Here is a 108291-nt window from a genome sequence, read left to right on the forward strand (position 1 = left end):
CTACGTCGGAAGCGATCCGGTGAACTTTACCGACCCAACCGGGACGCAAGCAACCGGATGCACGCTCGTGGTCGGCAGCTATACAATTTATGTCTGGGACGAGAACAGGGACGGCATCGGCTAGCCGACCGAGCCGCTTGCGTTTGCACGCCCGAACTTTGTGCCTGAATGCCCGGCTGCCGGTACCGCCGGCCTACAAAAGGGGGCTCTTTCGGGCGAGATATTGGTCGTTGCTACTAAGTTGCAAAGTGGACTGCTTGATGATCTGAAAGATGCGTATTGTTCGCTCCCCTCATTTGGCGGTGGTGTAACCGGCTCAGGCTATGCGGGTCTTGGGGGCGGAGTTACTGGCGAAATTGCGTTCGATCCAAACACCGGGCGAATTTCTATTTCCGGTGGTCTCAATGTAGGTGTTGGAATTGGGTTCTCGACAGCCGTGACCTGCAATGCAGGACGAGGCGTATCAAGTGATCGAGTTCCTGATATTCAGGTCATTCTTCCTGTTCATTCCGGCTGCTCTGCTGATTTTACTTCTTCTGACGCTAAGGTGCAGCAACTGCGGCACGGCAATCTACGACCACAGGATCGCGCCTTACGTAAGGGGGTTCGATCTCGAAGTGCTGGACAAATGCCCCGTCTGCGAAGAGCGGATGCTAGCTCATCAGCAGAAAACTACTGATGGCTAGGCCGCGCGGACGAATTTGAGCCAGTATCTGACGGTGGCGATATGGACCATGCTCATGAAGCTGGCGGGAAGCTGATCGTAGCGGGTGGCAATGGCACGGTTGATTTTCAAACGGCCGAACATGCGCTCGATGCCGTTGCGTTGCTTGTAGAGCGTCCGGTCATGGTCGATCTTCACCCGGCGGTTTGAACGTCCGGGAATGACAGCCTGAATGTTGCGGCTCGCAAGGTCTACGCGGATGGCGTCGGCATCGTAGCCCTTGTACGCCAGGAGCGCCTTTGGCGCCTGCTCCGGCAACGCGATCAACGTGTCATAGGCCTTGCAATCCGCTGCTTCGCCGACGGTCAGGTGGAAGGCGAGTGGTCGTCCTCGGGCGTCAGCCAGACAGTGAAGCTTACTGGTGATGACGTGACCCTCAGCTTTCCTCCAGCTGGGATTAGAGCCGGGCGGTTGTTTTGCGCATGAGCGCGGTTGAAGCAATGGGCGGCGTAGCGGAGCCCGTAGGACGTAGCGGAGCAGACCATTGCTTTTGCAGTTCGGCGGCGAACGCCGCCGGCGAAGCTCCGCAGCGATAACGGTGAGCAGGCAATGCTGTTGTGGCGGCGGCGAGGCAAGCGCGCGTTCGATGGCCGAACAGTAGGCCAACTCTGACCGCAGGGCGGCATTCCCATTGCGATGAGAGCTGATAGAGTGATCGCTGATGACGGGGCGGACTTCGGAATGATGACATCTCACCGTAGATCGAGCGGCCCGAATGCTTCGCCAGCTGCCCTTCTTCTGATCACGTTGGCCGGATGCGCCAAACCTCCGGTTACTATCGATCAGATCGCCGAAATCTCGGCGTGCTCAACCTCCGAGAAACTGCTATCTGGTCGACGAACGCGGTCGATTGCAAATGATCTCGCGCTCGACGGGTGATCATTCGCGGTCAGCAGCACTATGCTTAGAGGATGCAGAGCTCGCAGTCGTCTCCAACGAAAATACGGATCATTCCGGCATGTTCACCGGGCGCTGCCTCAAGGGTGGGAAAGCGACCGGGCAGGTTACCTTCTGGTACTTTCCAAATGGCCATTATGATCTCACGATCGAAGATTGCGGCGCGACCGGATGCGCGGACGGTCGGTTCTGGCCAATCTGATCGTGGTGCGCTGACCGGCAGTACGCAAATGTCTTGTTTCATCTAGCCACGCACACCAGGTCCGCGCACGTGCATATCCGAGGCTAGATGTCGAACAGGCCATAATTTGAACCTCTTCAGCTCATTTATTTACTTTTGACATTGCAAAATACGAGCGCTTGGAGTGAAGGCGCTATGATAGAACAAAAATTCTTCGTGCGGTGGATAACGCTTGTGCGTGCGACGACTAGACCGTACATCTGATCGATAAATCGGGTGCGGTTCAGATGCCGCAACGAGATACAAAAAGAGTGAGTCGTCCTTTGGGGGAGGCGATTGTCCATGCGTGTTGCCGTTGGATTGGCTGGGGCCGCGGGTGCGCTGCTTATTTTGGGTGCGGCATCTACCACCGCCTTCCCTAAAAAGGCGCTTGCCGAGGAAGAGCCATCGGCAGAGTTTCCGCGGTCTGATTTGCCGCACGCGGACATTCCTCAGCGGTCCGATGTGCTCCCAACATTGGATCGCGAAGGTGCTCCGTCGGGGCCCAAAGATTTGTCGACCGGCTCCAACCCAGCTTTTGCGGATCTCTTCAGCGCATCCCTTGCCAGTTTGGGTGACCGAATCGACCGAGAAGGGCAGCTTGTGGCAGAGCAGGGAGGTCATGCCGCGGTTGAAGCCTTCGCACCCGATACGACCCAGTTAGTGGTCGGCCAAATGACGCAATTGGACAGGAAGTGCCTCACCGCCGTAGGTCAGATAGGTGCAGCGGAAACAGCCCGTCTCGCAAGGCCGGAAAATCTGGCGATCCTGTCTGCAGGCGAACGCGCGAAGGCGCACGAGATCGCCACCAGCTGCTTCTCCTATCCATTTGCAGATTCCTCACACCCCCTCTCCGACTTCGTCAAAGAGAGAGCGGCAATTCTCGTTCGCAAGCACACCAGCGGGACGACCGACTTCTGTTCTGCACTGATGTTGAGCGATAGGACAGTCGCAACCGCACGCCATTGTCTTTTTCACAAGGGTGTCGGGCTGCAGCTTGGTAACCTCTCCGTCCAGCGGATTGGGCCGGGATCGGGGCCGTCGATCCCCATTGCGTATGACGCGGCTTATTCTGCGATCCGGAGCGTCCACGATGTTCAGTTTACTATGGCGGCAAATCCGCCGGCTGACGTCGGCGATGATTTCGCTGTGCTTCGACTCGAAGCGCCGGTCCCGGGCCTAGCGCACCTCGCAACCCCCTATGCGAACGATAGCGATTTGACTCAGGGGAAGCGTGTTTACCAGGCTGGCTTCCAGTGGCTCGCGAGCTTCGGGACGACGGCATCGCCCGGATCGACGCAGTTCTTTCGCGACAGCTATGTCGTCGATAGCAGCCCCTACTGCCGTGCCATCAAGGTCAGCAACGGCTGCATAGTGCAGGGCTGCCAGTCCCTGGCGCAAACCAGCGGCGCCGCACTGATCGTCGACAGCCCGGAGGGTTGGAAGCTCGCAGGAACGCTATTCGGCGAATCAAAGTGGATCGGTGACGAGACCAAGACCTGCTTCGACGGCTCACCCTCGTCACAACAGGAGAACGCCGCAAAGTTCGTAAATCTGTCGTCACGCGCACGTTGAGGGGGGGTAACTATATGAACTATCCGAGTCTCATTGCGACTGTCGCAGCAGTGGCCTTGGCCAGCGGATCGACTTCCGCCGCTGCGGAGGGCACGCTCGAGGGCGCAAGCCTCACCACGACCGACACAATCGAAAACGGACGTCCCTGCCCACGCAGCAGCTACAGGCTCAGCCAGGGCGGGTCCAGCGAGGCGCTCGGATTGGTGCTCGGCGGATTGCTCACCACCTTCGCCAGCAAAGCAGTCGACGGATTTATTGGCTGGCTGGAGAAACGAAAGGATCGCCTTGATGGCACGCGCTCAGCCACGTTCACTGGGGAATTCTACGATCCGAACGATGGCAGCCTCAACGCCAAATGCTTTATATTCACTGCTGGAACCTTCGATAATTCGGGCATCGTGAACCCCAAGGTCTACGCGGAATTCGTTCCGGTCATATACGATGATACCACGTACACCTTGAAGCCCGTGTTCCTATCCTACCGCGATACCGTTGCGGAGGCGCGTAAGAAAGCAAAGTTTACATCGTTCGCCATTACGGTGAAATACAACACCCCTAAGTCAAAGAACGATAAGGGGGAGATCAACAGCTTCGAGATTTCGGATGGTGCGGCATTCACCTATACTTTTGGTAAGTTAGTCCGCGGAACAGAGCTAGACTACAAGGCGTTGGAGGGCGCGGCAGCCGGACTCGGTGCACTAGCGCCCCGGGTTACGGGCTCGGCAGGTGGCGCGTCAGTGCGCCCCATTGCCTATCAGATGTCAGCGGTTTGGAGCGAGACGGCGGAACCGTCTCCGCTTTACACAGCCGCAGTGGGCTCCCTGTCCGATAACAAGGCTACGATCGGCGAAGAGATTGGCAATGCAATCAAGGAAGTGTTGGGGAATGTAGCTGGCGATGATGACGCCAGAAGAGAGGGTGACTAACGCTGGTGACGAGGGCGGCATGCTGCTGTTCAGCGCCTCACGCGGGTCAAGTTCAGCATCCCCGAACTGATTACAGTAGGCGCAGAAAAGCCCGTGCGGCGGAAGGCCGAACGTTGACTTTCCACCAAGTCCAATCCTCGCTGCGCGCACCGCCAAACGCTTCCTGGCCCGGTCGTATGCCATCTATCGGAATCTGCGGCACGGTTCCAACGTCAAGCGCTTTTCATATTTCTTTGGCCCTTATAGGAGGAAGGTCCTTCCAACGCTCGCGATCCCTCTTGGATTGAACGTCGCGCTGCTGCCGAAGTTGGGCTGTGCAGAACGTCCTTAGGGGATGTTCGGTGTCTCGACGCTCCCAGTTCCGGAACTCGTCCCAACCTATTCCTTCGACGATGCACGTGCGACGAGGAAACGGTTCGATTACCTCATCATCGAAATAGAATAGACGTTCACCGCCTTCCAGTTCGACGACTCCGGATCTCCAACGAAAAACGGGCATCGCGAAGGTCGCGATCACATCATTCTCAGTAGCGCGAAAATGATCGATGGCCGCTTCGACATCGAAGGTGCCTGCTCCTGGATCGGAATGTTCTATGACCACCGCTCGTGCGCCATCGATGCGGCCTGATTCCGCGAACACGGCGTAGCCTTCCTCCGCAAAGCTTGCCTTTAGATCTGCAATGGCAGACAAGTCCGGGGCCGGATTTTCACAATTAGCACCAGGCAAGGTCGTCCAAAGCATCGCTTTCGTTCCCCTGCGAGCAGGGTAGTTCAGACCGTCAGCACGCATCTCAAACCGGCATGCCAGTATCTTTTCCGTTTGGGCGCTTCTAAAGAACGGATGAAATATCCGACCACACCGCGAGGACTTGCTGCGTAGACCAGCAGCTTATCACCCAGTCTGCCCGCTTGCTCAGTGTGCAGGTAAGGTTCTTCCCCGAAGCCTCTAACCCCTTCAGCGGCCAAGACCTTGATTTCGCCGATCAGCTCTCGCAGCCGGGCGTCGTCCGGACGTGCCGCGGAAGAGCGAAGACGCTCCTGATCGACGATAGGAAGTTCGAACTCGACGAGTTCGCTCGAAATTGCCTGAGATTCAGCGGCTGCACAGGATGATGCAAGCAAAGCGAAAGACGCGCCCAACAACTTGAGAAGTTTTGTAGTCGGGTTGCCCATGGGCAACGTATGCCAGCGATCGGAGAAATTTAAAGTACCCGCGAACGCCTCGGGCTGCGCTTCCGGCACGGTGGGCACCCGATCTTCGCTATCGGATGTCGCGGACGGTGTTCGACTGGCGTCAGTTCAGCGATCGGGCGCCGCGAGATCGGGGCTAGTTGCTCAAGAAGCCAATTCGCCTTCGACGTTGTGGCCACCGCACGGCCCTCAGCGACCATCTTGTCGATGTACTCCTTGGCGATCTCGCCAAACGTATTCGCTGCGCTGAACTGAGCAGTGAGCTTCTCCCTCTGGCGCTCTGCCGACGGATCGACGTCTCTGATCTGTTGCCGCGGTTCGTCCCGCTTCCGACGAGCCTCGGCGAGACCGACTTCAGGATAAACTCCCAGCGCAAGGCGCTTCTCCTTACCCGCGTGACGATACTTTAAGCACCAGAGCTTCGAGCCGCCGGGCCGGACCTCGATATACAAGCCGCGCTCATCGGCGCGTTTGTACGCACGGCTGCCTGGCTTGAGATTGCGAAGCTCAACATTGGTAAGTGGCATGATCTCTCATCCCGAATCGTTCTCCTTGGACCGGGAAGGCACCTTGCCAAATCACCCACGGCACGCGGGGGCACCGATTGCCTGAGATCAGCTCAGACACCTTCAGACCGGAACAAGCGAAAAATGGCAGAATTCTGCCATTCTGTCGATCGTTCCAGGATGTCGGGAGAAGAACAGATGGTGCCCAGAAGAGGACTCGAACCTCCACGGGGTTGCCCCCGCCGCCACCTGAAGACGGTGCGTCTACCAATTCCGCCATCTGGGCACACTGGCGATCCGGATCGTCGCGGTCCGGCTCGCGGGTAGGGGCGCGCCACTAGCGAAGAGGCGGGGGCCTTGTCAACGACTTCGAGGCGTTGCGGACAGGGCTGTTGCGGGACCGGGTGCATTGGGGCAAGGCGGTGGGAGATTCGCGAGAACCGGTAGAACGAACGGCAAGGCAATGGCGGCACACGATCCTCTGAACGGCAAACTGGTGGCGATGACCGGCGGCAGCGGGTTCTTCGGCCGGCACGTGGCGCAGTCGCTGCTCGAGCGGGGCGCCCGCCTCAGGATTGCGAGCCGGCATCCCCAGAAGGCGTTCTCGCTCCGCCCGCTCGCCCAACTCGGCCAGATCGAGTTCATGCCCTGCGACGTACGCGATCCGGCGAGCGCCGCCGCGGCGGTGCGCGGGGCGGACGCAGTGGTCAATCTCGTCGCCGCATTCGAAGGCGACCTGATGAAGCTGATCTGCGGCGGGGCGCGCAATGTCGCCGAGGCTGCGCGCGAGGCGGGCGCGGGCGCGATGGTGCATATCAGCGCGATCGGCGCCGATGCCGAATCGACCGCCGAGTACGCCCGGGCCAAGGCGCTGAGCGAAGAGGAAGTCCTCGCCGCCTTCCCCGGCGCGACGATCCTGCGCCCCTCTATCCTGTTCGCGGAAGACGACGGCTTCGTGCAGATGCTGGCCGGGCTGATCTCGACCCTGCCGGTGCTGCCGGTGTTCGCGCCGCGCGCCAGGCTGCAGCTCCTGTTCGTGGACGATGCCGCGGATGCCGTCACGGCGGCGCTGGCCGACCCCCGGAAGCACGGCAGCAAGACCTACGAGATCGCCGGTCCCGAGGCGATCGAGATGATGGATCTGCACGAGCGGATCGCGGCCGCGCAGGGCAGACAGCGGCACTTCATCGCCATGCCCGATGCGCTCTCCGCGGTATTCGCGGCGCTGCCCGGCACGCCCATGAACGGCGATCAGTGGAACCTGCTCAGGCAGGGCAACGTGCCCTCGGGCACCTGTCCGGGCATCGACAAGTTCGGTGTTCACCCGCGCCCGCTCGCACTGTTCCTCGACCGCTGGATGGTCCGCTATCGCAAGCACGGCCGCTTCTCGGACCGCACGCGAGGCGCTGTCTAGGCCCTGGGCCCTAGACTTCCTTTGGCGGAGCGGTTCCCTCGCCCGCCAGCAAGGTCAGAGGTTCGACCAGCAGGATGGAGCCGTCGCTGCCGATGATGCGCACGCGGGCGCCGGCGGCGATATCGGGGCCGCGCGCAAGCCATTCGCTGTCGCCGTGGCGGACGCGTCCGCTGCCCCCGTCGAAGGCCTGGGTGACCACGGCCGTCTCCCCCACCATCCGGCCGCCGCGCTTGTTGAGCAGCGGATCGGCACCGACGATCGGCTTGTCGCGCAGGAAGCGGCGCGCCGAGAAAGCGAAGATCAACGCGAGGAAGACGAAGTCGATCACCTGCGCGGCGACCCCGAGGCCGAGGAAGTAGGTCAGCGCTCCGGTGACGAGTGCCGCCGCGGCGAGCCAGATGAGATAGACGCCGGGCACGAGCAGTTCGAGCGCGGCGAGGGCCAGCCCGATGGCGATCCAGATCCAGTGCGGATCGAAACTGTCGAGCCCGTTCACCGGCTATCCCCGGCGTTCGCCGCTGGGCGGCACGCTCGCGCGCGGAGCGCGTTCGCGCTGCTGCGGCAGCGGGGTTCCGGTGTCCGCGCTGCCGGCGGTCACGTTGCCTTCGACCGGGCCGATCGCCTCGCGCACGAGTTCGCCGATTCCGCCGAGCGAGCCGATGAGCTGCGTCGCCTCGACCGGGAAGAGGATCGTCTTCGCGTTGGGGCTGGTGGCGAACTTGCCGACGGCCTTGGTGTACTCCTGCGCCACGAAATAGTTGATCGCCGCGTTGCCGCTCTGCGCGATCGCATCGGAGACCATCTGGGTTGCCTTGGCTTCCGCTTCCGCCGCGCGCTCGCGCGCCTCGGCGTCGCGGAAGGCGGCCTCGCGCTTGCCTTCGGCCGAGAGGATCGCGCTCTGCTTCTCGCCCTCGGCGCGCAGGATACGGCTCGCCCGGTCGCCCTCGGCCTCGAGGATCTCGGCGCGCTTCAGGCGTTCGGCCTTCATCTGGCGGGCCATCGCCTCGGAGATGTCGACCGGGGGGCGGATGTCCTTGATCTCGACCCGGGTGATCTTGACGCCCCAGGGCGAGGTCGCGTGGTCGACCACCGCAAGCAGGCGGGCGTTGATCTCGTCGCGCTTCGACAGGGTTTCGTCGAGGTCCATCGAGCCCATGACGGTCCGCAGATTGGTGGTCGTGAGCGCCATGATCGCGGCATAGAGGTTGTGCACCTCGTAGGCGGCCTTGCCCGCGTCGAGCACCTGGAAGAAGACCACCGCGTCGACCCCGACCATGGCGTTGTCCTTGGTGATGATCTCCTGCCCGGGGATGTCGAGCACCTGCTCCATCATGTTGACCTTCTGTCCGACGCGGTCGACGAACGGGATGATCAGATGCAGCCCGGGCTCGGCGGCGAGAGTGAACTTGCCCAGCCGCTCGATCGTGTAGACGTAGCCCTGCTTGACGACGCGCACCGCCATCAGCAGGAAAATCACTGCCAGCACCAGCAGCATGATCAGGGCGATGCCCATCGCGCTCTCCTTCCCCCTCAGGTGCGCCCATCGTATCAGCGGACCGAACCGGGGCAAGCGAAACCGAGGGGCTCGGCGCGTTACCTTTCGGCAAGGTTTGCGCTCTAGCCTCGCGGCAAAAGCATGAACCGGGGGCGCGCGTGATCGAAATCGAGGTTCAGAACGAGACGCACCAGACGCAGGAGCGCTTGCGGTTCGCCTCGGTCCCCCGCATCGGCGAGGGCATCCGCCTGCGCGAACCCGACGGATGCTGGGCTTCCTACGACGTGCTCGACGTGTGGTACCAGAAGGCCGAGTTCGGCGACGTCTGGATGCCCTACCTCCACGTCTGCATGACGCCCAGCGAACAGCCTGCGGCGGCCGATCCGATCGCACCGCCCGCGTATTCGCCGTTCGGCGAACCGGCCCCCGCCCGCCTGCGCTCGCCCGTCTGGGGCGAGGAGGAGGTGCCGCCATTCACGGGTTGATCAAACGCAACGTGCCGCCCGGGGGCAAGACGGCGACGGAGGATGCGGCCCCGCTTCGGCCGCCCGCCGAAGCCGCCGCACCCGCCGCACCGGCCGACCCCACGCAACGGATCGTCGACGAGGCGAAGACCGCCTATGCCGCGCGTCATGCTCAGGCGCGCGTCCGCCGCTGTCTGGTGGTCGACGATTCGCGCATGATCCGCAAGGTCGCGCGCCGGATCGTGGAGGATCTCGGCTTCGAAGCGGCCGAGGCCGAAAACGGCGAGGAAGCGCTTGCGCGCTGCAAGGCGACCATGCCCGATCTCGTCCTGCTCGACTGGAACATGCCGGTGATGAGCGGGATCGAATTCGTCACCCGCCTGCGCGCTCTCCCCGCCGACCGCGCGCCGCGGGTGGTGTTCTGCACTTCGAATTCGGGCGCCGTCGACATCCACAAGGGGATCGAGGCCGGCGCCGACGAATACGTGATCAAGCCGTTCGACGAAGCGACGCTGCGGGCGAAGCTGCGCAATATCGGGCTGAGCTGACGGAGTAGGGGAGTCCCCGCGCAGGCGGGGACCTCAGGCCACTGGCGCTCCGTCTGCTTGGAAGAGGGAATACCCCGAGCGGGACGCCAACTGCCTGAGGTCCCCGCCTTCGGGGGGACTCGGGCAGAGCGAATGCAGGCCTGTGGCAAATAGCTCTTGACAGAATAACCCATTTGGTTATACACTCGCCCCGCCAGCCCATGCTGGTCAGCGACGGGGGCGAGGCGTGTACGCGTCACGCAGTGCGCTTCGTCCAAACGGCCGGTGCCTCGGAGGAGCTAGTGACCTTCGAGAAAGCACCTCTGTGCCGGGATGCGAGGAATACCGGCATGTTCTCTCGCGGTGGGCCTCAACGCCGCGGACCTGAGGATATGTCCGGCGGAGGCGGCAAGCGCGAGCCCTGGCCGCATCTGCCTCGCGTCCCCGAAGGGCCGAGCGGAAGGTTGCCGTAACCCCTTCTGCCGTTCGCAACGATGTTACCAAGGCAACCCTGTGACGCCCAGGTGGCAATCCTGTGATGCCCAGGCGGCACCGGCCGATCCCGTCCGCTTGCCTACCCTCCCGGCGCAACGTCCGCACTCGCCAGCGGATGATGGCGGGTGCCCGGGCCTCTCCTCCTTCCCGAGTCCCCGCGCAGGCGGGGGTCTCAGGCCACTGGCGCTCCGCCCGATAGCACGAGGCCCCAGCCTGCGCTGGGGATCGGGAGGTCATAGCCACGCGTCTGTCCCCGCGCAGGCAGGCGTCTCAAGCCACTGGCGCTCCGCTATCTGCCTGAGGTCCCCGCCTGCGCGGGGACTCATGCGGGGGATCAGCCCAGCGCTTCCTTGTAAAGCTCCAGCAGGTTCGCCCAGGCCCGTTCGGCCTCGGCTTCGACATAGGCCGGAGAGTCGGGGACGGTCCAGCCATGGTCGCCCGCATAGACTTCCACTTCGGCCGGGCGGCCCGCCGCCTTCGCCGCTTCGCGCAGGATCTTCTTGTGGTCGGGCGCCTCGGCGGCGTCGTCCTGGGCGATGGCGACAAGATAGCTGGCCCGGGTCTCGTCCAGCAGGTTGTGCGGGCTCATCGGGTCGTCGCCGCGCACCAATCCGCCGCCGTGGAAGCTCGCCGCCGCCCGTACGCGGCCGGGCACCCCTGCCGCGCTCCACATCGTAAACGGCCCGCCCATGCAGTATCCCTGCGTGCCCACGCCGCGCTCCGCATCCACCGCGTCCTGCGCGTCGAGCCAGGCGACCGCGGCCGCGGCGTCGCGCATGATCGCCTCGGGCGTCAGCTTCTCGCGCCAGGGGCCGACTTTCTGGAAACCGCCGTTCGCGGCGAAGTCGGCGAAATCCTCGAACTGCTGTCCGGCGACGTCGCGGTAGTAGGGGTTGGCCACGAAGACCGCGTAGCCCTGTCCGGCGAGCCGGCGCGCCATATTTCGCTTCACCTCGCGAATCCCGGCGATATCGGGCCAGAACAGCACCGCTGGCGCCGGGCCGGAGACCGGATGGACGAAGAACCCGTCCATCGTCCCGTCGGGGGTTTCGAAAGCGACCGCTTCTTCGGCCATCGCCGGCAGGGTCGCCTCCCGGTCGTCCCCCGAACCGGATTCCACCGGCGTGCACGCCGCCAGTGCGGCCATCCCGCCGAGCGCGCCGAACTGCCGCCGGTTGAGTCCCTCGCGCGCCCAGCGGGCGAGCTTCTCTTCATCGCACATAACCGTTTCTCCCAGTCGCGTCGCCGCATGGTGCGCGGCGGGCGCCCGACATGCAAGACCACGGCCATCCGAACCCGATTGGGCGTGTGCGATCCACGTGGTAGGTTGCCGAGAAAGACCGATTCTTACCGGGAGAGAGCACAGTGAACGAACAGACGACGATCAGCCGCGAGCAGCTCGAATATTCGCAGACCGCCAAGGAGTTCCTCGCGCGCAAGCCGCAGCTCTTCATCGGCGGCGAATGGGTCGACAGCTCCCACGGCAAGACGCTGGCGGTCGAAGACCCCTCGTGCGGGCGCGAGGTGGCGCAGATCGTCGATGCCTCGGACACCGACGTGGACCGGGCCGTTTCCGCCGCGCGCACCGCGTTCGACGACGGGCGCTGGTCCGACCTGCCGCCGATGAAGCGCGAGGCCCTGATCCACCGGCTCGCCGACCTGATCCAGCGCGACGCCGAGCTGCTTGCCGAGCTGGAGGCGATCGACAACGGCAAGCCCAAGACGATGGCACAGGCGGTCGACGTCAACGGCGCGATCTCGATGCTGCACTATCATGCGGGCTGGGCGAGCAAGCTCGGCGGCGAGATGATCGAGCCGGCGAACGCGCCGCGCGGCGTGTTCCACAGCTATACCCGGCGCGAGCCGGTCGGCGTCGCCGCCCAGATCGTGCCGTGGAACTTCCCGCTGCTGATGGCGGTGCAGAAGATCGCGCCCGCGCTCGCGGCGGGCTGCACGCTGGTGCTCAAGCCGGCGGAGCAGACCAGCCTGACCGCGCTCAAGCTGGCCGATCTGGTGGCCGAGGCGGGCTTCCCGGCCGGGACGGTCAACATCGTCACCGGCCTCGGCGAGACCGCCGGCGACCGCCTGGTGCGCCACCCGGACGTCGACAAGGTCGCCTTCACCGGCTCGACCGAAGTCGGCAAGATCATCAACCGCACCGCGACCGACAGCCTCAAGCGCGTCACGCTCGAGCTGGGCGGGAAGAGCCCGGTGATCGTGCTGCCCGACATGGACCCGGCGGTCGCCGCGGGCGGGGCGGCCAACGCGATCTTCTTCAACTCGGGCCAGGTCTGCGTCGCCGGCAGCCGGCTCTACGCCCACCGCGACGTGTTCGACCGCCTGATCGAGGGCATTGCCGAGACCGCGCCGGCCTGGGCCCCGCGCCCCAGCCTCGACCCGCAGGCGCGGATGGGCCCGCTGGTGAGCCACGAGCAGTTCGAGCGCGTGATGGGCTATATCGAGGCGGGCAAGAAAGACGGCGCGAGCGTTGCGATGGGCGGCGACGCGGCCCCTTCCAACGGCGGCTACTACGTCAACCCGACCGTGCTGGTCGACGTCAACCCGTCGATGAGCGTCGTGCAGGAGGAGATCTTCGGCCCGGTCGTCGTAGCGCAGCGGTTCGACGACCTCGACGATGTCGCCCGGCAGGCGAACGACACGCTCTACGGCCTCGGCGCGGGCATCTGGACGCGCGATGTCGGCGCGTTCCACAAGCTCGCGGCCAAGATCAAGTCGGGCACCGTCTGGGGCAACTGCCACTCGATGCTCGACAGCGCGCTGCCCTTCGGCGGCTACAAGCAGTCGGGCATCGGCCGCGAACTCGGCAGCGAGGGCGTGAAGGCCTATACCGAACTCAAGACCGTGATGCTGCAGCTCTAGGGTGTATCGACATTCAGCCCTGACGGCCTGCAAACGGCGGCTTGCCGCGCTTCCGGTGCTCACGGGCAGCAAGCCCGCTGCGCTCCGGGTCACGGAAAACCACCGTTTTCGGCTCGCCATCTTCTGAATGTCGATACACCCTAGTGCCGGCACCACCCGGAAGGGCGCGTGTGGGACGCGCACGAAAAAAGGGCGGCCGAGCCTTGCCCGACCGCCCTTCCGTCACGCAGGGGACGGAGGAAGGCTAACGGGGGGACCCGTCGCCCTGCGCTTCGGAGCCGCTATCGGCGGCAAGGCTTCCGCCGCCCGCGACCAGTGCATTGCCGCTGGCGGTGAGGTCGGCAGCGGGGATCGTCGCGGTGCCCTCGCGGGTGGCGACGAGCGCCTGCCGCACGCGGCCCTGCTGGTCGGCGACGACTTCGCTGACGGTGCCGACCTGCGTGCCATCCGGGCTCACGACCGGCATCCCCGGCGCGACGGAGAAGGCCCCGTCGGCCGCAGCGGCAGCGCTTCCGGCTGCCGCCAGCATCGCCGAGCCGAGACCGGCTGCGCCGGACGCGGCGGCCGAACCTGAGGCCGATCCGCTGCTCGCGGCCGAGGCGGCGAGATCGCTCGCCAAGCTGGCCGTGCTCGCGGCGCTGCCGCGAACGGTGGCAACGCCTTCGCCCGCTGTCGAGACGCCCCGGGCGGCCAGGTCGCTCGCCGCATCGGTGCCGACGAGCTGCGCGTTGGCGCTACCCGAGCCCGAGGCGCTGCCCGAGGCGGAGGCACCGCCTGTCGTCGAGCCCGCGGGGCCGTCGAGCAACTGCGAAGCCGTCGCGTCGAAATCGGCATCGAGCGACCGGTCGACCGAGACCTCGCCCGAACGGGTATCGACGCGCTGGTCGCCCCGCGTGCGGACATCGCCGCGAGTCGTGGTGCGGGTGGTCGTGCGGATCGAGTCGGTCGAGGTGCGCAGGGTCGAATCGACCGCGCCGCTCACCGTGCCGCCGAGACCGCCCAAGGCACCGCCGCTGCCGCCAAGGAGCTGCGCGTGCGCCGGGGGCGCGGCGAAGAGCGTGAGAGCCGAAGCTGCGAGAAGAAGGTTCTTCATGGCATGTCCCTTTCTGTCTGGCGAACGCGGAAAGGGGGGATGCGTTCGCTCAAAGGGAAAACGGATGCGGTGCGCCGCTTAATCCATCAGCCGCCGGATTTTTTCGGTACGCCCTTGCACGCACCGCAGACGAGGCCCCGGCCGTAGGTGTCGTCGTGGCCCTCACGGCCGAGGTCTTCGGCCTCCGCGTCGAGCGCGGAGCGCCACGCGTGCCCCTGTCCGATCGCGCGCGATACGCGGGCGGCAACGAGAGGCGTGGCGAAGGACGTGCCGCGCAGGCCGACTCGCTTGCCCCTGGCATCGATGCCGTGGATGTTCGCACCGGGCGCGGCGTAATCGAGATGGAGCGCGCGGCCTGCCTCTATCAGCGCGCGGCGCCGGCCGTCGACCGCCGTCACGGCGACCACGCCATCGTAGGAGGCAGGATAGGCCGGCGGCGCCGCAGGCCCGCCGTTGCCCACGGCCGCGACCACGACCACGCCTCTGCGCCGGGCGGCCTCGATCGCGCGTTCGAGCAGCGGATTGCGCGGCCCGACGAGGCTGATCGTCACCACTTTCGAGCCCGTGCCGACCAGCCAGCCGAGCCCCTTCGCCATGGCCAGCGCATTGCCGCCCGCCTGGTCGGTGCCATAGACGTCGGCGACGCGAACCGGGCCGGCGCCCGCGTGGACGAGCAGCGAGGCGATCGCGCTGCCATGGTTGCTGGGATAGGGCGCGCCTTTCGCGAACCCGCGGATTGCGGCAACCGGCACGGCCTTGCCCGGGGCGCCGTCGATCATGCCGACCGGTGCTCCGCTTCCGCTGCCGGCGGCCGTGGCGGCGAGGACGAGCGGCGCGCCCGCAGTGTCGCCCGACTGGAAGTGGAGATTGTCCGGCGCCACCGTCGCCTCCGGCATCAGCCTTGCCAGAGCACCCTCGGCATCGGCGAGATCCATTCCCTCGGGCACGCGTAGCCGCACGACCGTGAAACCGAGGCCTTCGACCTCCTCGCGCGAGAGAAGCGCGAACCCTGCCGCTTCGCCCGCCGCGAGCGCCGCAGGCGAGGCGTCCATCACCAGAATCTCCCCCCGCCGCGCCGGCGCGCCGCGGGCATCGCGCTCGATCACATCGCGATGCCGCCGCACCAGCCGGTCGATCGTTCGCACGCGGTCCCGCGCGAGCTTCTCGACCGTGCGCTGTGCTTCGTTGGTCGTGCGATCGAGCACGTCCGTGGTGGCATCGAGCACGCCGCCGACATCCGGAACCTGCACGCCCGGCAGCGCAATCTGCGCCGACAGCGGAGCCGCGATCATCGCCAGAACCGCGGAAATGAGGAAAATTCTGCGCATTCCTGTCGTTTGTCTCCTAAACGCGATTAAGCATGGATGAAACGTGCGAGATCATCCGTTTAATCCGTGGAAGGCAGAGACGCTGAGCACGACGTTCGAACAGGACTTGCTGGATCTGCTGCCCCGGCTGCGCCGTTTCGCGGCCGGGCTGGCCGGCAATCCTGCGGACGGCGACGATCTCTGCCAGATGGCGCTCGAGCGCGCGCTCGCCAACCGGTCCCGGTGGCAGGAGGGCACGCGGCTCGACAGTTGGACGTACAGGATCATGCGCAACATCTGGATCGACGAGGGCCGCGCGGAGAGTCGCCGCAGGCAGACCTTCGTGGCGGAGGAGGCCGGTGCGACCCAGGGCGGAGAGGGCGCGCAGGAAGCCGCGGCCGAGCTGTCCTATGTCGACCGCGCGATGCAGAAGCTCCCGCCCGATCAGCGCGAGGCGGTGCTGCTGGTGATGGTCGAGGGCTATGCCTACAAGGAAGCGGCGGAGATCGTCGGCTGCCCGGTCGGCACGCTCAACTCGCGCCTGGTGCGCGGGCGCGACGCGTTGATGGCGATGCTGGGGGAAGCGCAATGACCGTGACCAGAGAGGAACTCGCGGCTTTCGCGGATGGCGAGCTGACCGGCGAGCGTGCGGCGCAGGTCGCCGCCGCCGTCGCCGCCGATCCCGCGCTGGCGGGCGAGGTCGAGGCGCACCGCGCGCTCCGGGCGCGGCTGGCGGATCATTACGCGCCGGTCGCCGCGGCGCCGGTGCCGGATCGCCTTGCAGCCCTGCTGGCCCGGCCGCAGGAGGCCGAGGTGGTCGATTTCGCCGAGGCGAAGGAACGGCGCGAGGCGCGGCGCGGAATCCCGCGCTGGGGCTGGATCGTGGGTCCGGCGCTCGCCGCCTCGCTCGCGCTGGTGCTGCTCCTGCCGGGAAGCGGCGGGAACGATGCGGCCTACGCCGACCCGCAGCTCGCCGGGGTCCTCGACAGCCGCCTGGTGGCCGAACAGGCGCCCGGAGCGGATACGCGCGTGCTGCTGAGTTTCCGTGCGCAGGGCGGCGAGTTCTGCCGGGTCTTCAGCGGCGAAGGCGGCGGCGGGATCGCCTGCCGCGACCGGCAGGGGTGGCGTCTCGAAGCTCTCGGCGAGGGCAGCGCCGGCGCCTCGACCGACTATCGCATGGCGGGAGCGAGCGACGCGGCTCTCCTCGCCCGCGCGCAGGAGATGGCGCAAGGCCCCGCCCTTGACGCCGAGGCGGAAGCGGCAGCGCAAGCGAACGACTGGCGTGGAGCCTCGGCACGGTGAAGGCGCTGGTGCTGTTGGTGCGCTGACAATCCGCTTCGGTGCCGCTAGGGTCCGACGTTCAGGGATTGGACGAGGGACTTCTACGATGCGGAAACTGGCGGTTCTGGGCGCGAGCCTTCTGATGCTTCAGGCGCAAGCCGGGCTGGCGCAGGATCAGGATCAGGATCAGCAGGCGCCACAAGAAGCCTCCGCTCCGGGGAGCTCGGCGGAGCAGCGCCCCGACACGGCCATGCCCGGTTCCGCCGTCGGCACGGACCGCAGCGGGCCCGAGCGGCGCTTCACCGGCGCGGACCTGTTCGACCTCGCCATCGCCGCCGATCCGCAGATCAGCCCCGACGGGCGCCACATCGCCTATGTCCGCCGCTCGAACGACATCATGTCCGACCGGGCGGTGAGCACGATCTGGCTGATCGACACCCGCACCGGGGAGCAGGTGCCGATCGCCGGGCGCGGTGGGGACGCCTTCTCGCCCCGCTGGTCGCCCGAGGGCGACCGCCTCGCCTATGCCTCGACCGAAGGCGGCAGCCCGCAGCTCTGGGTGCGCTGGATGGAGGGCGGGGAGGCCGTGCGCCTTACCGGCCTACCGACGAGCCCCTCGAACCTGACCTGGTCGCCCGACGGCCGCTCGATCGCCTACACAATGCTGGTCAAGCAGGAGGGGCCGAAGCTCGGCGCTGCGCCTGCGGACAAGCCCGAAGGCGCCGAATGGGCGGAACCGCTCGAGGTCCACGATCTGCTCACTTACCGCGCCGACGGGCAGGGCTATATCGAGCCGGGCTTCGAGAAGATCTTCGTCATCCCTGCCGCCGGCGGTGCGCCACGCCAGCTCACGTTCGGCCGCTATCATGACGGCGGGCCGCTGAGCTGGTCGCCGGACGGCAGCACGCTCTACTTCGGCGCCAATCGCAACGCCGACTGGCAGACCGACCCGCTGGAGGGCGAGGTCTACGCGCTCGACGTGGCGACCGGCGGCCTTACCCGCCTGACCGAGCGCGACGGGCCCGACGGCAATCCGCTCGCCTCGCCCGACGGGAAGCTGATTGCCTACCTCGGCTTCGACGATGCTTTGCGCGCCTACGAGAACAGCAACCTCTACGTCATGAACCGCGACGGATCGGGTCGCCGCAACCTGACTGCCGATCGGGACTTCAGCGCCGACCGCATCGCCTGGGATGCCGACGGCCGCGGCATCTACGTCCAGTACGACGAGAGGGGCGAGACCAGGGTTGCGCGCGTCGGTCTCGACGGTTCGGTCCGTGACGTGGCCGAGGGACTGTCGGGCGGCGGGCTCGACCGTCCGTACACCGGCGGCAGCTTCTCGGTCGCGGCGGACGACAGCATCGCCTTCACCGGCGGAACCCCGACGCGCCCGGCGGAAGTGCAGATCGCCCGCGGGGGCGAGGCGCGCATGCTGACCGACCTCAACCGGTCGCTGCGCGAAGTGAAGGCGCTCGGCCAAGTGCGCAGGATCACCGCCGCGTCGAGCCACGATGGACTTGAGATCGACGGCTGGCTGACCCTGCCGCCCGGCTATGTCGAAGGGCAGCGCGTGCCGCTGATCCTGGAAATCCATGGCGGGCCTTTCGCCGCCTACGGCCCGCATTTCTCGACCGACAACCAGCTCTATGCCGCCGCCGGCTACGCCGTGCTCTCGGCCAATCCGCGCGGTTCGACGAGCTACGGCGAGGCCTTCGCCAACGAGATCGACAAGGCCTATCCCGGTAACGACTACTTCGACCTGATGAGCATCGTCGACCGGGCCATCGCGCTCGGCATTGCCGATCCCGAGGCATTGTTCGTCACCGGCGGCTCGGGCGGCGGCGTGCTGACGAGCTGGATCGTCGGCAAGACCCACCGCTTCAAGGCGGCGGCGACGCAGAAGCCGGTGATCAACTGGACCACACAGGCGCTCACCGCCGACGGTCCGGCGTTCTTCGGCCGCTACTGGCTCGGCGCGCAGCCGTGGGAGGATCCCGAGACCTACTGGCGCCTCTCGCCGCTGTCGCTGGTCGGCAATGTCGAGACGCCGACGCTGGTCGTGGTCGGCAGCGAGGACTACCGCACGCCGGTCAGCGAATCCGAGCAGTACTACACCGCGCTGCGCCTGCGCGGCGTGCCGACGGCGCTGGTCAAGGTGCCCGGCGCCAGCCACGGAGGCATCGCCGCGCGCCCCTCGCAATCGGCCGCCAAGGCTTCGGCCATCCTCGCCTGGTTCGCGCGCTACCGCGAGGGCTGGGAGCGGCCCGCCACGGCGGCGGACTGAGGCACGGGCGGAAATTTTTCGCCCGCCCGTACGGAACTCCGTTCGCCGCGCATCGTGCCTGGAATGGGGGGCGTAGAAGCGTGCCGTGAGCAGACAGAGCCGCGAAAGGATCATGGCCTGGGTGGGGAGCGAGATCCTTCCCCACGAGGCCGATGTGCGCGCGTGGCTCCGCCGCACGCTCGATCCTGCCGACGTCGAGGATGTCGTGCAGGAAGCCTATTGCCAGATCGCGCGGCTGGACGACATCGGCCACATCCGCAGCGGCCGCGCCTATTTCTTCACCACCGTGCGCAACGTCGTCCTCATGCAGCTCAGGCGGGCGCGCGTGGTGCGGATCGATTCGGTTACGGAAATCGACAACCTGAACATCGTTCTGGATGAACCGTCGCCCGAACGGGTGGCGGGCGGTCGCCGCGAGCTCGAGCGCGTGCGGCGGCTGATCGAAGGACTGCCCGAGCGATGCCGGAGAATATTCGAGCTGCGCAAGATCGAAGGCCTGCCGCAGCGCGAGGTGGCCCGCCGGCTGGGGGTGACCGAGCACGTGGTGGAGAACGACGTCGGCAAGGGCCTCAAACTGATTCTGCAAGCGATCGCGGAGGGGGAGCGAAGCGCCGAGCAGGCACTGACGGAAATGGGACGAGATGAGCGAGCGCGAGACAGCACAGGCGATCTCTGATTGCGCGGCCGAGTGGGTCGCCCGTATCGACCGCGAGGGCGGCGATGCGGCCGTGCGTGCCGAGCTGGAGGCCTGGCTCGCCGGCGACGAACGCCGCCGCGGCGCTTATTTTCGCGCGCAGGCCGCCTGGCGCATGCTCGACCGCGCGAGCGTGCTGGGTGCGGGCCAGGCTCCGTCGGAAGAGACCGTGCCCGATGCGCCGCAGGGCTCGGGCGAGGACGAGATCACTCCGCCCGCCGCCGATCATGGCCGGGGGCTGCCGCGCCGCCGGGTCCTCTGGGGCGCCGGTGCCGCCATTGCGGCGAGCCTCGCAGCCGGTCTGGTTCTCCCCGGAATCCTCCAGCCGCCTTCGCAGCGGATCGAGACCGCACTGGGCGAGATCCGGCGCGTCCCGCTGGAGGACGGCTCACTCGCGGCGGTTAACACGCAGTCGGCGCTGGAGGTCACGCTGACGCCCGAACTGCGCGAGATCGAGCTGGCGCGCGGCGAGGCCTGGTTCCAGGTCGCCAAGGATCGCACGCGGCCGTTCGTGGTCGAGGCGGGCGATGTCCGGGTCAAGGCCGTGGGCACCGCCTTTGCCGTGCATCGCACGGACGGCGGGGTCGACGTTCAGGTCACCGAAGGTGTGGTGGAGGTCTGGCGCGAAGGGCAGGAAGCGGCGGTCCGCCGCGTCTCGGCCGGGATGCGGACCTCCCTTGGCGAGACCACCGGCACGCCGCGTATCGTGGCCGCCGGTGACGAGATCGACCGTGCGCTCTCGTGGCGTACGGGAGAGCTCGTCTTCGAAGGCGACACGGTGGCGGAGGCCGCGGCCGCGTTCAACCGCTATAACGCGGTCCAGCTCGAGATCGCCGATCCGGTGCTGGGGCAGGAGAAGATGATCGGCCGCTTCCGCACCAACGAACCCGATGCCTTCGCCCGCGCGGCGGCGGCGCTGCTCAATGCGCGGGTCGAGGCCGGACCCGACCGGATCGTGCTATCGCGAAAGTGAAGGAAAGGGCCACGGCGGAAACGGAAAAGCCTACGTGATGCATCGTAGTCATGGGACCCGAACAACGGGCGATGACATGGGAGGGATTACATGCGGTATCGCGATCTTCGCGGCGCTCTTGCGGCTTCGGCGGCTGTCTGCGCGGTGGCCATGGCCACCCCGGCTGCTGCGCAGACGAGAACCTTCGACGTACCGGCACAGGCGGCGGCAACCGGCATACCGGCCGTGGCGACCCAGGCCGAAGTGCAGATCCTCGTCAGCGCGGCTGCGGTCCGGGGCAAGTCGATCCGCGCGCTGAAAGGTTCGATGACGGTCGATCAGGCGATCCGCCGCATCGCCGCCGACGCCGGCCTGCGGATCGTCTCGAGCGACGAGCGGACCTATGCGCTGGCGCCCGCTCCGGCACAAACGCCGAGCCCATCGGCGAGCGTCGGCCCCGCAGCGGAGCCCTACCACCCGGACGTGATCATCGTCACCGCGCAAAAGCGCGAGGAATCGATCCAGGACGTGCCGATCGCGGTCACGGCGCTGTCGAGCGAGGATCTGGATGCGCAGAAGATCGAGGGCGGGTCGGAACTGCTGCGCGCGGTGCCGAACGTGAATTTCTCCAAGAGCAATTTCAGCATGTACAACTTCTCGATCCGCGGGGTCGGGACCAAGGCGATTTCGGCCGCATCGGATCCGGCGGTGGCGGTCAGCTTCAATAACATTCCGCTCATTCGCAACCGGCTGTTCGAATCCGAATTCTTCGGCATGGAGCGGATCGAGGTGCTGCGCGGACCGCAGGGCACGCTCTACGGCCGCAACGCGACCGCAGGTGTCGTCAACATGATCCCCGCGATGCCGGAATATTCGGAGTTCAGCGGACAGGTGAAAGCCGAGTCCGGCAGTTACGACACCCGCCGCCTCAGCGGTCATATCAATGTGCCGCTCGGCAACACTTTGGCGGTGCGTGGCGCGGCCATGATGACCAAGCGCGACGGCTACGACTTCAACACCTATACCAACAAGCGGGTGAATGGGCGCGACCTGTGGTCGACGCGCCTGTCTGTGGGCTGGGAGCCGAGCGACAACTTCAGCGCGAGCTTCCTCTGGCAGCAATTCGAGGAGGACGACAACCGATCGCGGACGGGTAAGCAGCTTTGTACGCGCGACCCTGGGCCCACTGAGATCGGTGACACCACCGTGCCATATGCTTACATGCAAGCAAAACTGAGCCAAGGTTGCTTGCCCGGCAGTCTGTACGATGATGCAGCGTTCGGCGCGCCAAATCTGCTGGGCTCATCGCAAATCTTCGCCGCTGCCATCCAGCAGGCTGGGATCGACCCCGTGACCGGTCAGCCGGTGCAGGGCCTTCCCTTTGACCGATTCCCTTACGGGGGTGTCGTGCAGTCACGCAATCTGCGTGAGATCGAAACAAGCTATGATCCCGTCTTTCGCGCTAAGAATGACATTTTTCAGCTGAATTTCGAGTTGGATTTGGGCGCCGTCGCGTTTCATTCCCAAACGACCTTTGCAAAGGACAGCTACTATTCGTCCCAAGACTACAACCGCTTTGTGTCCGTGCCGCTATTTCCGGACAGCGCGGCTTTAGTCGATGGTAGCGGCAACCCACTTCCGAATGGTGGTCTGACGCCCGGTGGTATCTATACCGACCCTCAGCTTGGCCCCTCAGACCGATGGCTGTCGGTTGACATAAGTCAGTCCGAGAATGAGCAGTGGTTCCAGGAAGTACGGCTGACGTCCGATATGGACGGACCGATCAACTTCAACGTTGGCGCAAACTATCTTAACTTCGATACGCAGGATGATTATTATGTGCTTAGCAATATATTTACCTACATTTCGGAGGTGTTTCTAAATCGCAGGGGCAACGTCACTATAGATTGCTCCCGGCCAGAAATTGTGGCGACTGAGTGCGTCTATGTTGATCCCAACCCGATCAATCAGATCAATGGAGAGGGGCATAACTATTTTCGCAGCAAGAATGTCGTCGAAATCGAATCCTGGGGTGCGTTCGGCGAATTCTACTGGGACGTAACCGAGGATCTCAAGGTCACAATCGGCGGCCGCTATACGAAAGACACCAAGACTACCACGCCGATCCCGACTCAGCTGCTGCTCGGTGCGCAGGACTTCGGTCAAGAAACAGGGAATACCACCGGCGGCTACATCAGCCGAGGATTCCGCGAATTTGCGCCCACCGTGCTGAAATCCGACGCCTTCACCGGGCGCTTCGTGGTGGACTGGCAACCTGTGACGTCATTCAGCGACGATACGCTCGTCTACGCCTCGGTGTCGCGTGGATACAAGGCTGGCGGGAGCAATCCGCCCCGCATCGATGTTGACCCAGCGGTCATCCAGTATGAGCCGCTCCCCGCGGACTTCGATCCCGAGTATGTCACAGCCTTCGAGGTCGGCACGAAGAACAGCTTCGCTGGCGGACGCCTCTCGCTCAACGCGACGGCGTTCCTGAACCTCTACAAGGACTATCAGGTATCGCAGATCGTCGACCGGATATCGCTCAACGAGAACTTCGACGCCACCACCTGGGGCGCGGAACTGGAGGCAGCGTGGAGCCCCACGGAGCGGTTCCGGGTCGATGCCACACTCGGTTTCCTTCAGACCCGGATCGGAGATGGCGAGCAGTCGATCGACGTGATGAACCGCACCCAGGGCAACGAGGACTGGGTCCTCATCCGGCCTTCGCCGGCCGTCCCGTCGAACTGCATCGCGCCGCGGGACAAGGTGGAGATTATAATGAACAGCTTCCTGGCGACGCCTCCGGACGGCGGACTTGCCAATTTTGCCTTGGGGTCCCTGTGCGCCGGATCAATCCGATACGGCAGTTTTGACCCGGAGCGAGAGGGCCTTCCGTTTCATGCGCTCTTCGGCTTCACCTACGATCCCTTGACCGACGCTCCTAACGGAGGTCGCGGGTTCTATGCTGATCTGTCGGGCAATGAGCTTCCCAATGCCCCGCATCTGACCTTCAATATCGGCGCGCAATACACCGTTCCGATCGATGCCGGCGATTGGCAGCTGACTCTGCGCGGAGACTATTACCGCCAGTCGGAAAGCTTCGCGCGCGTCTATAATACCGAGATCGACCGACTCAAGGCATGGGACAACGTCAATGCCGCCATCACTCTGGTGCAACCAGAGGATGACTTTGCGCTGCAGCTCTACGTGAAGAACGTGTTCAACGATGCGCCGATCACCGACTTCTTCCTGAACAGCGATGATACGGGACTGACCACCAACGTCTTCACCCTCGATCCGCGCATCATCGGCTTCAGCGTGACCAAGGGGTTCTAGTACATCTCCCTCTCCCCGAGGGATCACTGGGCCGGCGTCTCGCCTTTCCGGAGGCAGGCGTCGGCCTCTTTTCTGCATGCCGGCCAAGTGCGGAATGTTCTGGCCTTCCATCGCCGCCGTTCGTAACCAGCGGCGAGTTACGACGGAGAAGGCATGACGTTCCAGATCGAAGGCTTCGACTTGGCCCGCTTCGTGCGCGACACGCTGGCGGAGGATCTGGGCGAGGGGCTGCCGGGCGGGGGGCGGGACGTTACCAGCGAGAGCGTGATCCCGGCCGGGGCGCGCTTTTCCGGGGTGATGGACACGCGCGATGCGATCGTGGTCGCGGGCTTGCCGATCGCTGCGGCTTTCTTCCACGCGCTCGATCCGGAGATGGAGGTCGAGGTGCTGGCGGAGGAGGGCGCGCGGGTGCCGGGCGGGACCGACCTCATGCGCCTCTCCGGCAAGGCGCGGGCGATGCTCACGGCGGAGCGCAGCGCGCTCAACACCGTGCAGCACCTCTCGGGCATCGCGACGATGACGCGCGCCTATGTCGATGCGATGGGCGATGCGGATTGCGTCCTGCTCGACACGCGCAAGACGATCCCCGGCCTGCGCCATCTGGAGAAGTACGCCACCCGCATGGGCGGGGCGCAGAACCACCGCCTGGGGCTGTGGGATGCGGCGATGATCAAGGACAACCACGTCCTCGTCGCCGGCGGCGTGGCCGAGGCCGTGCGCCGCGCGCGCGAGGCCGAGGTCGCGACGATCATCTGCGAGGTCGACCGGCTCGACCAGATCGAACCCGCGCTGGAGGCCGGCGCGCACCATCTGCTGCTCGACAACATGGACCCTGCGACTCTGCGCGAGGCGGTCGCAATCGTCGCCGGCCGCGTCCCGACCGAGGCGAGCGGCGGCATCGACCTGACCACCATCGCCGCCAAGGCCGCAACCGGGGTGGACTACGTCTCCGTCGGGCGCCTCACCCAGAGCGCGCCCGCGGCGGATATCGGGCTCGACTTCACGCCGCTGTGAGGCTTGCAGCACTCCTTGCGCTCAGTGCGCTCGGCGCAGGCAGCGCTGCGCACGGTCAGGCCTACCAGTGTCAGGTGCCGCGCAGCGTCTCGGTGCCCGAGGTCGCGCGGGAGGGGCCGGCGCGGCAGGTGCCGGTGCGGGGGTACACGCTGGCGCTGTCGTGGTCGCCGGAGTTCTGCAAGGGGCGCGAGGGGCGGGCGGCGCAGCGGATGCAGTGTTCGGGTCGCAATGGCCGCTTCGGGTTCGTGGTCCACGGGTTGTGGCCCGAGGGGCGCGGCACCTGGCCGCAGTGGTGCCCGACGGCGCGGAGCGTCTCTCCGGCGGAGGTGCGGCGGAACCTGTGCATGATGCCCTCCGCATCGCTCGCGGCGCGGCAGTGGGCCAAGCACGGCAGTTGCATGGTCGCGAGGCCCGAGACCTACTTCAAGGTCACGCGCATCCTGTGGGAGAGCCTGCGCTTTCCCGACATGGACCGGCTTTCGCGGCAGGAGGGGCTGACCGCGGGCACGATCCGCGAGCGGTTCCTGCTCGCCAACCGCGGCTGGCCGGCGGATGCGGTGGGGGTGCATCTCGATGGGCGGGGCTGGCTGGAGGAGCTGCGGCTCTGTTACGGCAAGGACTTCCGGCCCGCGAAGTGCGATGCCCGGCGGTACGGCGCCAAGGATGGGGCGTCGGTGAAGGTCTGGCGGGGACTGTAGAGCGGGGCGGCTACCGCCGTTCGCGGAAGAAGGCGCGCAGCAGCTCCGCCGCTTCGGCCTCGCCCATGCCCGAGTAGACTTCCGGCCGATGCAGGCTCTGCGGGTGGTCGAACACGCGCGCGCCGTGTTCGACCGCGCCTCCCTTGGGATCGGGTGCGGCGTAGTAGAGGCGTGCGATGCGGGCGTGGACGATCGCGCCGGCGCACATGGCGCAGGGCTCCAGCGTGACCCACAGTTCGCAGCCTGTCAGGCGCTCGTCGCCGACCGCGGCGGCAGCGGAGCGGATCGCGGCAATCTCGGCATGGGCGGTCGGGTCGTGCGCCGCGCGCGGGGCGTTGCGACCCTCGCCGACGATCGTGCCGCCGCGCACGACGACCGCGCCGATCGGCACTTCGCCGGCATTGGCGGCCTCCTGCGCCAGCGCCAGCGCGCGTTGCATAGGGGCAGGGATCGGCCAGCGGCTCATGGCGCCCGGGGCTAGCCGCACCCCGCGCAGGGTGCAACGCGCTTGACGATTCGCATGAGCCCCGCTAAGCGCGCCGCTTTCCGGGACAGGCATGGCCTACAGTCCCATCAGATCACGAACGAGAGATTTTCCATGTCGCGCATCTGCGAACTGACCGGCAAGGGCCGCCAGGTCGGCCACAACGTGAGCCACGCCAACAACAAGACCAAGCGTGTCTTCCTGCCGAACCTGCAGCACGTCACGCTGATGAGCGAGAAGCTGGATCGCAGCTTCAAGTTCCGCGTCTCGACCCACGGCCTGCGCTCGGTGGAGCACAACGGCGGCCTCGACAACTGGCTGCTCAAGACCGGCGACGAGAAGCTCAGCGCGCGCGCGCTCAAGGTGAAGCGCGAGCTCAAGAAGGCGCAGACCGCCGCCTGATCCACGCGGCGCCTGCGGGCGCCATCGCGAGCGGGATTTCAAAAAGGGCGTGCGAAGCGATTCGCGCGCCCTTTCGCTGTGTCCGGCGTCAAGGCCTCCAGCGCAGCCGGTAGAGGAGCGTGCGCTGGAGCACTGCGGTGTTGTCGTCGCTGATGAGCCACACGGTCATCGATCCATCGGGGCGAGGGACGGCGGCGATCCCTTCGAAGTTGTCGGCCGGCAGCGGCGCAGCGATTGCCCCGATCTCGCGCCCGCGCCAGACCTCGCCGGCGCGGATCGTAGCGGGATCGGCCACCGCAATGCGCGTCGCGAAGGCGTAGGGCAGCCCGAGCGTGACGGCGCGGTGGAGGATCAGTACCCGGCCGTCTGGCAGGGACGCGGCATCGACTGGGCGGTAACCCGCCGGCGGCGCATAGCGGAACTCGAGCGGCGCGGCACCTTCCACGGGATCGCCGGGGAACAGCAGCGCCTCGTGGCGCTGCTCCGACAGGTCGGGCCGCCCTTCCTGCAGCACGAGGAAGCGGCCATCGGGTAGCCGCGCCAGCGCTTCGGGGCCGCTGTTGCTCGACCAGCCTTCCATCGCGGGCGGGGAGACCGATTCGCCCTCGACCAGTTCCGGGTCGAAGCGGACGATCGAATTGCGCCCTTCGTAGGCGACCCAGATGCGGTTGCTCTCGGCGTCGCCAGCCAGCGCCTCTGCATCGACTGCGTGCTTGTTCTCGGTCGCATCTCCTCCGATCGCGCCGAATTCGGGCGCGTGCGGGGTAGCGCCGGGCGGAGCGAAGCGCAGGAAGCGTCCGCGGTCGCTGGCGGCGAGCAGGCGCCCGTCCGGGAGCGCGAGCAGGGCGGAATAGCCGCCGAAGTGGCTGTTCGGACTGCGCAGTTCCCACACCCCCTCGATCGCGAATTCACCAATGCGCAATTGATCGACCTCGATGGGCGCGATGTCGAGGATGGGCCGCAAGTCCTGCACCGGCGGCGTACGCAGCCATGTGCCCGGTGCAGCGAACACCACGATCGTCAGGATCGCGAGGAGCCGGATTGGTGTGGGGCGCCGCATGGCCGCGCGGGTCGCCGTTCCTCGCCAGCCGGTCAAGCGGTCACGGCATGGGGCCGAGGAACAGCAGCGGATCGAGCCGCGCCTCGCGCCACTTGAGGCTCCAGTGCAGGTGCGGTCCGGTCGCGCGGCCGCTGGCGCCGATATTGCCGATGTACTGCCCCCGCCGCACGACGTCGCCCTCCTTCACGGCGATCCTCGACAGGTGGAGAAAGGCGCTGTTGAGCCCCTGCCCGTGGTCGATGATCAGCAGGTTGCCCTCGAGGCTGAAGGGCTGATCGGTCGCGAGCACGACCACCCCATCGGCCGGGGCGACGAACGGCGTGCCGCTCTCGCCGGTCGCGATGTCGAGCCCCGAGTGATAGGCGCCCGGTTCGCCGCGATAGACGCGCTGCGAGCCGAAGCGGCCGGAAATACGCCCGGTGACCGGCCAGATGAAATCCTGCCGCCAGCCGTCGATGTCGGATTCGATCTCGCGCGCGGCGTAGATCTGCTCGAGTTCCGGCCGCCGGATCTTCATGAACGCCTCGCTCGGCCCGCCGGACCTGCGCGCGACGTTCACGTGCTCGATGTTCCAGTCTCGCGGGCTGACGGCGATCGGGCTCTCGATAATGTGCCCGTTGGAGAGAGTGGCGACGAGCTTGGTCGTCGGTCCGGCATCGCGGTCGAAGGCGGCGAAGAAGCGGCCCTCTTCATCGAGCGCAAGCTCCTGATCGCCGAGACGCGCCGAGACGGTTCCCGCCGGGGCCTGCCCGCGGATCCAGCCGCCCTGCGTGGTCTCGCCCTGGAAGAGGAACGTCGTCGGGCCGGGCAGCGGTGTGGGTGTGGGGCTGGGCATGGGGCTCGGCGCCGGGCTCGGCACCGGGGCCGGGATCGGCTGAACCACGGCGTCCGGAACCTGCGCCGACGGGATGCAGCTGGCAAGCGCGGCGGCGGCACCCGCGCCGGTCAGCGCGCGAATGGTAAAGGCCGCGCGGCTCATTCGCCCTGGATCAGGCGGCGCGTGGCGATCTCGGCGCTGGCATAGGGCTCCTGCCGGTCGACGCTCCAGTAGCGCAGCTCCTCGAGCGGAATGGCCTCGCCCGTCACTGCGCAGAATACGTGCTGCCCGGGGCGCATCACGCGAAAGCCGTTGGGGCCGTAAGCGAGTTTCGCCTCGCCGTTGCTGCCGGAATTCATCAACATGCCATCGCCCTAGCAAGTCATTCGAGATCGAACAAATCGTCCTGCCGCGGCGGCGCACCGGCGGGACGTTTGGGCACTTTGCGCGGTGCGGGTTTGCCCTGCGCTGAACCGCTCGGGATGACGGGGAGAAGGCCATCGGCGAACTCGATCTCGAGCAAATCCGCGCGGGCGGCGATTTCACGCGAGCGCACGAGCTCGCCGTCCGCGCTCTTCACCAGCACGAATCCCCGCGTGAGCGGCGCCTTCGGGTTGAGCGATGCGTGCAGGCGTTCGAGGGCGGCAAACCGCTCGCGCTCGCGCTGGAGGCGGGCTGTGGCGAGCAGGGGGGTGAGCCGGCTCGACTCCAGCCGATCGCGCGCGCGGTCGATCCTGTGGCGAAGGCTGGCGGGCGAGAGCCGCGCCGCGTCGGCCTGCAGCCGCTCGCGCGCCTGCGCGGCACGGTCCTTGAGCCCGCGGCGCAGGCGTTCGGCGAGTTCGTCGAGCTTCTGCGCTTGCGGCTGGAGCAGCGCCTCTGGCCTTGGCAGGCGCTGGGCTCGCGCCTCCAGCCGTTCGCGCCCGATCGCCACCGGGCGAAGGATCGCGCGGCGCTTGCGCGCGGTGAAGTCGGCGACGGTCGCCGCGAGCTCGCCCCGCACCGGCACGGCCATCTCGGCCGCCGCCGTAGGCGTAGGCGCGCGCCGGTCGGCGGCGTGATCGGCGAGGGTCGTGTCGGTCTCGTGCCCGACGGCGGAGATCACCGGGATCGGGCTTTCGGCGATCGCGCGGACCACGACCTCCTCGTTGAAACTCCACAAGTCCTCGATCGATCCGCCTCCGCGCGCGACGATCAGGAGATCCGGGCGCGGCACCGCGCCGCCCGGCGCCAAGGCGCCGAACCCGCGCACCGCGGCGGCGACCTGCTCGGCCGAGCCCTGACCCTGCACCAGCACCGGCCAGACGACGACGTGGCTCGGAAAGCGGTCCGCCAGGCGGTGGAGGATGTCGCGGATCACCGCGCCGGTCGGGCTGGTGACCACGCCGATCGTGCGCGGCAGGAACGGCAGCGTACGCTTGCGCTCGGCCGCGAAGAGACCTTCTGCCGCGAGGCGTTGGCGCGTCTTCTCCAGCAGCGCGAGCAGCGCGCCTTCGCCGGCGATCTCCAGGCTGTCGATGACGATCTGGTACTTCGAGCGGCCAGGATAGGTCGTCAGCTTGCCGCTTGCGACGACTTCGAGCCCGTCTTCCGGCACGAAAGTGAGCCGCTGCGCCGTCGTGCGCCACATGACTCCGTCGATCACCGCGCCTTCGTCCTTGAGGCAGCAATAGACGTGGCCCGAGGCGGCGCGCTTCACGCCGGAAAGCTCGCCGCGCAGCCGCACGAAGCCGAACCGGTCCTCGACCGTTCGCTTGAGCAACTGGGATATTTCCGTGATCGAGAGCGGCGCGGCGTTGTCCCCCTTGGCCGAGCGCGCTACGAGCCCGCCGTTACTGCCACCATCGTCGAAATCTGGAGCGGCCATGAACATCCTTCTGCTGGGCTCGGGCGGGCGCGAACATGCGCTGGCGTGGAAGCTGGCGCAATCCCGCCTGCTCGCGCGACCCGAGGATAAGTTCTACGCCGCGCCGGGCAACCCCGGGATCGCCGATCATGCCGAATGCGTCGCGCTCGATGCCGCCGACCACGCGGCGGTGATCGCCTTCTGCGAGGACAAACGCATCGGCCTGGTCGTGATCGGGCCGGAGGCGCCGCTGGTCGACGGGCTGGCCGATTCGCTGCGGGGCGAGGGAGTCGCGGTGTTCGGCCCTTCGAAAGCCGCCGCCCAGCTCGAGGGGAGCAAGGGCTTCACCAAGGACCTGTGCGAGCGCGCGGGGATTCCGACCGCCGGCTACATCCGCACGACCTCGCTCGAAGAAGCGAAGGCCGCGCTTGGCCGGTTCGAGGCGCCTTACGTGCTCAAGGCCGACGGGCTCGCCGCGGGCAAGGGCGTGGTGATCGCGGAAGGCCGCGCGGAAGCCGAAACGGCGCTGGCCGACATGTTCGGCGGCCAGTTCGGGGAGGCCGGCGCCGAAGTGGTGATCGAGGAATTCATGGAAGGGGAGGAAGCGAGCTTCTTCGCCCTCACCGACGGCGCGACGATCCTGCCGTTCGGCACCGCGCAGGATCACAAGCGCGTCGGCGATGGGGACACCGGCTCCAACACGGGCGGCATGGGTGCCTACAGCCCGGCCAAGGTCCTGACCCCGGCGATGCACGGCGAAGTGCTCAAGCGCATCATCGCTCCGACGGTGAAGACCATGGCGGACGAGGGCATGCCCTATTCGGGCGTGCTCTACGCCGGGCTCATGCTGACGGAGGACGGGCCCAAGCTGATCGAATACAACTGCCGCTTCGGCGACCCCGAATGCCAGGTCCTGATGATGCGGCTGGAAAGCGATCTCGGCGAACTCATGCTCGCCTGCGCCACCAGCAGCCTCGCCACGCAGCCGCCGGTCAAGCGCTCGGAGATGGCGGCGCTGACGGTCGTCATGGCCGCGAGCGGCTATCCCGGCGCGCCCGAAAAGGGCGGCGCGATCGATCTCGGCCAGGCGGAAGCGGAAGGCGCCAAGGTCTTCCACGCCGGCACGCGGCTGGAAGGGGACACGCTCGTCGCCAGCGGCGGGCGCGTGCTCAACGTGACGGCGTGCGGCGCGGACGTCACCGCGGCGCAGGCTGCGGCCTATCGTGCGGTCGAGGCGATCGACTTCCCAAGCGGGTTCTGCCGCCGCGACATCGGCTGGCGCGAGGTCGAGCGGGAGGCGGGCAAGTAGCGTCGGGTCACAGTATCGTGCGCAAAAATCTGAACCGTTCGCCCTGAGCTTGTCGAAGGGCCGCATTTCACTTCCGGCGCCGAGGGGAAAAAGGCGGTGCTTCGACAAGCTCAGCACGAACGGGATATGGACTAATCCATACGTTTCGCGCGCCGCTCTAACGGGCGGGGCCGGCGACGGTCAGCGACACCCCCGATCCGCTCGGCATGACTTCGGCGTCGATCCCGAACACTTCGGCGAGCCGCTCGGCCGCCATCGTTTCGGCAACGCTGCCGTCGGCGACGATGCGGCCGTCCTTCATCCAGATCAGCCGGTCGGCGTAACGCGCGGCGAGCGTGAGGTCGTGGACGACGGTGAGCACCGCGCGCCCCTCGTGCGCGGCGGCGGCGAAGAGCTGCGCGACCTCGTGCTGGTAGCGCGGGTCGAGCGCGGCGACGGGTTCGTCCGCGACCAGCAGCGGGGTTTCCGCCGCGAGTGCGCGCGCGAGGTGAACCCGCGCCAGTTCGCCGCCCGAGAGCGTGTCGGCGGCGCGGCTCTCGAACCCGGCGAGGCGGCAGGCCGCGATCGCGCGCGCGACCGCCGCCGCATCTTCCGCCGAGAGCTGGCCGGGCGCCGCGCCATAGGCGAAGCGGCCGAGCGCGATCACGTCGCGCACCGGCATGGGCCAGGCGAGCGGGCGGGTCTGCGGCAGGTAGGCCGCCTTGCGCGCGCGGGCCATCGGCGAAAGACCGCGGACGCCGGCGCCGTCGATCAGCACCTCGCCGGCGTCGGGTGCGAGTAGGCCGAGCGCGAGCCGCAACAGGGTCGACTTGCCCGAGCCGTTGGGGCCGATCAGCATGGTCAGCTCGCCCGGTTCGAGCCGGAAGCTCGCGTCCTCGACCAGCGGCCGTCCCTCGGCGCTGTAGGTGAGCCCGCGGGTTTCGAGCACGCTCATCGCACGAGCCTCCCGCGGGCGGCGATCCAGACGAAGATCGGCGCCCCGATCAGCGCCGCGACGACGCCGAGTCGCAGTTCGCTGTCGGTCGGCAGGAGCCGCACGCCGATATCGGCGAGGACCAGCACCAGGCCGCCGAGCAGGGCCGAGGGCACCAGCAGGCGCGCCGGGTCGTAGCCGACGAAGGGCCGGACGAGGTGCGGCGCGACGATCCCGACGAAGCCGATCGCGCCGGCGAGCGAAACCGCCGCGCCGGTCGCGAGCCCCGCGCCGAGGATCACCGCGAGCCGCTGCCGCCGGAGGTCGAGTCCGACCCCCTCGGCCGCCTCCTCCCCCAGCGCGAGCGCCGCGAGGCCCCGGCGGGTGGCGAGCAGGATCGCGGCGCCGATCGCGAGGAACGGCGCGGCATAGGCGAGATCGGCGAAGCTGCGATTGGCGACCGTGCCCAGCGTCCAGTTGATCATGTCGGCCAGCGTAAAGGGGTTGGGCGCGAGGTTCATCAGCAGCGCCATCAGCGCGGCGGAGAAGCTCGACAGGCCGATGCCGACCAGGATCAGCGTCACCGCCGAGCGGGTTCGCAGTGCCGCAATGGCAACCACCAGCGTCGCCGCCAGCGCGCCCGCGATCGCCGCGAGAGGCAGAACCAGCGGCCCGGCGCCGGCGAGGCCGAAGAACAGCACGAAGGTCGCGAACAGCGCCGCGGTGGCGGAGACGCCGAGAATGCCGGGCTCGGCGAGCGGATTGCGCAGCAGGCCCTGCAGCGCCGCTCCGCTCATCCCCAGCGCCGCGCCGACCACGGCGGCGGCGAGCGCGCGGGGCAGGCGGATCTGCCAGACGACCAGCGTGTCCCCCGGATGCCCTTGCAGGCCCAGCGCGCTCAGCACCCGCATGGGCGACAGCGGCACCGAGCCGAGCAGCAGGGCGAGCAGAATCGCACCGGCCAGCGCGAGCGCGAGGAGAGCGTTGGTGCGGGCGGTCATGGCCTTTCTCCCTGAGCGGCTTGCGACAGGGCCTCGATCGCGTCGATCAGGAACCAGCCGCCGCAGCTCGTCCAGGCGCCTTCGAGCGGCACCACGGGGCGGTTCTCGAGCTGCGCCCGGGCAACCGGATGGCGTGCGGCGCTCCAGATTTCGGCCTGGCTCTCGACGCCTTCGTAGAAGGCCGCGGCGACCACGTCGGGGTGCTCGTAGGCGAGCCGTTCGAGCGGCAGCGTATTCCAGCCGGGCCGGTCCTGGAAATTCGCGAGGCCCGCGGTGCGCAGGATCTCGTGAACCAGCGTTCCCTCGCCCGAGGTCATGCCTCCCGGCGTCATGTAAAGCGCGGTGCGGCGCTTCTCGGGCGGGGCGGGCAGGGCGGCGAGGCGGCGGTCCATATCGGCCGCCGCCTGCCGAGCCTCGTCCCCGGCGCCGAGCGCGCTGCCGATGCGAATGACTTCCTCGCGCACTTCGGCGATGGTCTGCGGAAAGCCGATCTGGATCACGGGCACGCCCAGTTCCTCGAGGAACGGCACCACGTCGGCACCTCCGCCGAACGAGCGGACGACGAGATCGGGCTGGAGGGCGAGAACGTCGGCCGTGCGCGGCCGCACCGTCGGCAGTCCCTCGGCCTCGGCGCGCATGTAGGAGAAGCGCTCCCCCGCATAGGGCGAGAGCGCGAGGATCGCATCGCGCTCGGCGAAGCGGAGCACGTACTGGTCGGCGCAGTAATCGAGGCTGACGATACGCTGCGGTTCGGCTCCGGGCGCGGCGGATCGCTCCTGCGGAGAAGCGCAGGCCGCGAGGAGCAACGCCGCGAGACAGACAAACCAGCTTTTTCGCCCCAGGACCAATCGGCATTTATGCCCGGTGTCATCCCCGCGAAAGCGGGGATCCAGGGTGCGGCCGTTGCTCCATGGATTCCCGCGTGCGCGGGAACGACAAACGAGTGTGAGAGATGTCCCCTCTTTCGAGGACCGGTGACGCTGAGAGGCGCCATTTGCAGGCCAGGGCTGAATGCCGATTGGCCCTCGCGCGCTTTTCGACCATCTTGCATGGCGCATGGCGGAACCCCGATCGCGGCACGGGGAGGCTCGGGACCCCGCATCGCCTGGACAGTCTTGGCCCGCCGGGGCACCTCACCCCGGCGCCGGTAGCCCGGCCGACGGCTGTCGCTTCTGCGGGAAAACGCGTTTCCCGTCCGATAGAGCTGACCCGGCTCCCCGGACGAACGACGCGACGGCAGGTCTCCTGGCTTGCGGATCGGCGCCCCTGGGCCGTCTTCCCGGAAAAATCATTCCGTTTTCGGAACGATTTTCCAGTGACGTGATGGCCCGGGACTCCCCGCTCACAGTTGCGGGCACAGCGCCGGCATCGCACCGGCTTCCCTCTTAGCCGCCCGTGCGTGAAGCGCGTGCGGCACCGTCTGGCGACGCACTTGCGGCTGCGGGGCGCGGGTTGTCAATGCCGGAGCGGATCAGTCCTCCGCCATCGCCTTGCGCATCTGCGCGAGGGCGGCGGCCTTGAGCTGGTGGACGCGCGGCACGCTGACGCCGAGCACATCGGCGATCTCCGACAGGTTCAGCTCCTCGACGAAGTAGAGCTGGATCACCAGCTGGTGCCGTTCGCCGAGCGAGCCGAGCGCGGCGATCAGATTCTCGCGGTCCTCCTGCTGGAGGACTTGCCGTTCAGCATCGGGTTCGTGCGAGGCGAAGGCCGTGTCGCTTTCCGAATAGCACTCGTCGAGCGAGTTCAGCCGTGTCTCGACCAGATCGCTCTCCAGCCGGCGGAAGTCCTCGACCGTCATCCCGAGCGCGTCGGCAAGTTCGGCGGGAGAAGGTTCGCGTCCCAGCGCGGTATGGAGCTTCGCTCGGGCGCTCTCGATCATGCGCCGCTTCGCGCGCGCTCCGCGCGGATCGGGCGAGGCGCTGCGCAGCAGGTCGACCATCGCACCGCGCACGCGCAGCTTGGCATAGGCCGCGAAGCCGTCCTCGCTCGGCGCATCGTGCTTCTGCGCGCATTCGGTCAGCGCGACAAGGCCGGCCTGCATCAGGTCCTCGACGTCGACGGTCGGACCGCCGCTGCCCGAGAGGTGCCAGGCGAGCTTGCGCACCATCGGCAGGAACCGGGTGACCCGGTCGCCGACATTGCCGCGATAGGCCTCCGCCACGGCAAATTCGGAATGGTCGTACCTCATGCGGCCAAGGGCTCCCTGTCCATATCCGGCACCGGCTGCGGGGCCTGCGCCTGCTCATCGCCGCCGACGACCGCGATCACTTCGATCGGCTGGGCGACGGGCAGTTCGTTGATCGAAAGGACCGCACAGCCCGGTGCGCGCAGGCGCAGCAGGCCGGCCAGCGGGCGCCGGGCGCGCGGCTGGACGATCAGCGCGGGTTTGCCCGCGCCGGCCGGGCGGCCCGCGACGATCGCGGCAATCCGCTCGCCGATCGAGCGGGCGAGATCGGGTTCGATGACGACGTTCCCGCTCGCCGGGTCCTGCAGCCCGCCGACGACCATCTCCTCCAGCTCGGCGGCGAGAGTGATGACCGGCAGGCGCTCGTCCGGCGCGCACAGGCTGCCGACCAGCATCGGGCCGAGATCGGCGCGGAGCATGTCGACCAGCCGGTCGTGGTCGGTCGTCTGCTGCGCCGCCTGCGACAGGCTGGCGAGGATCGGCAGCGGATGCGCGAGCGAAATTCCGTCGGCGAGCAGCGCGCGCAGCAGCCGGGTGACCGCGGCGAGCGAGAGCGGCTGCGGCGTGATCGTCTCGACCATCTGCGCGTTTCGCTCGCGCACCATGTCGAGCAGTTCGCGCACCTGGTCGGGGCCGAGCAGGTCCTGCGGCCGGGCGGAGAGGAGCTGGTTCACATGGGTCGCAACCACGCTTTCCGGATCGACGACGAGATAGCCTTCGGCCACTGCCAGGTCGCGCGTGCCCGCATCGATCCACACGGCCGGGCAGCCGAAGCTCGGGTCGCGGGTCGCCTCGCCCGGAAGCTGGGCGAGCTGGCCCGCCTCGCCGGTGTCGATCGCGAGCATCCGATCGGGACGAAGCTGGCCGGAGCCGAGCGGCGCACCGCCCAGTGTCACGCGGTAGCGGTCGGGCGCCAGGTCGAAGCTGTCCTTGATCCGGAATTGCGGCACGATGTAGCCGAACGACTGGCAGAGCTGGCGCCGCAGACCGGTGAGGCGCGAGACGAGCGGCGCACCGCGCCGGTCGTCGGCCAGATGGACCAGCCCGAAGCCGAGTTCGATCGTCACCAGCGCCTGTTCGGAGATGTCCTCGATCGCGATCCGCGTCGTGTCGGGAGCGGGTTCCGCTTCCTCGACGGGCACGAAGGCCTTGCGCCGCTTGAGCGTGCGCCACAGCGCGAAAGCGCCGGCGGCAAGCGGCAGGAAGACCGACTGCGGCATGGCCGGGATCATGCCCATGGCCGCGAGGATGCAGCCGACCGGCAGCCAGATGCCGGGCTCGGCGAGCTGGCCGCCGATCTGTCCGGTGAGGTCGCGGCTATCGGAGACGCGGGTCACGATCACCGCCGCGGCGATCGAGAGCAGCAGGGCCGGGACCGAAGCGACCAGCGCGTCGCCGACGGCCAGCGTCACGTAGAGCTCGCCCGCCTCGCCCGCCGACAGGCCGTGCGTGGCCATGCCGAGCACGAACCCCGCCACGATATTGACGAACAGGATCAGCAGCGCCGCGATCGCGTCGCCCTTCACGAACTTGCTGGCGCCGTCCATCGAGCCATAGAAGTCCGCCTCGGTCGCGATCTCGCGGCGGCGGGCCTTGGCTTCGTCGGCCGTCATCAGCCCGGCGGCGAGGTCGGCGTCGATCGCCATCTGCTTGCCGGGGAGGGCGTCAAGCGTGAAGCGCGCGGAGACTTCCGACACGCGGCCCGCACCCTTGGTCACGACCACCAGGTTGATGATCATCAGGATCATGAAAACGAACAGGCCCACGGCGAAGCTGCCGCCGATCAGAAAGGCGCCGAAGGCCTCGATCACCTTGCCGGCCGCGGCCTCGCCCTCGTGCCCGTTCATCAGCACGACGCGGGTGGAGGCGACGTTGAGCGCGAGGCGCAGCAGCGTCGCGAACAGCAGGACCGAGGGGAACGACGAGAAGTCGAGCGGCTTTTCCGCATTCATCGCCGCCATCAGCACCGCGACCGAGAGCGCGATGTTGAGCACGAAGAACAGGTCGAGCATGGCCGGCGGGATCGGCACGACCATCAGCACGATGATCGTCAGGATGCCGACCGGCAGAGCCATCGAGGGCGTGAGGAACGAACGCCAGGTCACAGCCCGAACGCCCGGAACTTGCCGTAGGCTTCGCCCACGTGCCGCGCCGCGCGGCTATCGAGCCCGTCGGAGCCGCCGAAGGTGGTCTGCAGCGTCTCCGCCATTGAGGGCCGCGGCGCGGGCCGGGCGGGCTCGGCGGCGAACGTGCTGCGTGCCTGGGTGAAAGCGGCCGATGGCGTCGACGGCAGATAAGTGCCGGCCGCCGGTGGCGCGACCGCACCGCCCTGCTTGGCGTCCTCGACTTTGCCGCGCACCAGGTCCATGACTTCGCCGACCGAGCGCGAGCGCCCGCCCTGGTAGAAGATCGCCGGGTTCGCTTCCGCCGGTTTGGGAAACAGTGCGGCGGCGGATGTCAGCGGATTGTCCCGCAGCGCGCCCAGGAAGCCCTTGGCGCCGCCTGCCCCCAGGAAATGCGCGAGGTAGAGTTCGGCATGGTCCGGCTCGCGGCCGAGGAAGTCGCGCAGCTCGCCCGCATTGTCGCGCGCGAGCTCGGCCGCCATCAGCGAGGAGACTTCGGGATCGAAGCGCAGCGCCATGATCTGGGCGCGCATCCCGGCATCGCCGACCGTCGCCCGGCCACCCTGCTGGACGATGGCCGCCTCGGCCCAGTCCAGCCCGTGCGTCTTGCCGTGGCGGTCGAGCGTCTCGAGCCAGGTCGAGGAGATGAACTGGTAGAGCCCCGATGCGCTCGAAGTGCGTGCCCGGGCGTCGCTGTCGAGATTCGATTCGATCTTTGCCTGCGCCAGCAGGTAGTCGAAATCGACGCCGGTCGCGGCCGACGCGCGGGCAATCGACGCCTGCACGCTGTCGGGCTGCGCTGCACTACGCTGGACTGGTGTGATACCTGACAAGGTAATCCCCGGCTTGGTTGTACTCGCCGGGGTTCAAGCAAGAGGTGTGCCAATAGCGGCGTCAGGCGTGGTAGGGCATCTCCCGCGCCACCGAGGGGCGGCCCGCGCCGTAGAGATTGATGCGGCCGGTGAGCGAGCCCAGGCGGGCGTCGACGTTGGCGGCGATCAGATTGCGGATCTTGCGGTTGATCTCGTTGAGGCGCGCGACGGCGTCGAGCAGGCCGCGGCATTCCTCGTCCAGTGCGCCTTGCGCCTGGCTTTCGATCGCCTCGCACAGCTCCAGCTTGCCGTCGGAGCAGTTGAGTATGGAATCGAGGTCGAGGGCGGCAAGCGCCTGCCGCTCGCTTTCGAGAAGGGCAAGCATTTGCCGGAGTGCATCGCGAAGGGAGGGGCGCGGGTGCTGGTTCTCGGTCATCGCTCGTTCCTCGGCATGAAGCCCGCGGCGATCATCGCATCGGCGGTCTTGCGCGGATCGAGCCGGTAGCGGCCCTGCTCGATCGCCTGGCGGAGTTCGGTTACGCGCTCGCGGTCGACGGGCGCTTCGGGGCCGGCGAGGCCGACGCCGTTGAGAGCGACCCCGGCGGCCTGATCGGCATCGGTGCCGGCGGGCCGTGCATGCTCGGCGTGCGAAACGGGCGCAGTGCCCTTCGCTCGCAGGCTGCGCAGGATGCCGTTCGGCCCATGCATGTCGATCCGGTCCATCGGTTCGCTCCGTTCGTGTACCGGAACTCAGGACGGCGGGGGATGGGAGAGTTTAAGGCGGCCGGCGAGAATTTGCCGCTCGGGCAGTCCTACGGCAATTCGACGCCGACGCGGCCGGGCTGGATCACCCGTGCGCGGATCGTGTTGCGCTTCTCACCCGCGGGGCGGACGCGGATCCATTCGCCGACCGCGCCGCCTTCGAGCGCCTCGCCCTGACGGGACACGGTGAAGCCGCTGCCCTGGACGGCGATCGAAACTGCTTCGCCCCGGGCGATCACCGGCTCGGCCCTGGCCGCGGCCTGACCGGCCGCGACCGGCACGAACAGCCGCCAGCCGCCCGCCACCGGGCAGCGCACGAGCACCGTGCTGTTGGCGCTGCCGTACCATTCGAGAGCGAGCGGCATCGGGCACTGCGTCAGCTTGAGCCGCCGGTCGACCGGCAGGCGCGCGCCGCCCTCGGTGCCTTGCGGGGCGCCGGTGAAGCGGGCGACCTCGCGGTCGATACTGGCGAGATCGTGGAAGCCGGCGGCAAGCGCCGGAACCGCAGTGCCGAGCGCGCCGGCGAGAATTGCTGCTGGGATCAGTCGCATGATGTCACCTTCCGATGTCGCTTTCCTGCGGCGCGCGGGGCGCCGGGCGTGCCGGTGTCTCTGCAATCCCTGTGCCAGATGTGCGCCCGTCGAAGTCGAGCACCGCGACCAGATCGCTGGTCTGCGCGGGTTCGACCACGATCCGGGCGTTCCGTCCGGCCGCGCCTGCCTCGCTCGCGAGCGCGACCGCGGCAGCGGCCGTCTCGGCGCTCCGTCCGGCGGCATAGCGCGCGACGATGGTGAGGTTCTGCCGTGCGTCGTGCGGCTGCTCGGCGAGCCAGTCCGCCAGCGGCGGGGCCCCCGGCGCCGCGCGGTAGATGGCCAGCGGTTCGCCGCGCGCGGGGACCGGGCTCGCCGCCTCCGCCGGGTCGGCGGCCTCGGGCCGCTCGGCCATGGCGGCGGCGGTGACCATGAACAGAATCAGCGCGAGATCGGCCAGCGTGGTCTGCCAGCCGGCGCGGGCGTTCGAAAGGATCATGCGGCCACCTTGTCCGCCGTTTCGTCGGTCCGCAGCGGGATCGATCGTTCGACCGCGGCGGCCAGCCAGTCGATCAGTTCCTGCCGCTCGCGCTCCTCGGCGCGGGCCCGGCGGGTCAGGGCGGTAGCAAGCGGGGCGAAGACGAAGTTTGCCAGAACCAGGCCGTAGAGGGTGGTGATGACGGCGGTGCCGATCGAACGCGCATAGTCGGCGTCCGCAGCCGCTGCGAAGCCGCCAAGCGCGACAAGCGTTCCCGCAAGGCCGAGCACCGGCGCCAGCTCGGCGGCCTCGCCCAGCACCCGCGTCGCGGTATCCGCCGCGCCCTGGCGGCGCGCGCGATGGCGTGCGTGCTCGTCGTGAAGCGCCTTGATCGAGCGGTGGCGGATCAGGGCCTCGCTCAGATCGTCGAATTCGCCGTCACCGAAGCTGTGCGGCTCGGCCCGCAGAATGCCGTCCTCCCCGATCTCCTGCACTTGCGCGGCAAGTTCGGCACGCACCCGCGCACTGTCGAACGGACGGCTCGGAAGCTGCGCCAGCGCGTGCAGCGCCACGCGCGCGTCGCGCCAGCCGCAGCGCAGCAGCGTCGCCGCCAAAGTTCCTCCCAGTACGATCGCCGCCGAGAGCGGATCGAGCAATTGCATGATGTCCACGTGGTTCTCCTTGCCACGAAGAACGCCTTTGCCGGCGCGGGATTTAGCCCGCGGCGGACATTTGCCGCTTCCGGCAAACGCTTGCCGCCATCGCCTGCGTTTCCGGGCAAATTCACCGGCTGCGGACAATTGGCACGCTCTTTGCTGAACATCTGGGCGAACACGTCTGGAGGACTGTCATGAGCAACGGCCTTTTCGGCATTCACGGCGCGGCGCTGGAGATCAGGGCGCAGCGCATGGGCATGCTCGGATCGAACATCGCCAATGCGGCCACGCCCGGGTACAAGGCGCGCGACATCGATTTCGCTGCCGCCCTCGAAGCTCGCATGGGCGGCGCTGAGGGCGAGCGGGCGGTGGGCTCGGCCACTCGCTACCGCGTCCCGACGATGCCCAGCCTCGACGGCAATACCGTCGAGATGGCGACCGAACAGTCGGCCTTCGCCGAGAACGCCGTCGCCTATACCGCGACGCTCGGTTTCCTGCGCGGCCGGGTCGAGACCCTCACGCGCGCGATCAAGGGCGAGTGACGATGCCGGGCCCGATGACTCTCTTCGACCTCGGCCAGCGCGCGATGTCGGCACAGCTCGTGCGCATGAACGCCGCAGCTTCCAATCTCGCGAACGCGGGCAGCGTCGCGGGCAGCGAGGAGCAGGCGTATCGCCCGCTGCGCCCGGTCTTCGCCGAGCATCTCGATACCGCGACGGGCATGAGCACGGTGCGCGTCGACGGCGTCTACCGCGCCGACGTCGCCCCGGTCCGCCGGCACGAGCCGGGCCATCCGCTCGCCGACGCAAACGGCGACGTCTGGGCCAGCCCGGTCGATGAGAACGCCGAGATGGTCGAGATGCTCGAAGCCTCGCGCCAGTACCAGAACATGGTCGAGGCGCTTTCCACCGCCAAGCAGCTGATGCTCGAAACGATGAGGATGAAATGACCGTAGCAGCGACTTCCGGCGCCGCGCAGACCGCGGCCGGCACCGCCACCACCGGGCGCGACTATGCGTCGCTCGGCCAGGCCGACTTCCTCCGGCTGCTGACCGTGCAGGTGCAGCAGCAGGACCCGTTCGACCCGGTCGATAACAAGGAGATGCTGGCGCAGATGGCCCAGTTCTCCTCACTCTCCGGGATCACCGAAATGAACGAAACGCTGCAGGGCATTTCGGACAAGCTTGACGCCCTCGCGGCCGCGCAGGCGGCCACGAACCCCACCGAATGACGCACAGGAGCACACGGCAATGTCTTTCTACACTTCGCTGAACGGTCTGAAGAACTCGCAGACCGAGCTGGGCGTCATCGCCCACAACATCGCCAACGTCGAAACCAACGGCTTCAAGAAGGGCAGCACGCAGTTCGCCGACATCGTCGCCGGATCGGCGCAGTCGGACCCGCGGATGATCAAGGGCATCGGCGCCACGGTCGAAGGGATCACGCAGAATTTCGGCCTCGGGCCGATCGAGCAGACCGGCGGCGCGCTCGACGTCGCAATCACCGGCGACGGCTTCTTCGCGATGCGCTCGGCCGACAGCGGCAACACCGTCTTCACCCGCAACGGCGCCTTCGGCGTAGACGAGGCGGGCTTTATCACCGACGGCGGCGTCAACCGCCTGCAGGTCTTCCCGACCGATGCCGATGGCAACGTCACCTCGACCACGCCGGTCGATGCGCAGATCGCGCCGACCAACGCCGCGGGTGCCGAATACGTCGGCGTCGTGGTCGGCCAGGACGGCCTCGTCTCGGCATCCTATGCCGATGGAACGACCGAAGCGGTCGGCACCATCGCGCTCGCTTCGTTCATCACGCCGACCGGCCTCAAGCAGATCGGCTCGTCGAACTGGGAAGCGACCGGGATTTCGGGCCAGGCCAAGTACGGTTCGCCGGGCACCGGCCAGTATGGCTCGCTGATGTCGGGTTCGATCGAGCGGTCGAACGTGGACATCGCCGAGGAACTGGTCGGCCTGATCACCGCGCAGCGCAACTTCCAGGCGAACGCCAAGGCGATCGATACCGCGACCCAGATCTCGCAGACGGTCATCAACCTGAGGACCTGATCCGATGGACCGCCTGATCTACACCGCCCTCTCGGGCATGAACGCGTCGATGGACCGCCAGCGGGTGATCGCCAGCAACATGGCGAACGCCAACACGGTGGGCTTTCGCGCGGAACTGCTCGACCAGCGCCCGGTCACCGTCGACGGGGAGACCCTCGACGTGCGCGCCATGCAGCGCGCCGCCGTCCGCGGGGCGGTGATGGAGGCAGGCGAGATGACGCGGACCGGCAACGGCCTCGACATCTACATCGATGGCGAGGCGCTGCTGGCGGTCCAGGCGACGGACGGGACCGAGGCCTATACCCGGCGCGGCGATCTCTCGATCTCGCCGACCGGCGTGATCGTGAACGGCGAAGGGCTGCCGGTGCTCGGCGAGGCCGGGCCGATCACGGTGCCGCTGGGCACCAATCCGACGATCGCACCCGACGGCGTGGTCAGCGTGGCCGATCCTGCCGCGCCCGATCAGCCGCCGATGGAGATTGGGCAGATCAAGCTCGCCGGATGGCAGGGCAGCCCGATTGCCAAGGGGCTCGACGGCCTGTTCCGGGTCGAGGGCGGGGGCATCCTGCCCGCCGACCCCCAGGCGACGGTGATCACCGGCGCGCTCGAGCAATCCAACGTGAAGCCTACCGAGGTGCTGGTCGACATGATCCAGGCGCAGCGCCTCTTCGACATGCGCAGCAAGCTGATCGCCACCGCGCGCGAGTGCGACGAGGGCGGCGCGCAGCTCATGCGCCTGAGCTGAGACCCAACACGCCGACGAATTCGCTGACGAAAGGAACGTCACAATGCCTACTTCCGCTCTCCAGGTCGCCCGTACGGGGCTCGAGGCGCAGGACTCGCGCATGCGCGTGATCGCCAACAACCTCGCGAACGTCGGCACCACCGGCTTCAAGAAGGACCGCGCCAACTTCGCGACGCTCGCCTATCAGGACGCGCGGGTCGCGGGGCAGCGCTCCTCGGGCGAGACGGCCTATGCCACCGGTCTCAACCTCGGCACCGGCGTCGCCGTGCAGTCGACCAGCCAGATCGTGACCCAGGGCGCGCTCGACACCACGGGCAACGCGCTCGACCTCGCGCTCGACGGCGACGGCTACTTCCAGGTCGAGCTGCCGGGCGGCGAACTCGGCTATACCCGCGCCGGCAATTTTACCCGCTCGGCCGAAGGGCAGCTGGTCACCCAGCAGGGCTACATCGTCCAGCCGGCGATCACCATTCCCGAAGGCGCGACCTCGATCGCGGTCTCGCCCGACGGCATCGTCACCGCGATCGTCCCGGGCGACGCGGAGCCGGCCGAGCTCGGCCAACTCCAGGTCGCCAGCTTCGCCAACCCCGGCGGGCTGCGGGCGATCGGCGACAACTTCCTGGTCGAGACCGCAGCCAGCGGCGCCGTTCAGCTTGGGCCGGGCGGCGAGATGGGCCGCGGCAACATCCGCCAGGGCATGCTGGAAGCCTCGAACGTCAACATCGTCGAGGAGCTGGTCGACATGATCGAATGCCAGCGCGCCTACGAGGTCAGCTCGAAGATGGTCTCCGCCGTCGACGAGATGCTCCGCAATGCCAACCAGACACTGTGAGCAACGCCATGAAACGCATCTTTCTCCGCACCGCGCTCGCCGCCGGATCCGCGCTTGCCCTGGCCGCGTGCGGCGGCGAGCGGGCGACCGGCTTCCAGGCCGCGCTCCCGGCGCCTCCGCCGATGGCCGCGGCGCCGGCGAACGGCGCGATCTTCCAGCCGACCGGCGGCTTCGCCCCGCTCTACAACGGCCAGCGTGCCAGCCGCGTGGGCGATCTCGTGACCGTGATCCTGACCGAACGCACGCAGACCTCGAAGTCGGCGAGCTCGAACACCCAACGCGACGGGGGCATCTCGCTCTCGCCGCCGAGCAGCGGCCCGTTCTCGTTCGACCCCGGCGTCCTTAATTCCGGCGGCTCCTCGTCGTTCAATGGGCAGGGGGATGCTTCCCAGACGAGCAGCTTCAGGGGGGATATCACCGTGACCATCGCCGAAGTGCGCCCCAACGGGACCGCGTTCGTCCGCGGCGAGAAAGTCATGCAGCTCAGCCAGGGCGAGGAGTGGGTGCAGCTCTCAGGCATCATCCGCCTGGCCGACATCGACCCGTACAATCGCATCGCATCCCCGCGGATCGCCGATGCGCGGATCACCTATGCCGGCAAGGGTGCCGTGCAGCGCGCCAGCCGCGAAGGCTGGCTGTCGAAGTTCTTCAACTTCGTGACGCCGTTCTAGGAGGGCTGCGATGTTCAGAACCGTCATCCTCGGCTTCGCGGCCCTGTTCGCCGCCCTCGCCACGCCCGCCCAGGCGGAGCGCGTGCGCGATCTCGGCACGTTTCAGTCGGTCCGGTCCAACCAGCTGACCGGCTATGGCATCGTCGTCGGGCTCGACGGCACGGGCGACGACAACTTCGCCTATGTCACCCAGGCCATGCGCGGCGTGTCCGATCGCTTCGGGCTGCAACTGCCGCCCGGCGTCAACCCGGCGCTCAAGAATGCCGCCGCGGTGATCGTGACGGCGGAGCTGCCCGCCTTCTCCAAGCCGGGCCAGCGGATCGACGTGACAGTGTCGACCATCGGCAAGGCCAAGTCGCTGCGCGGCGGATCGCTGATCCTGACCGCGCTGCACGGCGCCGACGGGCAGATCTACGCCATGGCGCAGGGCAACCTCGCCGTCGGCGGGCTCGGCGTATCCGGCCGCGACGGATCGAAGCTGACGGTCAACGTGCCGACGGTCGGCCGCATTCCGGACGGGGCCAGCGTGGAACGCGCGGTCGCGACCGGGTTCGAGAATGCCGAAGTCCTGCGGTGGAATCTCAACCAGGCTGACTTCCTCACCGCCACGCGGGTGCGCGATGCGATCAACGCGCGCTACCCGGGCATGGCGGTGGTCGAGGACGGCGTGACCCTGGCGCTGCGGCTGCCCTACGGCGCCAATGCGCGCGCCGGGATCATGGCCGAGATCGAGATGCTCGCCATCGACCCGGCCGAGTCCGCGGCGAGGGTGATCGTCAACAGCCGCACCGGCACCGTGGTCATATCCAGCGCGGTGCGGCTCGCGCCCGCGGCCATCAGCCACGGCAGCCTGGTCGTGCGGATCGACGAGAACCCGACCGTGGTCCAGCCGGCCCCGTTCAGCGACGGCGAGACCGCGCTCGAACAGGACAGCGATATCGACGTCTACGAAGAGGGCAACCGCGTCGCCCTGCTCGAGCCCGGCGCCTCGCTGGCCGAGCTGGTCGACGGCCTCAACATGCTCGGCCTCTCGCCTTCCGATCTGGTCGCCATCCTCGAGGCGCTCAAGCAGGCCGGTTCGCTCAAGGCCGAGATGGTGGTCATATGACGGGCCCGATCACTCTGACCGCCGCCAATCCGGCGATCGTCTCGGCCACCGCGCCCGGCGGCAGCGAGCGCGAGCGGCTTGCCGAGGCCGCGCGGCAGTTCGAAGCGATCTTCGTGCGCCAGATGCTCGCGGCGGCGCGCAACGCGGACCTGGGCGGCGACGAGCTGTTCGGCGGCGGCGCCGGCGAGGAAACTTTCCGCGAAGTGCGCGATGCGCGTTTCGCGGAGGTTGCCGCGAGCACCGGCGCGCTGGGCCTCGCGACCACGATCGAGGCGCAGCTCGCCCGCTTCGTCGAGCCGGGCGGGAACTGACGCATGGCATCCGATCTCCTCTCGATCGCCGCCAGCGGCGCACGCGCGGCACGGGCCGCGCTCGACGTGACGGCGCAGAACATCGCCAACGCCTCGAGCGACGGCTATGTCCGCCGCAGCGCCCGCATGGAGGAGGTCTCCGCCGCGGGTGGGCAGGGGCGCATCGGCGACATCTCGCTGTCGGGCGCGCGGGTTTCGGGCATCCACCGCAACGCCGATCTGTTCCGCCAAGCCGAAGTGCGCCGCACCGGCAGCGACCTTGCACGCGCCGATGCCGAGCTCGGCGGGCTGGAGAACATCGAGTCCGCGGTCGAGCAGTCGGGCCTCTACGATTCGATCGTCGAGTTCGAGGCGGCGCTGCAGCAGCTCGCCTCCGACCCGACCAATTCGTCGCTCCGCTCCGCCGTCCTCGCGGGCGCCGACACGCTGGCGAACAAGTTCAACATCGCGGTCGATTCGCTCGGCGCGGCGGGCGAGGGGCTGCGCTTCAACGCCAGTGCCGCGACCGAAGAAGCCAACGTGCTCGGTCAGGAGCTGGCGCGCGTGAACCTGCGCCTGTCGCGCGCGGGCGAGGGCAGCAGCGACCGCGCGACGCTGCTCGACCAGCGCGACTCGCTGCTCGAGCGGATGAGCGGCATCACCGACATCTCGACCAGCTTCGCGGCGGATGGCGCGGTCACCGTGACCACCGGGGGCGCGACTCTGGTTCAGGGCGGCAACTTCACCCCGATGTCGATCGCGACGGCGGCGGACGGCACGATTGCGTTCGCCGTCGGCGGCGCGGCCGTGCAGCCTTCGGGCGGCGCGCTGGCGGGTGCCGCGCTGGCGCTCGAATCGGTGGCCCAGGTGCGCGGCCGGCTCGACACGCTGGCCGACGGGATCGCGAGCGCGGTCAACGCCGCGCAGGCGAGCGGCGTCGGGCTCGACGGCACGGCGGGCCAGCCGATTTTCGCCGGGACCGGCGCGGCCGGGATCAGGGTCGCCATGACCGACAGCGGCGGGATCGCGACCGCTCCGGCCGGCGCGCCGGCGAACAGCAACGACGGATCGAACCTCGCCGCCTTGCGGCAGGCGCTGGAGAGCGGCGGTGTCGCCGGTTCGGCCAATGCGCTGCTGTTCGATGTCTCCAGCGCAGTCGCCGGCAAGAGGGTGACGCGCGACGCGCTCGACGCGATCGCATCCTCGGCGCGGATCTCGCTCGAACAGCAGGCGGGCGTCGACCTCGACACCGAAGCCGCCAACCTGATGCGCTTCCAGCAGGCGTTCCAGGCCTCGGGCCGCGCGATGCAGGTCGCGAGCGACATCTTCCAGTCCCTGTTGCAACTGAGGTGAGGCCGCGATGATCAATCTCAGCACATCCGCCTTCTACGAACGCGCGACCCGCCAGGTCGGCACGCTGCGCGCCGAGGCCGAGAAGCTGCAGCAGCAGATGGGCACCGGCGAGCGCCTCTCGCGCTCGTCCGACGATCCGGTTGCGGCCGCGCGGTTGCGCACGCTGGCGCGCGGCGAGCGGCTGGCCGAGATCGACCAGCGCAGTTCCGATCTCGCTTCGACCGATCTCAAGATGACCGACGACGCGCTCGGCTCGCTCGCCACGCTGGTGATACGCGCCAAGGAGCTCGCAACGCAGGCTGCGACCGAGACGTTGAGCGCCGAGCAGCGCGCGACGATCGGCGGCGAAGTCGAAAGCCTGCGCCAGGCCGTGCTGCACATCGCGAACAGCCGTAACAGCGCCGGGCATGCGCTGTTCGGTGGGCAGGCTGCGGGGACCGCCTATCAGGATAGTGGCGGGACGGCCGCCTATGTCGGCACCGCGGCGAAAGACGCGGTCGACCTCGGCGACGGGCAGTCAGTCATTCCCTCGCTGACGGGGCCCGAAGTGTTCGCGTTCGAGGCTGGCGGCGTGCCGACCGACCTGTTTGCGGTCCTGGGCGATCTCGCCACCGCGCTCAAGAGTGGCGGCGACCCGACCGGGCCGACCGGCGTTGCGCTCGACGGCCTGGCCGCCGGGCTCGACAAGATCACCACCGCGCAGACCGTGGTCGGCGGGCGGCTCGGCTGGATCGAGGTGATGGACGAGCGCCGCGTGGCCAATTCCGAACTGGTCGCCGACGAGCAGAAGGCGATCGGCGAGGCCGATCTCGCGGTCACCATGACGCGGCTGCAGGAAGTGACGACCGTGCTCGAGGCGAGCCAGGCGAGCTTCGTCCGGCTCGCGGGCCTCTCGCTGTTCGACATGATGCGCTGATAAAAAGAACAAGGGTTTCCAAGACATGTACGCTGCAATCGGTATCGTCGTCCTGCTCGTCATGGTGTTCGGCGGATTCGCCCTCACCGGCGGCGCGCTCGGCCCCGTGATGGAGGCCGTGCCGCACGAGATGATGATCATCGGCGGCGCGGCGGTCGGCGCGCTGATCGCCGGCAACTCGATGCACGAGCTGAAGGCGATCGGCCGCTCGTTCGTGAAGATCTTCAAGGGCCCGCGCCATTCGCGGCAGGACCATATCGACGCGATCGCGCTGACCACCAAGCTGATGAAGCTGCTGCGTACCGAAGGGCCGGTCGCGCTCGAAAGCCATGTCGAGAACCCCGCCGACTCCGAGCTCTTTGCCGAGTACCCGAACCTGCTCGCCAACGAGCCTCTGATCGCCCTGATCTGCGATACGCTGACGCTGATCGTCGTCTCTTCCGGCACGTTGGAGACGCACGCGGTGGAGGACGTGATGGACAATGCGATGAAGACGCATTTCCACGAATTGCGCGAACCGCAGCACGCGCTGCAGTCGCTCGCCGATGCGCTGCCGGCGCTCGGCATCGTCGCCGCCGTGCTCGGCGTGGTGAAGACCATGGGCTCGATCGACCAGCCGCCGGCGGTGCTCGGCGGGATGATCGGATCGGCGCTCGTCGGCACCTTCCTCGGCGTGCTGCTCGCCTACGGCGTCGTCGGCCCGCTAGCCGGGCGGCTCAAGCAGATCATCGACCAGGACGAGCAGATCTTCCACGCGGTCAAGCAGGTGATCATCGCCTCGCTCAACGGCTATCCGCAGCCGCTGGTGGTCGAAAGCGCGCGCTCGGGTCTCGGCCATGCGTTCCGCCCCGGCCTCTCGGAGCTGCTCGACAGCCTGCGGGGAAGGTAGGATGGCCTCGCGCTCAGGGCGCAACGATCCCGCGCCCCCGATCATCGTCAAGAAGGTCACCGTCGTCCAGGACGCCGGCCACCACGGCGGCGCGTGGAAAGTCGCCTATGCCGACTTCGTGACCGCGATGATGGCGTTCTTCCTGCTGCTGTGGCTGCTCGGTTCGACGACCGAGGCGCAGCGCAAGGGGATCGCCGACTATTTCACGCCGACCCTGGTCAAGCTGAAGGAAAAGAGCGCCGGCTCCGACGGGCTGCTCGGCGGCGCCTCGCTGGTCGATCCCGACAATTATCCGCACCGCGCCGCGCAGACCGGCAAGCGCCCGATCACCGTGCCGCGCGACGCGACCGGCGGGCAGAAGGAAAGCATCGACCGCGCGCGGCGCATGCGCGAGCGCGTGGAGGCGGAGATCGCCCACGACCGGCGCCTGCGCCGCCTGATGCGCCAGGTGCGGATGGTCGACACGGTGGAGGGCATCCGGATCGACCTGGTCGACGATGCCGATTTCTCGATGTTCGTGCTCGGGACGACGGTGCTCACGCCCGACGCCGCGAAGCTGATGAAGGTGATCGCCGAAGCGGTGCGCCCCGAACCGGGCGACCTGACGATCCGCGGACACACCGACGCCCTGCCGTGGAAGAGCGGCGCGGCGGCCAACAACTGGTCGCTTTCCGCCGGCCGCGCCGAGGCGACCCGCCAGGCGCTGATGCGTGGCGGCATCGGCGAAACCCGCTTCCGCCGCATCGAAGGCGTCGCCGACCGCGAACCGCTGGTCGGCGACAACCCCCAGGACCCGCGCAACCGGCGGATGTCGATCCTGCTGATGGATTAGGTGTGTTCCCGCATGCCATCGGGCCGACAGGCCGATCGTGCGGCAGACCATGCATCCGCCCCTTCGTCATCCCCGCGCAGGCGGGGATCCAGGGACGAGCGCCGGACAATGGATCCCCGCGTGCGCGGGGATGACGTGAGGTTAGGGACCGCACCCACACAAGATCCTCCGGCGGCGAACCCGGATGCGTGACGCCTGGTACTCGGATCGCGCGGCCGGTGCGGCACGCCAGGAGGCGTGCGCGGGGTCGGGCGGGTGGCGGTTTGGTTGCGAACGACCGACGGATGCGTTTGCGGCGTGAGGTTCGCCGCACCCGATCCGCTTGCCCGCCGCCGCCGCGGTGGGGCCCGGTTCGATCCCTGCGGTCCGGGACTGGCGGGCGCAGACGGCCGGGACTCGCCAAAAGTCCGCCTGTGCCCCGTGGCTGATCCGCCACGCCAGCGCGCGGTGGGCCGCTGCCGGGAGACCCGGGGCTGATCGCCGGGTTCGCAAGGGCAGCGCGCAGGCACCGCGAACATCCATGTCCCGGCTTCCGGCGGAAGGGAGCAATGCTTCCGGCTCCTTGAGGGGTTACACCCGAGCCTTGCATCGCACGCCAGCCGCACCGGCCGCGCCGCTGGAGCGAGGAGCAGAGCCCATCGACCAGCGGAAGAGAGACAAGGCACCGTCGACACAAGCGCCTGCCCCGATCCTCGTTGCCTGGCGTTGAGGTCCACCAGGCCAGCACCCCCTAACCTATATGGTTCGTTTTGTCAAGAAGAGAGCGCGCAAGTAGTGTTCCGGGCCGGATCCCGCTATGGCAGGCAGGCAAAGCGCCCGGATTGCCCAAACCCCGGAAAGCGAGGGGCGCAAGGGAAGAGGGCCCGACATGAGCACCGACCGCCACACCGTGCGGTCCTATGACTCGGTTGCGGCCGAGTACGCGGCCGAAGCCGCCGCGATGCCTCGCTGGGTCGCGACGGAGATCGATGCGTTTGTAGCAGAACTGGGCGGCTCCGGCAGGGTGCTGGAGATCGGAAGCGGCGGCGGACGAGATGCGCTCGAGCTGGAGAAGCGGGGGATCAGCGTCCGGCGCACCGACGTTTCGAGGGGGTTCGTCGACCTGCTTCGCGACAGCGGCTTCGCGGCCGACCTGCTGGACCCGCTGACCGACGATCTGGCCGACCCCCGTTGCCCCGGCGTGCCGTACGACGGGATCTGGGCCTGCGCCTGTCTGATCCACGTCGCCCGCGAGGATTTCCGCGCGGTGCTCGGACGGCTTGCCGAGACAACGCGGGCCGGCGGCGCACTGTATGCCTCGGTCAGAGAGGGCGATGGCGAGGACACGTCCGCACACGGCAGCGTCGCGGCGCCTCGGCGCTACGCCGAGACATACTGGCGCGAGCCCGCCCTGCGGTCGGCGCTCGCAGACGCCGGCTGGACCGTCCGGAAGATAGGCCGGTACACCGGAAGGCCCGATGATCGGTGGCTGAGCGTTCGGGCGATTCGGGCGTGACGGTGGCGCGGCCCGATAAAGAAAAGGCCCGGCGCTGGTGACAGCGCCGGGCCCTCGAAGACCGAATCGGTCTGCCGATTAACGCAGCAGCGACATAACGTTCTGCTGGCTCTGGTTCGCCTGCGACAGCATCGCGGTCGAAGCCTGGCTGAGGATCTGCGCCTTCGCCAGCGCAGTCGTTTCGGCCGAGTAGTCGGTGTCCTGGATGCGCGAGCGCGCGTCGGACAGGTTGGTGACGTTGTTGGTCAGCGTGTTGACCGCCGATTCGAGACGGCTCTGGCCGGCGCCCAGCGTGGCGCGGGCGGTCGAGATCGCTTCGAGCTGCGTGTCCGCGTCGGCAATCGCCGTCGTCGCCGATGCGGCGTCGGTGCCGACGTCGAACGTTGCGGCGGCGAGACCCGAGAGATCGGCCATCGTCAGGTCGATCGTGTCGGTGCTTTCGGCACCGGCCTGGATCGTGACGGTGGCGGTGCTGGCGTCGAACAGCTTGACGCCGTTGAACTCGCTGTTCGCGATGACGGCGTCGATCTGCGACTTGAGCTCGGTGACTTCCGCCTGCAGGTTGGCGCGGTCGCTGTCCTGGTAGGTGCCCGAGGACGACTGCACGGCCAGCTCACGAACGCGCTGCAGCATGTTGGTGACTTCGTTGAGGCCGCCTTCCGCGGTCTGCGCCAGCGAAATCCCGTCGTTCGCGTTGCGGATCCCCTGGCTCATGCCACGGATCTGCGAGGTCATCGACGTTGCGATGGCGAGGCCGGCGGCATCGTCCTTCGCGCTGTTGATGCGGTTGCCGGTCGACAGACGCTCCATGGCGGTGCCGAGGGCCTTGTTGGCGGAGGCCGAGGCGTTGGCAGCCTTCAGGGCGCTGATATTGGTATTGATAACGGACATTGTTCAAACTCCCACAATGCTCTTCAAGGGCTGCCCCGAGACCCCGTCTTGGGCGGCAGCTGAAACCCAGACCGGCAATGATGCGGGAAGTTTTAGGGGGCGGGCGGATTTTCGTGACTGCGCCGCGGTTTGAGAAATGCTCGTCGTCCCAGCGCCACGGCTGAGATTGTCTGCAGCGAAGTCCGGCCCGGCGGCGAGCGATCCCGGCTTTCGCCGGGATGACGTCAGGGTGACGGAGAGCTGTGTGCCACTCGAACTAAGTATTCATACTTAAGGGCGTTTCTCCGTTAACCATTAAGCGAATTTTGCCCATGCCGGCGCCAATACCCGCTGCGGACGGAATTGGTTAATCAGCAGGGGGCTGAAGTGGGATCGATCGAACGGACCCAAGGGTTCGAAAAGGCTCACGCGTCGCTGGCGGGCAAGTTCGCGGGGATCGCTTCCTCGCTCTTTCCGCGGCAGGTCGTGCACCTCGCCGACGCTGCCGAAAGCGGGCTGGGCAAACTGCCCGGCACGATTGCGCTGGCGCGGGCCGACGCGCCCTCCATCGAACGGATGGGAACGGGCGCCCGGCTGACCTACGCCGATCCGGTGTCGGAAGCGACCTTCGGCGCGCTCGTCGCGCTGGCCGCGGCCGGTGGGGGGCCGGTCGCGGCCGATCCGGAATCGCTCTCGGTCCTGGCGCTCGCCGACCGGCTGGCGGGGACCGATATCCCGGTGCTCATCAACGGCCCGACCGGCACCGGCAAGGAAGTGCTGTCGCAGTTCATCCACAACCGCAGCGCGCGGCAGGACAAGCCGTTCGTGGCGGTGAACTGCGCCGCCATTCCCGAGACGATGCTGGAAGCGCTGCTGTTCGGCCACCAGAAAGGCGCCTTCACCGGTGCCAACGCGGCGGGCGAGGGCTTCTTCCGCGCGGCCGAGGGCGGCACGCTGCTGCTCGACGAGATCGCCGAGATGCCGCTTCCGCTCCAGGCCAAGCTGTTGCGCGCGCTGCAGGAAGGCGAAGTCGTGCCGGTCGGCGCGACCACGCCGGTCAAGGTCGACGTGCGGATCATCGCCTGTGCCAACCGCGATCTGCCGCTGGAGGTCGAGGAAGGCCGTTTCCGTGCCGACCTGTTCTACCGCCTCAATGTCTTCCCGATGACCCTTTCCGCGCTGCGCGAACGGCCCGGCGACATCGTGCCGCTCGCCTTCGCCATGCTGCTGCGCCACGCGCCGCAGGGGCAGCAGGTTCCCTGGCTCACCGACGGCGCGATCGCCATGCTCAAGCAGCACGGCTGGCCCGGCAATATCCGCGAGCTGGAAAACGTCATGCGCCGCGCGCTCGTGCTTGCCGGCAACGAGACGGCGATCGGCACGCAGCATATCGTGTTCGACCGGCCCGCACGGCTGGTCGAGCGGTCGCCCGAGCCGGCGCCGCAGGCCGATCTCGACGCGGCGGGCGCGGGGGCCAAGCTCTCCAAGGTGGTGCAGCTTTCCGAAGCGCGCGCGATCATGGAAACGCTCGACGCCTGCGGCGGCAAGCGGGCCGAGGCCGCGCGCCAGCTCGGCATCAGCGAGCGCACGCTGCGCTACCGCCTGGCATCCTTCCGTGAAGCCGGCCTGGCCGTCGGAGGCCGTCGATGAGCGGCGTGGGCGGCATTGGCGGTGCCGGATCGGTCCAGCAGATCATGGCGTTGCGCCAGCAGATCGTGGAGCGATCGAGCGTGCTGCAGGAAATCCATCAGGCGAAGGGCGCCGAACACGCGGGCGCTGCGGCGCCGAGCGAACCGGCGGGCGGGGGTTTTGCCGACACGCTCAGAACGGCACTCGACGGGGTCAACGCGGCACAGACCAAGTCGTCCGAACTCGCCGCCGGCTACGAGCGCGGCGAAGTGACCGACATCGCCAAGGTCATGCTCGCGCGGCAGGAGGCCGGGATCGCGTTCGAAGCCACGCTGCAAGTCAGGAACAAGCTGTTGTCCGCCTATCAGGACATCATGCGGATGGGGGTTTGATTAGATGAGCGACCTCGTGCCCACGGGCGGTTCCTCCGGCTCGCTCCTCGCGCCGCTGCGCGCGGGGGGCGGCGGTTCGTTCAAGGACCGCGCCGCGGCTTTCGTGGCGCAGCCCGCGGTGAGGAAGGCCTTGCCCTGGTTCGCCGGGCTCGCCGCCGTGGGCATGGCCGCACTGCTGTGGGCCGCGCTCGCCCCGGCGCCGCAGCGCGTGCTCTACAGCTCGCTCGGCGATGCCGACCGCGCCGGCGTGGTCAGCGCGCTGGAGGCGGCGTCGATCGGGTACACGATCGACAATGCGACCGGCGCGCTCACCGTGGGGGAGGACGATCTCTATCGCGCGCGCATGGTGGTCGCATCCGACGGTGCGCTCGCCACCCCCGAGAGCGGGCAGGATCTGATCGACGCGCTGCCGATGGGCGCCAGCCGCACGCTCGAGGGCGACCGGCTGCGCGCGGCGCAGGAACGCGACCTGATGCTGACGATCCGCGAGATCGACGGGGTCGAATCGGTCCGTGTCCATCTCGCGCGGGCCGAGCGATCGGTTTTCGTGCGCGACAACCTGCCGCCGACCGCCTCGGTCATGCTGCGCATGGCGCGCGGGCGGCAGCTTTCCGAATCGCAGGTCACCGCGATCGCCAATCTCGTCGCCGCCTCGGTGCCCGGGCTCTCGATCGACGCGGTGCGCATCGTCGATCAGCACGGCCGGCTGCTATCCGAGCCGAAGGGCGCGGATTCGGACCGGCTCGAGCTGCAGACGCGGATGGAGGCCAAGCTGCGCTCGCAGGTCGACCAGTTGCTTTCCCCGATGATCGGTGCGGAGAACTTCTCCAGCGAAATCCAGGTCGCGCTCGATATGAGCGAAGTGACCTCGGCCCGCGAAAGCTACGACAAGGACGGCGCGGTGCGCCGCGAGACGACCCAGACTTCCACCATGGCGGGACCCGGCGCCGCCGTCGGTGTGCCCGGCGTGCTGACGAACACCCCGCCGCCGGCGCCCGAAGCCGTCGAAGGCGCGCCCGAGGGCGGCCCGGCCGAGGCCAACGCGCCCGAAGTGGGCGAGAGCAGCGCCACCCGTACTTACGAACTGGGCCGGGAGGTCGCGGTGTCGAACATCGCGCCCGGCGACCTGAAGCGCCTGTCGGTCGCGGTCGCGATCAATCAGGACGTGCTCGAAGGCGCCAAACCGGCCGACATCAAGAAGTTCGAGGATCTGGTCGCCGCGGCCGTCGGCGCCGATACGGCGCGGGGCGATACGGTCGCGGTCATCGTGCGCCCGTTCGACGCGCCCGTGGCCGAGGAACCGCCGTTCTGGGAAGCGCCGTGGTTCGCGATGGTCGTGCGCAATCTGGTCGCGCTGATCTGCGTCGTGCTCGCGCTGCTGTTCGTCGCCCGGCCGATCGTCCGCGCATTGACCGGCCGCAAGGACGAGGAAGGCGAGGAGGCGGAAGGTGAAATGACCGTGCTTCCGGCCGGCCGCCGGCCCGCGCTGATCGCGATGAACGACGAGCCCGACCGCGAGGAGCTTTCCGCACAGATCGAGCTCGCCCAGCGCATCGCGCGCGAGCAGCCCGACGACGCGCTCCAGGCATTGCGCCGAATGCTCGGCGAGACGCGCAACACCGAAGGAGTCGCGTGATGGCTGCTGCGATCGAGTTCGACGGTGCCGACCGCGCGGCCGTGATGGTCATGCTGCTCGGCGAGGAGGAGGCGGCCAGGCTGCTCGCCGGCCTCTCGCCCGAGGAACTGCGCAGGCTCGGCGCCAAGATGTGCGAGCTGGGCGAGATCGGTCCGACCGCGATCGCCGACGCCATCGCCAGCTTCGCCGATTCCGCCAGCCAGTCGGGCATTTCCGCGCATGGCCGGGTCGACGACGTCCGCCGGATCATGACCGGCGCGCTCGGCGAGGTGAAGGCGGACAGCATCATGCGCCGTGTCGCCCCGCCCGAGAACGCGCCACGCAATCCGGCGCTCGAGATCGCCCAGTGGCTCGAGCCCGACGTGCTGATCCCGCTGATCCAGGACGAGCATCCGCAGGCGATTGCCGTGCTGCTCGTCCAGCTCGAACCCGCAACCGCCGCGGCGGTGCTCGCCGGTCTGCCGGAGGATCTGCACACCCCGGTCGTCCACCGGATCGCCAGCCTCGGCCCGGTCTCGCCCGAGGCGATCGCGATCCTGGAGGAAACCCTGGCCGCGAAGATCGCCGGCACCCACGGGATCAGGAAGCTGACCATGGGCGGCGTGCGCGAGGCGGCGGAGATCATGAACAGCGCCGCGCGCAGCATGGAGAAGCGCGTCATTCCGGGCCTCAACAAGCTCGACAAGCAGCTCGCCCGCGACATCGAGAGCGAGATGTTCAAGTTCGAGCATCTGCTCGACCTCGACACCCAGACGATCGGCCAGCTCCTGCGCGAGATCGAGAGCGAAGTGCTGATCGACGCGCTCAAGGGTCTCGAGGAAGCGCAGCGCGAGGTCTTCTTCGCCGCGATGTCGAGCCGCGCGGCGGACGGCCTGCGCGACGAGATCGAGGAACGCGGCCGGATCAAGCGTGCCGACGTGGAAGCGGCGCAGAAGGCGATCGTCGCGACCGCGAAGAAACTCGCCGCCGACGGCACGATCGTCGTCGGCGGGGCGGACGACGACTATGTCTAAGCAGAAATCGCGATTGGTCCTATTCCTCCCCATCGCAAGACGATGGGGAGGATTCTCGAATTTCGCGCTTCACCGATCTCCAGCCTTCGCGGGATGCCAGTTGAATGTCGATACAGTCTAGAGCCTGTCTCCCGCTCGAGCGGCTGCGTGGCAGCGGCGGATTCTCGCGCGATCCGCGCTTTTCTCCGCTGTTCGTCGTCCCTGCCGAGGAAACGGCGGCGGAACCCGCGCGCGATCCCGTGGCCGAGGCCTACGAGCGCGGATTTTCCGAAGGCGCCGCGCAGGCCGAAGCGCGCGCGCAAGAGCAGGAACGCGAACGCGACGCGCGGCGCCATGCAATCGAACTCGCCTTCGCCCGCTTCGACGCCGACAGCGCCGCCGCGCTGCGCGAGCGCCTGCGGCTGACGGTGCTGACGCTGTGCGAGGACGCGATCCTGCCGCTCGCGCTCGACGAGGATGGCCTCGTCGCGCGGATCGGCAAGGCCACCGCCATGCTCCAGCGCGCGCAGGACGAGCGCCGCGTATTGCTCCATCCCGACGATCTGGCGCTGGTCGAAAGCCGGTTGCCGGCCGATCTCGTTGCCGTACCCGACTCCTCGGTCGAGCGGGGCGGCTTGCGGATCGAGACCGAGGACGGCGGGATCGAGGACGGGCCCTCGCAGTGGCGCCGCATTCTCGAAGAGGCTTTCCGGGAGTGCTGAGCGAGCTGGAAACGGTGCTCGATGAACTCGCCATGCCGCCGGTCGACCTGCACCCGCGCCGCTTCGGCCGGGTCGCGGCCTGCGACGGGGGGCTGATCGAGGTCAGCGGGCTTTCAGTCCCGATCGGGGGCCTGTGCCGGATCGACGACGGCAAGGGCGCTACGCTCACCGCCGAGGTAATCGGCTTCCGCAACGGGCGCACGATGATGATGATGCTCGGCGACAGCGTGCTGCTGCGCCCGGGTGTGCCCGTGCGGCCCGAAGGGCGGCCGGGCATGTTGCCGGTCGGCCCGGCCTTTCTCGGCCGCGCGGTCGACGGCCTCGGCCGCCCGATCGACGGCGGCCCGCCGCTGCGCTCGCGCGCGGAATGGCCCGCCGGCGGCAAGCGCACCGGCGCGCTCGACCGCGCGAGCGTGCGCGAACCGTTCGACACCGGCATTCGCGCAATCAACGCTCTGACGACATTCGGAATCGGCCAGCGCGTCGGCATCATGGCCGGCTCCGGGGTCGGCAAGTCGGTGCTGATCGACATGATCGCGCACGGCGCGGAAGCCGACGTGGTCGTGGTCGGCCTGATCGGCGAGCGCGCGCGCGAGGTCTCGGATTTCGTCGAACGGCATATGCAGGGGGAAGCGGCCGCGCGCACAGCGGTGGTTGCGGTGCCTGCCGACCATGCCGCGAACCTGCGGCTGCGCGGCGCGCTGCTGGCGACTTCGCTCGCCGAGTATTTCCGCGCGCAGGGCCTGCGCGTGCTGCTGATCCAGGACAGCCTGACCCGTATCGCCCATGCGGCGCGGGAGATCGGAATTCTGCTCGGCGAACCCGGCGCGGCGCGCGGCTATCCGCCTTCGGCGCTGTCGACGATCACCAAGCTGGTCGAGCGCGCCGGCAATTCGGCTGAAAGCGGCGGCTCGATCACCGGGATCTATACGGTGCTCGCCGACGGCGACGACCAGAACGATCCCGTCGTGGACACGGCGCGCTCGATCCTCGACGGGCATATCGTGCTCTCGCGCGATCTCGCGCAGCGTGGGCAATATCCGGCGATCGACGTCGGCGCATCGCTCAGCCGCGTGATGAGCGACGTTGCGAGCCCGCAGCAGAACCTGCTCGCGCGGAGCCTGCGCGCGCTCGTTTCGGCGTACGAGAGCAACCGCGACCTGCTGCTGATGGGCGCCTACCGCCCCGGCGCCGATCCGCTGGTCGACCGCGGCATCGCGCTGCATCCGCAGATCGCCGAATTCCTCCAGCAGGACGTCGCCGAGCGCGTCTCGCTGGATCTTGCGGTCGGACAGCTTCAGCAATTGATCGGCAATGACCAGTGATACGTCGCGCCTGCGCCGCGCGCGCCTGATCGAGCGGCTGCGCTCGGCCGAACAGCGCCAGGCCGCGGCCGAAGCGCACCGGGCCGAAGCGGTGCGGCAGAAGCTCGAACAGCTTTCCGAACGCACGCGCACGCTGGCGCAGGTCTACGCCCTGCGAGACACTTCGCGCGACGGCGCCGACTTGCGCAGCGCCACCGTGCTCGGCAGCCATCTCCGCGATCTCGGCGCGACCGCCGCGAAGCAGGCCGAGCATGCCCGGCGCGAGGCGGACGATCGCCTGGCCGACCTCGCGGTGGCCGAGCGCCGCCTGCAGAAAGCGGAGGAAGGGCGCCGCGACCTCGCCCGCGCGATCCATGAGAAGGTCGAGAAACGCGAACCCATCGGCGCGAGGAAAACTGGCACGCATCTTGAATAAACGTGTGTGTTCAATCGCACACGGCAGGCCAATGATTTCTCAGCTTCTTTCCCAGTCCAAGGCGCCCTCGGTTCTCGACCTCGGCGTGGCCGCACCGGCGACAGGCGGCGAAGCGGGCGTGCAGGGCGCGTTCTCGCGTCTCCTCTCCGCCCTCGGCGCCGCCGCGCAAGGCAAGGAGACGTCCGAGGCGTCCGAGACGGCCTCCGAAGGCGAGGGCGATGCCGCTTCGGTCGTCGTGCTGCCGGACATTGCCGGAACCGGCAAGAACTTGCCGGCCGATGCCGAGGCTTTGCCGGAAGCGGCGGAGAACGCCGGTGCCGCGGAGGCCGCACTGGCCGCGCTGGCGCTGACGCCGCCGCAGGTCGTGCAGCCGGTGGCTGGCGAACCGGCGGCGAAGGCAGGGCAGACGCCCGCGCCCGCACCGCAGCTTCCCGTTGGTCTTCCGCTCCCCGCGCAGGCGGCAGACGAGGCCGCCAAGCCGGCGGCGCCGCCCGCCGTCGCGATCCAGGTCGCACCGCTGCCCGTTTCGGGCGAGGCGGCCGCCGCCGCCGCACGCGATCCGGCGCTTGCCGCCGAGAAACCCGCGGCCGGGTTTGCCGGCAAGCTCCAGCCCGCCGGCGCCTCGGCCGAACGCGGGCGCGACCCGGCTGCCGGCGATCGGCCCGCGGCCGAGCTCGCTGCGAAAGCGCCGGGCAAGGTTGCCCCCGAACCCGCGTCGATTCAGGCACCCGCACCGGTGCAGCCTTCGACCGTCGCCGCAGTCCCCTCTGCCGTCGCGAGCGACTCGACGCCGTCCCTCGCCGCCGACAAGCCGGCCATGGAGACCGGCATCGCCCGCGAACTCAGCCGGATCGTCGACAGCCTCGCCTCGGCGCGCGAGGCGATGACCGGCAAGGGCGCCACGCTGGCGCTCGACCATGCCGAATTCGGCGAGCTCTCGCTTCGCTTCGACCAGCGGCGCGACGGCCAGCTCGGCGTCCAGATCGCCGCGACCGATCCCGAGGCGCACCGCGCCGTCGCCGCTGCCGTGGCGGACCGTCCGGCCTTCGCGCAGGGCGACGGAAGTGCGCCGGGCGGGCAGCAGAACGCCCAGAGCGGCGGCAATGGCTCCGCCCGCGGTGGATCGCTCGCCGAGCGCGACGGCGGCTCTGCCGAAGGCAATCCACCGCACCGTGAGCGGCACGAAGGCCGTCGCCGCGCCGACACCGACACCTCCGGGCAGGGCGCTCGCCGCGGCGACGGCTCCGCGATCTACGCCTGACCCGGCCCAATGCATCCAATTCGAGGACCAAGGAATGAGTGACAAGAAGGACAACCAGGACAAGCCCGCCAAGGGCAAGGGACTGCTCAAGCTGCTCGTGGTGGGCGTGCTCGTCGCCGGCGCGGCCGGGGGCACGGTGTTCGGCCTGATGTCGGCCGGCGTGATCCAGATGGCCGGCGCGAATGCCGCCGAAGCCGGCCCGCAGCTCGTGCTCAAGGGGGACAAAGACCCTTACGCGCCGCCCGCGCCCAAGGGCTCGACCGGCGGAGCCGACGTCGTCTACGGCGAGGGCGGTACCAAGTACCGGACCGCCTATTTCAGCTTCGCCGAGGACTTCACCTCGAACCTCAGGAACAGCGACGGCCTCATCCAGGTGAGCCTCGCCGCCTCGACCCGCCGCGACGGGCGCGTGCTGATGTGGCTGGACGAGCACCAGCTCGCGATCCGCTCGCGCATCCTCGTCGAACTTGCCGATACGCCGGAGGAAGAGGTGATAACCAGCGCGGGGAAGACGAAGCTGCAGAAGCGCCTGACCGATGCGGTCAATGCCGTGCTGACCGAGCAGGAAGGCTTCGGCGGGGTCGACAACGTCTACTTCCGGACCTTCATCGTCCAATGACGCGCCGCGCTTCACCGAAGGCGGGGCGCCGTCCGGCGAGCCATGCCGGCGTGCTGCTGCGCGGGCGTGAGGCGCCGGTCGAGCTCGGCCCCGAGTTCGAGCGGTTCGCCGCCCGCCTGTGCGGCGCCGTGCGTGCCAGCGTCGCCGCTGTCGCCAACGATGCCGACGCACGCGTCGCCTCGCTCGGCACGCAGGCGCTCGCGGGGGCGGAGCTGACCGGCCATTGCGCGCCGCTGATCGCCCCGAGCCGGCACCGCTTCGGTGTGGCCGGGCACGCGCTGTTCCTCGCGCTCGACGGGCGTGCGATCCTCGAACAGCTCGACCGCACCTTCGGCGGCACGGGCGAGATCGGCGAGCGCTTGCCGGCCGAGCTGCCGCACACCGCGCGCCTGCTGTCGCAGCGGTTCGAACGGCAGGTCCTCGCGGCCATGGCCGGCGAACTCGGCGGTCTCGAATTCCGCACCGACGACGCTTCACCGGCCGAGCTGCGCGCGCCGTTCGCGCCCGATGCGGAGCTGACTGCGCTGACGCTCGAAGTCACGACCGGCGGGCGCACCTGGCACATCGTGCTCGCGCTCGAGACCGCGGCGCTGTCCTCGCTCCTGCCCAAGCGTGCCTCGGCGCCCCGCGCGCCGGTCTCGCGCCGCAAGCCGGGCATCGACGAGGCGCCGTTTGCCGACCTGCCGCTCGCCACCAGCGCACGCCTGGTCGACATGGAAATGCCGCTCCACCGCCTCGCTGCAATCCAGCCGGGCACCGTTCTTCCGATCATGGTCGCGCGCAACGTGCCGCTGCAGGTGGGCGAGATCGTCATCGCCCGCGGCACCGTGGGCGAAGTCGACGACCAGGTCGCGCTCCAGATCACCCAGACATTCACCGGCCAGACAACCCCCGGAAAGGAAATCCGATGACCGATGCAACCGCTGGCTTCGGCCTGATTCAGGACATCGACGTCCGCCTCACGGTCGAGCTCGGCCGCGCGCAGATGAACCTGCGCGAAGTGCTCGACCTGGCGGAGGAAAGCGTCGTCATGCTCGACCGCCTGACCGACGAGCCGCTCGACGTGCTGGTCAACGGCAAGCTGATCGCCAAGGGCGAAGTCGTCGCCGAGGGCAACCGCTTCGGCCTGCGCATCCTCGAACTGGTCGGCGCCAACCAGCCCGCCGCCGCGCCCCGCGAACGCCGCGCGCCGCCGATCGAGGTAACGACCAAGGCCGGCGCCAAGCAGGCGCCCAAGCAGGCGGAAGGCGCCGCCTGATGTTCTGGTACGTCGTCAAGCTGCTGGTCCTGCTGCCGCTGATCGGCCTGATGATCTGGGGCACGCTGAAGCTCGCCCAGCGCATGCAGGGCAAGTTCGGCGCTCCGCAAGGCGGGACCAAGGCGGTGCGGATCGTCGAGACGACCATGCTTTCGCCGACCATGCGCCTCGCCGTGATCGAGTTCCATGGGCGCGAGATTCTCGTCTCCACCTCGCGTGGGGGCCTGACGCGTCTGGCCGAAGCGCCGGCTCGGCCCGCGACGGAGGACGCGGCGTGAAGCGGCTGACCGCGATCCTGAGCGCACTTGCCGCGCTCGCCATTCCCGCGGCCGCCAAGGCGCAGGCCGCCGTGCCCGGCGCGCTCGACCGTGCGTTCGGCGAGCTGGGCGGCGCGGGCGGAGAGCCGCTGAGCATGTCGCTCCAGTTGCTCCTCGTCATGGGGCTGCTGACGATCCTGCCGGCGCTGATCCTGATGATGACCAGCTTCACGCGGATCATCGTCGTGCTCGCGATCCTGCGCCAGGCGCTCGGCCTGCAGCAGTCGCCGCCCAACCAGGTGCTGATCGGCCTGTCGCTGTTCCTTTCGCTGTTCGTCATGGCGCCCACGCTGGAGCGGGTGAACGACGCCGCGATCGCGCCTTACGCGGCCGGGCAGATGAATGCCGAAGAGGCGATCGAAGTCGCCGGCGACCAGTTCCACGCCTTCATGATCCGCCAGACGCGCGAGCGCGACCTGCAGATGTTCGCCGATATCGCCAATGCGCCGAAGTTCGCCAGCACGGCCGAGGTGCCGTTCTCGATCCTGCTGCCGGCCTTCGTCACCAGCGAGCTCAAGACCGCGTTCCAGATCGGCTTCATGCTGTTCCTGCCGTTCCTGGTGATCGACCTCGTCGTCTCCAGCGTGCTGATGAGCCTCGGCATGATGATGATGAGCCCGATGCTGGTCTCGCTGCCCTTCAAGCTGCTGCTGTTCGTCCTCGTCGACGGATGGGCGCTGCTGATGGGCTCGCTCGCGTCGAGTTTTGCATAGTGGACGAGCTTCCTATCCTCCTCGCACTGGCGGACCGCATGCTGTGGATCACCGCGCTGGTGGCCGCGCCGGTGCTGCTCGCCAGCCTCGCGATCGGCCTCGTCGTCGGGCTGATCCAGGCGGCCACCTCGGTCAACGAGCAGACGCTGACCTTCGTGCCCAAACTCGCCGCGGTGGCGCTCGTGCTGGTCCTCTTCGGCGCCTCGATGATGGCGCTGCTGGGCGACTTCACGCAGGAAATCTTCATGGAAATCGCCAGGATCGGGAAGTGATCGCACTCGATCTCGGCCTCGGCGCGATCGAGCAGGACTTCTGGCGCGTCGTGTTCCTGATGACGCGCATCGGCGCCGCCCTGCTCGCCGCCCCGATCTTCGGCGCCGCCTCGGTCCCGATGACGGTGCGGGTGTGCGTGACCGGGGCGCTGGCGATCTTCGTCGCCGTCTGGCTGCCCGCCGTGACTCCGCCCGAGGCGCTGTTCTCCGCCGCCGGGCTGCTGGCGGTCGCGGGCGAGGTCGCGGTCGGGCTCACGCTCGGCTTCGTGCTCCAGATCGCCTTCGCCGCGCCCGTCATCGCCGCCGAAGTGATCGGCGGGGCGATGGGCATGAGCATGGCCATGGCGGCCGATCCGAACGGCGGCGGGCAGACGACCGCGTTCGGACAGTATTTCACCATCGTGCTGATCCTGATCTTCCTCGCGCTCGGCGCGCATCTGCACTGGATCGCGCTGCTGGTCGAAAGCTACCGCGCCTTTCCCCCGGGCCAGACCTGGCTGGGCGGTGACGGTTTCGCGCAGGTCGCGAGCTTCGCCGGGGCGATGTTCGAGACCGCAGTGCGCATCGCGCTGCCGGTCACGCTGGTGCTGCTGCTGGTGCAGATGCTGACCGGCGTGCTCAGCCGCTCGGCGCCTTCGCTCAACCTCTTCGCGCTCGGCCTGCCGGCAGGCGTGCTGGCCGGGATCGCTGCACTGATTATCGCCGCGCCGATGATCTACGAGCAGTTCGGCGACATTGCCGAAATGGCGCTCGGCCAGACCGAGCGGGTGCTGGTGCAATGAGCGAGACCGCCGGCGAAAAGACCTTCGCGCCGACCGAGAAGCGCAAGCGCGACGCGGCGCGTAAGGGCGACGTCCTGCGCTCGCGCGAAGCGACCACCGCCGCGGGGATCCTGTTCGGCGCCGCATGGCTCATCTTCGCCGGGCCCTGGCTGCTCGACGAGATGAGCCAGATCGTGCGGGAAAGCCTGGTGTTCGACCGCCGCGACATGACCGATTTCCAGCCCGGCCGGATGATGACGGCGAGCCTGTTCGTCGCCCTCCCGCCGATCCTCACGATCGCGGTGCCGATGATCGCGCTGGCGCTGATTACCCAGCTCGGCTTCGGCGGGGAAGGGCGCTGGGTGAACGAGAACCTCGCGTTCAAGGGCTCGCGCATCAATCCGCTGTCCGGCCTCAAGCGCATGTTCGGCCCGACCGGCTGGATCGAGATGGGCAAGGGCATCCTCAAGGTCGCGCTGCTGGGCGCGATCGCCTGGGCCTGGGGGCGGAGCTGGCTTGAGACGATCATGGGCCTCGGCAGCGGCAACCTGTCGCAGCAGCTCAGCGCCGCCTGGGGCGCGGTGACCTCGCTCCTGATCGCGCTGGCCGGCGGGCTGATCGTGATCGCGCTGATCGACGCGCCGGTCCAGTGGCTGCGCCGCAACCAGCGGCTCAAGATGAGCCATCAGGAAATGCGCGATGAGCACAAGCAGGCCGAAGGCTCGCCCGAGGCGCGCGCGCACCGCCGCCAGCGCCAGCGCGAGATCGCGGCCGGCGGCGTGGCGCATTCCATGCGCGAGGCGCAGTTCGTGCTCACCAACCCGACGCACTTCGCGGTCGCGATGGTCTATGATCCCGACAAGGCCGCCGCGCCGATCGTGCTCGCCAAGGGGCGCGGCGACAAGGCGGTGGCGATGAAGGAGCTGGCGCGCGAATACGGCGTGCCGCTGCTGGAATACCCGCAGCTCGCCCGCTCGGTCTATTACACCACGCGCGAGAACCAGACGATCCGCGAGGAGCTCTATGCCGCGGTCGCCTCGGTGCTGGCCTTCGTGTTCTCGCTCAAGCGCGGCGAGGCGCGGCCCGCGCCGGCGGTCGAAGTGCCGGTGGAGCTATGCTTCGATGCCGATGGCCGGCTTGCCCGCTAGCCAGAGTCGAGAGGGGCGGCGCGCGGTCTCTTCCAAGTTTTTGGTTCACGCGGAGACGCGGAGACGCGGAGGGGGGTGCCAGCGGCGCAGCCGCACTCAGACCGCTACCGTGCTTTCATGCGGACCCTTTGCATTGTGAAGAATGCCTGCGGCACCGGGCGCTTCCCCTCCGCGTCTCCGCGTGAATCAAAATCATCTAAATTTCCCTCTCCTCAAAGGGGAGATGGCTAACATCGACGCCGCCTCTTAAGCATCGTGCGCCGGAGCCGTTCTCAGCGGCATGAGCGAAATGTCGTCCATCATCGCCGGTCTCGGAGCAGGTAGCGGGATCGATATGGTCAAGCTGGCGAGCGATCTCGCCGACGCGCAGTTCGCGCTGCGCAACGACCGGCTGGCTGCGAAGACGGAGAAGCTCGAACAGCAGATTTCCGCAGCATCCTCGCTCAAGAACACGCTGTCGGCGCTGGCCGGCGCGCTCGGCGATCGCGTGCGCGCGGGCGATCTCGCGGTCAAGCCGCAGATCGGCAACCCGGCCGTCGCCACGGCGTCGAGCCCTTCGGGCACGACCGGATCCGGCTCCTATAGCCTCGAGGTGCTCGCGCTCGCCCGCGGGCAAACGCTGGCGAGCCCCGCCGTGGCGGATCCGGCCGCGGTCGTCGGTGCCGGGTCGCTGACCTTCCGCTTCGGCACGACCGACGGCACGGGTTTCACGGCCGATGCGGAGCAGGCGGCCGTCACCGTCGACATCGCCAGCGGCTCGACGCTCACCGACATCGCCAACGCGATCAACGCCAAGAAGGCCGGCATCAGCGCCTATGTCGCGCAGACGGCGCAGGGGGCCCAACTGGTGCTCAAAGGGCCCGAAGGGGCGCAGAGCGGGTTCATCGTCGAGGCGACCGAAACCGCGGGCGAAGAAGGGCTGGGGGCACTGGCGTGGGATCCCACCGCCGGTGGCGATCCGGCCCGCCTGCTGGCGGCATCGGCCGATGCCGAATTCAAGCTCGACGGTCTCGCGATGACCAGCGCGACCAATGACGTCGGTACGGTGGCGCCCGGGCTCGAACTCGAGCTGACCGGCACCAACGCCGGCATGCCGACGACGATCGGCTTCCCCAGCCCGGTCGGCACGATCGCCACGGCGATGCAGGACATCGTCGGCGCTCTGAACGAAGTGGTGAGCGAGCTCTACACCGCGACCGATCCGATGAGCGGCGATCTGGCGCGCGACCCTGGCGCTCGCGCGCTCAAACGCACCCTTTCGGAGCTGTCCGGCACGGTGATCATGCCGAATGCGCCCGAGGGCGCGCCGCGCACGCTGGCCGATCTCGGCCTCGTGATCCAGCGCGACGGCACCTTCCGCCTCGACACCCAGCGTCTCGACGCGACGCTCGAGCGCGATCCGGGCGGTGTCGCCGCGATGTTCACCACCGGACTTTACGGCGTCTACGCGACGGTCGACCGGATCTCCCGCCAGGCGTCGCGCACCGGCGATCCCGGCTCGCTCGCCGGATCGATCGCGCGTTACCAGTCGCAATCGACCGACCTGTCGGACGAGGCCGCGAAGCTGGCCGACCAGCAGGAAGCGCTGCGCGCGAACATGGTCGCGCGGTTCGCCAAGGCGGATTCGCGCATCGCCGCGTCGCAGTCGACGCTGTCGTTCCTCCAGTCGCAGATCGACGCCTGGAACGCGAGTAAGGACTAGGGTTCCAACAATGCTGGCGCTGACCGATCCGCACGAGGCCTATCGCCGCAGCTCGCTCGACGCGCGGGTGCAGGGCGGCGATTCCGCCGCGCTGGTGCAGCTCTGCCTCGAGCAGGCGATCGCGAGCCTCGGCTCCGCGCTGTTCGCGCAGGAACGCGGCGATCCCATGCTGCGGAGCAAGGCGCTGACCCGCGCGCTGACCGCGATCACCGCGCTGGAAATGGGCGTGGACCGCGAGGCCCCGCTGGCCGAGGCGCTGCTGCAGGTCTACGGCGCCGCGCGCCACGCCGTGCTGGGCAGCGCGACAGATTTCAACGGCGATCTGCTCGCCGCCGTGCGGCAGGATTTCCTCGAGATCGAGACGGCGCTGCGCGGTGCCGAACGCTCGCCCGCAACGGGGTAATCGATCCGCGCTTTACAATCTTTAACGTTTGCAGAACCCTTCGCGTTAAGTTAACGCCGCGCCGCTGACCGGGGGGTTCGATTGACGTTGGGGGCGCACAATTCCCGCACTGGCCTCGCACCGACCAACCGCTGCTCGCCGAATGTGAGGTCGAGCGGCCAGGACGGATGCCGGCCATGGAGGTGACCGGGGGCGCCGGGCCCGTGCACGTGATCGACTTCGATTCGCGCCGCCGCGCGGAGATCTCGCGCGACCTGATGGAGCGGCGAATTCATGCCGAAATCTACGAGAATATCGACGAGTTCCTGCGTATTCTGCCGCCGCACGGGGCCGTGCTGATGGTCGAGCGCATCGACGGCGACGTACTTTCCGAGTTCCTGGCCGGCCTGCGCGGAAGGGGCAGGTACTACCCCGTTTCGGTCTATTGCGAGGCGCCGCAGCCGGAGCAGGTCGTCCACGCGATGCGCGAAGGGGCGCTCGACTACCTGCGCTGGCCGTTCGAGCCCGAGCTGCTCGACGATACGCTGCGGAGGTTAGGCGAGGAAGGTGACCGCAGGCGCAAGATCGAGCTGGCGCGGGCCCAGGCGAAAGCCTCGGTTGAACAGCTCACCGGGCGCGAGCACGACGTGCTCGTCTCGATGCTGAAGGGCAACTCGAACAAGCAGATCGCGAGCGAGCTCGATCTCAGCCCGCGGACGGTGGAGATCTACCGCAAGAACGTGATGCGCAAGCTCGATGCCAAGTCCACATCCGAAGCGGTGCGGATCGGGATCTACGCCGACCTGTGGGAACTGCCGGTCGCCTGACCCACGCCCAGCATGAAGGTGATCCAGGCGCGCACCAGCGCGGCCGGCAGCGTATCCGACGTGACCAGCGTTTCCCCGGTGTCGCCGTTGAGCCAGATGCGCACCGTGGCGGGGCTGGCCGCCCCTGCACACGATACGACTTCGTAGCGGAGCGCGGTTCCGATCAGCGCGATTGCCGCCGCCTCGAACGCCTGCCGCTGGAGAAGTTCGTCGAACGCCGTCTCGTCCAGCGTGCAGGCGGCAAGCGCACGGAACGGCGGCGGTGCGAGGGCGGCGAGACTGTACGCCAGCCGCAGGACGTTCTCGAGCGGCGCCTCCGCCATCGTCCAGGCGCCCAGCCGGGTGAGGCTTTCGAACCAGCTCAACGCATCGAGGCAGGCAGTGTCGCGCGGCTCCATAGGGCGCCCCCTCTCGCTTCTGTCGCGAAATATACACCTGTTAGCGCCGAACCGGAAATATTGCGCGGCGGGCGGAGGTCCCGCGCGGGCGTGAGGGGGGGTCTGCCCCGCGCCAGAATCGCTGTTCTCGGCGCGGAGTTACGTTTCGGGCGCGCGATGCGAATGGTGTCATCCGGATGTCACGCTGCTATCGCACCGGGCCACCATCCAGATTCTCGGGGACTCGCAAAATGCCTGCACCGCTCGCCACCGACCGCCGCTCGTTTCTCGCCGCAACCGGCAGCGCCTTTGCCGCGCTCGCGGCGAGCGGCTGTTCGACCACCATGGCGGGCGCCTCGCGCAGCGCGGGCTACGGTCCGCTGCGGCCGGACCCGGCGGGGCTGATCGACCTGCCCGAAGGCTTCTCCTACCGCGTGCTCTCGAAGCTCGGCGATGCGATGAGCGACGGCTTCACCGTGCCCGACGCGGCCGACGGCATGGGCTGCTTCGATCTCGGCGATGGCAAGATCGCGCTGGTCCGCAATCACGAGCTCGTGCCCGGCAAGGACGGCGGCGGCGTTGCGGGCCCGGCGTTCGACACAGTGGCACGCAGCCTCGTCCCGCTGCCCGGCGGGACGACCACGCTGGTGCTCGATGCCGAAACGCTGGCGGTGGAGAAGGAGTACCGCTCGCTCGCCGGCACGATCCGTAACTGCGCGGGCGGGGTGACGCCATGGGGAAGCTGGCTGACCTGCGAGGAAGCGCCGGTGCGCGCCGACGGCCGGATCAACCAGGATCACGGCTGGACCTTCGAAGTGCCGGCAACCGCGCCCGGACTGGTCGATCCCGTGCCGCTGAAGGCCATGGGCCGCTTCAATCACGAGGCCGCCTGCGTCGATCCCGCGACCGGGATCGTCTACCAGACCGAGGACCGCGACGACAGCCTGCTCTACCGCTTCATCCCGAGCGTGCCGGGCAAGCTGGCCGAAGGCGGCAAGCTCCAGGCGCTCGCGCTCGTCGATGCGCCGGCGGACACGCGCAACTGGCAGGGCGCGCCGATGCCCACGCAGGCCTGGGCCGAGGTGCGCTGGGTCGATCTCGACAACGTCGAGGCGCCCGAGGACGACCTGCGCCAGCGCGGCGCGGCGGCGGGCGCGGCGCTGTTCGCGCGCGGCGAGGGCATCCACATGGGCGACGATGAGCTCTACTTCTGCTGCACCAGCGGCGGCGCGGCCAAGCTCGGCCAGATCTTCCGCCTCGTCCCGGGCCGCGGCGGGCAGGCCGACCGGCTGCAGTTGTTCTTCGAATCGACCAGCCCCGACCAGTTCAACTACGGCGACAACCTGACGGTCGGGCCGAACGGCCACCTTGTGGTGTGCGAGGACCAGTACACCGACGTGGTCGAGAACCACCTGCGCGGGATCACGCCGGAAGGCACGGCCTATCCGCTCGCCTTCCTGCACGAGCAGACCGAATGGGCCGGCGCCTGCTTCTCCCCCGACGGCCGCACGCTGTTCGTCAATGCCTACAGCCCGGCCAAGACCTTCGCGATCCAGGGGCCGTGGATCGCGTAAGGGGGGCGACGGGACGATGCCGAAATAGCGGCTTGTCCCCGAAGCGCTCCGCCCGCATGATCCGGCGCGATGCCTTCGCTGTTCTTCGCATTCGTCGCGGTGCTGCTGGGCACGATCGGCAGCAGGGACCAGTTGGTCGTCGCGCATTTCTCCAGCGCCTCGCGGCGGGGGGCCGGGATCCTGGCGGCGGCGGTGGTCAGCGCGGTGCTGTCGGCGCTGGCGATGGCGCTCGCGGGGCAGGTGATCTCCGGTCTGCTGCCCGCTGCGGCGAAGACCATGCTGGTTGCGATGGCGCTGCTCTTCGCTGCGGTCGAGCTCGCCTGGCCCTCGCGCTACGCCGCGCCGGAGGAGCCGACCCGCTCGCTCGCGGCGATCGTGATCGTGCTGGTGGCGAAGCAGTTCGGCGACGGGGCTCGGTTCCTCGTCTTCGCGATCGCCGCCGCGACGGGGGCACCCCTGCTGGCGGGGATCGGCGGCGCGCTCGGCGGGGCGCTCGCGCTGGCGGCGGCCTGGGCGGCCGGCGCCGCGCTGGTGCATCGCATGCCGCTACGTGCTGTCCGGCTGACATTGGCGGCGGCGACGCTCGCGCTCGCGGTATTCATCGGCCTTTCCGCGCGCGGGATCATAGCATGATCGACGGAGGCGATCAGTGAAACCCCCGAAAGCGGTGAAACCGATCGGCACCCATCGCGTTCGATAGACGAACCATTCTCCAGAACAACGAAGGGACGGACCATGACCCAGAAGGGCGACAACTCGAAAAAGGCACTGGTCGATGCGCTGAACGGCGCGCTGGCGGACACGCTGGCGCTTTACGTTAAGACCAAGAACTTCCACTGGCACGTGGCCGGCCCCCGCTTTCGCGACCTCCACCTCCTGTTCGACGAGCAGGCGGCGCAACTGGTCGGCACGGTCGATCTGATCGGCGAGCGCGTGCGCAAGAACGGCGAGGTCACGCTGACCTCGATCGGCTCGATCGCCAAGGCGACCCAGGTCTCCGACCAGGACGACGCGACGCTCGATGCCGACGCGATGGTCAAGGAACTGCGCGACGACAACCGCAAGCTCCACACGCGCCTCAATGACGTGAAGGACGCGGCCGAGGAAGCCGGCGACAACGCCACCAGCGGGATCGTCGACGACTGGATCGACGAGGCGGAGGAGCGCATCTGGTTCCTCACCCAGACGCTCAAGTAAGCGCACTCGTATTCACGGGCCGAAAAACCCGCGGCGACGCTTGGTCGCCGCGGGTTTCTTGCTATGCAGGGTCCATGGCGGATGTGACCCTGATCGAAGGCGCGGACGACGCGCGGATTGCCGAGTGGCTGGGCGGGCGGATCGAGCGCGCACTGGCCGAGACCCACGGGTCGGCGGCGATCACCATGCCCGGTGGGTCGACGCCCTTTCCGATCCTCGAGCGGCTGGCCCGTGCGCCGATCGACTGGGCCCGCCTGCTCGTCTGGCCGGGGGACGACCGGATTGTTCCCGAAGATCATCCGGCGAGCAACACCGGCCGCATCCGCGCCGCGCTCGAACCGCTCGGCGCCGAAGTGGTGACGCTGACCGAGATGGAGCAGGTTCCCCGCTTCGCGCTCGCGTGGCTGGGCATGGGGGCCGACGGGCACATCGCCTCGCTCTTCCCCAACACCGACCCGCAAGTGAACGACCCCGCCCCCATCCGCCGGCTGACGCCCGATCCACTGCCGCCGGAGGCGCCGTTCGACCGCGTCACGCTGACCATCCCCTCGCTGCTCGCCAGCGACGAACTGCTGTTCGTGATCCGCGGGGCGGACAAGCGGGCGGTGTTCGAAGCGGCCATGCGCGGCGAGCACGACCTGCCGGTCGCCCGCCTGCTTGCGGCCGCGACCCAGCCGGTCACGTGCTTCGCCTGATCCCCGCTTCGCTGCACCGCCGGGCCTATCGCCTGGCTCACACGGTGCGTGCGCACTGGCGGCGGATCGTCAAGCCGCAGCTCAGCGGATGCGCGGTGATCGCCACCGATATCGAAGGGCGCCTGCTGCTGGTGCGGCTGAGCTACGGCAGCGAAGCGTGGTCGCTTCCCACAGGCGGCGTCCGTCGCGGCGAAGATCCCGAACGCGCCGCGCGCCGCGAGCTGCTGGAGGAGACCGGGTGTGAAGCGCACGCGATGAAGTTGCTGGGTGTGCAGGAGGAAACCTCGTTCGGCGCGCCGAACAGGGTCCATGTTTTCGCCACCCGCGTTTCCGACACTCCGCGGCCCGACATGCGCGAGATCATCGAGGCGCGGCTGTTCCCACCGCATTCGCTGCCTGAACCTCTCGGCGAACGCACGCGCCGCCGGCTCACCCTCTGGCGCGAGCGGTCATAGCAGGAGCGAGAGCTGCGCCTCGTCGCGCGGCCGCTCCTGCGCGCCGCCGGCCTGCTCGAGGTTGGACAGGGTGAGCCCCATCAGCCGGATCGGCAGCGGCAGGGGCAGCAAGGCTTCGAGCAGCTCGTGCCCGAGGCGGGCGAACTCGACTTTGTCCGCGACGTTGCGCGGCAGGCTGCGCGCGCGGGTGACGATCTGGAAATCGGTGTACTTCATCTTCAGCGTGACCGTGCGGCCCTTCGCTCCGGTGCGCTCGATGCTCTCCCATACCACGTCGACGATGTTGTCGAGCGCCTCGCGCAAGGCATGGCCGCTAGAGATGTCCTCGCCATAGGTCCGTTCGCCGCCGACCGACTTGCGGATGCGATTGGCGCGCACGGGCCTGAGGTCGATTCCCCGTGCGGCGCGGTAGAGGTAGTCGGCGAAGCTGCCGAAGTTGGCGCGCAGGAAGGCGATGTCCTTCGCCGCGAGATCGGCGCCGGTCGCGATCCCGAGCCGGGCCATCTTCTCCGCGCCTTTCGGTCCGATCCCGTGGAATCGCCGCACCGGCAGCCCGGCGACGAACGCCGCGCCCTCGCCCGGCCGGATCACGCACAGCCCGTCGGGCTTGTTCTGGTCGCTCGCGAGCTTGGCGAGGAACTTGTTGTACGAGACGCCGGCGCTCGCGGTCAGCCCGGTCTCCTCGCGGATGCGCTGGCGGATGAGCTGCGCGATGCGCGTCGCCGAGCCGATGCCGCGGATGTCGTCGGTCACGTCGAGGTAGGCTTCGTCGAGGCTCAGCGGCTCGACGTGCGGGGTGTAGTGGCGGAAGATCGCGCGGATCTGCTGCGACACTTCCTTGTAGACGTCGAAGCGCGCGCGGACGAAGATCAGGTCCGGGCACAGCCGCTTGGCGGTGACCGAAGGCATCGCGCTGCGCACCCCGAACTTGCGCGACTCGTAACTCGCCGCCGCGACTACTCCGCGCCCGCCCGATCCGCCGACCGCCACCGGCTTGCCGCGCAGCTCCGGATTGTCGCGCTGCTCGACGCTGGCGAAGAAGGCATCCATGTCGACATGGATGATCTTGCGCAGGCCCTGCGCCTCGTCGGCCTCTTCTTCCTCATATGCCGGATCGTCCATCGCGGATCAGGATAATCCCCCCGGTTGCAAAGCGGAACCGTTCGTCGCAAAGGCGATATTGTGCAGATGCGAAATGAAACCTGGTCCGACGACGAAGGCGAGGTCCGCCGGCCCTCCAGCCTGGCGAAACGCGCGCCGATCGGCGAGCGCGAGCTGATCTGGATGATGGCGCTGCTGATGGCGCTCAACGCCTTCGGCATCGATGCGATCCTGCCCGCGCTGGACGATCTGGCAGTCGATCTCGGAATCGCCGGCAACAGCCGGCAGTTCGTGGTCGGCGCCTATCTGCTCGCGACCGGTCTCGGCACGCTCGTGCCGGGCAGCTTCGCCGACCGCTTCGGGCGGCGGCCGGTGCTGTTCATCGCGCTCGGCGCATACATCGTGTTCTCGATCGGTTGCGCGCTCGCGACCTCGTTCGAAGCGCTCGTGGCGCTGCGCGCGGTGCAGGGGTTCTGCGCAGCGGGCATTGTCGCGTTGCCGCCTGCGATCATCCGCGACCGGGTGGGGGGCGACCGGATGGCACGGATGATGAGCCTGATCTTCGTCATCTTCCTGCTCGTGCCCGCGATCGCGCCGAGTATCGGGCAAGGCGTGATCGAACTGTTCGGCGACTGGCGCTGGATCTTCGCAGCGATGGCTGCCGCGGCCATCGTCATGACCGCCTGGGTCCACTGGCGCCTGCCCGAGACGCTGCATGCGCGCGACCGGCAGGAAGTCCGCCTGCGCCCGATCCTGCGCAACATGACCAGCGCGGTGACGCTGCGCGAGACGATCGGCTACACGCTCGGCAGCGCGCTGGTGTTCGGCGGCCTGTTCGGCTTCATCAACTCGAGCCAGCAGCTGATCGGCGAGGCTTTCGGCGCGGGCGACAACTTTCCGCTGATCTTCGCGATCTGCGCGGCCTGTATGGCTTTGGCGAACTGGTCGAACTCGCGCATCGTCGAGCGGTTCGGCGCACGCCGGGTCAGCCATGCCGCGCTGTTCGTGTTCATCGGAGTCGCGGCCGTGCAGCTCTACTTCGCCAGCCAGCCCGACGAGAGCTTGTGGACGTTCGTGCCGCTGATGGCCGCGAACATGAGCCTGCTCGGCTTCATCGGGGCGAACTTCGGCTCGATCGCGCTCCAGCCCTTCCGCCATATCGCGGGCGCGGCCTCCTCGGCGCAGGGCTTCCTGCGCATGACCAGCGGCGCGGCGCTGGGGGCGGTGATCGGCTTCGCCTACGACGGCACCGCACGCCCGCTGGCTCTGGCATTGCTGATGACGGCGGTGCTGACGCTCGGCTTCGTGCTGTTCAGCGAGAAGGGCGAGCTGTTCGGTCCGCCGGTGCCGGACGACGACTGATCCGCGCATAAGCTCCCTCCTCTTCGGAGGAGGGAAGTGGGCACTTCGGCGGCCCCGCTACTCCCTCCGATGACGGGAAAGTGCGAAGGGGGCTTACTCTCCCACCGGCTCCACCACCGCCAGCACCGCCTCCACCTGCACTTGCGCGCCCGCGCTGGCGGCGAGTTCGGTGACGGTGCCGTCGAACGGTGCGGTCAGCGCGTGCTCCATCTTCATCGCCTCGAGCACCAGCAACCGCTGCCCGGCGGTGACGGTGTCGCCCTCCGCCACGTCGACCGCGATCACCTTGCCCGGCATAGGGGCGACGATCGCCCCGTCGGCGGCCGAAGCGTGGCCGGTGCCACGCGCCGCGAGCGAGAAGCGGTAGGCCGTGCCGGATGCGAAGGTGACGATCTCCTCACCGTCGAGATAACCGGTGACGACGGGGCCGTCGTCGGTGTCGGTTTCCTCGAAATCCGGCACGCCGTCCTCGACCGCCACCGTGCCTGCGCGCGCGGCCGCGAGATCGATCAGGCGCGTTTCGCTTCCGCTCGCGAGCGCGATCGAAGCGCGGGGCGGCGCGTTGAGGCGGAAACCCGCGAGCGGCTGGTCGAACGCATCGTCGGTCGCGAGGCGGGCGGCGACGTGCCATACCGCGTCGCTCGGCTCGGCCGAGGGGATGAGATCGTCCCCCGCCGCGGCGATAAATCCGGTGTCGAGCTCACCCGCGCGAAAGGCCCGGCTGTCGAGCGCCCGGCTCAGGAACCCCGCATTGGTGCGGACGGGCCAGACTTCGGTCCCGTTCACCGCCTCCAGCAGCGCGTCGATCGCTTCCTCGCGATCGGCGCCGTAGCAGACCAGCTTGGCGATCATCGGATCGTAGAACGGCGACACCGCGCCGCCTTCCTCGACCCCCGTCTCGACGCGATCGGCCGGCCCGAAGTCGAGGTGCTCCAGCGGCCCGGTGCTGGGCAGGAACCCGCTTGAAGGATCTTCCGCATATAGCCGCGCTTCGATCGCATGGCCGTTGATGCTGAGCTGTTCCTGCTTGAGCGGCACCGGCTCCCCGCTCGCGACCCGCAATTGCCACTCGACGAGATCGACGCCGGTGATCTCCTCGGTCACCGGGTGTTCGACCTGCAGGCGGGTGTTCATCTCCATGAAGAAGATGCGGTCGGCGCGCAGGCCCTCGCTGGCATCGGCGATGAACTCGATCGTGCCGGCGCCTTCGTAGTCCACCGCCTTCGCCGCGCGTACGGCGGCGGCGCAGATTTCCGCGCGGGTCGCCTCGTCCATGCCCGGCGCCGGGGCTTCCTCGATCACCTTCTGGTGCCGCCGCTGGAGCGAGCAGTCGCGCTCGAACAGGTGGACGACGTTGCCGTGGCTGTCGCCGAACACCTGGACCTCGATATGGCGGGGGGAGGTGATCCACTTCTCCAGCAGGACCTCGTCGTTGCCGAAGCTCGCCTTCGCTTCCCGCCGGCAGGATTCGAGCGCGGCTCCGAAGTCACCCGCGGCATCGACCTTGCGCATGCCCTTGCCGCCGCCGCCGGCGACCGCCTTGATCAGCACCGGATAGCCGATCGCGTCGGCCTCGGCCTTGAGGCGCTGGGCCGACTGGTCCTCGCCTTCGTAGCCGGGCGTCACCGGAACGCCGGCGGCGCGCATCAGCTTCTTGGCCGCGTCCTTGAGGCCCATGGCGCGAATGCTCTGCGGCTTCGGCCCGACCCAGATCAGGCCCGCGCCGATCACCGCCTGCGCGAAATCGGCATTCTCGGAGAGGAAGCCGTAGCCGGGATGGATCGCCTGCGCGCCGGTCTGCTGCGCGGCGGCAATGATCTTCTCACCGACGAGGTAGCTCTCGGCCGCGGGCGAGGGGCCGATATGCACCGCCTCGTCGGCCTGGCGGACATGCAGCGCGCGGGCGTCGGCATCCGAATAGACCGCCACCGTGGCGATTCCCATCTCGCGCGCGGTGCGGATGATGCGGCAGGCGATCTCGCCGCGATTGGCGATCAGAAGCTTGGTGATCATAGTTCCTCCCCGGACCGGGGAGGGGGACCATCCGCCCTGGCGGATGGTGGAGGGGGCCCGGCCTCGCGGTAGGCAGCGACAATGGCAGTCACGCAAATCTCCACATCGTTCAGCACATCGCGTGCCGGAATTCTCAGGGTTCGCATGCCCTGTTGCGCCATAACGGCGTCGCGCCGCAAGTCCCGCTCCGGCGCGTTCCCCCTTTCGTGCGAGGCGCCATCGACTTCGATGACGAGCCGCACCGAGAGGCAGGCGAAATCCGCGACATAGGGATCGAAGGGAACCTGGCGGCGAAAGCGAAATCCGTCCGGCCGCTTGCGCAATTCCTGCCACAGCAGCACTTCGGGCAAGCTCATCTGTCGCCGAAGGGCTCGGGCGCGCCTTATCCGCCGAATCGGCTGGCCGTCGACGATCCGCGGGCCCCCTCCACCACCCCGGCTTGTGCCGGGACGGTCCCCCTCCCCGGTCCGGGGAGGATTACGATTCATCCGGCAGTGGGTCCATCGGGGGCTTGGCGATCGGGCCGGCCATGCGGACGTCGATCAGGATGTCGCCGCGGGTCCATTCGGGCATCGTCTCGGGCGGTTGCGGGCGGTTGCGCAGGGCTTCCCAGAAGGCGCCGAGGACGTGCTTCGTCTTTTCCCAGCGCCCGATGACGACGCGGTGGTCCCACGCGGCGGGCCCCCGTGCGCGGACCTCGCGCCCGATGGCGCCGTAGATGCGTGCGGCGGCTAGCACGGCCCAGCGGCTGCGGAACGGCAGGCGCGTGGTGCCGAGCTTCGCCGCCGCCTCGTGCCGCTCCATCAGCGTGACCAGCCGCGCGGCCATGTCGGCCAGCTCGCCGCGGTGGTGCGGCTTCATGTGCTGGCCCGGCTCGATGTCCTCCTCGACCAGCCACTCGACCGGCAGGTAGCAGCGGTCGGCCGCGTCGTCCTCGCCGATGTCGCGCGCGATATTGGCCAGCTGGAAGGCCATGCCGAGGTCGCAGGCGCGGTCGAGCGTGTCCGAATCGTCCTTCGGTACGCCCATGACCACCGCCATCATCACGCCGACCGCGCCCGCGACATGGTAGCAGTAGCGCGCAAGGTCCCGCTCCGTGCGCGGGCGCCAGCCGGCCGCGTCGAGCTCGAAGCCCATGATCACGTCCTCGGCCATCTCGCGCGTCAGCCCGCATTCGCGCGCGACCAGGCCGAAGGCGTCGAACGCCGGGTCGGCCGTGGGCAGGCCTTCGAAAGCGCGCTCGGTCAGCAGGCGGATCGCCCGCAGGCGCTTTTCCGCGTCGGCATGGTCGGTGGGGTCGCTCCCGTGGTCCTGCCCGTCGGCAAGGTCGTCACACCGCCGGCACCAGGCGTAGAGCAGCCAGGCTTTCTCGCGCGTTGCGCGGTCGAACAGCTCGCTGGCGGTGGCGAAGCTTTTCGAACCTTTCGCGATTGAATCGTAGGCGTGCTCCACCAGCGACCAGCGCTCGCGCCCGCCGCCCGCCTGCGTCGGCGTCGTGCGCAGGATGCGCGAGGGCGCCAGCATCCGCGGCACGACCCGGCGGGGGCGGCTCATGGTTTCACCCCTCCGCCTTGCGGCAGGGGCCGGGGGTGGGGGTAGGCCGCAAGGCCCACCCCGCTGCGACCAGGCGGCTGGCGCCGCCAAGTCTCGCGCCCCTCCCGCAAGCGGGAGGGGGCCGCAAGGCGCGTCGCGTTCACAGGTCGCTGGCCTTCATCTGGAAGATCGGGGTGTGGGGTCGGTAGGCGGCCATCCGGTCCAGCAGCGCCGACAGGGTCGGTTCGGCGACGATGATACCCTGATGCGCGGGGCGGACGAAGCCCACTTCGGCCATATGGCGGTTGAACGCGATCAGGTGGTCGTAGAACCCGAAGGCGTTGAGCAGGCCCACGGGTTTGGTGTGATAGCCGAGCTGCGCCCAGCTCACCGCCTCCCACAGCTCGTCCATCGTGCCGACGCCGCCGGGAATGGTGACGAATCCGTCGGACAGGTCGGTGAAGCGCTGCTTGCGCTCGTGCATGCCGGAGACGGTGTGGAGCTCGGTGCAGTCGGTGTTCGCCACCTCGCTGCCGGCGAGCGCATCGGGAATCACGCCGATCACTTCGCCACCGGCTTCGAGCGCCGCGCTTGCCACCGCGCCCATCAGCCCGAGCCGCCCGCCGCCATAGACGAGTCCGATCCCGCGCTCTGCCAGTGTGCGTCCGACCTCGCGGGCCAGCTCGATGTAACGCGGATCGGCGGGCGTCGCGGACCCGCAATAGACGGCAAGACGGTTCATGCCGCGACCTTTGGCGCGGCGCTTCGAATTCGGCAATGCTTCAGGCGGCGGCGCGGAGACGCGGAGGGATTCCACCTCCCCTTCTCCCCGTTATCCGGGAGGCGTGCTGGCTGCGGATTCTCCGCGTCTCCGCACCTCCGCGTGATCATCCGGCCAGGTCTTCGATCATCAGCCCCGCCGTGGCCTTGGCGCTGGCGACGACGCCGGGGATGCCGGCGCCGGGGTGCGTGCCGGCGCCGACGAGGTAGAAGTTGCCGATCTCGTCGTCCCGGTTGTGGGCGCGCAGCCAGGCGCTCTGGGTCAGGATCGGCTCGAGGCTGAAAGCGCTGCCGAGGTGCGCATTGAGGTCGAGCGCGAAATCGCGCGGGGCATAGTGGAACTTGGTCACGATCCGGTCGTGGATGTCGGGGATCAGCCGCCGCCCGACTTCGTCGAGCACGCGCTTCTCCAGCACCGGGCCCATCTGCTCCCAGTCGATCGCCAGCTTGCCCATGTGGGCCACCGGAATCAGCGCGTAGAACGTTGAGCGGCCGGGCGGGGCGAGGCCCGGGTCGGTCACGGTCGGGTGGTGGAGATAGATCGAGAAGTCCGCCGGCAGAACGCCGTGCTGGTAGATGTCGGCCAGCAGACCCTCGTAGCGCGGCCCGAACAGGATCGTGTGGTGCGGAATGCCTGGCCAGGTCCCCTCGAGCCCGAAATGGACCACGAACAAGCTTGGCGAGAACCGCTTGCGCGCGAGCTTGCGGGCATAGTGCGCCCCGCGCCGGGTGCCGCGCAGCAGATCGCGGTAGGTGTGCATCAGGTCGGCATTGCTGGCGACGGCGTCGAAACTTTCGCGCCAGCCGCAAGCGGTTTCGACTTCGGTCGCGCGGTTGCCGATCGTGTGCACGCGCGTGACCGCATCGCCCAGCCGCACCGTTCCGCCAAGCCGCTCGAAGTGCCGCACCATGCCCGCGACGAGCCGGTTGGTGCCGCCGCGCGCCCACCACACGCCGCCGTCCCGCTCCAGCTTGTGGATCAGCGCGTAGATCGCGCTCGCGGTCATCGGATTGCCGCCGACCAGCAGCGTGTGGAAGCTGAACGCCTCGCGCAGCTTCTCGTCATCGATGAAGCGCGAGACCATCGAATAGACCGAGCGCCAGGCTTGGTGCTGGATCAGCGTCGGCGCGGCCTTGAGCATCGACTTGAAGTCGAGGAACGGCACGGCGCCGAACCGCTGGTACCCGTCGCGATAGACGCCCGCCGAATAGGCGAGGAATTCCTGATAGCCGGCGACGTCGGCGGCGTTGACCTTGGCGATCTCCGCATTGAGGCTCGCCTCGTCGTTCGAATAGTCGAACGTCACGCCGTCGGGCCAGTTGAGGCGGTAGAAGGGGGAAACCTTCAGCAGCTCGACGTCTTCGGCCATGTCGTGGCCCGACAGCGACCACAGCTCGCGCAGGCTGGCCGGATCGGTGATCACGGTCGGTCCGGCGTCGAACGTGAACCCCTCGCGCTCCCACACGTAGGCCCGCCCGCCGGGCTTGTCGCGCGCTTCGACCACCGTGGTCGCGATCCCCGCCGATTGCAGCCGGATCGCCAGCGCGAGCCCGCCGAAGCCGGAGCCGATCACGCAGACGCGCTTGTTGCCCAGCGGAGCGGGCGCGGCCTGCGTCTCTTCCGCGGAGAGCTCCGGCAGGAACGAGGGCTGGGTCTCGGATTCGCTCATCTGGGCGGACCTTGCAGCGGCGCACCCTTGCGCGCAAGCGCGGCTATGGCACGGCTCACCGGAACCGGCGGCCGGCCGAGCAGCACGCGGGCCTTGTCCGCGGCGGTCGAACGGGCGGCGTAGAAGCGTTCGATCAGCCCCTCGGGCAGGCGGTAGAAGTGTTCGAACACGCGGTAGCGCGTCTCCGGCCGCGCGGCCCCGAACAGCATCGCGCCGAGCCGGCGGTAGAAGCGCGTGCGGCGCCACAGACGCCGGGCGCGCGCGTCGATCAGGGCGGTGAGCTGGTCGCCCGGCAGCCGCGCTTCCGCCGCCACCGCGAGCGCCGTCTCCACTGCAAAGGGCAGCGTGTAGCTCGTCAGTGGGTGGACGAAACCGCCGCGCGCGCCGGCGCGGGCGACGCCCGCCACCGCCGTCTCGCGCTGCCAGGCGGCGAAATCGCCCCCGGTGATCACCGGCAGCACGCCGGTCTCGCCGCCGAGAATCTCGCCCTCGTACCCGTGCTCCTGGCAATAGCGGTCGATGCGCGAGGACAGCGCGCCGCGGTCGAGCTCGGGGGTGTCCTGATAATAGGTGTCCTCGATAAACAGCTCGTCGGCGCCGAGCGGGAGGACATAGACGAAACGATAGCCGCCGCGCTGCTCGACCGTGGCATCCATCACGATCGGGCGGCCGATCCCGTGCGGCCGCGCGGTGCGCAGATGGCGGCCCATGAAGACCTGCCACCCGCCGCACAGCCGGGCGCTCGGCACGAAGCCGCGGCAGTCGATCACCGCGCGCGCCGCGATCCGCTCGCCGCCCGCCAGCGTCACGCCCCCGGCATCGAGCGCCGCGACTGCGCGCCCGGTCAGCACGGCAGTGTCGGGCAGCTCGCGCCGCAGCCCGGCATCGAACTCGGCGGAAGAAAGCGAGTTGTACCGCGTGCGCAGCGCGCGGGCGTAGGCCGGAAAGCGCACCTCGTAGCCGTCCCACGCGGTCGTGCGGAACCGTGCGAGCAGCGCCGCGCCCTCTGCGTCGAGGTCGCTCGCGAACCAGCTCCACCGGTGATTGCCGCCGAGCATGTCGCCCTGCTCGATCAGCAGCACCGGCATGCCGGGATCGCGGCGATGCAGCGCCAGCGCGATCAGCCCCCCGGCGAGCCCGCCGCCGACGATCGCAATGTCCACCCTGCGCCCGCTCATGTCCTTGGCCTAGGGCGCTTTGGCAAGCCGGGCAATCGCCGCGTCGGCTGACCATGCAACCGGCGGCGGGGAGTGCGGCAGTGGCGGGGCGGGCGTAAGGCCCTAGGAACGCGCCGCAAGGTTGCACGTTGCAACCTCAACGATAGCGGGGATTTTTTCATGAGAACGACATTTCTGGCCGCAGGCGGCGCGCTTGCCGTGCTTGCCTGCCCGGCGCTGGCGCAGGAGAGCGAAGGGCCGCCGCCCGCCGAGCAGACCACCGTCTACGACGGCGACTGGGTGACCGTGGGTGCAGGCGCGGTCTATGCGCCGAGCTACGATGGGTCGGATGACTACGTGATCTTCCCGGTGCCGATGGTCATGGGGCAGATCGGGCCCGTCGGCATCAGCCCGCGCGGCGGCGGCGTGGCGCTCGACTTCATCCCCGATCCCGAAGAGGGCGTGGCCTTCGATCTCGGCGTGGCGGTGGGCCTCAACTCCAACCGCGCGAACAAGATCGAGGACCCGGTGGTCGAGGCCGCCGGCGAGCTCGACCGTGCGGTGGAGATCGGGCCGAGCGCGGGGATCAGCATTCCGGGCGTGCTCAACCCCTACGACAGCCTCTCGTTCAACCTCGATGCCAAGTGGGACGTGGCCGGCGCGCACGAGGGCATGGTGATGAACCCGGGCATATCCTACTTCACCCCGCTCAGCCGCGGCATGGCGGGCGCGCTCGCGCTCAATGCCGAGTACGTCGACGACAGCTACGCCGATTACTACTACTCGGTCTCGCCCGCGCAGAGCGCCGCCAGCGGCCTGCCGCTCTATCAGGCGGAGGGGGGCTTCACCAAGGTGGGCGCGACCGCGCTGCTCGGCGTCGATCTCGACGGCAACCTGGCGAACGGCGGGCTCGCGCTGTTCGGGGTCGGCGGCTATTCGCGCATGCTCGGCGATGCCAAGCGCACACCCTACACCAGTCTGCGGGGCGAGGCGGACCAGTTCTTCGCCGCCCTCGGCGTCGGCTACACCTTCTAAGCGAAGGGGCTGAACGAAGGGAAAAGGGCACGGCCGAAACCGCGCCCTTCCATCACTTCTCCGCCGTCTCGATCGCCAGCTCCGGCCGCGGGGCGGGGAGCTCGGCGTCGCGGTTTCCGGTCTTCAGGTAGGTGTCGAACCACTCCATCATCCGCACGTTGTAGTCGTAGCGCGCGGCCGCCTTGGCATTGCCGTGGCCTTCGCCCGGATAGAGCACCAGCCGCACCGGCGTGTCGGGCTTGCGCGTCTTGATGTGGCGATAGAGCTCATAGCTCTGCGTCGGCGAGACGCGCGTGTCGCTGTCGCCGTGCATGATCAGCAGCGGGGTCTCCGCCTTGTCGACATGGTAGATCGGGCTGCGCTCGAGCAGGTGATCCCATTCCTCCCACGGCCACTTGCGCTCGTGGACGAGGTACATCTCGTTCGGAATGTCGGTCGTGCCGAACTTGCTGATGTTGTTGGAGATGCCGACGAACATGACCCCCGCGGCGAATTCCTGCGAGTAGTAGGTCGAGCCCCAGGCGGTGGCGAACCCGCCGTAGGAGCCGCCGGTGATGCCCACGCGGTCGGGATCGGCGATCCCCGCTTCGACCAGCGCGCGCTTGCCATCGACGAGGTCGTCGAACTCCTTGCCCGCATAATCGCCCTGGTGCTGCTTGGCGAAAGCGACGCCGTAGCCGGTCGAGCCGCGATAGTTCGGGATGAACACCGCATAGCCCTGGCCCGCCGCGACCTGGCCGGGCGAGCTGTAGGCGGTCTGCCAGCCGTTCGATTCGTGCGCCTCGGGCCCGCCGTGGACGTCGAAGATCACCGGCGATCCGCCGCGCGCGGGGCCGCCGACCGGCTCGATCAGCACGCCTTCGATCTGCTGCCCGTCGCGCGCGGTGTAGGTGAAGGGCCGCTGCTCGCCCATGTCGATCTCGGCCAGCCACGGATTGTGGCGGGTCCAGCGGGTGAACCGGCCGTCGGTGACCGCGAACAGTTCGGACGGATGCTCGGGCGAATTGGCCGCGACCGCGATCGTTTCGCCGCCGACCTCGAGATCGGTCAGGATCAGCGCGCCCGGATCGTGCTCCTCGAGCACGGCGCCATCGGGCCCGTAGATGCGCAGCACGCTTCCGGTACCGACATGCACCACGGCGGCGAGCCGTCCGTCCGCCAGGAACTCGGCGTCGATCGCCGCTTCGGCCGCGCCGGCGTTGAGCGCGCGGTATTCGCCGGTCGAAACGTCGGCCACGTGCAGCGTGGTCGGCGCGGGATCGTGCGCGTCGACCCCGGCGATCAGGGCGATCCGCTGCCCGTCGGGCGAGATCTCGACATCGCCGAGCTTGCCCGGGGTCTCCACCACTTCGAGCACGCGGCCGCCGGCGAGGTCGATCACATGCACCCGCTTGGAGGTGTAGCTGTCGTCGACCCGCGGCGAGGGCGCGCTTTCGACGATGGCGGTCCGGCCGCCGGGCGCGACCTGGATCGAACTGACGTAGCCGGGAATGGTGACCGGCGTCGGCTCGGCGTCGATTTCCGCACCCACGCGCGCCGAAAAGAGCCGGTTGAGCCTGGCTTCCTCCTCATAGACGACCGCATCGAACCCGGCCTCCTTGCGCTTGTCGAGCGCCTCGTCGGGCGCGGCGCCGGCGAGCAGGTACAGGGTGCCGCCATCGGGCGACCAGGCGTAGTCGCGTACGTCGGCCTCCGCGACTTCGGCCAGCTTGCGGTGGCCGCCGCCGTCGACCGGCATGCCCCAGACCGCGCGCTTCTCCTCGTCGGCAGTGTAGAGGAAGCTCACCATGGACCCGTCCGGCGAGAAACGGACCGCCGACACGTTCATGTCGGGGGGCAGGAAGGCGCGCGCGCTGTCCGGGCCATAGGCGAGCTTGAGCTGCTGCTTCGTGGTCCCGTTCTCCTCGCCTGCGGTCACATCGGGCAGGCGCGCGGTGGTGAACGCGATGCGGTTGCCGTCGGGCGAGACCGAAAGCTGGCCGACGCTCTCCAGTTTCGCCACATCTTCGGGCGTCATCGGCCGGGCGGCGGCGGTGGCCGCGATCGAGGCGGAACCGAGCAGGGCAGCGACGGCCAGCAGCGTGCGGGTCATGCGAAAATATCCTCTCAACTGAAACCGGTTGTGGCGTTCATACAGGCTTGTGCGCGCAGGGCAACGGCGGGCCGTGCCGCTCTTGCGCCGGAGCGCCGCTGCGGGCATCAGTCGCAGCGAAGGGAGAGACCTCGTATGAAATTCAAAGCCCTGCTTGCCGTCGCCGGCGCGCTGGTCGCCACGCCCGCCCTCGCCGAGACCGTCGTGATCCACGCCGGCGCCGTCGTCACCGACGCCGCGAGCGAGCCGCGCGGTCCGTCCACCATTACGGTGGCCGACGGTCGCATCGTCTCGATCGCCGACGGCATCCAGCCGGCGCCTGCCGGCGCGGAAGTCGTTGCGCTGACCGACAAGACCGTGCTGCCGGGCCTGATCGACCTCCACGTCCATCTCACCGGCGACCCTGGCGGCGACTTCTGGAAGGAAGCGGTCGAGCCGGAGGAATGGGGCGTCGTCGTCGGCGCCAAGAACGCGCGGCTGACCGCGCTCGCGGGCTTCACCACCGTGCGCGAGGCGGGGAGCAGCCAGCACTCCGGCTTCTCGCTCCGCCGGGGGACGGAGGAAGGGATGATCGCGGGGCCGCGGATCGTTGCCGCAGGCCCGGCGCTGGCGATCGTCGGCGGGCACGGGGACGTCACCGGCTTCCGGCCCGAGATCAACCGGATCCTCGCCTCCGGCTATGCCTGCACCGGTGCGGTCGAATGCGCGGAGAAAGTCCGCCGCGCCAGCCAGAACGGGGCCGACTGGATCAAGATCACCGCCACCGGCGGCGTGCTCAGCCAGCAGGGCCGCGGCCTCGGCGCGCACTTCACCAGCGAGGAGATGCAATCGATCGCGGACACCGCGCACTCGCTCGGCCTCAAGGTCATGGCCCACGCCCACGGCGCGCGCGGGATCGAGGCGGCGAGCGTGGCGGGGATCGATACGATCGAGCACGGCACTTACCTCGACGACGGCGCGATTCGCGCAATGAAGGAAAACGGCACCGTGCTCGTGCCCACGCTGATGGCGTTCCAGGGCATTTCCGAACGGCTCGGCACCGGCACCTACACCCCGGTGGTGGAAGAGAAAGTCCGCGCCGTGGCGGAAGCCGCCAAGGTCTTCATGGGCAAGGCGCACGATGCCGGGGTGACGATCGCCTTCGGCACCGACTCGGGCGTGTTCGAGCACGGCCGCAACGCCCAGGAGTTCCGCCTGATGATGGGCCAGGGCATGTCGAGCCGCGAGGCGCTCGCCAGCGCGACCACCGTGGCCGCCGAAGTGCTCGAGATGGAGAACGAGATCGGCCGCCTTGCCCCCGGCTACTCGGCCGACATCATCGCGGTCGCCGGCAATCCGCTGGAGGACGCAACCGTGCTCGAGAACGTCGACTGGGTCATGGTCCGCGGCCGGGTGATCGAATAACCGCTCGTCGACCGGCGGGCCCCGCTCATCGAAGCGCGCCCGCCCAAGGAGGCCGGCCGTCCTAGGCTGGCCGCATAGAATGATTCAGGGGAGATCTCGCATGACCAAGCTTCGCCTCGCGCTCGCCGCGACCACCGCGCTTTCGCTCGCCGCCGCCGTGCCCGCCGCACCGGCTTTCGCCCAGAGCGATACGCCGCCCGCACCTGCCGCAAGCGATGCCCAGTCGGAGCACGACCGGCTCTTCGCCCTGTTCGCCGCGGCGGACGAGAAGTACCTCGAGCTCAACCCGATCATGGCGCTGTTCCGCGGCGACATGCGCTACGCCGACCGGATCGGCGGCTTCCTGACCGACGAATACAACGCGCAGACTGTGGCCAACGCGCGCGAGAACCTCGCCGCGCTGGCGCAGATCGACCGTGCGGCGCTGAACGAGACCGATCGCATCGCCTACGACGTGTTCGAATACGACCAGCGGGAAACGCTCAAGGATTACACGCCGGAGATCCTCGCGCTGACCGAGACGCGCCCGATCAACCACTTCTCCGGCTTCCACACGTTCTACCCGACGTTCGCCAGCGGGCAGGGCGCGGCGCCGTTCAAGACGCTTGAGGACTACGAGAACAACCTCAAGCGCCACGCCGAATACGTGGACCTGATCGACCGCTCGATCGCCAAGTTCCGCGAAGGCCAGGCGGCCGGCGTCTACGAGACCAAGCTGACCATCGGCAACGTGATCGAGCAGCTCGACACCCAGCTCGCCATGCCGATCGAGGAATCGCCGCTCTGGGGTCCGGTCACTATGTTCCCCGAGGGGATCTCCGATGCCGACAAGGCGCGGCTGACCGAGGAGTACCGCACCTCGGTCGAGGCGATCAACGCCGTCCACACGCGCCTGCGCGACTACTTGCGCGACGAGTACCTGCCGCAGGCGCGCGACAGCGTCGGCCTCAGCCAGATGAAGGGCGGCGCCAGGCTCTACGAGCACATGATCGAGAGCACGACCACGCTGCCGCTGACCGCCGACTACGTGCACAATCTCGGCCTCAGCGAGGTCGCGCGGATCAAGTCCGAGCTGGAGAAGATCAAGGCGGAAGTCGGCTTCGAAGGGACGCTCAACGAGTTCTTCGACTACGTCCGCACCGATCCCCAGTTCAAGCCGGAGAGCCGCGAGGCGCTGACGCAGAGCTACTACGACATCGGCAAGCAGGTCGACGCGAAGATCGGCGACTACTTCTCGCTCGTTCCCAAGACCCCGCTCGAGATCAAGCCCTACGAGCCGTTCCGCGAGAAGTTCGAAGCCGGCGGATCGTACATGCCCGGTGCGCCGGACGGCTCGCGGCCCGGCACGTTCTATTTCAACGCCTACGACCTGCCGAGCCGGCTGACGACGGGCAACGTCACGCTCTACCTGCACGAAGGCGCGCCCGGACATCACTTCCAGATCAGCCTCGCGCAGGAGAACGAGGCGCTGCCCGCCTTCATGCGCTTCGGCGGCTATACTGCCTACAGCGAGGGCTGGGGCCTCTACGCCGAGACGCTCGGCTACGAGATGGGCTTCTACGACGATCCGTGGAACCGCTACGGCACGCTGCAGGACGAGCAGCTCCGCGCCATGCGACTGGTGGTCGACAGCGGCATCCACGCCAAGGGCTGGACGCGCGAGCAGGCGATCGACTTCATGCTCGAGAATTCGGGCATGACCCGCACCGAAGTCGTGGCCGAGGTCGAGCGCTACATCGCGATCCCGAGCCAGGCGCTCGCCTACAAGATCGGCGCGCTCAAGATCCAGGAACTGCGCGAGAAGGCGGAAACCGCGCTGGGCGACAACTTCGACATCAAGGCATTCCACGCCCAGGTGCTCGGCACCGGCCCGCTGCCGATGCCGGTGCTGGAGAAGAAGATCGACGACTGGATCGCCGCAAGCGGCGGCTGACCGCGGCCGCGCGGGCTGGCCGCCAGACCCGGTCCGGGTCTAGGTTGTATCGACATTCAGCCTTGATCGCGCTGAAACGGGAACACGCTTCCCCCACTTGTCATCCCCGCGCACGCGGGGATCCATGGTGCGGCATTTCCTCCATGGATTCCGGCGTGCGCGGGAATGACATTCTGGTCTTCTTGCAATGATCCGGCGCTCGCCCGCCAGCAGCACCCGCTTTCGTCCGAATGGCGATACAACCAGGTCAGACCCGGGTGATCACCCGCACGTCGCCTTCGCGCTTGCGGACATCGACCAGCACCTTGTTCCCCGACCGGTGCAGCATGATGTCCGCGCGGCCTTCGCCGACGGTCAGATTGCGCAGAAGGACATCGTCGAGGAACTCGGGGAGATGGGGCTCGTCGAATGCGATCTGCCCCGCGGCGCCGTCCAGCGAGAGGCCCAGGCTCGACTGGATCAGGAACAGCGGCGCGGCCGCCGCCCAGGCCTGCGGAATGCACGACACCGGATAGAACGTGGGCCCCTGCGCCGGCCGGCGGGCGAAGCCGCAGAACAGCTCCGGCAGGCGCCGCAGGTCGACGTAGGTCGAAGCGGCGAACAGCCCCTCGAACACCGCCGTGGCCTCTTTCCGGAAGCCGTAGCGCGACAGCCCGGCGGCAATGATCGCGTTCTCGTGCGGCCAGATCGACCCGTTGTGATAGCTCATCGGGTTGTAGCGCGGCTGCCCTGCGGCGATCGTGCGGATGCCCCAGCCGGAGAACGATGCCGGTTCCATCAGGGTGCGCGCCGTCTGCGCCGCGCGTTCAGGAAAGGCGAGGCCGGTGAACAGCACGTGGCCCGCGTTCGAAGACCTGACCCGGCACGGCTGCTTGCGCCCGTCGAGCGCGAGGACGTAAGTGCCCAGCTCCTCGTCGAAGTAGTCGCGGTCGAAACGGTCGCGCAGCGCCTCCGCCTTGGTGCGGTAGACTGCCGCGCCCTCCACGTCGCCGAGGCTCGACAGGATGCTTCCCGCCGCCTGCCAGGCGCCGTAGACATAGGCCTGCACTTCCGCGAGCGCGATCGGCCCCACGGCCAGCGCCCCGTCCCCGTGGAAGATCGAATCGTGGCTGTCCTTCCAGCCCTGGTTGGCCAGCCCCTCGTCGGTATGGCGGCCATATTCGACATAGCCATCGCCGTCCCGGTCGCCGTGCCGTTCGATCCAGTTCAGCGCCGCCTCGATATTCGGCCACAGCGTTTCGAGCAGCGCGGTATCGCCGGTGCGTTCCAGATAGGCGCCGGCGGTCATCACGAACAGCGGCGTCGAATCGATGCTGCCGTAATAGTGGCGGAAGGGCACCTCCCCCAGCTCCGCCATTTCCCCCTGGCGGACTTCGTGCAGGATCTTTCCAGGCTCGGCATCGGCGACCGGATCGAACTCACGCGCCTGGTGCACCGCGAGATAGCGCAGCACGCCGCGTGCGATCTCCGGATCGAGCCACAGCGTCTCGAGCGCGGTGATCAGCGCGTCGCGCCCGAAGACCGTGCTGAACCAGGGGATGCCGGCGTAGGGATAGGGCCCATACGGCGTTTCGGTGACCAGCATGTAGGTGTCCGCCACCGAACGCTGGGCCGAACGGTTGAACACCTCGTTCGACGACAGAATCGACGCGGCGCGGGATGAGGAATCGCGCAAGCTCCGCCGGGCGCTGCGATAGGCGCGGATCAGCTCGCGGCGGAGCGATGCGCCTTCGGCGACCTCGCCGCAGCTTATCCGCACGATCAGCGTCTTGCGCGAGCGCGGCTCGAGGTCGAGGCGGAACTGCGCTCGGTTGGCGGCGATCGAGTGCGGCTCGGGCTCGAAGCGGATGACGGTCGCCCGATGGACGCCGTCGAGCCCGTCGTAGGCGAGCCGGACCCGATCCGCCTCGACCGTCGGCTCGTGCAGAGTCCCGCGCCGCTCGCGCTTGCTGCCGCGAACCTCGAACAGGTCGGCGAAGTCGCTTTCGAAATAGAGCTCCAGCGACAGGCTGTGCGCGACGCTGTCGTAATTGCCGACGGTCAGGCGTTCGTACATCGCGCCCTGCCACAGGAACCGCACCCGGCGGATGTGGATCAGGTCGTTGCTGAGCACGGTCGTGCCGTGCTCGTCGGACAGGTCCGGATTGCTGAGGTCGCAAATGAGCGCGATGTTATCGTCGCGCAGGGACGAACTCAGCAGGATCGGCCGCGCTCCGCCGAGCGTAAGGTGCAGGTGCGACAGGTGCCGGGTGTCGCGGTGATAGATGCCCTCGGGACTGCCGGGGCCGGCGATCGCATCGCCGCTGTGGTCGAACACGGCGAAGGTGTCGCCGTGTTTCAGCGTGCGCGGGCGCCGCTCGTGCAGCGAGGCGGCGGCGGGGATCGCGAACCGTTCCGGGTTCGCGCCCGCCTCCTCGGTGGTAGCGTCCGCCCCGCGGGGGGTCGCAGGTGCGTCCATCCCGTCGTCGCTCCTGTTCATGTGCTTCATTGTCGCCGATCAGGCCATGATCGGCAAATTGGCCTCCTCGTCGCCGAACCGTACGGGGGTGACGTGCGTCGGCGGTCTGCCAGCAAGCTGGCGGAAGATCGTCAGGTAGTCGGTCACCATGCGTTCGGCCGTGAACCGGCGGTCGAAGGTCTGCCGCACGCGCCGCCGCTCGAGGTGATCGAGCTGGCCGACCGCGGCGACCGCTTCCTCGACATTGTCGACGATGAAGCCCGCTTCGCCTTCGTCGATCACTTCGGGCACCGACCCGCAGCGGAACGCGATCGTCGGCGTGGCGCAGGCCATCGCCTCGATCATGACCAGGCCGAAGGGCTCGGGCCAGTCGATCGGGAACAGCAGGGCGCGCGCATTGCCGAGGAACTCCGCCTTCTGCGCCTCGCCGATCTCGCCGACATATTCGATGTCCGGATAGGCGCGGACCATCGGGGCGATCACCTCGTCCCAGTAGAGCTGGTCCGCCTTGTCGATCTTGGCCGCGATCTTGAGCTTCATGCCCGCCGCCGCGGCAATGGCGATCGCCCGGTCGGGCCGCTTCTCGGGCGAGATCCGGCCGAGGAACGCGAGATAGTCGCCCTTGGGCGCGAAGGTCGGCTTCAGCAGGTCGGGGGGAAGGCCGTGGTGCACGGTTCCCGCCCAGTTGACCGGCGGCAGCGGCCGGCGCTGGTCGTTCGAGATCGAGACCAGCGGCAGGTCGCCGAAGGTGCGGTAGTAGGGCTGCAGGTCGGGCAGGTCGAGCCGGCCGTGCAGCGTCGTCACGGTCGGCACGCCGAAGTTTCTCACCATCGGCCCGTGGACCAGATCGACATGGAAGTGGAGGATGTCGAACTCCGCCGCGCGCCGGTGGACCTCGTCCAGCAGCACGAGGTGGTGGGGGAGCGGATCCTTCACCTGCGGGTCGAGCCGCAGGGCCGTCTCGCAGACGGGGACGAGCTCGGCCGAAGTGACCGAATCGGCGCTCGCGAACAGCGTCACCTCGTGGCCCTGCTGCACGAGTTCCTCGGTGATGTACGATACGATGCGTTCTGTGCCGCCGTAGAGCTTGGGCGGCACGCTTTCGATCAAGGGTGCGATCTGCGCGATCTTCATTCTGCCATGGCTCCTGAGAACAGAGGCCGGAAGGTTGCAGGAAGGCGCAACCCTCCGGTCGCTCGATCGCACAATGCGCGCGCCTGCACCGGGTTCCGCGCCTTGCGACACACGGCTGGACGGCATGCGGCCGATCGCCTAGGTTGCACTCATCCCCGGGGAGCCTGTCGCGCAAACGCAGGTTGAGAGCGGAATATGCCGCGACCCGTCGAACCTGATCCCGGTAATACGGGCGGAGGGAGGGAACGGCTTTCGCTCCAGGAATCCGTGGCCTCGCTCCGATTGAACGGAGAGCGAGTTTTTCATGGCCGACATCAATTCCCAGTTCGAAATCGGAGTCACCACCGGGCCGATCCGCGGGTCGAGGAAGATCCACGTCGGCGAGCGCCGCGTGGCCATGCGCGAGATCGCGCTCGAGGGCGGCGAGGCGCCGGTGCGCGTGTACGACACCTCCGGCCCCTACACCGACCCCGAGGCGCAGATCGACATCCGCAAGGGCCTCCCCGCGCTGCGCCGCGAATGGCAGCTCGCGCGCGGCGATGTCGAGGAATACGAACCGCGCGAAGTGAAGCCGGAAGACAACGGCCAGCTCGGCCCCGACCGCTCCGGCGGCGTTCCCCCGTTCCCCACCGCGCTCCGCCGCCCGCTGCGCGCCAAGGCCGGCGGCAACATCAGCCAGATGCACTACGCGCGCCGCGGCATCATCACGCCGGAGATGGAATACGTCGCCGAACGCGAGAACCTCGGCCGCGAAATGCTCCGCCAGGAACGTGACGGGCAGGACTGGGGCGCCGCGATCCCCGACTACGTCACTCCGGAATTCGTCCGCGACGAGGTCGCCCGCGGTCGCGCGATCATCCCCTCCAACGTCAACCACCCCGAAGCCGAGCCGATGGCGATCGGCCGCAACTTCCTGGTCAAGATCAACGCCAACATCGGCAACTCCGCCGTTGCCTCCGACGTCGCGAGCGAAGTCGACAAGATGGTCTGGTCGATCCGCTGGGGCGCCGACACCGTGATGGACCTCTCCACCGGCCGCAACATCCACGACACCCGCGAGTGGATCATCCGCAACAGCCCCGTCCCCATCGGCACCGTGCCGATCTACCAGGCGCTCGAGAAAGTCGGCGGCATTGCCGAGGATCTCACCTGGGAGATCTTCCGCGACACGCTGATCGAGCAGGCCGAACAGGGCGTCGACTACTTCACCATCCACGCCGGCGTGCGCCTGCCCTACGTCCCGATGACGGCGAAGCGCGTCACCGGCATCGTCAGCCGCGGCGGCTCGATCATGGCCAAGTGGTGCCTCGCGCATCACAAGGAATCGTTCCTCTACGAACGCTTCGACGAGATCACCGAGATCATGAAGGCCTACGACATCGCCTACTCGCTGGGCGACGGCCTGCGCCCCGGCTCCATCGCCGACGCCAATGACGAGGCCCAGTTCGCCGAGCTCTACACCCTCGGCGAGCTGACCAGGCGCGCCTGGGCGCAGGACGTCCAGGTGATGATCGAGGGCCCCGGCCACGTGCCGATGCACAAGATCAAGGAGAACATGGAGAAACAGCTCGAGGCTTGCGGCGAGGCGCCGTTCTACACCCTCGGGCCGCTCGTCACCGACATCGCGCCCGGCTACGACCACATCACCAGCGGCATCGGCGCGGCGCAGATCGGCTGGTACGGCACCGCGATGCTCTGCTACGTCACGCCCAAGGAGCACCTCGGCCTGCCCGACCGCGACGACGTCAAGGTCGGCGTCGTCACCTACAAGCTCGCCGCCCACGCGGCGGACCTCGCCAAGGGCCACCCCGCCGCGAAGGTCCGCGACGACGCGCTCAGCAAGGCCCGCTTCGAGTTCCGCTGGCGCGACCAGTTCAACCTCAGCCTCGACCCCGACACCGCCGAGCAATACCACGACCAGACGTTGCCGGCGGAGGGCGCCAAGACCGCCCACTTCTGCTCGATGTGCGGGCCCAAGTTCTGCAGCATGAAGATCACGCAGGAAGTGCGCGACTTCGCGGCGAAGCAGAACCAGCCGAGCGATTCCTTCATCGCGGCGGAGGAGGCGGAAAAGGGGATGCAGGAGATGGCGGAAAGGTACCGCGACGGCGGGGACCTCTACGTCGCGAAGGAGGAGACATGAACGAGCGGACCGAACGCAACCGCGAGCTGCTCACCAGGGCCTTCGCCGGGCTGGAGCAGGGCGATCCCGGCGCCTTCCTCTCGCTGTTCGGCGAGGACATCGAGTGGCGGGTAATGGGCTCGAGCCACTGGTCGAAGACGATCCGCGGCCTCGCCGCTGTCGAGCGCGACCTCGTCGGCCCGCTGCTGGCGCGGCTCGAGGGCCCCTATCGGAACATCCCCGAGCTGATCCTGGCCGACGGTGACCACGTGGTCGTGCTCGCCCGCGGCGACGCGCAGACCGTCGAAGGCAAGCGCTACGACAACGACTACTGCTTCGTCTTCCGCCTCGCCGACGGCAGGATCGTCGAGGTGCGCGAATACATGGACACCAAGCTGGCCGACGCGGCGCTCGGCAGCTGATCGCCTTCGTGCCGCATGGCACGAAGGGCCACCCGGCCGCCAAGGTCCGCGACGACGCGCTCAGCAAGGCCCGCTTCGAATTCCGCTGGCCCGACCAGTTCTTGCCTCACTCGACCCCGGACACCGCCGAGCAGTACCACGACCAGACCCTCCCCGCGGAAGGCGCCAAGACCGCCCACTTCTGCTCGATGCGCGGGCCCGGGCCGAGGCCGCTTAGCGGCCGACGCGAAAGAGCGAAGCGAGGACAACTTCTGCTCGATGAAGATCACGCAGGAAGTGCGCGACTTCGCGGCGAAGCAGAATTCGGAGAGCTATCTGGCGGCAACCGCGCCCGTTGAGAGGGCGGAAGAGGGAATGGAGGAGATGAGCGAGAAGTTCCGGGAAGTCGGGTCAGAGCTCTATGTCGGCGCTGGCGGGCGACAACATGACTGAACCGAAGCTGTCTCGACTCTGTGAGGCCTCGTTTCTAACCTAGCGATTGGATGGATTTACAGCGGTGGCGCGTGCAACCCCGGTCGACAGCGGCGGTGCCACAGGCTTACAAAATTAGAATGACTCGCTTAACAGGAACGAAAAGATGGCCACCGTATACATTGACACAAGTGTAGCCATAAACGAATCTTTTCTTAGATCTCCGTATGTGGAAGCGTTCCTAAAAGCATGTAAAATTTTACAGTATACAGTCGTGATCCCGGAAATTGTCGATGATGAACTGAAGGGGAATTATCCGAAAAAACTTGGCGAGAAGCTGAGTGCTTTTCAGAAGGCGGAAAAAGATCTCGGTAAATTGATTGACTTGGATTCGAACGCCCTAACGTTTTCTGACGCCGTCGATGCCTATGAGGAATGGCTGGCCGACTTGCTTGAGCAGCATGGAGTCATGATCGCCCCTTATCCTCAAATCTCTCCCAAGGAACTCGTTGAACAGTCATATAAGTTGAATAAGCCTTTCAAGAATTCAGGCGAGGGCCACAAAGATTATATCGTTTGGAAAACGATACTATCTGGCGTGATCAATCAAGAACAGCCACCGCCAAACCTGTTTCTTACGAATAACACGAAGGATTTTTGTGGGGATGGCTCGGACGGGGCGCACATCTTGCATCCCGATTTGGCGGCCCAAATCGAGAATCCCGACCTCAGGCCTAGGGTTTACACCTCAATCAAGAGTGCATTCGATAGTGAACTCGCCCCTCATCTGGAAGGAATCACCCTCGACGCTATCCCTGATCTGGGTAATGTCGATGATCTGGTAGAGGAAACGCTTTTGGGCGATTTACCGGGCCGCACGCTCTACGGATTGGAGGGCATTCCCTTCAGCAACGAGATCACAATCTCATCGGTAGGCCTACAATCGATTGATTCCGTCACATTAAAGCAGGTTGACGATGAAGTGGTCGTCAAGGTGATCGGGGACATTGAAGTCGAAGTGGATGGCTTTATCGATAAATCAAATTACTACATGTCAGAAGAAGTCGACTCAAACATGTATGTGGTGGATGGAAACTGGAATGACCATGTCATGTTTGTATCTTCTAACACCACCACGCCATTCGATCTCACGCTCTTCTATTCCTTAACAAGCAAGGAGGTTACGGGATCGGAGATCACGTTGCCACACGAAATTGAGGATGAATGGCCGTATAAATAGTGAAGTGTTTAGCGTGATCTTACTCAGATGGTCGCGCGATGATGGAGATGACGGCCACAGTCGATGCTGTTCCCTCCAGGCACAAGGCGGCGAGTTGCCGCGTCGCAGTTCGCCGGTGCTGAAGATTTAGTGCAAGCGCGAGCGATGCGCGGGCATGCGCTCTCACCTCTTTAAAACTGGCACCAGGAAACTCATGCGCAATGTAGGCCTCAATCATGCGATTAGCGTCGGTGTTGCTCGCTTCGATGCCGTCGGTCGTTTTATGTAGCTCAGGGTCGAAGACGGCTTGGGCAAGCGAGATTATGACTTCGCGGCATAGCAGACCTATCCCCTGAAAGTCTTCCTCTGCGGAAGCTAGACCGAGTTGCGCACGCGCCTTTGATAACGCGCGATCAACTCGTTCCCAGCCGGAAGCTGCCCGTTCCGGCAAAGGCATCGTGGTTCGCTTGGCTAAGGCTTCAATCGCGGGTCCGAAGAGTTGACGAGCATAGTGACGTCGGTCTTTGTACTGGGGAAGATTTTCGCTCCAGTGGTGATACCATGCCCATAGGTCCTCGTGCGGATTTTCATATTTGACATCGGCTGGAATCCGATCTCGGATGCGAACCTCACGCGCCCTGTAGTAGTCATTCACTTCTTGGATGCGTTGGCCACCAGTGGCTACGTCGATCATCATTTCGCGGTGAATAATTAGTTCGGCGATCAAAGCAGCAACACCCGCAACTTCATGCTTTACGGTTTGGACGTCCAAATCATCGAATGAGCGATCGCTGCCATACCCATTGGCGATAGCATCTGCGACCCGCTTTCGATCGTAGTCGGGGAGTTTGCGGAGCGCTTCATCGATGGGTGTAGGCGCGATAATCCGAGTGACTTCTTCGTGAACACGTGGAAACCACTCCTCGTCGATTTCCCGACCGCCGACTGTATCAACAATTGCAATAGAACATTCGTCCAATAAAGTAGCTAGCTCGAAGCGTTGCAGGCTTTCGAGGAACTTTCGGGCGGTCTCTAATGCGTCTGCCATCTACACCCTGCTGACTGAGAGTTTGTGTGACTATGCTAACGTCGCCTCATCCCTTTCGCCAGCGCATGCATGGAACTCTATGACCTACGCCACCTCTGCCACCGGCCCCTTCTACCACGGCACCCGCGCCGACCTCGCCGTGGGCGACCTTCTCGCACCCGGCTTCACCTCCAATTACGCCGACCGCAAGTTGTCGTGGATCTACTTCTCCGGCACGCTCGACGCGGCGACCTGGGGGTGCGAGCTGGCCAAGGGCGAGGGCCGGGAGCGCATCTATATCGTCGAGCCGACCGGGGCGTTCGAGGACGACCCGAACCTCACCGACAAGCGCTTCCCCGGCAACCCGACCGAGTCCTACCGCTCGCGCGAGCCGCTCCGCATTGTCGGCGAGGTCGAGAAGTGGGAGCCGCATCCGCCCGAGCGGCTGGCGGAGATGAAGGCCGCTCTCGCGCGGATGGAAGCCGAGGGCGGGGCCGAGATCATCGACTGAGGTCTTTCCGCGCCAGCTCCACCAGCACCCGGTCCAGCGCCTGCAGGAACCGCGAGCGGTCCGCCTTGGCGAACGGCGCCGGGCCGCCGCCGATACCGTCCATCCCGGCGCGCAGGTCGGCCATGATCGCGCGGGTGGCGATGGCGGTGCCGATGCTGGCGGCGTCGAACGGCTTGCCGTTGTGCGCGAGGACCCTGGCGCCCGCTTTCAGGCAGCGCTCGGCCAGCAGGATATCGCCGGTCACCACCACGCATTGCGGGGCCGTGCGCGCCGCCTCGTCCGCGATCCAGTCGTCCGCCGCGTCGAACGCGTCCGACACCACCACGCGGCGGACCAGCGGGCCCTGCGGCACGCGGAAGGGCGCGTTGCTGACCACCACCACCTGCGCCTTGAAGCGGGCGGCGACGCGGTAGATCTCCTCCTTCACCGGGCAGGCGTCGGCATCGACCAGAATCGTCGGGGGGATGGTGAGAGGGGTGCGGTCGCTGTCCATGGGTTTACGCCCTAGCCATTCGCCGCCGCCGCGCCCATAGGCGCCCGCGAAAGGAGGCCCCGATGGCCGATCTCTACCTCAAGGCGCTGCAGTCGGAGCGCAAGTCGCTGTGGGCGACCTGCCGGCTCAAGGGCCTCGCCAGGGACACCCCCGAACGCCGCCGCATCGCCGAACTCGACGAAGCGATCGCCGCCCATACCCGCAAGCAGGAGCGGCCCGGCAGCGAGGGGTGACTAGCGAGGAGCGACGGGCGGCGCCCCGCTGTGCGTCAGCCGTTCTTCATATTCTCCAGCCCCTTGATCCCGCCCGGCTTGAGGCTGGGATTGGAGGCATTCTGCTTAGGCCCCTTGTCCGCCTTGGGTTTTCGGATTTCGCGGTTCGATCTGCGTTGGCCCTTGGCCATGGTCTTTTCCTAACGGGGCGGTGTGCCCCGCTGCACAGGATACGCGCTTTGCGGCAACACCTGGCATAAAATCGTTCGTGGCCCGGAAAGGAGAGCGGCCGCCTTGGGCCAGGGACCCTAGCCCTCGAACCGCCCTTCGCCTTCGCGGTCCCGCTCGTACCGCCGCGCCAGGGGAAACGGTGGCAGCCAGGCTTCGCGGCGGACGGTCCAGCTTTCGTAGGTCGGGGCGAGCTGGTCGGGGGCGTCGAGCGCGCCCAGGTGGACCTCGATCCCGTCCTCGAACCGGGCGAAGACCGAGGAGCCGCAGCGGGGGCAGAAATGGCGGCCCTGCCATTCGCCGGTCTCTCCCTCGACCGCGACCGCGTCCGCCGGGAAGATCGCCGCGGCGTAGAACAGGCTGCCGGAGTGCTTGCGGCAGTCGAGGCAGTGGCACAGGCCCACGCGGTAGGGGTGCCCCGCCGCCGCGAGCCGCACCGCGCCGCACAGGCAGCCGCCGGTGAACTCGTCCATGCCGCTCTCCCTTCGAAACGGGCGCTTCAGCCGAAGTCGTACCCGGCTTCCTTCGCCTCGGCCATGACTTCGGCGCCGGTCTTGCGGGTGCTGTCGGCGGCGAGCTGGGCGTAAGGCGGCATCTCGTCGACGAAGATCTCCTCGTCGATCCGCCAGTCCGCGGGCAGGTCGAACAGGCCGGCGGTGAAGGAGAAGGAGCCGGCCGGGAGGAACTGGTACCACAGGTTGCTGCCGCATTCGGTGCAGCTCGCGCGCTCGGCCCATTCGGAGGAGCGGTAGCTGCGCACCGCGCCTTCGCCCTCCAGCCTGTAGTCGTCCTTCGTCACTCCATGCAGCGAGAAGAACGGGCCGCCCGACCATTGCCGGCACATGTCGCAGTGGCACACGTCGACGCCGGGTTTGACGCGCGAGAGGCGGATGGTGACGGCGCCGCACAGGCAGCGGCCTTCGAGCGGCGGGTCGAGGGTAACAGGATCGGCCATCGGTTGCTCCTTTCGCGTGGCAGGATAGCGCGGGGGCGCGGTCGGAAAAGACTTTCCTACATGGCCCCTGCTGTGCCTTAGACTACCCGATGACGCACGAATCGATCCCTCCGCCCGCCGTTGCCGCCTGTCGCTCGACCCGCAGTTCGGGCCGCCGCCCCAATGCCGACTATCGCTGGACCGCGCGCAAGGCGATGGCCTTCCTCGATCTGCTCGCTGCCGGGGAGAGCGTGGCCGCCGCCGCGCGCAGGGTCGGGATGAGCCGCCAGTCCGCCTACCGCCTGCGCACGCGGGCCGGCGAGCACTTCGCGCAGGGCTGGGACCTCGCCCGGCGCGCCGGCCACGCACGGCGAGCGGCGGCGCGGGAGCGGCTCGGGGGCAGCCCAAGGTGACAGGTCCCCGCCGCAAGGTGACAGGTTTCGCCGCAAGGTGACACTTGCACCTTGTAGCATGTCACATCTGTCAACACGCCCCGTCGCCTTGCCGCGGAACGCCCCGCCCGCCGCGCGGGTTGGGGAGAGGCGAGAGGAGACCGCCCATGTTCGTCGCCGCCTACTGGTGGAAGGTCCATCCGGGGAAGGAAGAGCAGTTCCGCGCCGCCTGGCGCCGCGGGACCGAGCTGATCACCGAGAAGTACGGCTCGCTCGGCTCGCGCCTCCACTGGGACGAGCGCGAGCGCCGCTTCGTCGGCGTCGCCGAGTGGCCCGACCGCGCGACCTGGCAGGCGGCCTACGACGCGAAGATGGTCTACGACGATCCCGCAACCCGCGCCGCCTTCGTCGATGCCATCGCCGACACGGCGGACGAGCCGCTGCTGCTGATGGAGGTGACCGACGACCTGCTGGAGCGCGGTTCCTAACGCAGGTTAGACCTTGCTGCAGGATGAAAAATTCCCCTTTTCACCCGGAACATCCCCCGGCGCGCCGGATTGATCCCCGACTCTGGAGAAGGAGGACCGAGATGAAGACCCACACTGCATTCCTCGCGCTCGCCGGCGCGCTTGCCCTGACCGCCTGCGGCGATGCCGCCGACGAGACGGCGACCGATCCCAACACCGACATGACGGCCAACGACACGGCCGGCGCCGATGCGATGACGCCGCCCGCCGGCCAGGCCGCCATGCCGGGCAGCCCGCAGGAGTTCGTCGACATGGCCGCGGCCAGCGACATGTTCGAGATCGAGTCGGCCAGGCTGGCGCAGGAAATGGGCTCCTCGCAGGCGGTCAAGGATTTCGCCGCGATGATGATCGAGGATCACACGACCTCGACCGCCAACCTGAAGGCCGCCGCGGCCGAGGCTCAGCCGGCGCTGACCGTCGCGCCCGAGCTCACTGCCGAGCAGCAGACCCAGCTCGACCAGCTGCGCCAGGCCGGCGACCGGTTCGACGCGCTGTACAAGCAGCAGCAGGTCGCCGCGCACGAGAAGGCGCTGGCGATGCTGGAGGGCTATGCCGACGAGGACGGGCCGGCACCGCTCACGACGTTCGCTTCGGAAACGGCCACGGTGGTCGAGGGGCACCTCGAGCACGCCCGCGAACTGACGGTCGACTAGGCCGCGCCCGCTCCGTGGCGGTGGAGCACGGCGTCGAGCACCCTCGCGCCGCCGCTCCCCGCGCGGTTCCAGGCGCGCTCGTGGAAGAAGAACACGACCGCGTTCACCAGCGGCTCGACCAGCGCGATGCCGCCCGCCAGCGCGACCGAGCCGGTGAACAGATAGGCCACGGTGAAGCCCACCCCGAGGTGGAGCGCGAGAAAGCTCAGCGTCTTGGTCAGGTCGCGGGACATGAAGGGAGACGTAAGGCAGGCGGACGATTGCTTGAAGCGATCAATCGTGCATAGAGTGATCGAGCAGGTGCACGATAACCACGCCCGATCAAGGTGCGGAACGGATGGCACCGTCTATCCATTGCATCTGTTGGAGAAGGAGGAGTCGATGACGAAATCCGTTTCAGCCCTGATCGCCCTGTCCGCAGCGCTCGCCGCCTGCGCTCCGGTGGAGGAGGACGCGCCCGGCGCATCCACCGCCGCCGCATCCGAAGGCCGCGACTGCTTCTTCGCCCGCTCGGTCACCGGCTACCGCGATGCCCCCGATGCGGAGAGCGGGGCGGAGCAGATCTACGTCGATGTCGGCGCGCGCGACACCTACCTGTTCGAAACCTTCGGCGGGTGCCCGGAACTCGACTTTTCCTGGCGCATCGGCCTGCGCGACCGCGGGATCGGGCAGATCTGCCGCGGGATCGACGTCGATCTCGTCATTCCCGATCCGACCTTCGGCACCCGGACCTGTCCGGTCCGCATGATCCGCAAGGTCGCCGACGGCGAGGAAGGCAGCCGAAACGCGCGCGATTAGGTGTTTCGCCCAAGCCGTGCTACAAGCGCGCCGCTGACGTCGAAAATTGCGACGGACTTCGGCTTTTGACGACCGCCGCTTGCCCTCGGGGCCCCGGCGCAAACCAGACGACGACTTCCTTTCATTTGACGACCCGACGCACGACCCGACGGCAATTCTGCCTGCGGGCAACATCGTTCTTTGAAAGGAACACCCCATGGCCAAGACTGGCACCGTGAAATTCTTCAACACCGACAAGGGCTACGGTTTCATCCAGCCCGACGACGGTTCGGGCGACAGCTTCGTGCACATCTCCGCCGTCCAGGCGGCGGGCATGCAGACGCTCGATAAGGACCAGCGCCTCAACTACGAACTCGAGCGCGGTCGCAACGGCAAGGAAAGTGCGATCAACCTTTCCGCCGCCGATTGATCCGATCCGCCGGGAGTCGCCTCGGCGGCGCTCCCGGCGGCATCGTTTCCCGCCTTCACCTCTCGCGAGGAGCTTCGCCGATGAGCCAGACGTTCGAATTCTATGACGCGCGCGCGAAGGAGTCGGCGGCCGAGGCGGAAGCTGCGGTGCTCGATAACGTGCGCGAGCGTGCCCGCCGCTCCGAAGCAACCTGGCGCGCCCTGGCCGATCAGGCCCGTGCGGTGGCGGAAGAGCGGGTCAAGGTCGAGCAGCAGAAAGCCGCCCGCCGTGAGCAGGAGGCGTTCGGCTCCTTGCCCGAAGCGTAGCTCTCGAGCTTTCCGCCCGGTTGCTTCCATCCCCCGGTTCTCTTCCCCATTTCAAGCAGCGTGCCGTACGCCGCCTCTAGTCGGGCCAGCGCGCGCTTTCGATACGGACCTCCGGCGCGCCGTCCATCGGTTGCCAGCCGTGCGCCGCGATCACGTCGTTGCTCTCGCGGGCTTCGCGGCCCTCGGCGAGCGACCAGGTGATGTGATAGGTGCCGCCGGTCGGACGTTCGGTCGTGCCGGCGATCCTCACCACCATTGCTTCGACGCCCTGGCCGTCGTCCGCGCGGCCCACGATTGCCGCGCGCGCGGCAATCGGCATCGGCGGCGAGCCTTCCGCAAGGCCGAAGGTAACGTGATCGGCGACGGCCTCCCGATAGCGAGGTGGAAAACGCGCGAGCAGCGCTGCGCGATCCGCACGATCGAGCTTCCAGCCGAGCCAGGTCTCCTGCCCCACGTCTCCTCCGCTCAATTACCTTCCGGCTCCCGCCCGAACAGCTTGCGCAACTCGTCCTTCGCGTCCTCGAGCACGCGCTTCTGCTTCGCGTCGAGTCCCTTGCCGGCCCGATTGATGTAGAACGTCAGCATCGACATCGCCGAAGCGTAGGGGTCGGCCTTGCGCCGCTCGCTGCGCTCGGCGGACCGCTTGAGCGATTTCGCGACTTCCTTAGGATCGTCCTTGGTGAAGACGCCTTCCTCCAGGTCGAGCGCGTCCGATCGCTCGGTGACATCCTGCGACCATTTCTCGGTCATCGCCGTTCTCCTGCCGCGAATCCCGCCGGCGGAGCGGGGGCGGACGCCGCCGGATCTGCGGTGTCTACTGTGCCGGGGTCGCCGGCGTACCGGCCGGCGCGCCGCCCCGCTGGGTCATCTCGGCATCGGGCAGCGCGGCCAGCTCCGCCGCGGTCATGGCCGTCGAAAGGTCGACGTCGTCGCCGGTGCTCTCGGGCGTCAGCCCGTCGATCGGCACGACGACGTAGCGGTCGGGGTCGCTGTCCTCGATCTCGACCAGCAGGCCGTCGACTTCGCCCGCCGCATCGCGGCGGACCTGCTCGACATCGCCGAGATCGGTCCCGTCCGCTGCGACGAGATCGGCTTCGAGCAGCTGGGCCTCGGTGAGACCGAGCGCCGCGACCGCATTCCCGGCTGCGACCGCACTGGCTTCCGCTTGCTGCTCGACCTGGTCTTCCACCCGGTCGGCCTCGCGCTCGGCTTGCGAATCGCAGGCTGCGAGCGCGGCGACGGCGAACGGAAGCGCGGCGTACCTGATGAGCGTCATGATGGTGTCCCTCTTTGTCGTGCGGTCCAGTCCGATCAATCCGCCGCGCTCCCGGCGGTTCCTGCATGGACGGGCGAGGCGGGTGCGCACTGGCAATCGCCCGCCTTCGGGTATAGGCTGGGCGCATGACCCGTGTCCTTCTTCTCGCCGCCGCTCTCGCTCTCCCGCTTGCCGCCTGCCAGCCCGGGCCGGAGGGGCCGAACGGCACCTCCCGCGATACCGCCGGAGAGGCCTTCTCCGCTATCGGGCCCGAGGAAACCGTGCAGTTCACCGGCACCGAGCCGTTCTGGGGCGGGGAGGTGACCGGCGGCTCGCTGACCTATTCGACGCCCGAGAACGTCGATGGCGTGACGATTTCGGTCGAGCGGTTCGCGGGCAACAACGGCCTCGGCTACTCGGGCACGCTGGAGGGGCAACCGTTCGACATGGCGATAACACCGGGCGAATGCTCCGACGGAATGAGCGACCGCACCTACCCGTTCACGGTGACGCTGAAGATCGGGACGGAGCAGCGCAGCGGCTGCGCCTGGACCGAGAAGACGCCCTTTACCGGGCCCGAGCACCCCTGAGGCTCACGGCCTGACGCCGGCTTTCTCGAGCTCCGGTCCGAGCCGGCCGGTCAGCCAGAGCCACCACATCCGAAAGTCGGCCGCGAGGCTCCACAGCGGATAAGTGAAGGTCGCGGGGCGGTTCTTCTCGACCCGGAAGTGGGCGACCCAGGCGAAGAAGTACCCCGCCACCGGCAGCGCGAGCAGCCACCACCAGCGCCCGGTGAAGAGGGCGAATGCCGCGATCAGCACGACCAGCGTCGTGCCGACGTAATGCAGCGCCCGCGTCCGCGGCTTCGAATGCTCGCGCAGGTAGAACGGCCAGAACTCGCCGAATGTCGTATAGGCGCGCGCCATGCCGGCAATCATGCCACGAGGGCCGCCGGCAGGCAACGTGCGCCGCGCCGGCCTGTCAGAACAGGCCCGGCACCTCCCGCTGCGCCGGGGTCGGCGCCTCGGGCTGGAGCACCTCGCGGCGCGAGGTGATCGGGCGGGCGGTCGGATCCTGGCGCATCGCGGTCGGATCGCGCGCGCTGATCGAGCTGCACACCGGCGCTCCGCCGCGCAGGAATGCGAGCGCCTGCGCAACCGAGGCTTCGCCCGGATCGCCAAGTTGGGTGAAGATGTCGTCGGAGGCGCGGCAGGTGACCGGCACCACGCTGGCGAGGCCGGTGTAGTACTCGCCCTGACGATTGGCGTTTTCGGTCTTGAAGGTTACCGCGCGCAGCCGCAGGTCGCATTCTTCCTCGGGATGATCGAACCCGTACTGGCCCACCGGCTTGCCGTAGGTGTTGGTCCCGACCAGAGCCATGTTCGTGTCGAGGTAGGGAATAAAAGCATTGGTGACCAACTCGCTAGCGGAAGCCGTGCCGCCCGTGCCGATGAAGGCGACCTTGGTCGGGGCGATCGCCTGGGATTGGCTGCCGAACAGGTCGGTCTCGTTCCTGTCCGACTTGGACGGGCGCAGGGTCGTGTGGCTGAAGACCTGCCCGACATATGCGCGCCCCATCAGGTCGCCCATCAGTTCGGCGACCCGCACCAATCCGCCGCCGTTGTAGCGGAAGTCGACGATCACCTCGGTCACGCCCTGACTGCGGAAATCTTCGAACGCGTCGCGCAGATCGGGTTCGGCCGGGTCGATGAAGGTCCGCAGATTGATGTAGCCGACCTTCTTGCCGCCGTCGTCGATGATCTTCGCGCCGTAGCGGTCGGACACCGGATCGAGCGGAAACTCGGTCTTGCTGACGGTGATCTGCCGCTCCGTGCCGCCGACCTCGCGGATGCTGAAGACGCGCTGCACCCCCGGGTCCGACGGACCGAGCGCGTCGATCACCGCCTGCGGTCCGCCGGTTGCCATCAATGTCGCGATGCTCTGGAGCGAGGAGGCGCTGCTTCCCACCTCGAGCAGTTCGACCCCGCGGTCGAGCCCCTGCGGCAGACCCGGCCCCCCTTCGAACCCTTCGATCACGAACACGCGGTTGCTGCCCGTGTCGTATCCGAGACGAATGCCGAAGCCGGCGTTGGAGCCGGATTCGTAGTAGGCGTCTTCCTCGGCGATCGAGGTGACATAGGTGAAGTAGCGGTCCCTCGATTGCGCACGTGCCGGTGCGACGAGCGCATCGATGTAAGACTGCAGGTCGGTGTAGTCGCTCTTGTCGGTATTCGTCGCGAGCAGATCGGGAAAGAGATACCACTCGTCCAGCACGGCGCGCACGAAGTCCTGCTGCGCGGACAGCGAGCATGCGGGCGTGGTCGGCTCGGGCGTCGGGGTGCCACCGATCGGATTGTTCCCGCCGCCGCCAGAACCGCTACCTCCTCCGCCGCAGGCTGCAAGCGATGTTGCCAGAACGATGCTGAATGCGGCGCGACCTCTCTTCACGATTTCCCCCTCCCGATTCTGCCGTTCGCCGGGCGAATATCGGCCTGGCCGGCGCGGGGAAGATGCCTCGACGGTACGCCGGGAGCAAGACGAAGGCGGCTGGCGACATGAAAATGCATGATTTTCGGGCTGAATCACGGCCAGAATCGCGTCTCATCGGTGGAAAA

Annotated in this window: 119 protein-coding genes, 1 tRNA gene, 2 pseudogenes and 2 riboswitches; of the genes and pseudogenes, 72 read left to right on the plus strand and 50 right to left on the minus strand. The window is 68.0% G+C overall.

Annotation, left to right across the window (positions count from 1 at the left end):
* Positions 1 to 160: 160 nt before the first annotated feature.
* The gene (locus ETX26_RS00005) at positions 161 to 679 is read left to right on the plus strand and encodes a hypothetical protein (protein ID WP_129522685.1); all 519 of its coding nucleotides are present in this window, start codon (positions 161 to 163) and stop codon (positions 677 to 679) included.
* A 3-nt stretch (positions 680 to 682) separates the two neighbouring features.
* Here the strand turns inward: ETX26_RS00005 and ETX26_RS00010 are convergent, their stop codons facing one another.
* Positions 683 to 1165 (minus strand): IS5 family transposase, encoded by a 483-nt coding sequence (locus ETX26_RS00010; protein WP_225425429.1) that lies wholly within the window; start codon positions 1163 to 1165, stop codon positions 683 to 685.
* Positions 1122 to 1247, minus strand: a pseudogene (locus tag ETX26_RS00015) (IS3 family transposase); the annotation flags it as partial. The gene ETX26_RS00010 and the pseudogene ETX26_RS00015, both read right to left, overlap by 44 nt.
* Before the next feature lie 897 nt (positions 1248 to 2144).
* Here ETX26_RS00015 and ETX26_RS00020 point away from each other — a divergent pair.
* Positions 2145 to 3416, plus strand: coding sequence for a trypsin-like serine peptidase (locus ETX26_RS00020; RefSeq protein WP_129522686.1), 1272 nt, complete (start codon positions 2145 to 2147; stop codon positions 3414 to 3416).
* Between the two features lie 14 nt (positions 3417 to 3430).
* A complete protein-coding gene (locus ETX26_RS00025) occupies positions 3431 to 4342 on the plus strand; it encodes a hypothetical protein (protein WP_129522687.1) in 912 nt (303 codons plus the stop codon).
* Between the two features lie 223 nt (positions 4343 to 4565).
* On the opposite strand, the gene ETX26_RS00030 is transcribed toward ETX26_RS00025, so the two are convergent.
* The 4 genes from ETX26_RS00030 to ETX26_RS00045 form a co-directional block, all read right to left on the minus strand.
* Entirely contained in the window at positions 4566 to 5084 is a 519-nt protein-coding gene (locus tag ETX26_RS00030; protein WP_129522688.1) for a hypothetical protein, read from the minus strand.
* Between the two features lie 29 nt (positions 5085 to 5113).
* Complete coding sequence (locus ETX26_RS00035) at positions 5114 to 5515, minus strand: hypothetical protein (protein WP_165271665.1); 402 nt, start codon at positions 5513 to 5515, stop codon at positions 5114 to 5116.
* A 29-nt stretch (positions 5516 to 5544) separates the two neighbouring features.
* Positions 5545 to 6060, minus strand: coding sequence for an Arm DNA-binding domain-containing protein (locus ETX26_RS00040; protein WP_129522690.1), 516 nt, complete (start codon positions 6058 to 6060; stop codon positions 5545 to 5547).
* A 178-nt stretch (positions 6061 to 6238) separates the two neighbouring features.
* Positions 6239 to 6325, minus strand: a tRNA-Leu gene (locus ETX26_RS00045).
* Positions 6326 to 6502: 177 nt separating this feature from the next.
* On the opposite strand from ETX26_RS00045, the gene ETX26_RS00050 reads away from it, so the two are divergent.
* Positions 6503 to 7453, plus strand: a complete 951-nt coding sequence (locus ETX26_RS00050) for an NAD(P)H-binding protein (protein ID WP_129522691.1) — start codon at positions 6503 to 6505, stop codon at positions 7451 to 7453.
* 10 nt (positions 7454 to 7463) lie between these two features.
* On the opposite strand, the gene ETX26_RS00055 is transcribed toward ETX26_RS00050, so the two are convergent.
* Complete coding sequence (locus ETX26_RS00055) at positions 7464 to 7949, minus strand: NfeD family protein (RefSeq protein ID WP_129522692.1); 486 nt, start codon at positions 7947 to 7949, stop codon at positions 7464 to 7466.
* Positions 7950 to 7952: 3 nt separating this feature from the next.
* Positions 7953 to 8966, minus strand: a complete 1014-nt coding sequence (locus tag ETX26_RS00060; protein WP_129522693.1) for an SPFH domain-containing protein — start codon at positions 8964 to 8966, stop codon at positions 7953 to 7955.
* A 140-nt stretch (positions 8967 to 9106) separates the two neighbouring features.
* Between ETX26_RS00060 and ETX26_RS14395 the strand changes: the two genes are divergently transcribed.
* A complete protein-coding gene (locus ETX26_RS14395; RefSeq protein WP_263853340.1) occupies positions 9107 to 9433 on the plus strand; it encodes a hypothetical protein in 327 nt (108 codons plus the stop codon).
* Complete coding sequence (locus ETX26_RS14400; RefSeq protein ID WP_318531639.1) at positions 9430 to 9960, plus strand: response regulator; 531 nt, start codon at positions 9430 to 9432, stop codon at positions 9958 to 9960. Before ETX26_RS14395 ends, ETX26_RS14400 begins: the two co-directional genes overlap by 4 nt.
* 808 nt (positions 9961 to 10768) lie before the next feature.
* On the opposite strand, the gene ETX26_RS00075 is transcribed toward ETX26_RS14400, so the two are convergent.
* The gene (locus ETX26_RS00075) at positions 10769 to 11656 is read right to left on the minus strand and encodes a dienelactone hydrolase family protein (RefSeq protein WP_129522695.1); all 888 of its coding nucleotides are present in this window, start codon (positions 11654 to 11656) and stop codon (positions 10769 to 10771) included.
* A 143-nt stretch (positions 11657 to 11799) separates the two neighbouring features.
* Here ETX26_RS00075 and ETX26_RS00080 point away from each other — a divergent pair, with 143 nt between their 5' ends.
* Positions 11800 to 13314 (plus strand): aldehyde dehydrogenase family protein, encoded by a 1515-nt coding sequence (locus ETX26_RS00080; protein ID WP_129522696.1) that lies wholly within the window; start codon positions 11800 to 11802, stop codon positions 13312 to 13314.
* 244 nt (positions 13315 to 13558) lie between these two features.
* On the opposite strand, the gene ETX26_RS00085 is transcribed toward ETX26_RS00080, so the two are convergent.
* Together ETX26_RS00085 and ETX26_RS00090 are read right to left on the minus strand one after the other, a co-directional pair.
* Positions 13559 to 14407 (minus strand): PRC-barrel domain-containing protein, encoded by an 849-nt coding sequence (locus ETX26_RS00085; RefSeq protein WP_129522697.1) that lies wholly within the window; start codon positions 14405 to 14407, stop codon positions 13559 to 13561.
* Between the two features lie 86 nt (positions 14408 to 14493).
* The gene (locus ETX26_RS00090) at positions 14494 to 15735 is read right to left on the minus strand and encodes a S8 family serine peptidase (protein ID WP_129522698.1); all 1242 of its coding nucleotides are present in this window, start codon (positions 15733 to 15735) and stop codon (positions 14494 to 14496) included.
* An 82-nt stretch (positions 15736 to 15817) separates the two neighbouring features.
* Between ETX26_RS00090 and ETX26_RS00095 the strand changes: the two genes are divergently transcribed.
* From ETX26_RS00095 to ETX26_RS00130, 8 genes are all read left to right on the plus strand, one after another.
* Positions 15818 to 16306, plus strand: coding sequence for an RNA polymerase sigma factor (locus tag ETX26_RS00095; protein ID WP_129524066.1), 489 nt, complete (start codon positions 15818 to 15820; stop codon positions 16304 to 16306).
* Positions 16303 to 17016, plus strand: coding sequence for an anti-sigma factor (locus ETX26_RS00100; RefSeq protein WP_129522699.1), 714 nt, complete (start codon positions 16303 to 16305; stop codon positions 17014 to 17016). Before ETX26_RS00095 ends, ETX26_RS00100 begins: the two co-directional genes overlap by 4 nt.
* 85 nt (positions 17017 to 17101) lie before the next feature.
* Positions 17102 to 19279: a S9 family peptidase gene (locus tag ETX26_RS00105; RefSeq protein WP_129522700.1), complete on the plus strand. Its 2178-nt coding sequence runs from the start codon at positions 17102 to 17104 to the stop codon at positions 19277 to 19279.
* A 112-nt stretch (positions 19280 to 19391) separates the two neighbouring features.
* Positions 19392 to 19955: an RNA polymerase sigma factor gene (locus ETX26_RS00110; RefSeq protein ID WP_129522701.1), complete on the plus strand. Its 564-nt coding sequence runs from the start codon at positions 19392 to 19394 to the stop codon at positions 19953 to 19955.
* Positions 19921 to 20946: a FecR family protein gene (locus ETX26_RS00115; protein WP_129522702.1), complete on the plus strand. Its 1026-nt coding sequence runs from the start codon at positions 19921 to 19923 to the stop codon at positions 20944 to 20946. Before ETX26_RS00110 ends, ETX26_RS00115 begins: the two co-directional genes overlap by 35 nt.
* Before the next feature lie 90 nt (positions 20947 to 21036).
* Positions 21037 to 24264 (plus strand): TonB-dependent receptor domain-containing protein, encoded by a 3228-nt coding sequence (locus tag ETX26_RS00120; protein WP_225425430.1) that lies wholly within the window; start codon positions 21037 to 21039, stop codon positions 24262 to 24264.
* Between the two features lie 153 nt (positions 24265 to 24417).
* Positions 24418 to 25278, plus strand: a complete 861-nt coding sequence (nadC, locus tag ETX26_RS00125) for a carboxylating nicotinate-nucleotide diphosphorylase (RefSeq protein WP_129522703.1) — start codon at positions 24418 to 24420, stop codon at positions 25276 to 25278.
* On the plus strand, positions 25275 to 25976 hold the full coding sequence (locus ETX26_RS00130) for a ribonuclease T2 family protein (protein ID WP_129522704.1): 702 nt from the start codon (positions 25275 to 25277) through the stop codon (positions 25974 to 25976). Before nadC ends, ETX26_RS00130 begins: the two co-directional genes overlap by 4 nt.
* 10 nt (positions 25977 to 25986) lie before the next feature.
* On the opposite strand, the gene ETX26_RS00135 is transcribed toward ETX26_RS00130, so the two are convergent.
* Complete coding sequence (locus ETX26_RS00135) at positions 25987 to 26442, minus strand: nucleoside deaminase (RefSeq protein WP_129522705.1); 456 nt, start codon at positions 26440 to 26442, stop codon at positions 25987 to 25989.
* 132 nt (positions 26443 to 26574) lie between these two features.
* On the opposite strand from ETX26_RS00135, the gene rpmB reads away from it, so the two are divergent.
* Positions 26575 to 26862: a 50S ribosomal protein L28 gene (gene rpmB, locus ETX26_RS00140; RefSeq protein ID WP_119514216.1), complete on the plus strand. Its 288-nt coding sequence runs from the start codon at positions 26575 to 26577 to the stop codon at positions 26860 to 26862.
* A gap of 88 nt (positions 26863 to 26950) precedes the next feature.
* Here the strand turns inward: rpmB and ETX26_RS00145 are convergent, their stop codons facing one another.
* Genes ETX26_RS00145 through xseA form a run of 4 tightly spaced genes read right to left on the minus strand, consistent with a single transcriptional unit; the run spans position 26951 to position 30603 of the window.
* Positions 26951 to 27922: an esterase-like activity of phytase family protein gene (locus ETX26_RS00145; protein WP_129522706.1), complete on the minus strand. Its 972-nt coding sequence runs from the start codon at positions 27920 to 27922 to the stop codon at positions 26951 to 26953.
* A 40-nt stretch (positions 27923 to 27962) separates the two neighbouring features.
* Positions 27963 to 28901, minus strand: coding sequence for a M23 family metallopeptidase (locus ETX26_RS00150; protein ID WP_129522707.1), 939 nt, complete (start codon positions 28899 to 28901; stop codon positions 27963 to 27965).
* Complete coding sequence (locus ETX26_RS00155) at positions 28898 to 29104, minus strand: DUF2093 domain-containing protein (RefSeq protein WP_129522708.1); 207 nt, start codon at positions 29102 to 29104, stop codon at positions 28898 to 28900. The genes ETX26_RS00150 and ETX26_RS00155 overlap by 4 nt, the downstream gene beginning before the upstream one ends.
* Positions 29105 to 29121: 17 nt before the next feature.
* Positions 29122 to 30603: an exodeoxyribonuclease VII large subunit gene (gene xseA / locus ETX26_RS00160; RefSeq protein WP_129522709.1), complete on the minus strand. Its 1482-nt coding sequence runs from the start codon at positions 30601 to 30603 to the stop codon at positions 29122 to 29124.
* Here xseA and purD point away from each other — a divergent pair.
* Positions 30602 to 31891 carry a phosphoribosylamine--glycine ligase gene (gene purD, locus ETX26_RS00165; RefSeq protein WP_129522710.1) on the plus strand — a complete coding sequence of 430 codons (1290 nt, stop codon included), beginning with the start codon at positions 30602 to 30604 and terminating at the stop codon, positions 31889 to 31891. The two genes, xseA and purD, sit on opposite strands and share 2 nt — an antisense overlap.
* Positions 31892 to 32048: 157 nt before the next feature.
* Here the strand turns inward: purD and ETX26_RS00170 are convergent, their stop codons facing one another.
* From ETX26_RS00170 to ETX26_RS00220, 11 genes are all read right to left on the minus strand, one after another.
* Positions 32049 to 32825, minus strand: coding sequence for an ABC transporter ATP-binding protein (locus ETX26_RS00170; RefSeq protein ID WP_129522711.1), 777 nt, complete (start codon positions 32823 to 32825; stop codon positions 32049 to 32051).
* Positions 32822 to 33805 (minus strand): FecCD family ABC transporter permease, encoded by a 984-nt coding sequence (locus ETX26_RS00175; protein ID WP_129522712.1) that lies wholly within the window; start codon positions 33803 to 33805, stop codon positions 32822 to 32824. Before ETX26_RS00175 ends, ETX26_RS00170 begins: the two co-directional genes overlap by 4 nt.
* Positions 33802 to 34611 carry an ABC transporter substrate-binding protein gene (locus ETX26_RS00180; RefSeq protein WP_225425431.1) on the minus strand — a complete coding sequence of 270 codons (810 nt, stop codon included), beginning with the start codon at positions 34609 to 34611 and terminating at the stop codon, positions 33802 to 33804. The genes ETX26_RS00175 and ETX26_RS00180 overlap by 4 nt, the downstream gene beginning before the upstream one ends.
* A 412-nt stretch (positions 34612 to 35023) precedes the next feature.
* Positions 35024 to 35241, minus strand: a riboswitch (cobalamin riboswitch).
* A 35-nt stretch (positions 35242 to 35276) separates the two neighbouring features.
* The gene (locus ETX26_RS00185) at positions 35277 to 35996 is read right to left on the minus strand and encodes a sigma-70 family RNA polymerase sigma factor (RefSeq protein ID WP_129522714.1); all 720 of its coding nucleotides are present in this window, start codon (positions 35994 to 35996) and stop codon (positions 35277 to 35279) included.
* Positions 35993 to 38068 carry a flagellar biosynthesis protein FlhA gene (locus ETX26_RS00190; protein WP_129524068.1) on the minus strand — a complete coding sequence of 692 codons (2076 nt, stop codon included), beginning with the start codon at positions 38066 to 38068 and terminating at the stop codon, positions 35993 to 35995. Before ETX26_RS00190 ends, ETX26_RS00185 begins: the two co-directional genes overlap by 4 nt.
* Positions 38069 to 38094: 26 nt before the next feature.
* The gene (locus ETX26_RS00195; protein WP_225425432.1) at positions 38095 to 38949 is read right to left on the minus strand and encodes a lysozyme family protein; all 855 of its coding nucleotides are present in this window, start codon (positions 38947 to 38949) and stop codon (positions 38095 to 38097) included.
* Between the two features lie 61 nt (positions 38950 to 39010).
* Positions 39011 to 39364 carry a hypothetical protein gene (locus ETX26_RS00200; RefSeq protein WP_225425433.1) on the minus strand — a complete coding sequence of 118 codons (354 nt, stop codon included), beginning with the start codon at positions 39362 to 39364 and terminating at the stop codon, positions 39011 to 39013.
* Positions 39361 to 39651: a flagellar biosynthesis anti-sigma factor FlgM gene (locus ETX26_RS00205; protein WP_225425434.1), complete on the minus strand. Its 291-nt coding sequence runs from the start codon at positions 39649 to 39651 to the stop codon at positions 39361 to 39363. Before ETX26_RS00205 ends, ETX26_RS00200 begins: the two co-directional genes overlap by 4 nt.
* Positions 39652 to 39740: 89 nt before the next feature.
* Positions 39741 to 40241 carry a flagella basal body P-ring formation protein FlgA gene (locus ETX26_RS00210; protein ID WP_129522715.1) on the minus strand — a complete coding sequence of 167 codons (501 nt, stop codon included), beginning with the start codon at positions 40239 to 40241 and terminating at the stop codon, positions 39741 to 39743.
* A 4-nt stretch (positions 40242 to 40245) separates the two neighbouring features.
* Positions 40246 to 40719, minus strand: coding sequence for a hypothetical protein (locus tag ETX26_RS00215; RefSeq protein WP_129522716.1), 474 nt, complete (start codon positions 40717 to 40719; stop codon positions 40246 to 40248).
* Entirely contained in the window at positions 40716 to 41360 is a 645-nt protein-coding gene (locus ETX26_RS00220) for a MotA/TolQ/ExbB proton channel family protein (protein ID WP_129524071.1), read from the minus strand. The genes ETX26_RS00215 and ETX26_RS00220 overlap by 4 nt, the downstream gene beginning before the upstream one ends.
* Positions 41361 to 41548: 188 nt before the next feature.
* Here ETX26_RS00220 and flgB point away from each other — a divergent pair, with 188 nt between their 5' ends.
* From flgB to ETX26_RS00290, 14 genes are all read left to right on the plus strand, one after another.
* The gene (flgB, locus tag ETX26_RS00225; protein WP_129522717.1) at positions 41549 to 41896 is read left to right on the plus strand and encodes a flagellar basal body rod protein FlgB; all 348 of its coding nucleotides are present in this window, start codon (positions 41549 to 41551) and stop codon (positions 41894 to 41896) included.
* A gap of 14 nt (positions 41897 to 41910) precedes the next feature.
* On the plus strand, positions 41911 to 42303 hold the full coding sequence (gene flgC, locus ETX26_RS00230) for a flagellar basal body rod protein FlgC (protein ID WP_225425435.1): 393 nt from the start codon (positions 41911 to 41913) through the stop codon (positions 42301 to 42303).
* Positions 42300 to 42584 (plus strand): flagellar hook capping FlgD N-terminal domain-containing protein, encoded by a 285-nt coding sequence (locus ETX26_RS00235; RefSeq protein WP_129522719.1) that lies wholly within the window; start codon positions 42300 to 42302, stop codon positions 42582 to 42584. Before flgC ends, ETX26_RS00235 begins: the two co-directional genes overlap by 4 nt.
* Before the next feature lie 19 nt (positions 42585 to 42603).
* Positions 42604 to 43416 carry a flagellar hook-basal body protein gene (locus tag ETX26_RS00240; protein ID WP_129522720.1) on the plus strand — a complete coding sequence of 271 codons (813 nt, stop codon included), beginning with the start codon at positions 42604 to 42606 and terminating at the stop codon, positions 43414 to 43416.
* 4 nt (positions 43417 to 43420) lie between these two features.
* Positions 43421 to 44161, plus strand: a complete 741-nt coding sequence (locus tag ETX26_RS00245; protein ID WP_129522721.1) for a flagellar basal body rod protein FlgF — start codon at positions 43421 to 43423, stop codon at positions 44159 to 44161.
* Between the two features lie 43 nt (positions 44162 to 44204).
* A complete protein-coding gene (gene flgG, locus ETX26_RS00250) occupies positions 44205 to 44993 on the plus strand; it encodes a flagellar basal-body rod protein FlgG (protein WP_129522722.1) in 789 nt (262 codons plus the stop codon).
* An 8-nt stretch (positions 44994 to 45001) separates the two neighbouring features.
* Positions 45002 to 45664, plus strand: coding sequence for a flagellar basal body L-ring protein FlgH (locus ETX26_RS00255; RefSeq protein WP_129522723.1), 663 nt, complete (start codon positions 45002 to 45004; stop codon positions 45662 to 45664).
* Positions 45665 to 45674: 10 nt separating this feature from the next.
* Positions 45675 to 46772 carry a flagellar basal body P-ring protein FlgI gene (locus tag ETX26_RS00260; protein WP_129522724.1) on the plus strand — a complete coding sequence of 366 codons (1098 nt, stop codon included), beginning with the start codon at positions 45675 to 45677 and terminating at the stop codon, positions 46770 to 46772.
* Positions 46769 to 47083 (plus strand): rod-binding protein, encoded by a 315-nt coding sequence (locus tag ETX26_RS00265; protein ID WP_129522725.1) that lies wholly within the window; start codon positions 46769 to 46771, stop codon positions 47081 to 47083. Before ETX26_RS00260 ends, ETX26_RS00265 begins: the two co-directional genes overlap by 4 nt.
* A 3-nt stretch (positions 47084 to 47086) precedes the next feature.
* Positions 47087 to 48415 (plus strand): flagellar hook-associated protein FlgK, encoded by a 1329-nt coding sequence (gene flgK, locus ETX26_RS00270; RefSeq protein ID WP_129522726.1) that lies wholly within the window; start codon positions 47087 to 47089, stop codon positions 48413 to 48415.
* Between the two features lie 7 nt (positions 48416 to 48422).
* Positions 48423 to 49331 (plus strand): flagellin N-terminal helical domain-containing protein, encoded by a 909-nt coding sequence (locus ETX26_RS00275; RefSeq protein ID WP_129522727.1) that lies wholly within the window; start codon positions 48423 to 48425, stop codon positions 49329 to 49331.
* Between the two features lie 25 nt (positions 49332 to 49356).
* A complete protein-coding gene (gene motA / locus ETX26_RS00280; RefSeq protein ID WP_129522728.1) occupies positions 49357 to 50220 on the plus strand; it encodes a flagellar motor stator protein MotA in 864 nt (287 codons plus the stop codon).
* Position 50221: 1 nt separating this feature from the next.
* Complete coding sequence (locus ETX26_RS00285) at positions 50222 to 51052, plus strand: flagellar motor protein MotB (protein WP_129522729.1); 831 nt, start codon at positions 50222 to 50224, stop codon at positions 51050 to 51052.
* A gap of 868 nt (positions 51053 to 51920) precedes the next feature.
* Positions 51921 to 52547 carry a class I SAM-dependent methyltransferase gene (locus tag ETX26_RS00290; RefSeq protein WP_129522730.1) on the plus strand — a complete coding sequence of 209 codons (627 nt, stop codon included), beginning with the start codon at positions 51921 to 51923 and terminating at the stop codon, positions 52545 to 52547.
* Positions 52548 to 52625: 78 nt separating this feature from the next.
* On the opposite strand, the gene ETX26_RS00295 is transcribed toward ETX26_RS00290, so the two are convergent.
* Complete coding sequence (locus ETX26_RS00295; protein ID WP_129522731.1) at positions 52626 to 53438, minus strand: flagellin N-terminal helical domain-containing protein; 813 nt, start codon at positions 53436 to 53438, stop codon at positions 52626 to 52628.
* 366 nt (positions 53439 to 53804) lie between these two features.
* On the opposite strand from ETX26_RS00295, the gene ETX26_RS00300 reads away from it, so the two are divergent.
* The 19 genes from ETX26_RS00300 to ETX26_RS00390 all read left to right on the plus strand — a co-directional run bounded on the left by ETX26_RS00300 (position 53805) and on the right by ETX26_RS00390 (position 69788).
* Complete coding sequence (locus ETX26_RS00300; protein ID WP_129522732.1) at positions 53805 to 55067, plus strand: sigma-54 interaction domain-containing protein; 1263 nt, start codon at positions 53805 to 53807, stop codon at positions 55065 to 55067.
* Positions 55064 to 55438 carry a flagellar hook-basal body complex protein FliE gene (fliE, locus tag ETX26_RS00305; protein WP_129522733.1) on the plus strand — a complete coding sequence of 125 codons (375 nt, stop codon included), beginning with the start codon at positions 55064 to 55066 and terminating at the stop codon, positions 55436 to 55438. The genes ETX26_RS00300 and fliE overlap by 4 nt, the downstream gene beginning before the upstream one ends.
* 4 nt (positions 55439 to 55442) lie before the next feature.
* A complete protein-coding gene (gene fliF / locus ETX26_RS00310) occupies positions 55443 to 57074 on the plus strand; it encodes a flagellar basal-body MS-ring/collar protein FliF (protein ID WP_129522734.1) in 1632 nt (543 codons plus the stop codon).
* Positions 57074 to 58087, plus strand: a complete 1014-nt coding sequence (fliG, locus tag ETX26_RS00315) for a flagellar motor switch protein FliG (protein ID WP_129522735.1) — start codon at positions 57074 to 57076, stop codon at positions 58085 to 58087. Before fliF ends, fliG begins: the two co-directional genes overlap by 1 nt.
* A gap of 104 nt (positions 58088 to 58191) precedes the next feature.
* Complete coding sequence (locus tag ETX26_RS00320; RefSeq protein WP_129522736.1) at positions 58192 to 58788, plus strand: FliH/SctL family protein; 597 nt, start codon at positions 58192 to 58194, stop codon at positions 58786 to 58788.
* A gap of 32 nt (positions 58789 to 58820) precedes the next feature.
* A complete protein-coding gene (locus ETX26_RS00325; protein ID WP_129524072.1) occupies positions 58821 to 60113 on the plus strand; it encodes a FliI/YscN family ATPase in 1293 nt (430 codons plus the stop codon).
* Positions 60103 to 60528, plus strand: coding sequence for a hypothetical protein (locus tag ETX26_RS00330; RefSeq protein ID WP_129522737.1), 426 nt, complete (start codon positions 60103 to 60105; stop codon positions 60526 to 60528). Before ETX26_RS00325 ends, ETX26_RS00330 begins: the two co-directional genes overlap by 11 nt.
* A 31-nt stretch (positions 60529 to 60559) precedes the next feature.
* The gene (locus ETX26_RS00335; RefSeq protein ID WP_129522738.1) at positions 60560 to 61789 is read left to right on the plus strand and encodes a hypothetical protein; all 1230 of its coding nucleotides are present in this window, start codon (positions 60560 to 60562) and stop codon (positions 61787 to 61789) included.
* 34 nt (positions 61790 to 61823) lie between these two features.
* Positions 61824 to 62408, plus strand: coding sequence for a flagellar basal body-associated FliL family protein (locus ETX26_RS00340; RefSeq protein WP_129522739.1), 585 nt, complete (start codon positions 61824 to 61826; stop codon positions 62406 to 62408).
* Positions 62405 to 63319, plus strand: a complete 915-nt coding sequence (locus ETX26_RS00345; RefSeq protein WP_129522740.1) for a FliM/FliN family flagellar motor switch protein — start codon at positions 62405 to 62407, stop codon at positions 63317 to 63319. Before ETX26_RS00340 ends, ETX26_RS00345 begins: the two co-directional genes overlap by 4 nt.
* The gene (fliN, locus tag ETX26_RS00350) at positions 63316 to 63666 is read left to right on the plus strand and encodes a flagellar motor switch protein FliN (protein ID WP_129522741.1); all 351 of its coding nucleotides are present in this window, start codon (positions 63316 to 63318) and stop codon (positions 63664 to 63666) included. The genes ETX26_RS00345 and fliN overlap by 4 nt, the downstream gene beginning before the upstream one ends.
* Positions 63666 to 63944, plus strand: coding sequence for a flagellar biosynthetic protein FliO (locus ETX26_RS00355; protein WP_129522742.1), 279 nt, complete (start codon positions 63666 to 63668; stop codon positions 63942 to 63944). The genes fliN and ETX26_RS00355 overlap by 1 nt, the downstream gene beginning before the upstream one ends.
* On the plus strand, positions 63941 to 64696 hold the full coding sequence (fliP, locus tag ETX26_RS00360) for a flagellar type III secretion system pore protein FliP (protein ID WP_129522743.1): 756 nt from the start codon (positions 63941 to 63943) through the stop codon (positions 64694 to 64696). The genes ETX26_RS00355 and fliP overlap by 4 nt, the downstream gene beginning before the upstream one ends.
* Positions 64696 to 64968 (plus strand): flagellar biosynthetic protein FliQ, encoded by a 273-nt coding sequence (locus ETX26_RS00365; protein ID WP_129522744.1) that lies wholly within the window; start codon positions 64696 to 64698, stop codon positions 64966 to 64968. The genes fliP and ETX26_RS00365 overlap by 1 nt, the downstream gene beginning before the upstream one ends.
* Positions 64965 to 65750: a flagellar biosynthetic protein FliR gene (gene fliR, locus ETX26_RS00370; protein WP_129522745.1), complete on the plus strand. Its 786-nt coding sequence runs from the start codon at positions 64965 to 64967 to the stop codon at positions 65748 to 65750. Before ETX26_RS00365 ends, fliR begins: the two co-directional genes overlap by 4 nt.
* Positions 65747 to 66877 carry an EscU/YscU/HrcU family type III secretion system export apparatus switch protein gene (locus ETX26_RS00375; protein ID WP_129522746.1) on the plus strand — a complete coding sequence of 377 codons (1131 nt, stop codon included), beginning with the start codon at positions 65747 to 65749 and terminating at the stop codon, positions 66875 to 66877. The genes fliR and ETX26_RS00375 overlap by 4 nt, the downstream gene beginning before the upstream one ends.
* A 280-nt stretch (positions 66878 to 67157) precedes the next feature.
* On the plus strand, positions 67158 to 68579 hold the full coding sequence (gene fliD, locus ETX26_RS00380) for a flagellar filament capping protein FliD (RefSeq protein ID WP_129522747.1): 1422 nt from the start codon (positions 67158 to 67160) through the stop codon (positions 68577 to 68579).
* 10 nt (positions 68580 to 68589) lie between these two features.
* Entirely contained in the window at positions 68590 to 68982 is a 393-nt protein-coding gene (locus tag ETX26_RS00385; RefSeq protein WP_129522748.1) for a flagellar protein FliS, read from the plus strand.
* Positions 68983 to 69158: 176 nt separating this feature from the next.
* Positions 69159 to 69788 (plus strand): response regulator transcription factor, encoded by a 630-nt coding sequence (locus ETX26_RS00390; protein WP_165271667.1) that lies wholly within the window; start codon positions 69159 to 69161, stop codon positions 69786 to 69788.
* On the opposite strand, the gene ETX26_RS00395 is transcribed toward ETX26_RS00390, so the two are convergent.
* Positions 69755 to 70186: a hypothetical protein gene (locus ETX26_RS00395; protein ID WP_129522750.1), complete on the minus strand. Its 432-nt coding sequence runs from the start codon at positions 70184 to 70186 to the stop codon at positions 69755 to 69757. The two genes, ETX26_RS00390 and ETX26_RS00395, sit on opposite strands and share 34 nt — an antisense overlap.
* A 230-nt stretch (positions 70187 to 70416) precedes the next feature.
* Between ETX26_RS00395 and ETX26_RS00400 the strand changes: the two genes are divergently transcribed.
* From ETX26_RS00400 to ETX26_RS00420, 5 genes are all read left to right on the plus strand, one after another.
* Positions 70417 to 71739 carry an alkaline phosphatase PhoX gene (locus ETX26_RS00400; RefSeq protein ID WP_129522751.1) on the plus strand — a complete coding sequence of 441 codons (1323 nt, stop codon included), beginning with the start codon at positions 70417 to 70419 and terminating at the stop codon, positions 71737 to 71739.
* A 69-nt stretch (positions 71740 to 71808) separates the two neighbouring features.
* Positions 71809 to 72372: a hypothetical protein gene (locus tag ETX26_RS00405; RefSeq protein WP_129522752.1), complete on the plus strand. Its 564-nt coding sequence runs from the start codon at positions 71809 to 71811 to the stop codon at positions 72370 to 72372.
* Positions 72373 to 72474: 102 nt separating this feature from the next.
* Positions 72475 to 72936 carry a Dps family protein gene (locus ETX26_RS00410; RefSeq protein ID WP_129522753.1) on the plus strand — a complete coding sequence of 154 codons (462 nt, stop codon included), beginning with the start codon at positions 72475 to 72477 and terminating at the stop codon, positions 72934 to 72936.
* A 74-nt stretch (positions 72937 to 73010) separates the two neighbouring features.
* Positions 73011 to 73631: a 6-phosphogluconolactonase gene (locus ETX26_RS00415; RefSeq protein ID WP_129522754.1), complete on the plus strand. Its 621-nt coding sequence runs from the start codon at positions 73011 to 73013 to the stop codon at positions 73629 to 73631.
* Positions 73619 to 74086, plus strand: a complete 468-nt coding sequence (locus ETX26_RS00420) for an NUDIX hydrolase (RefSeq protein WP_129522755.1) — start codon at positions 73619 to 73621, stop codon at positions 74084 to 74086. The genes ETX26_RS00415 and ETX26_RS00420 overlap by 13 nt, the downstream gene beginning before the upstream one ends.
* Here ETX26_RS00420 and dinB read toward each other — a convergent pair.
* Positions 74081 to 75208, minus strand: coding sequence for a DNA polymerase IV (gene dinB / locus ETX26_RS00425; protein ID WP_129522756.1), 1128 nt, complete (start codon positions 75206 to 75208; stop codon positions 74081 to 74083). The genes ETX26_RS00420 and dinB overlap by 6 nt on opposite strands.
* A gap of 66 nt (positions 75209 to 75274) precedes the next feature.
* Here dinB and ETX26_RS00430 point away from each other — a divergent pair, with 66 nt between their 5' ends.
* Positions 75275 to 76549 carry a multidrug effflux MFS transporter gene (locus tag ETX26_RS00430; RefSeq protein ID WP_129522757.1) on the plus strand — a complete coding sequence of 425 codons (1275 nt, stop codon included), beginning with the start codon at positions 75275 to 75277 and terminating at the stop codon, positions 76547 to 76549.
* Positions 76550 to 76642: 93 nt separating this feature from the next.
* Here the strand turns inward: ETX26_RS00430 and ETX26_RS00435 are convergent, their stop codons facing one another.
* The 6 genes from ETX26_RS00435 to crtY form a co-directional block, all read right to left on the minus strand.
* Positions 76643 to 78562, minus strand: a complete 1920-nt coding sequence (locus tag ETX26_RS00435) for an acetyl/propionyl/methylcrotonyl-CoA carboxylase subunit alpha (RefSeq protein ID WP_129522758.1) — start codon at positions 78560 to 78562, stop codon at positions 76643 to 76645.
* On the minus strand, positions 78559 to 78975 hold the full coding sequence (locus ETX26_RS00440) for an endonuclease domain-containing protein (protein WP_225425556.1): 417 nt from the start codon (positions 78973 to 78975) through the stop codon (positions 78559 to 78561). The genes ETX26_RS00435 and ETX26_RS00440 overlap by 4 nt, the downstream gene beginning before the upstream one ends.
* A gap of 64 nt (positions 78976 to 79039) precedes the next feature.
* A complete protein-coding gene (locus ETX26_RS00445; RefSeq protein ID WP_225425558.1) occupies positions 79040 to 80086 on the minus strand; it encodes a phytoene/squalene synthase family protein in 1047 nt (348 codons plus the stop codon).
* 169 nt (positions 80087 to 80255) lie between these two features.
* A complete protein-coding gene (locus ETX26_RS00450; RefSeq protein ID WP_129522761.1) occupies positions 80256 to 80837 on the minus strand; it encodes an LOG family protein in 582 nt (193 codons plus the stop codon).
* 145 nt (positions 80838 to 80982) lie between these two features.
* A complete protein-coding gene (locus ETX26_RS00455; protein WP_129522762.1) occupies positions 80983 to 82545 on the minus strand; it encodes a phytoene desaturase in 1563 nt (520 codons plus the stop codon).
* Positions 82542 to 83723 (minus strand): lycopene beta-cyclase CrtY, encoded by a 1182-nt coding sequence (crtY, locus tag ETX26_RS00460; RefSeq protein ID WP_129522763.1) that lies wholly within the window; start codon positions 83721 to 83723, stop codon positions 82542 to 82544. Before crtY ends, ETX26_RS00455 begins: the two co-directional genes overlap by 4 nt.
* Before the next feature lie 159 nt (positions 83724 to 83882).
* On the opposite strand from crtY, the gene ETX26_RS00465 reads away from it, so the two are divergent.
* Positions 83883 to 84737: a MipA/OmpV family protein gene (locus ETX26_RS00465; RefSeq protein ID WP_129522764.1), complete on the plus strand. Its 855-nt coding sequence runs from the start codon at positions 83883 to 83885 to the stop codon at positions 84735 to 84737.
* Between the two features lie 52 nt (positions 84738 to 84789).
* Here ETX26_RS00465 and ETX26_RS00470 read toward each other — a convergent pair whose 3' ends face one another.
* Entirely contained in the window at positions 84790 to 86829 is a 2040-nt protein-coding gene (locus tag ETX26_RS00470) for a S9 family peptidase (RefSeq protein WP_129522765.1), read from the minus strand.
* A gap of 135 nt (positions 86830 to 86964) precedes the next feature.
* Here ETX26_RS00470 and ETX26_RS00475 point away from each other — a divergent pair, with 135 nt between their 5' ends.
* Both ETX26_RS00475 and ETX26_RS00480 read left to right on the plus strand, forming a co-directional pair.
* On the plus strand, positions 86965 to 88233 hold the full coding sequence (locus tag ETX26_RS00475) for a metal-dependent hydrolase family protein (protein WP_129522766.1): 1269 nt from the start codon (positions 86965 to 86967) through the stop codon (positions 88231 to 88233).
* Between the two features lie 100 nt (positions 88234 to 88333).
* Positions 88334 to 90166 (plus strand): DUF885 domain-containing protein, encoded by a 1833-nt coding sequence (locus ETX26_RS00480; protein ID WP_129522767.1) that lies wholly within the window; start codon positions 88334 to 88336, stop codon positions 90164 to 90166.
* Between the two features lie 247 nt (positions 90167 to 90413).
* On the opposite strand, the gene ETX26_RS00485 is transcribed toward ETX26_RS00480, so the two are convergent.
* On the minus strand, positions 90414 to 92645 hold the full coding sequence (locus tag ETX26_RS00485) for an amylo-alpha-1,6-glucosidase (protein ID WP_225425436.1): 2232 nt from the start codon (positions 92643 to 92645) through the stop codon (positions 90414 to 90416).
* A gap of 18 nt (positions 92646 to 92663) precedes the next feature.
* Positions 92664 to 93758, minus strand: a complete 1095-nt coding sequence (locus ETX26_RS00490) for a glycosyltransferase family 4 protein (RefSeq protein ID WP_129522768.1) — start codon at positions 93756 to 93758, stop codon at positions 92664 to 92666.
* A 146-nt stretch (positions 93759 to 93904) separates the two neighbouring features.
* Positions 93905 to 94016: riboswitch (TPP riboswitch) on the plus strand.
* A 46-nt stretch (positions 94017 to 94062) separates the two neighbouring features.
* Here ETX26_RS00490 and thiC point away from each other — a divergent pair.
* From thiC to ETX26_RS00510, 4 genes and pseudogenes are all read left to right on the plus strand, one after another.
* Positions 94063 to 95901, plus strand: a complete 1839-nt coding sequence (gene thiC, locus ETX26_RS00495; RefSeq protein WP_129522769.1) for a phosphomethylpyrimidine synthase ThiC — start codon at positions 94063 to 94065, stop codon at positions 95899 to 95901.
* The gene (locus tag ETX26_RS00500; RefSeq protein ID WP_129522770.1) at positions 95898 to 96302 is read left to right on the plus strand and encodes a nuclear transport factor 2 family protein; all 405 of its coding nucleotides are present in this window, start codon (positions 95898 to 95900) and stop codon (positions 96300 to 96302) included. The genes thiC and ETX26_RS00500 overlap by 4 nt, the downstream gene beginning before the upstream one ends.
* Positions 96296 to 96734 (plus strand): annotated as a pseudogene (locus ETX26_RS00505) (phosphomethylpyrimidine synthase ThiC); the annotation flags it as partial. The gene ETX26_RS00500 and the pseudogene ETX26_RS00505, both read left to right, overlap by 7 nt.
* Positions 96735 to 96879: 145 nt before the next feature.
* Entirely contained in the window at positions 96880 to 97953 is a 1074-nt protein-coding gene (locus tag ETX26_RS00510) for a PIN domain-containing protein (protein ID WP_129522771.1), read from the plus strand.
* Positions 97954 to 97972: 19 nt separating this feature from the next.
* Here the strand turns inward: ETX26_RS00510 and ETX26_RS00515 are convergent, their stop codons facing one another.
* Entirely contained in the window at positions 97973 to 98980 is a 1008-nt protein-coding gene (locus ETX26_RS00515) for a hypothetical protein (RefSeq protein WP_129522772.1), read from the minus strand.
* 79 nt (positions 98981 to 99059) lie between these two features.
* On the opposite strand from ETX26_RS00515, the gene arr reads away from it, so the two are divergent.
* Positions 99060 to 99470, plus strand: coding sequence for an NAD(+)--rifampin ADP-ribosyltransferase (gene arr / locus ETX26_RS00520; RefSeq protein WP_129522773.1), 411 nt, complete (start codon positions 99060 to 99062; stop codon positions 99468 to 99470).
* Here arr and ETX26_RS00525 read toward each other — a convergent pair.
* Entirely contained in the window at positions 99460 to 99963 is a 504-nt protein-coding gene (locus ETX26_RS00525; protein WP_129522774.1) for a YaiI/YqxD family protein, read from the minus strand. The genes arr and ETX26_RS00525 overlap by 11 nt on opposite strands.
* 62 nt (positions 99964 to 100025) lie before the next feature.
* On the opposite strand from ETX26_RS00525, the gene ETX26_RS14215 reads away from it, so the two are divergent.
* The gene (locus tag ETX26_RS14215; protein WP_165271668.1) at positions 100026 to 100196 is read left to right on the plus strand and encodes a hypothetical protein; all 171 of its coding nucleotides are present in this window, start codon (positions 100026 to 100028) and stop codon (positions 100194 to 100196) included.
* 35 nt (positions 100197 to 100231) lie between these two features.
* Here the strand turns inward: ETX26_RS14215 and ETX26_RS14505 are convergent, their stop codons facing one another.
* The 3 genes from ETX26_RS14505 to ETX26_RS00535 form a co-directional block, all read right to left on the minus strand.
* Positions 100232 to 100366, minus strand: a complete 135-nt coding sequence (locus ETX26_RS14505; protein WP_263853346.1) for a hypothetical protein — start codon at positions 100364 to 100366, stop codon at positions 100232 to 100234.
* Between the two features lie 117 nt (positions 100367 to 100483).
* On the minus strand, positions 100484 to 100876 hold the full coding sequence (locus ETX26_RS00530) for a GFA family protein (RefSeq protein WP_129522775.1): 393 nt from the start codon (positions 100874 to 100876) through the stop codon (positions 100484 to 100486).
* A 26-nt stretch (positions 100877 to 100902) separates the two neighbouring features.
* Complete coding sequence (locus ETX26_RS00535; RefSeq protein WP_129522776.1) at positions 100903 to 101358, minus strand: GFA family protein; 456 nt, start codon at positions 101356 to 101358, stop codon at positions 100903 to 100905.
* Positions 101359 to 101447: 89 nt separating this feature from the next.
* On the opposite strand from ETX26_RS00535, the gene ETX26_RS00540 reads away from it, so the two are divergent.
* The 3 genes from ETX26_RS00540 to ETX26_RS00550 all read left to right on the plus strand — a co-directional run bounded on the left by ETX26_RS00540 (position 101448) and on the right by ETX26_RS00550 (position 102909).
* Positions 101448 to 101750: a helix-turn-helix domain-containing protein gene (locus tag ETX26_RS00540; protein ID WP_129522777.1), complete on the plus strand. Its 303-nt coding sequence runs from the start codon at positions 101448 to 101450 to the stop codon at positions 101748 to 101750.
* A gap of 146 nt (positions 101751 to 101896) precedes the next feature.
* Positions 101897 to 102217: an antibiotic biosynthesis monooxygenase family protein gene (locus tag ETX26_RS00545; RefSeq protein ID WP_129522778.1), complete on the plus strand. Its 321-nt coding sequence runs from the start codon at positions 101897 to 101899 to the stop codon at positions 102215 to 102217.
* 101 nt (positions 102218 to 102318) lie between these two features.
* Entirely contained in the window at positions 102319 to 102909 is a 591-nt protein-coding gene (locus ETX26_RS00550; protein WP_129522779.1) for a DUF4142 domain-containing protein, read from the plus strand.
* Here ETX26_RS00550 and ETX26_RS00555 read toward each other — a convergent pair.
* Positions 102906 to 103142, minus strand: a complete 237-nt coding sequence (locus tag ETX26_RS00555) for a DUF2061 domain-containing protein (protein WP_129522780.1) — start codon at positions 103140 to 103142, stop codon at positions 102906 to 102908. The two genes, ETX26_RS00550 and ETX26_RS00555, sit on opposite strands and share 4 nt — an antisense overlap.
* Before the next feature lie 148 nt (positions 103143 to 103290).
* Between ETX26_RS00555 and ETX26_RS00560 the strand changes: the two genes are divergently transcribed.
* The 3 genes from ETX26_RS00560 to ETX26_RS00570 all read left to right on the plus strand — a co-directional run bounded on the left by ETX26_RS00560 (position 103291) and on the right by ETX26_RS00570 (position 104421).
* Positions 103291 to 103707 (plus strand): DUF6491 family protein, encoded by a 417-nt coding sequence (locus tag ETX26_RS00560; RefSeq protein WP_129522781.1) that lies wholly within the window; start codon positions 103291 to 103293, stop codon positions 103705 to 103707.
* Between the two features lie 196 nt (positions 103708 to 103903).
* On the plus strand, positions 103904 to 104116 hold the full coding sequence (locus ETX26_RS00565; RefSeq protein ID WP_129522782.1) for a cold-shock protein: 213 nt from the start codon (positions 103904 to 103906) through the stop codon (positions 104114 to 104116).
* A gap of 80 nt (positions 104117 to 104196) precedes the next feature.
* Positions 104197 to 104421 (plus strand): hypothetical protein, encoded by a 225-nt coding sequence (locus ETX26_RS00570; RefSeq protein WP_129522783.1) that lies wholly within the window; start codon positions 104197 to 104199, stop codon positions 104419 to 104421.
* Positions 104422 to 104497: 76 nt separating this feature from the next.
* Here the strand turns inward: ETX26_RS00570 and ETX26_RS00575 are convergent, their stop codons facing one another.
* The 3 genes from ETX26_RS00575 to ETX26_RS00585 all read right to left on the minus strand — a co-directional run bounded on the left by ETX26_RS00575 (position 104498) and on the right by ETX26_RS00585 (position 105697).
* Entirely contained in the window at positions 104498 to 104890 is a 393-nt protein-coding gene (locus ETX26_RS00575; protein WP_225425437.1) for a hypothetical protein, read from the minus strand.
* Positions 104887 to 105171: a DUF3175 domain-containing protein gene (locus ETX26_RS00580; protein ID WP_129522784.1), complete on the minus strand. Its 285-nt coding sequence runs from the start codon at positions 105169 to 105171 to the stop codon at positions 104887 to 104889. Before ETX26_RS00580 ends, ETX26_RS00575 begins: the two co-directional genes overlap by 4 nt.
* Positions 105172 to 105235: 64 nt before the next feature.
* A complete protein-coding gene (locus ETX26_RS00585) occupies positions 105236 to 105697 on the minus strand; it encodes a PRC-barrel domain containing protein (RefSeq protein WP_129522785.1) in 462 nt (153 codons plus the stop codon).
* Between the two features lie 125 nt (positions 105698 to 105822).
* Here ETX26_RS00585 and ETX26_RS00590 point away from each other — a divergent pair, with 125 nt between their 5' ends.
* Entirely contained in the window at positions 105823 to 106266 is a 444-nt protein-coding gene (locus tag ETX26_RS00590; protein WP_129522786.1) for a COG3650 family protein, read from the plus strand.
* Positions 106267 to 106269: 3 nt separating this feature from the next.
* Here the strand turns inward: ETX26_RS00590 and ETX26_RS00595 are convergent, their stop codons facing one another.
* A complete protein-coding gene (locus ETX26_RS00595; RefSeq protein WP_129522787.1) occupies positions 106270 to 106602 on the minus strand; it encodes a DUF962 domain-containing protein in 333 nt (110 codons plus the stop codon).
* A 55-nt stretch (positions 106603 to 106657) separates the two neighbouring features.
* Positions 106658 to 108124 carry a S41 family peptidase gene (locus tag ETX26_RS00600; protein WP_129522788.1) on the minus strand — a complete coding sequence of 489 codons (1467 nt, stop codon included), beginning with the start codon at positions 108122 to 108124 and terminating at the stop codon, positions 106658 to 106660.
* Between the last annotated feature and the right edge of the window lie 167 nt (positions 108125 to 108291).

This window comes from Pelagerythrobacter rhizovicinus, assembly GCF_004135625.1.
In the GTDB taxonomy this organism is placed as follows: Bacteria; Pseudomonadota; Alphaproteobacteria; order Sphingomonadales; family Sphingomonadaceae; genus Pelagerythrobacter; species Pelagerythrobacter rhizovicinus.

Excerpts from the sequence above, each read along its gene's own strand:
- ETX26_RS00555 (WP_129522780.1), bottom strand. The coding sequence starts at position 103,142 with ATGTCCCGCGACCTGACCAAGACGCTGAGCTTTCTCGCGCTCCACCTC.
- ETX26_RS00385 (WP_129522748.1), top strand. The coding sequence starts at position 68,590 with ATGCTGGCGCTGACCGATCCGCACGAGGCCTATCGCCGCAGCTCGCTC.
- ETX26_RS00330 (WP_129522737.1), top strand. The coding sequence starts at position 60,103 with ATGACCAGTGATACGTCGCGCCTGCGCCGCGCGCGCCTGATCGAGCGG.
- ETX26_RS00345 (WP_129522740.1), top strand. The coding sequence starts at position 62,405 with ATGACGCGCCGCGCTTCACCGAAGGCGGGGCGCCGTCCGGCGAGCCAT.
- ETX26_RS00265 (WP_129522725.1), top strand. The coding sequence starts at position 46,769 with ATGACGGGCCCGATCACTCTGACCGCCGCCAATCCGGCGATCGTCTCG.
- ETX26_RS00410 (WP_129522753.1), top strand. The coding sequence starts at position 72,475 with ATGACCCAGAAGGGCGACAACTCGAAAAAGGCACTGGTCGATGCGCTG.
- ETX26_RS00570 (WP_129522783.1), top strand. The coding sequence starts at position 104,197 with ATGAGCCAGACGTTCGAATTCTATGACGCGCGCGCGAAGGAGTCGGCG.
- ETX26_RS00340 (WP_129522739.1), top strand. The coding sequence starts at position 61,824 with ATGAGTGACAAGAAGGACAACCAGGACAAGCCCGCCAAGGGCAAGGGA.
- ETX26_RS00375 (WP_129522746.1), top strand. The coding sequence starts at position 65,747 with ATGAGCGAGACCGCCGGCGAAAAGACCTTCGCGCCGACCGAGAAGCGC.
- ETX26_RS00105 (WP_129522700.1), top strand. The coding sequence starts at position 17,102 with ATGCGGAAACTGGCGGTTCTGGGCGCGAGCCTTCTGATGCTTCAGGCG.
- ETX26_RS00395 (WP_129522750.1), bottom strand. The coding sequence starts at position 70,186 with ATGGAGCCGCGCGACACTGCCTGCCTCGATGCGTTGAGCTGGTTCGAA.
- flgB (WP_129522717.1), top strand. The coding sequence starts at position 41,549 with ATGAGCAACGGCCTTTTCGGCATTCACGGCGCGGCGCTGGAGATCAGG.
- ETX26_RS00155 (WP_129522708.1), bottom strand. The coding sequence starts at position 29,104 with ATGTTGATGAATTCCGGCAGCAACGGCGAGGCGAAACTCGCTTACGGC.
- ETX26_RS14215 (WP_165271668.1), top strand. The coding sequence starts at position 100,026 with ATGGCCGATCTCTACCTCAAGGCGCTGCAGTCGGAGCGCAAGTCGCTG.
- ETX26_RS00335 (WP_129522738.1), top strand. The coding sequence starts at position 60,560 with ATGATTTCTCAGCTTCTTTCCCAGTCCAAGGCGCCCTCGGTTCTCGAC.
- ETX26_RS00175 (WP_129522712.1), bottom strand. The coding sequence starts at position 33,805 with ATGACCGCCCGCACCAACGCTCTCCTCGCGCTCGCGCTGGCCGGTGCG.
- ETX26_RS00190 (WP_129524068.1), bottom strand. The coding sequence starts at position 38,068 with ATGGCTCTGCCGGTCGGCATCCTGACGATCATCGTGCTGATGGTCGTG.
- ETX26_RS00285 (WP_129522729.1), top strand. The coding sequence starts at position 50,222 with ATGGCCTCGCGCTCAGGGCGCAACGATCCCGCGCCCCCGATCATCGTC.
- ETX26_RS00400 (WP_129522751.1), top strand. The coding sequence starts at position 70,417 with ATGCCTGCACCGCTCGCCACCGACCGCCGCTCGTTTCTCGCCGCAACC.
- ETX26_RS00430 (WP_129522757.1), top strand. The coding sequence starts at position 75,275 with ATGCGAAATGAAACCTGGTCCGACGACGAAGGCGAGGTCCGCCGGCCC.
- ETX26_RS00050 (WP_129522691.1), top strand. The coding sequence starts at position 6,503 with ATGGCGGCACACGATCCTCTGAACGGCAAACTGGTGGCGATGACCGGC.
- ETX26_RS00470 (WP_129522765.1), bottom strand. The coding sequence starts at position 86,829 with ATGACCCGCACGCTGCTGGCCGTCGCTGCCCTGCTCGGTTCCGCCTCG.
- xseA (WP_129522709.1), bottom strand. The coding sequence starts at position 30,603 with ATGGCCGCTCCAGATTTCGACGATGGTGGCAGTAACGGCGGGCTCGTA.
- ETX26_RS00030 (WP_129522688.1), bottom strand. The coding sequence starts at position 5,084 with ATGCTTTGGACGACCTTGCCTGGTGCTAATTGTGAAAATCCGGCCCCG.
- flgK (WP_129522726.1), top strand. The coding sequence starts at position 47,087 with ATGGCATCCGATCTCCTCTCGATCGCCGCCAGCGGCGCACGCGCGGCA.
- ETX26_RS00020 (WP_129522686.1), top strand. The coding sequence starts at position 2,145 with ATGCGTGTTGCCGTTGGATTGGCTGGGGCCGCGGGTGCGCTGCTTATT.
- ETX26_RS00035 (WP_165271665.1), bottom strand. The coding sequence starts at position 5,515 with ATGGGCAACCCGACTACAAAACTTCTCAAGTTGTTGGGCGCGTCTTTC.
- ETX26_RS00515 (WP_129522772.1), bottom strand. The coding sequence starts at position 98,980 with ATGGCAGACGCATTAGAGACCGCCCGAAAGTTCCTCGAAAGCCTGCAA.
- dinB (WP_129522756.1), bottom strand. The coding sequence starts at position 75,208 with ATGGACGATCCGGCATATGAGGAAGAAGAGGCCGACGAGGCGCAGGGC.
- ETX26_RS00290 (WP_129522730.1), top strand. The coding sequence starts at position 51,921 with ATGAGCACCGACCGCCACACCGTGCGGTCCTATGACTCGGTTGCGGCC.
- ETX26_RS00135 (WP_129522705.1), bottom strand. The coding sequence starts at position 26,442 with ATGAGCCGCTGGCCGATCCCTGCCCCTATGCAACGCGCGCTGGCGCTG.
- ETX26_RS00435 (WP_129522758.1), bottom strand. The coding sequence starts at position 78,562 with ATGATCACCAAGCTTCTGATCGCCAATCGCGGCGAGATCGCCTGCCGC.
- ETX26_RS00100 (WP_129522699.1), top strand. The coding sequence starts at position 16,303 with ATGACCGTGACCAGAGAGGAACTCGCGGCTTTCGCGGATGGCGAGCTG.
- ETX26_RS00560 (WP_129522781.1), top strand. The coding sequence starts at position 103,291 with ATGACGAAATCCGTTTCAGCCCTGATCGCCCTGTCCGCAGCGCTCGCC.
- ETX26_RS00580 (WP_129522784.1), bottom strand. The coding sequence starts at position 105,171 with ATGACCGAGAAATGGTCGCAGGATGTCACCGAGCGATCGGACGCGCTC.
- ETX26_RS00090 (WP_129522698.1), bottom strand. The coding sequence starts at position 15,735 with ATGCGCAGAATTTTCCTCATTTCCGCGGTTCTGGCGATGATCGCGGCT.
- fliF (WP_129522734.1), top strand. The coding sequence starts at position 55,443 with ATGAGCGACCTCGTGCCCACGGGCGGTTCCTCCGGCTCGCTCCTCGCG.
- ETX26_RS00485 (WP_225425436.1), bottom strand. The coding sequence starts at position 92,645 with ATGAACAGGAGCGACGACGGGATGGACGCACCTGCGACCCCCCGCGGG.
- ETX26_RS00455 (WP_129522762.1), bottom strand. The coding sequence starts at position 82,545 with ATGAGCGAATCCGAGACCCAGCCCTCGTTCCTGCCGGAGCTCTCCGCG.
- ETX26_RS00170 (WP_129522711.1), bottom strand. The coding sequence starts at position 32,825 with ATGAGCGTGCTCGAAACCCGCGGGCTCACCTACAGCGCCGAGGGACGG.
- ETX26_RS14505 (WP_263853346.1), bottom strand. The coding sequence starts at position 100,366 with ATGGCCAAGGGCCAACGCAGATCGAACCGCGAAATCCGAAAACCCAAG.
- ETX26_RS00210 (WP_129522715.1), bottom strand. The coding sequence starts at position 40,241 with ATGCGACTGATCCCAGCAGCAATTCTCGCCGGCGCGCTCGGCACTGCG.
- ETX26_RS00415 (WP_129522754.1), top strand. The coding sequence starts at position 73,011 with ATGGCGGATGTGACCCTGATCGAAGGCGCGGACGACGCGCGGATTGCC.
- ETX26_RS00325 (WP_129524072.1), top strand. The coding sequence starts at position 58,821 with ATGCCGCCGGTCGACCTGCACCCGCGCCGCTTCGGCCGGGTCGCGGCC.
- ETX26_RS00545 (WP_129522778.1), top strand. The coding sequence starts at position 101,897 with ATGTTCGTCGCCGCCTACTGGTGGAAGGTCCATCCGGGGAAGGAAGAG.
- fliG (WP_129522735.1), top strand. The coding sequence starts at position 57,074 with ATGGCTGCTGCGATCGAGTTCGACGGTGCCGACCGCGCGGCCGTGATG.
- ETX26_RS00405 (WP_129522752.1), top strand. The coding sequence starts at position 71,809 with ATGCCTTCGCTGTTCTTCGCATTCGTCGCGGTGCTGCTGGGCACGATC.
- ETX26_RS00275 (WP_129522727.1), top strand. The coding sequence starts at position 48,423 with ATGATCAATCTCAGCACATCCGCCTTCTACGAACGCGCGACCCGCCAG.
- flgG (WP_129522722.1), top strand. The coding sequence starts at position 44,205 with ATGCCTACTTCCGCTCTCCAGGTCGCCCGTACGGGGCTCGAGGCGCAG.
- ETX26_RS00590 (WP_129522786.1), top strand. The coding sequence starts at position 105,823 with ATGACCCGTGTCCTTCTTCTCGCCGCCGCTCTCGCTCTCCCGCTTGCC.
- ETX26_RS00240 (WP_129522720.1), top strand. The coding sequence starts at position 42,604 with ATGTCTTTCTACACTTCGCTGAACGGTCTGAAGAACTCGCAGACCGAG.
- ETX26_RS00585 (WP_129522785.1), bottom strand. The coding sequence starts at position 105,697 with ATGACGCTCATCAGGTACGCCGCGCTTCCGTTCGCCGTCGCCGCGCTC.
- ETX26_RS00465 (WP_129522764.1), top strand. The coding sequence starts at position 83,883 with ATGAGAACGACATTTCTGGCCGCAGGCGGCGCGCTTGCCGTGCTTGCC.
- ETX26_RS00525 (WP_129522774.1), bottom strand. The coding sequence starts at position 99,963 with ATGGACAGCGACCGCACCCCTCTCACCATCCCCCCGACGATTCTGGTC.
- ETX26_RS00500 (WP_129522770.1), top strand. The coding sequence starts at position 95,898 with ATGAACGAGCGGACCGAACGCAACCGCGAGCTGCTCACCAGGGCCTTC.
- ETX26_RS00185 (WP_129522714.1), bottom strand. The coding sequence starts at position 35,996 with ATGAGGTACGACCATTCCGAATTTGCCGTGGCGGAGGCCTATCGCGGC.
- ETX26_RS00075 (WP_129522695.1), bottom strand. The coding sequence starts at position 11,656 with ATGTGCGATGAAGAGAAGCTCGCCCGCTGGGCGCGCGAGGGACTCAAC.
- ETX26_RS00320 (WP_129522736.1), top strand. The coding sequence starts at position 58,192 with ATGTCGATACAGTCTAGAGCCTGTCTCCCGCTCGAGCGGCTGCGTGGC.
- flgC (WP_225425435.1), top strand. The coding sequence starts at position 41,911 with ATGACTCTCTTCGACCTCGGCCAGCGCGCGATGTCGGCACAGCTCGTG.
- fliN (WP_129522741.1), top strand. The coding sequence starts at position 63,316 with ATGACCGATGCAACCGCTGGCTTCGGCCTGATTCAGGACATCGACGTC.
- ETX26_RS00220 (WP_129524071.1), bottom strand. The coding sequence starts at position 41,360 with ATGCAATTGCTCGATCCGCTCTCGGCGGCGATCGTACTGGGAGGAACT.
- ETX26_RS00235 (WP_129522719.1), top strand. The coding sequence starts at position 42,300 with ATGACCGTAGCAGCGACTTCCGGCGCCGCGCAGACCGCGGCCGGCACC.
- ETX26_RS00390 (WP_165271667.1), top strand. The coding sequence starts at position 69,159 with ATGGAGGTGACCGGGGGCGCCGGGCCCGTGCACGTGATCGACTTCGAT.
- ETX26_RS00110 (WP_129522701.1), top strand. The coding sequence starts at position 19,392 with ATGGCCTGGGTGGGGAGCGAGATCCTTCCCCACGAGGCCGATGTGCGC.
- ETX26_RS00490 (WP_129522768.1), bottom strand. The coding sequence starts at position 93,758 with ATGAAGATCGCGCAGATCGCACCCTTGATCGAAAGCGTGCCGCCCAAG.
- ETX26_RS00245 (WP_129522721.1), top strand. The coding sequence starts at position 43,421 with ATGGACCGCCTGATCTACACCGCCCTCTCGGGCATGAACGCGTCGATG.
- crtY (WP_129522763.1), bottom strand. The coding sequence starts at position 83,723 with ATGAGCGGGCGCAGGGTGGACATTGCGATCGTCGGCGGCGGGCTCGCC.
- ETX26_RS00595 (WP_129522787.1), bottom strand. The coding sequence starts at position 106,602 with ATGGCGCGCGCCTATACGACATTCGGCGAGTTCTGGCCGTTCTACCTG.
- ETX26_RS00295 (WP_129522731.1), bottom strand. The coding sequence starts at position 53,438 with ATGTCCGTTATCAATACCAATATCAGCGCCCTGAAGGCTGCCAACGCC.
- nadC (WP_129522703.1), top strand. The coding sequence starts at position 24,418 with ATGACGTTCCAGATCGAAGGCTTCGACTTGGCCCGCTTCGTGCGCGAC.
- purD (WP_129522710.1), top strand. The coding sequence starts at position 30,602 with ATGAACATCCTTCTGCTGGGCTCGGGCGGGCGCGAACATGCGCTGGCG.
- motA (WP_129522728.1), top strand. The coding sequence starts at position 49,357 with ATGTACGCTGCAATCGGTATCGTCGTCCTGCTCGTCATGGTGTTCGGC.
- fliD (WP_129522747.1), top strand. The coding sequence starts at position 67,158 with ATGAGCGAAATGTCGTCCATCATCGCCGGTCTCGGAGCAGGTAGCGGG.
- ETX26_RS00450 (WP_129522761.1), bottom strand. The coding sequence starts at position 80,837 with ATGAACCGTCTTGCCGTCTATTGCGGGTCCGCGACGCCCGCCGATCCG.
- ETX26_RS00120 (WP_225425430.1), top strand. The coding sequence starts at position 21,037 with ATGCGGTATCGCGATCTTCGCGGCGCTCTTGCGGCTTCGGCGGCTGTC.
- ETX26_RS00205 (WP_225425434.1), bottom strand. The coding sequence starts at position 39,651 with ATGGACCGGATCGACATGCATGGGCCGAACGGCATCCTGCGCAGCCTG.
- ETX26_RS00260 (WP_129522724.1), top strand. The coding sequence starts at position 45,675 with ATGTTCAGAACCGTCATCCTCGGCTTCGCGGCCCTGTTCGCCGCCCTC.
- ETX26_RS00145 (WP_129522706.1), bottom strand. The coding sequence starts at position 27,922 with ATGCGGCGCCCCACACCAATCCGGCTCCTCGCGATCCTGACGATCGTG.
- ETX26_RS00150 (WP_129522707.1), bottom strand. The coding sequence starts at position 28,901 with ATGAGCCGCGCGGCCTTTACCATTCGCGCGCTGACCGGCGCGGGTGCC.
- ETX26_RS00040 (WP_129522690.1), bottom strand. The coding sequence starts at position 6,060 with ATGCCACTTACCAATGTTGAGCTTCGCAATCTCAAGCCAGGCAGCCGT.
- fliE (WP_129522733.1), top strand. The coding sequence starts at position 55,064 with ATGAGCGGCGTGGGCGGCATTGGCGGTGCCGGATCGGTCCAGCAGATC.
- ETX26_RS00445 (WP_225425558.1), bottom strand. The coding sequence starts at position 80,086 with ATGCTGGCGCCCTCGCGCATCCTGCGCACGACGCCGACGCAGGCGGGC.
- rpmB (WP_119514216.1), top strand. The coding sequence starts at position 26,575 with ATGTCGCGCATCTGCGAACTGACCGGCAAGGGCCGCCAGGTCGGCCAC.
- ETX26_RS00215 (WP_129522716.1), bottom strand. The coding sequence starts at position 40,719 with ATGATCCTTTCGAACGCCCGCGCCGGCTGGCAGACCACGCTGGCCGAT.
- ETX26_RS00510 (WP_129522771.1), top strand. The coding sequence starts at position 96,880 with ATGGCCACCGTATACATTGACACAAGTGTAGCCATAAACGAATCTTTT.
- thiC (WP_129522769.1), top strand. The coding sequence starts at position 94,063 with ATGGCCGACATCAATTCCCAGTTCGAAATCGGAGTCACCACCGGGCCG.
- ETX26_RS00565 (WP_129522782.1), top strand. The coding sequence starts at position 103,904 with ATGGCCAAGACTGGCACCGTGAAATTCTTCAACACCGACAAGGGCTAC.
- ETX26_RS00475 (WP_129522766.1), top strand. The coding sequence starts at position 86,965 with ATGAAATTCAAAGCCCTGCTTGCCGTCGCCGGCGCGCTGGTCGCCACG.
- ETX26_RS00355 (WP_129522742.1), top strand. The coding sequence starts at position 63,666 with ATGTTCTGGTACGTCGTCAAGCTGCTGGTCCTGCTGCCGCTGATCGGC.
- ETX26_RS00535 (WP_129522776.1), bottom strand. The coding sequence starts at position 101,358 with ATGGCCGATCCTGTTACCCTCGACCCGCCGCTCGAAGGCCGCTGCCTG.
- ETX26_RS00085 (WP_129522697.1), bottom strand. The coding sequence starts at position 14,407 with ATGAAGAACCTTCTTCTCGCAGCTTCGGCTCTCACGCTCTTCGCCGCG.
- ETX26_RS00530 (WP_129522775.1), bottom strand. The coding sequence starts at position 100,876 with ATGGACGAGTTCACCGGCGGCTGCCTGTGCGGCGCGGTGCGGCTCGCG.
- ETX26_RS00060 (WP_129522693.1), bottom strand. The coding sequence starts at position 8,966 with ATGGGCATCGCCCTGATCATGCTGCTGGTGCTGGCAGTGATTTTCCTG.
- ETX26_RS00115 (WP_129522702.1), top strand. The coding sequence starts at position 19,921 with ATGAGCGAGCGCGAGACAGCACAGGCGATCTCTGATTGCGCGGCCGAG.
- ETX26_RS00550 (WP_129522779.1), top strand. The coding sequence starts at position 102,319 with ATGAAGACCCACACTGCATTCCTCGCGCTCGCCGGCGCGCTTGCCCTG.
- arr (WP_129522773.1), top strand. The coding sequence starts at position 99,060 with ATGACCTACGCCACCTCTGCCACCGGCCCCTTCTACCACGGCACCCGC.
- ETX26_RS00540 (WP_129522777.1), top strand. The coding sequence starts at position 101,448 with ATGACGCACGAATCGATCCCTCCGCCCGCCGTTGCCGCCTGTCGCTCG.
- ETX26_RS00200 (WP_225425433.1), bottom strand. The coding sequence starts at position 39,364 with ATGACCGAGAACCAGCACCCGCGCCCCTCCCTTCGCGATGCACTCCGG.
- ETX26_RS00255 (WP_129522723.1), top strand. The coding sequence starts at position 45,002 with ATGAAACGCATCTTTCTCCGCACCGCGCTCGCCGCCGGATCCGCGCTT.
- ETX26_RS00480 (WP_129522767.1), top strand. The coding sequence starts at position 88,334 with ATGACCAAGCTTCGCCTCGCGCTCGCCGCGACCACCGCGCTTTCGCTC.
- ETX26_RS00025 (WP_129522687.1), top strand. The coding sequence starts at position 3,431 with ATGAACTATCCGAGTCTCATTGCGACTGTCGCAGCAGTGGCCTTGGCC.